Annotated in this window: 92 protein-coding genes and 1 pseudogene (2 of these 93 cut by a window edge); 58 read left to right on the top strand and 35 right to left on the bottom strand. The window is 62.1% G+C overall.

Annotated features, from left to right (window positions below; genetic code table 11):
• Positions 1-183, bottom strand: the 5' portion of a protein-coding gene (locus tag AC4D6D_RS16250) for a MarR family winged helix-turn-helix transcriptional regulator (protein WP_491328118.1). It extends 306 nt beyond the left edge of the window; only the first 183 of its 489 coding nucleotides appear in the window; the start codon lies at positions 181-183; the stop codon falls past the left edge of the window.
• Positions 184-344: 161 nt separating this feature from the next.
• Between AC4D6D_RS16250 and AC4D6D_RS16245 the strand changes: the two genes are divergently transcribed.
• The 5 genes from AC4D6D_RS16245 to AC4D6D_RS16225 are packed head-to-tail and all read left to right on the top strand — an operon-like array spanning position 345 to position 5,044.
• Positions 345-1,478 (top strand): Rv3169 family protein, encoded by a 1,134-nt coding sequence (locus AC4D6D_RS16245; RefSeq protein ID WP_491328117.1) that lies wholly within the window; start codon positions 345-347, stop codon positions 1,476-1,478.
• Between the two features lie 15 nt (positions 1,479-1,493).
• A complete protein-coding gene (locus AC4D6D_RS16240; protein ID WP_491328116.1) occupies positions 1,494-2,546 on the top strand; it encodes a phosphotransferase family protein in 1,053 nt (350 codons plus the stop codon).
• Between the two features lie 16 nt (positions 2,547-2,562).
• Positions 2,563-3,048: a hypothetical protein gene (locus AC4D6D_RS16235; RefSeq protein WP_491328115.1), complete on the top strand. Its 486-nt coding sequence runs from the start codon at positions 2,563-2,565 to the stop codon at positions 3,046-3,048.
• The gene (locus tag AC4D6D_RS16230; protein WP_491328114.1) at positions 3,045-4,265 is read left to right on the top strand and encodes a phosphotransferase family protein; all 1,221 of its coding nucleotides are present in this window, start codon (positions 3,045-3,047) and stop codon (positions 4,263-4,265) included. Before AC4D6D_RS16235 ends, AC4D6D_RS16230 begins: the two co-directional genes overlap by 4 nt.
• The gene (locus AC4D6D_RS16225; protein WP_491328113.1) at positions 4,262-5,044 is read left to right on the top strand and encodes an enoyl-CoA hydratase/isomerase family protein; all 783 of its coding nucleotides are present in this window, start codon (positions 4,262-4,264) and stop codon (positions 5,042-5,044) included. The genes AC4D6D_RS16230 and AC4D6D_RS16225 overlap by 4 nt, the downstream gene beginning before the upstream one ends.
• Here AC4D6D_RS16225 and AC4D6D_RS16220 read toward each other — a convergent pair whose 3' ends face one another.
• A complete protein-coding gene (locus AC4D6D_RS16220; RefSeq protein ID WP_491328112.1) occupies positions 5,045-5,356 on the bottom strand; it encodes a non-heme iron oxygenase ferredoxin subunit in 312 nt (103 codons plus the stop codon). It lies immediately after the preceding gene.
• Positions 5,357-5,442: 86 nt separating this feature from the next.
• Between AC4D6D_RS16220 and AC4D6D_RS16215 the strand changes: the two genes are divergently transcribed.
• The 3 genes from AC4D6D_RS16215 to AC4D6D_RS16205 are packed head-to-tail and all read left to right on the top strand — an operon-like array spanning position 5,443 to position 8,355.
• Positions 5,443-7,002 (top strand): AMP-binding protein, encoded by a 1,560-nt coding sequence (locus AC4D6D_RS16215; RefSeq protein WP_491328111.1) that lies wholly within the window; start codon positions 5,443-5,445, stop codon positions 7,000-7,002.
• Between the two features lies 1 nt (position 7,003).
• On the top strand, positions 7,004-7,456 hold the full coding sequence (locus tag AC4D6D_RS16210) for a MaoC family dehydratase (protein WP_491328110.1): 453 nt from the start codon (positions 7,004-7,006) through the stop codon (positions 7,454-7,456).
• The gene (locus AC4D6D_RS16205) at positions 7,453-8,355 is read left to right on the top strand and encodes an HpcH/HpaI aldolase/citrate lyase family protein (protein ID WP_491328109.1); all 903 of its coding nucleotides are present in this window, start codon (positions 7,453-7,455) and stop codon (positions 8,353-8,355) included. The genes AC4D6D_RS16210 and AC4D6D_RS16205 overlap by 4 nt, the downstream gene beginning before the upstream one ends.
• 52 nt (positions 8,356-8,407) lie before the next feature.
• Here AC4D6D_RS16205 and AC4D6D_RS16200 read toward each other — a convergent pair whose 3' ends face one another.
• Together AC4D6D_RS16200 and AC4D6D_RS16195 are read right to left on the bottom strand one after the other, a co-directional pair.
• Positions 8,408-9,148 (bottom strand): antibiotic biosynthesis monooxygenase, encoded by a 741-nt coding sequence (locus tag AC4D6D_RS16200; RefSeq protein WP_491328108.1) that lies wholly within the window; start codon positions 9,146-9,148, stop codon positions 8,408-8,410.
• Between the two features lie 13 nt (positions 9,149-9,161).
• Positions 9,162-9,923: a glucose 1-dehydrogenase gene (locus AC4D6D_RS16195; protein WP_491328107.1), complete on the bottom strand. Its 762-nt coding sequence runs from the start codon at positions 9,921-9,923 to the stop codon at positions 9,162-9,164.
• A 111-nt stretch (positions 9,924-10,034) separates the two neighbouring features.
• Between AC4D6D_RS16195 and AC4D6D_RS16190 the strand changes: the two genes are divergently transcribed.
• The 4 genes from AC4D6D_RS16190 to AC4D6D_RS16175 are packed head-to-tail and all read left to right on the top strand — an operon-like array spanning position 10,035 to position 14,335.
• Entirely contained in the window at positions 10,035-10,829 is a 795-nt protein-coding gene (locus AC4D6D_RS16190; protein WP_491328106.1) for an enoyl-CoA hydratase/isomerase family protein, read from the top strand.
• A 3-nt stretch (positions 10,830-10,832) separates the two neighbouring features.
• Positions 10,833-12,359, top strand: coding sequence for an AMP-binding protein (locus tag AC4D6D_RS16185; protein WP_491328105.1), 1,527 nt, complete (start codon positions 10,833-10,835; stop codon positions 12,357-12,359).
• A complete protein-coding gene (locus AC4D6D_RS16180; RefSeq protein ID WP_491328104.1) occupies positions 12,346-13,146 on the top strand; it encodes an enoyl-CoA hydratase/isomerase family protein in 801 nt (266 codons plus the stop codon). The genes AC4D6D_RS16185 and AC4D6D_RS16180 overlap by 14 nt, the downstream gene beginning before the upstream one ends.
• Before the next feature lie 4 nt (positions 13,147-13,150).
• Positions 13,151-14,335, top strand: a complete 1,185-nt coding sequence (locus AC4D6D_RS16175) for a CaiB/BaiF CoA transferase family protein (RefSeq protein WP_491328103.1) — start codon at positions 13,151-13,153, stop codon at positions 14,333-14,335.
• A 40-nt stretch (positions 14,336-14,375) separates the two neighbouring features.
• Here AC4D6D_RS16175 and AC4D6D_RS16170 read toward each other — a convergent pair whose 3' ends face one another.
• The 6 genes from AC4D6D_RS16170 to AC4D6D_RS16145 are packed head-to-tail and all read right to left on the bottom strand — an operon-like array spanning position 14,376 to position 19,864.
• Positions 14,376-15,521, bottom strand: a complete 1,146-nt coding sequence (locus tag AC4D6D_RS16170) for an epoxide hydrolase family protein (RefSeq protein ID WP_491328102.1) — start codon at positions 15,519-15,521, stop codon at positions 14,376-14,378.
• The gene (locus AC4D6D_RS16165) at positions 15,518-16,720 is read right to left on the bottom strand and encodes a phosphotransferase family protein (protein ID WP_491328101.1); all 1,203 of its coding nucleotides are present in this window, start codon (positions 16,718-16,720) and stop codon (positions 15,518-15,520) included. The genes AC4D6D_RS16170 and AC4D6D_RS16165 overlap by 4 nt, the downstream gene beginning before the upstream one ends.
• Entirely contained in the window at positions 16,717-17,688 is a 972-nt protein-coding gene (locus AC4D6D_RS16160; protein WP_491328100.1) for a DUF7064 domain-containing protein, read from the bottom strand. The genes AC4D6D_RS16165 and AC4D6D_RS16160 overlap by 4 nt, the downstream gene beginning before the upstream one ends.
• A 3-nt stretch (positions 17,689-17,691) precedes the next feature.
• Complete coding sequence (locus tag AC4D6D_RS16155) at positions 17,692-18,516, bottom strand: SDR family NAD(P)-dependent oxidoreductase (protein WP_491328099.1); 825 nt, start codon at positions 18,514-18,516, stop codon at positions 17,692-17,694.
• 13 nt (positions 18,517-18,529) lie between these two features.
• Positions 18,530-19,669 (bottom strand): nitronate monooxygenase, encoded by a 1,140-nt coding sequence (locus AC4D6D_RS16150; protein ID WP_491328098.1) that lies wholly within the window; start codon positions 19,667-19,669, stop codon positions 18,530-18,532.
• 6 nt (positions 19,670-19,675) lie between these two features.
• Complete coding sequence (locus AC4D6D_RS16145; RefSeq protein ID WP_491328097.1) at positions 19,676-19,864, bottom strand: hypothetical protein; 189 nt, start codon at positions 19,862-19,864, stop codon at positions 19,676-19,678.
• A gap of 321 nt (positions 19,865-20,185) precedes the next feature.
• Between AC4D6D_RS16145 and AC4D6D_RS16140 the strand changes: the two genes are divergently transcribed.
• Genes AC4D6D_RS16140 through AC4D6D_RS16130 form a run of 3 tightly spaced genes read left to right on the top strand, consistent with a single transcriptional unit; the run spans position 20,186 to position 22,505 of the window.
• Positions 20,186-21,310, top strand: coding sequence for an acyl-CoA dehydrogenase family protein (locus AC4D6D_RS16140; protein WP_491328096.1), 1,125 nt, complete (start codon positions 20,186-20,188; stop codon positions 21,308-21,310).
• A complete protein-coding gene (locus AC4D6D_RS16135; RefSeq protein WP_491328095.1) occupies positions 21,307-21,738 on the top strand; it encodes an ester cyclase in 432 nt (143 codons plus the stop codon). The genes AC4D6D_RS16140 and AC4D6D_RS16135 overlap by 4 nt, the downstream gene beginning before the upstream one ends.
• Positions 21,735-22,505, top strand: coding sequence for an enoyl-CoA hydratase/isomerase family protein (locus AC4D6D_RS16130; protein WP_491328094.1), 771 nt, complete (start codon positions 21,735-21,737; stop codon positions 22,503-22,505). The genes AC4D6D_RS16135 and AC4D6D_RS16130 overlap by 4 nt, the downstream gene beginning before the upstream one ends.
• On the opposite strand, the gene AC4D6D_RS16125 is transcribed toward AC4D6D_RS16130, so the two are convergent.
• Positions 22,492-23,742: a spinster family MFS transporter gene (locus AC4D6D_RS16125; RefSeq protein ID WP_491328093.1), complete on the bottom strand. Its 1,251-nt coding sequence runs from the start codon at positions 23,740-23,742 to the stop codon at positions 22,492-22,494. The genes AC4D6D_RS16130 and AC4D6D_RS16125 overlap by 14 nt on opposite strands.
• A gap of 14 nt (positions 23,743-23,756) precedes the next feature.
• On the bottom strand, positions 23,757-24,815 hold the full coding sequence (locus tag AC4D6D_RS16120; RefSeq protein WP_491328092.1) for an aldo/keto reductase: 1,059 nt from the start codon (positions 24,813-24,815) through the stop codon (positions 23,757-23,759).
• Between the two features lie 269 nt (positions 24,816-25,084).
• Between AC4D6D_RS16120 and AC4D6D_RS16115 the strand changes: the two genes are divergently transcribed.
• The 3 genes from AC4D6D_RS16115 to AC4D6D_RS16105 all read left to right on the top strand — a co-directional run bounded on the left by AC4D6D_RS16115 (position 25,085) and on the right by AC4D6D_RS16105 (position 29,408).
• Positions 25,085-27,433, top strand: coding sequence for a TonB-dependent receptor (locus AC4D6D_RS16115; protein WP_491328091.1), 2,349 nt, complete (start codon positions 25,085-25,087; stop codon positions 27,431-27,433).
• A 66-nt stretch (positions 27,434-27,499) separates the two neighbouring features.
• Positions 27,500-28,279: an enoyl-CoA hydratase-related protein gene (locus tag AC4D6D_RS16110; protein ID WP_491328090.1), complete on the top strand. Its 780-nt coding sequence runs from the start codon at positions 27,500-27,502 to the stop codon at positions 28,277-28,279.
• A 43-nt stretch (positions 28,280-28,322) separates the two neighbouring features.
• Complete coding sequence (locus AC4D6D_RS16105) at positions 28,323-29,408, top strand: NADH:flavin oxidoreductase (protein WP_491328089.1); 1,086 nt, start codon at positions 28,323-28,325, stop codon at positions 29,406-29,408.
• A gap of 51 nt (positions 29,409-29,459) precedes the next feature.
• On the opposite strand, the gene AC4D6D_RS16100 is transcribed toward AC4D6D_RS16105, so the two are convergent.
• Entirely contained in the window at positions 29,460-30,557 is a 1,098-nt protein-coding gene (locus AC4D6D_RS16100) for an NAD(P)-dependent alcohol dehydrogenase (protein ID WP_491328088.1), read from the bottom strand.
• 262 nt (positions 30,558-30,819) lie between these two features.
• On the opposite strand from AC4D6D_RS16100, the gene AC4D6D_RS16095 reads away from it, so the two are divergent.
• The 12 genes and pseudogenes from AC4D6D_RS16095 (at position 30,820) to AC4D6D_RS16040 (ending at position 48,155) form a co-directional block, all read left to right on the top strand.
• Positions 30,820-33,090, top strand: coding sequence for a TonB-dependent receptor (locus tag AC4D6D_RS16095; RefSeq protein WP_491328087.1), 2,271 nt, complete (start codon positions 30,820-30,822; stop codon positions 33,088-33,090).
• A gap of 13 nt (positions 33,091-33,103) precedes the next feature.
• Positions 33,104-34,507: an aldehyde dehydrogenase family protein gene (locus tag AC4D6D_RS16090; RefSeq protein WP_491328086.1), complete on the top strand. Its 1,404-nt coding sequence runs from the start codon at positions 33,104-33,106 to the stop codon at positions 34,505-34,507.
• A gap of 14 nt (positions 34,508-34,521) precedes the next feature.
• The gene (locus AC4D6D_RS16085) at positions 34,522-35,745 is read left to right on the top strand and encodes an NAD(P)/FAD-dependent oxidoreductase (RefSeq protein WP_491328085.1); all 1,224 of its coding nucleotides are present in this window, start codon (positions 34,522-34,524) and stop codon (positions 35,743-35,745) included.
• A 91-nt stretch (positions 35,746-35,836) separates the two neighbouring features.
• Positions 35,837-36,766 (top strand): 3,5-dioxohexanoate:acetyl-CoA acetone transferase, encoded by a 930-nt coding sequence (gene kce / locus AC4D6D_RS16080; protein ID WP_491328084.1) that lies wholly within the window; start codon positions 35,837-35,839, stop codon positions 36,764-36,766.
• A gap of 26 nt (positions 36,767-36,792) precedes the next feature.
• Positions 36,793-37,938 carry a CaiB/BaiF CoA transferase family protein gene (locus AC4D6D_RS16075; RefSeq protein WP_491328083.1) on the top strand — a complete coding sequence of 382 codons (1,146 nt, stop codon included), beginning with the start codon at positions 36,793-36,795 and terminating at the stop codon, positions 37,936-37,938.
• A 797-nt stretch (positions 37,939-38,735) separates the two neighbouring features.
• Positions 38,736-38,982: pseudogene (locus AC4D6D_RS16070) on the top strand (IS630 family transposase); the annotation flags it as partial.
• A 363-nt stretch (positions 38,983-39,345) separates the two neighbouring features.
• Positions 39,346-39,543 (top strand): hypothetical protein, encoded by a 198-nt coding sequence (locus tag AC4D6D_RS16065; RefSeq protein ID WP_491328082.1) that lies wholly within the window; start codon positions 39,346-39,348, stop codon positions 39,541-39,543.
• A 118-nt stretch (positions 39,544-39,661) separates the two neighbouring features.
• Positions 39,662-42,061: a TonB-dependent receptor gene (locus AC4D6D_RS16060; RefSeq protein ID WP_491328081.1), complete on the top strand. Its 2,400-nt coding sequence runs from the start codon at positions 39,662-39,664 to the stop codon at positions 42,059-42,061.
• A gap of 369 nt (positions 42,062-42,430) precedes the next feature.
• Positions 42,431-44,491 carry a glycoside hydrolase family 3 protein gene (locus AC4D6D_RS16055; RefSeq protein ID WP_491328080.1) on the top strand — a complete coding sequence of 687 codons (2,061 nt, stop codon included), beginning with the start codon at positions 42,431-42,433 and terminating at the stop codon, positions 44,489-44,491.
• A gap of 547 nt (positions 44,492-45,038) precedes the next feature.
• Complete coding sequence (locus tag AC4D6D_RS16050; protein ID WP_491328079.1) at positions 45,039-46,658, top strand: family 43 glycosylhydrolase; 1,620 nt, start codon at positions 45,039-45,041, stop codon at positions 46,656-46,658.
• Between the two features lie 121 nt (positions 46,659-46,779).
• Complete coding sequence (locus AC4D6D_RS16045; RefSeq protein WP_491328078.1) at positions 46,780-47,709, top strand: sugar phosphate isomerase/epimerase family protein; 930 nt, start codon at positions 46,780-46,782, stop codon at positions 47,707-47,709.
• Between the two features lie 41 nt (positions 47,710-47,750).
• Entirely contained in the window at positions 47,751-48,155 is a 405-nt protein-coding gene (locus AC4D6D_RS16040; RefSeq protein WP_491328077.1) for a C-glycoside deglycosidase beta subunit domain-containing protein, read from the top strand.
• Between the two features lie 202 nt (positions 48,156-48,357).
• Here the strand turns inward: AC4D6D_RS16040 and AC4D6D_RS16035 are convergent, their stop codons facing one another.
• The 6 genes from AC4D6D_RS16035 to AC4D6D_RS16010 all read right to left on the bottom strand — a co-directional run bounded on the left by AC4D6D_RS16035 (position 48,358) and on the right by AC4D6D_RS16010 (position 56,494).
• Complete coding sequence (locus AC4D6D_RS16035) at positions 48,358-50,706, bottom strand: TonB-dependent receptor (protein WP_491328076.1); 2,349 nt, start codon at positions 50,704-50,706, stop codon at positions 48,358-48,360.
• Between the two features lie 78 nt (positions 50,707-50,784).
• On the bottom strand, positions 50,785-51,849 hold the full coding sequence (gene bioB / locus AC4D6D_RS16030; protein WP_491328075.1) for a biotin synthase BioB: 1,065 nt from the start codon (positions 51,847-51,849) through the stop codon (positions 50,785-50,787).
• On the bottom strand, positions 51,846-53,339 hold the full coding sequence (locus AC4D6D_RS16025; RefSeq protein ID WP_491328074.1) for an NAD-dependent succinate-semialdehyde dehydrogenase: 1,494 nt from the start codon (positions 53,337-53,339) through the stop codon (positions 51,846-51,848). Before AC4D6D_RS16025 ends, bioB begins: the two co-directional genes overlap by 4 nt.
• Positions 53,336-54,178 carry an SDR family NAD(P)-dependent oxidoreductase gene (locus AC4D6D_RS16020; RefSeq protein ID WP_491328073.1) on the bottom strand — a complete coding sequence of 281 codons (843 nt, stop codon included), beginning with the start codon at positions 54,176-54,178 and terminating at the stop codon, positions 53,336-53,338. Before AC4D6D_RS16020 ends, AC4D6D_RS16025 begins: the two co-directional genes overlap by 4 nt.
• On the bottom strand, positions 54,123-55,670 hold the full coding sequence (locus AC4D6D_RS16015; RefSeq protein WP_491328072.1) for an acyl-CoA carboxylase subunit beta: 1,548 nt from the start codon (positions 55,668-55,670) through the stop codon (positions 54,123-54,125). Before AC4D6D_RS16015 ends, AC4D6D_RS16020 begins: the two co-directional genes overlap by 56 nt.
• A gap of 20 nt (positions 55,671-55,690) precedes the next feature.
• A complete protein-coding gene (locus AC4D6D_RS16010) occupies positions 55,691-56,494 on the bottom strand; it encodes an enoyl-CoA hydratase (RefSeq protein WP_491328810.1) in 804 nt (267 codons plus the stop codon).
• Positions 56,495-56,643: 149 nt separating this feature from the next.
• On the opposite strand from AC4D6D_RS16010, the gene AC4D6D_RS16005 reads away from it, so the two are divergent.
• From AC4D6D_RS16005 to AC4D6D_RS15980, 6 genes are read left to right on the top strand one after another with little or no spacing between them, the layout of a single operon-like run.
• On the top strand, positions 56,644-57,834 hold the full coding sequence (locus AC4D6D_RS16005) for a CaiB/BaiF CoA transferase family protein (protein WP_491328809.1): 1,191 nt from the start codon (positions 56,644-56,646) through the stop codon (positions 57,832-57,834).
• 14 nt (positions 57,835-57,848) lie between these two features.
• The gene (locus tag AC4D6D_RS16000; RefSeq protein ID WP_491328071.1) at positions 57,849-59,186 is read left to right on the top strand and encodes an acetyl-CoA carboxylase biotin carboxylase subunit; all 1,338 of its coding nucleotides are present in this window, start codon (positions 57,849-57,851) and stop codon (positions 59,184-59,186) included.
• Between the two features lie 39 nt (positions 59,187-59,225).
• Positions 59,226-59,447: an acyl-CoA carboxylase biotin carboxyl carrier protein subunit gene (locus AC4D6D_RS15995; RefSeq protein ID WP_491328070.1), complete on the top strand. Its 222-nt coding sequence runs from the start codon at positions 59,226-59,228 to the stop codon at positions 59,445-59,447.
• A gap of 46 nt (positions 59,448-59,493) precedes the next feature.
• Positions 59,494-61,590, top strand: coding sequence for a 3-hydroxyacyl-CoA dehydrogenase NAD-binding domain-containing protein (locus AC4D6D_RS15990; RefSeq protein WP_491328069.1), 2,097 nt, complete (start codon positions 59,494-59,496; stop codon positions 61,588-61,590).
• 49 nt (positions 61,591-61,639) lie between these two features.
• Entirely contained in the window at positions 61,640-62,845 is a 1,206-nt protein-coding gene (locus tag AC4D6D_RS15985; RefSeq protein ID WP_491328068.1) for an acetyl-CoA C-acyltransferase, read from the top strand.
• Between the two features lie 33 nt (positions 62,846-62,878).
• Positions 62,879-63,367, top strand: coding sequence for a MaoC family dehydratase (locus AC4D6D_RS15980; RefSeq protein WP_491328067.1), 489 nt, complete (start codon positions 62,879-62,881; stop codon positions 63,365-63,367).
• A gap of 28 nt (positions 63,368-63,395) precedes the next feature.
• On the opposite strand, the gene AC4D6D_RS15975 is transcribed toward AC4D6D_RS15980, so the two are convergent.
• Positions 63,396-64,127, bottom strand: coding sequence for a FadR/GntR family transcriptional regulator (locus tag AC4D6D_RS15975; RefSeq protein ID WP_491328066.1), 732 nt, complete (start codon positions 64,125-64,127; stop codon positions 63,396-63,398).
• Between the two features lie 259 nt (positions 64,128-64,386).
• Here AC4D6D_RS15975 and AC4D6D_RS15970 point away from each other — a divergent pair, with 259 nt between their 5' ends.
• The 4 genes from AC4D6D_RS15970 to AC4D6D_RS15955 all read left to right on the top strand — a co-directional run bounded on the left by AC4D6D_RS15970 (position 64,387) and on the right by AC4D6D_RS15955 (position 69,940).
• Positions 64,387-65,175 (top strand): SDR family NAD(P)-dependent oxidoreductase, encoded by a 789-nt coding sequence (locus AC4D6D_RS15970; RefSeq protein ID WP_491328065.1) that lies wholly within the window; start codon positions 64,387-64,389, stop codon positions 65,173-65,175.
• Positions 65,176-65,191: 16 nt separating this feature from the next.
• Positions 65,192-67,429 carry an alpha-ketoacid dehydrogenase subunit alpha/beta gene (locus AC4D6D_RS15965; protein WP_491328064.1) on the top strand — a complete coding sequence of 746 codons (2,238 nt, stop codon included), beginning with the start codon at positions 65,192-65,194 and terminating at the stop codon, positions 67,427-67,429.
• Positions 67,430-67,461: 32 nt separating this feature from the next.
• The gene (locus AC4D6D_RS15960) at positions 67,462-68,247 is read left to right on the top strand and encodes a shikimate dehydrogenase family protein (protein ID WP_491328808.1); all 786 of its coding nucleotides are present in this window, start codon (positions 67,462-67,464) and stop codon (positions 68,245-68,247) included.
• 64 nt (positions 68,248-68,311) lie between these two features.
• Positions 68,312-69,940 carry a thiamine pyrophosphate-binding protein gene (locus AC4D6D_RS15955; RefSeq protein ID WP_491328063.1) on the top strand — a complete coding sequence of 543 codons (1,629 nt, stop codon included), beginning with the start codon at positions 68,312-68,314 and terminating at the stop codon, positions 69,938-69,940.
• A 53-nt stretch (positions 69,941-69,993) separates the two neighbouring features.
• Here the strand turns inward: AC4D6D_RS15955 and AC4D6D_RS15950 are convergent, their stop codons facing one another.
• A complete protein-coding gene (locus AC4D6D_RS15950) occupies positions 69,994-70,572 on the bottom strand; it encodes an NADPH-dependent FMN reductase (protein ID WP_491328062.1) in 579 nt (192 codons plus the stop codon).
• A 68-nt stretch (positions 70,573-70,640) separates the two neighbouring features.
• Positions 70,641-71,303, bottom strand: coding sequence for a VOC family protein (locus AC4D6D_RS15945; protein ID WP_491328061.1), 663 nt, complete (start codon positions 71,301-71,303; stop codon positions 70,641-70,643).
• Positions 71,304-71,477: 174 nt separating this feature from the next.
• Between AC4D6D_RS15945 and AC4D6D_RS15940 the strand changes: the two genes are divergently transcribed.
• The gene (locus AC4D6D_RS15940) at positions 71,478-72,620 is read left to right on the top strand and encodes an acyl-CoA dehydrogenase family protein (protein WP_491328060.1); all 1,143 of its coding nucleotides are present in this window, start codon (positions 71,478-71,480) and stop codon (positions 72,618-72,620) included.
• Between the two features lie 91 nt (positions 72,621-72,711).
• On the opposite strand, the gene AC4D6D_RS15935 is transcribed toward AC4D6D_RS15940, so the two are convergent.
• The gene (locus tag AC4D6D_RS15935; RefSeq protein WP_491328059.1) at positions 72,712-73,350 is read right to left on the bottom strand and encodes a TetR/AcrR family transcriptional regulator; all 639 of its coding nucleotides are present in this window, start codon (positions 73,348-73,350) and stop codon (positions 72,712-72,714) included.
• A 44-nt stretch (positions 73,351-73,394) separates the two neighbouring features.
• Positions 73,395-74,447, bottom strand: coding sequence for an amidohydrolase family protein (locus tag AC4D6D_RS15930; protein ID WP_491328058.1), 1,053 nt, complete (start codon positions 74,445-74,447; stop codon positions 73,395-73,397).
• A 107-nt stretch (positions 74,448-74,554) separates the two neighbouring features.
• On the opposite strand from AC4D6D_RS15930, the gene AC4D6D_RS15925 reads away from it, so the two are divergent.
• The 4 genes from AC4D6D_RS15925 to AC4D6D_RS15910 all read left to right on the top strand — a co-directional run bounded on the left by AC4D6D_RS15925 (position 74,555) and on the right by AC4D6D_RS15910 (position 77,632).
• Positions 74,555-74,842, top strand: coding sequence for a 2Fe-2S iron-sulfur cluster-binding protein (locus AC4D6D_RS15925; protein WP_491328057.1), 288 nt, complete (start codon positions 74,555-74,557; stop codon positions 74,840-74,842).
• Between the two features lie 65 nt (positions 74,843-74,907).
• Positions 74,908-75,879 carry a fumarylacetoacetate hydrolase family protein gene (locus tag AC4D6D_RS15920; RefSeq protein WP_491328056.1) on the top strand — a complete coding sequence of 324 codons (972 nt, stop codon included), beginning with the start codon at positions 74,908-74,910 and terminating at the stop codon, positions 75,877-75,879.
• 7 nt (positions 75,880-75,886) lie between these two features.
• Positions 75,887-76,666 (top strand): cyclase family protein, encoded by a 780-nt coding sequence (locus AC4D6D_RS15915; protein ID WP_491328055.1) that lies wholly within the window; start codon positions 75,887-75,889, stop codon positions 76,664-76,666.
• 3 nt (positions 76,667-76,669) lie between these two features.
• A complete protein-coding gene (locus AC4D6D_RS15910; protein WP_491328054.1) occupies positions 76,670-77,632 on the top strand; it encodes a fumarylacetoacetate hydrolase family protein in 963 nt (320 codons plus the stop codon).
• A 65-nt stretch (positions 77,633-77,697) separates the two neighbouring features.
• Here AC4D6D_RS15910 and AC4D6D_RS15905 read toward each other — a convergent pair whose 3' ends face one another.
• Positions 77,698-78,900 carry a Gfo/Idh/MocA family protein gene (locus tag AC4D6D_RS15905; RefSeq protein ID WP_491328807.1) on the bottom strand — a complete coding sequence of 401 codons (1,203 nt, stop codon included), beginning with the start codon at positions 78,898-78,900 and terminating at the stop codon, positions 77,698-77,700.
• Positions 78,901-79,232: 332 nt separating this feature from the next.
• Between AC4D6D_RS15905 and AC4D6D_RS15900 the strand changes: the two genes are divergently transcribed.
• Genes AC4D6D_RS15900 through AC4D6D_RS15880 form a run of 5 tightly spaced genes read left to right on the top strand, consistent with a single transcriptional unit; the run spans position 79,233 to position 85,226 of the window.
• Positions 79,233-80,333, top strand: coding sequence for a Gfo/Idh/MocA family protein (locus AC4D6D_RS15900; RefSeq protein ID WP_491328053.1), 1,101 nt, complete (start codon positions 79,233-79,235; stop codon positions 80,331-80,333).
• Between the two features lie 18 nt (positions 80,334-80,351).
• Positions 80,352-81,410: a sugar phosphate isomerase/epimerase family protein gene (locus tag AC4D6D_RS15895; protein WP_491328052.1), complete on the top strand. Its 1,059-nt coding sequence runs from the start codon at positions 80,352-80,354 to the stop codon at positions 81,408-81,410.
• A complete protein-coding gene (locus AC4D6D_RS15890) occupies positions 81,407-82,063 on the top strand; it encodes a gluconate 2-dehydrogenase subunit 3 family protein (RefSeq protein WP_491328051.1) in 657 nt (218 codons plus the stop codon). The genes AC4D6D_RS15895 and AC4D6D_RS15890 overlap by 4 nt, the downstream gene beginning before the upstream one ends.
• Positions 82,064-82,080: 17 nt before the next feature.
• Positions 82,081-83,775 carry a GMC oxidoreductase gene (locus AC4D6D_RS15885; RefSeq protein ID WP_491328050.1) on the top strand — a complete coding sequence of 565 codons (1,695 nt, stop codon included), beginning with the start codon at positions 82,081-82,083 and terminating at the stop codon, positions 83,773-83,775.
• A complete protein-coding gene (locus AC4D6D_RS15880; RefSeq protein ID WP_491328049.1) occupies positions 83,772-85,226 on the top strand; it encodes an MFS transporter in 1,455 nt (484 codons plus the stop codon). Before AC4D6D_RS15885 ends, AC4D6D_RS15880 begins: the two co-directional genes overlap by 4 nt.
• A 328-nt stretch (positions 85,227-85,554) precedes the next feature.
• On the opposite strand, the gene AC4D6D_RS15875 is transcribed toward AC4D6D_RS15880, so the two are convergent.
• Positions 85,555-86,391, bottom strand: coding sequence for a 3-keto-disaccharide hydrolase (locus tag AC4D6D_RS15875; RefSeq protein WP_491328048.1), 837 nt, complete (start codon positions 86,389-86,391; stop codon positions 85,555-85,557).
• A gap of 288 nt (positions 86,392-86,679) precedes the next feature.
• Here AC4D6D_RS15875 and AC4D6D_RS15870 point away from each other — a divergent pair, with 288 nt between their 5' ends.
• Positions 86,680-87,288, top strand: coding sequence for a TetR/AcrR family transcriptional regulator (locus AC4D6D_RS15870; protein WP_491328047.1), 609 nt, complete (start codon positions 86,680-86,682; stop codon positions 87,286-87,288).
• Between the two features lie 141 nt (positions 87,289-87,429).
• Complete coding sequence (locus AC4D6D_RS15865) at positions 87,430-88,284, top strand: 3-keto-disaccharide hydrolase (RefSeq protein ID WP_491328046.1); 855 nt, start codon at positions 87,430-87,432, stop codon at positions 88,282-88,284.
• 301 nt (positions 88,285-88,585) lie between these two features.
• On the opposite strand, the gene dld is transcribed toward AC4D6D_RS15865, so the two are convergent.
• The 4 genes from dld to AC4D6D_RS15845 are packed head-to-tail and all read right to left on the bottom strand — an operon-like array spanning position 88,586 to position 92,647.
• A complete protein-coding gene (gene dld / locus AC4D6D_RS15860; protein ID WP_491328045.1) occupies positions 88,586-90,280 on the bottom strand; it encodes a D-lactate dehydrogenase in 1,695 nt (564 codons plus the stop codon).
• A 21-nt stretch (positions 90,281-90,301) separates the two neighbouring features.
• Positions 90,302-91,063, bottom strand: coding sequence for an SDR family NAD(P)-dependent oxidoreductase (locus tag AC4D6D_RS15855; RefSeq protein WP_491328044.1), 762 nt, complete (start codon positions 91,061-91,063; stop codon positions 90,302-90,304).
• The gene (locus AC4D6D_RS15850) at positions 91,060-91,791 is read right to left on the bottom strand and encodes an SDR family oxidoreductase (protein WP_491328043.1); all 732 of its coding nucleotides are present in this window, start codon (positions 91,789-91,791) and stop codon (positions 91,060-91,062) included. Before AC4D6D_RS15850 ends, AC4D6D_RS15855 begins: the two co-directional genes overlap by 4 nt.
• Before the next feature lie 4 nt (positions 91,792-91,795).
• On the bottom strand, positions 91,796-92,647 hold the full coding sequence (locus tag AC4D6D_RS15845; RefSeq protein ID WP_491328042.1) for a fumarylacetoacetate hydrolase family protein: 852 nt from the start codon (positions 92,645-92,647) through the stop codon (positions 91,796-91,798).
• A gap of 247 nt (positions 92,648-92,894) precedes the next feature.
• Between AC4D6D_RS15845 and AC4D6D_RS15840 the strand changes: the two genes are divergently transcribed.
• Both AC4D6D_RS15840 and AC4D6D_RS15835 read left to right on the top strand, forming a co-directional pair.
• Positions 92,895-96,455: a glycosyl hydrolase gene (locus AC4D6D_RS15840; protein WP_491328041.1), complete on the top strand. Its 3,561-nt coding sequence runs from the start codon at positions 92,895-92,897 to the stop codon at positions 96,453-96,455.
• Between the two features lie 18 nt (positions 96,456-96,473).
• Positions 96,474-97,685, top strand: a complete 1,212-nt coding sequence (locus AC4D6D_RS15835) for an MFS transporter (protein ID WP_491328040.1) — start codon at positions 96,474-96,476, stop codon at positions 97,683-97,685.
• A 259-nt stretch (positions 97,686-97,944) separates the two neighbouring features.
• Here the strand turns inward: AC4D6D_RS15835 and AC4D6D_RS15830 are convergent, their stop codons facing one another.
• The 5 genes from AC4D6D_RS15830 to AC4D6D_RS15810 all read right to left on the bottom strand — a co-directional run bounded on the left by AC4D6D_RS15830 (position 97,945) and on the right by AC4D6D_RS15810 (position 109,866).
• Positions 97,945-100,017, bottom strand: coding sequence for an outer membrane protein assembly factor BamB family protein (locus tag AC4D6D_RS15830; RefSeq protein WP_491328039.1), 2,073 nt, complete (start codon positions 100,015-100,017; stop codon positions 97,945-97,947).
• A gap of 251 nt (positions 100,018-100,268) precedes the next feature.
• Positions 100,269-103,670, bottom strand: a complete 3,402-nt coding sequence (locus tag AC4D6D_RS15825; RefSeq protein WP_491328038.1) for a glycosyl hydrolase — start codon at positions 103,668-103,670, stop codon at positions 100,269-100,271.
• Positions 103,671-103,774: 104 nt separating this feature from the next.
• Positions 103,775-106,042, bottom strand: a complete 2,268-nt coding sequence (locus AC4D6D_RS15820; protein ID WP_491328037.1) for a TonB-dependent receptor — start codon at positions 106,040-106,042, stop codon at positions 103,775-103,777.
• Positions 106,043-106,504: 462 nt separating this feature from the next.
• Entirely contained in the window at positions 106,505-107,014 is a 510-nt protein-coding gene (locus tag AC4D6D_RS15815) for a GNAT family N-acetyltransferase (protein WP_491328036.1), read from the bottom strand.
• 320 nt (positions 107,015-107,334) lie between these two features.
• On the bottom strand, positions 107,335-109,866 hold the full coding sequence (locus AC4D6D_RS15810) for a TonB-dependent receptor (protein ID WP_491328035.1): 2,532 nt from the start codon (positions 109,864-109,866) through the stop codon (positions 107,335-107,337).
• 1,361 nt (positions 109,867-111,227) lie between these two features.
• Between AC4D6D_RS15810 and AC4D6D_RS15805 the strand changes: the two genes are divergently transcribed.
• The 4 genes in view from AC4D6D_RS15805 to nov2 are tightly spaced (at most 31 nt apart) and all read left to right on the top strand, a layout consistent with a single transcriptional unit that may run on beyond the window.
• Positions 111,228-112,682: an aldehyde dehydrogenase gene (locus tag AC4D6D_RS15805; protein ID WP_491328034.1), complete on the top strand. Its 1,455-nt coding sequence runs from the start codon at positions 111,228-111,230 to the stop codon at positions 112,680-112,682.
• A 31-nt stretch (positions 112,683-112,713) separates the two neighbouring features.
• Positions 112,714-113,097 carry a carboxymuconolactone decarboxylase family protein gene (locus AC4D6D_RS15800; RefSeq protein ID WP_491328033.1) on the top strand — a complete coding sequence of 128 codons (384 nt, stop codon included), beginning with the start codon at positions 112,714-112,716 and terminating at the stop codon, positions 113,095-113,097.
• Positions 113,094-113,963, top strand: a complete 870-nt coding sequence (locus AC4D6D_RS15795; protein ID WP_491328032.1) for an NAD(P)-dependent oxidoreductase — start codon at positions 113,094-113,096, stop codon at positions 113,961-113,963. Before AC4D6D_RS15800 ends, AC4D6D_RS15795 begins: the two co-directional genes overlap by 4 nt.
• Before the next feature lie 2 nt (positions 113,964-113,965).
• Positions 113,966-115,343: the 5' portion of a lignostilbene-alpha,beta-dioxygenase NOV2 gene (gene nov2 / locus AC4D6D_RS15790; protein WP_491328031.1), read on the top strand. The gene runs 89 nt beyond the window's last position; the window shows 1,378 of its 1,467 coding nt (coding positions 1-1,378); it begins with the start codon at positions 113,966-113,968; its stop codon lies off the right edge, out of view.

The raw sequence follows: 115,343 nt of genomic DNA, 5'->3' as shown, positions 1-115,343 counted from the left end.
CACCATCTCATGGCTGGTGTTGCGCGCCAGGTTGCTCAGAACCCACCACTGCGAACGCGTGATGCCGAGCGGTTTCAGCGCCTTGTCGATGACAGTGCGCCGCAGACGCGAGACATCGTGGATGAGGAAACCCAAACGAAACTGGTTGGAGACTGGGGTTTCCATGTAATCCATCATGCTCATTTATCCGCGAATACCTCATCTTGGCATGCGACTGCCCGGTCAGGCTGTCAAGAAAATTGAGTGGACGTGCTATATAACCATGCAAATGATATGCATGCGAACTTGTATTGACCTTACCATTCTTCGCTCATATGCCTTCGAACATAAAGAGGGAGAGAGATGTGCTGACTCCGCTGGACGAGACGCTGCACCATCAGGCGCCGCTGACCTTCGACCATGTCCATTCCACCGATCATCGCTTCTACGACCGCCAGCTGATGGGCGGTTTCCGCGCCGATGGCGAAGTGGCTTTCCTGGCCGGGATCTCCGTTTTCAAGAACATGAACGTGATCGAGGGTTTTGCCATGGTGCAGACCCGTTCGGCACGCCAATACAACGTCCGCCTTACGCGCCAGCTCAGGCCCATGCCCGATAGTGAGGCCCGGATCGGCCCCTTGTCGCTGACCGTGATCGAGGCGTTCAAGGTGCTGCGATACGAATTGGCGGCAGGGGACTATCCCATTTCGCTGGATGTCCGGTTCGATGCCATGCTGCCGCCCCGGCTTGAGCATCCGCATGTCTCGCGGGGGGATGGACGGCTCCATACCGACTATTTGCGCTACAACCAGCTTGGCCGGATCAGCGGTCATGTCGCCGTGGAAGGAGAGCGTTTCGACGCGGGCGACTGGTTCGGCTGGCGCGATCACAGCTGGGGGGTGCGCCCCGGCGTCGGCGGGTTCGAGCCGATGACCGGAACGGACGGCGCGGGCGGTGTCGCCTCGGCATCGCGCACCGGAGGCAAGGGGCTGTTCCTCGTTCATGCCGGTTTCCAGGCGGGGGTGCTGGGCGGAGCGGTCCAGCTTATCGAGGACGGCGAGGGGCGCCGCATCTATACCGAGGGCGAAGTTCGCGAAGGAACGGCCGATCCGGTCGAGGTCACCGGCATCGAGCATGCGGTGACCTTCCAGCCCGGCACGCGCGTGTTCGATCGCATGAAGCTGGATCTCACGCTGGCGGATGGCCGCGGCATTCCCCTGGAGGCGCGGGCAGTCGGCCGTCCCTGGGTCTACCGCGGGGGCGGCTTCGATGGTGGTTTCGCGGATGGGCAGGGGCAGGGCGTCTGGCGCTCGCGCGAACTGGCGTTCGAGGAGGACAGCTACGACATTTCCGATCCCGAAGCTGTCGTCATGCCCGATGGCACCATCGCCCGGCCGCGCCACCGCGAGCAACTGGCGGTCTGTTCGATCGCCGGCGAGTCCGGCAGCGCCTACATTCCGATGTTCGTCATCGGCCCGCAACCGCGCTTCGGTTTCTGAGGGAGGGAGGGACGGATGATCGACCAGCAATCGCTGACGGACTATTTCTCCGCCCGGATGGGGTCCGACGTGCGGGTATCGCGGTTCAAGCGGACCTTTCCGGGGATCAGCCGCGAGACCTTCCTGGTCTGGACCGAGGAACCGTCCGGCGAAGGCGGCTACGTGTTCCGCACCGATGCCTTGGGCGGGCCGATCTGCCCGGTGCCGCTGGAATACGAATATCGCGTCATCAAGGGTCTCTACCCGACCGCCGTGCCGGTGGCCGAACCGCTCTGGTTCGATGCCGCGCCGGAGATTACCGAGGGGCGCCCGGTCATGGTGCGCCGGATGGTGGACGGCAGCAACGACCTTCCCGGTCTATACGATGTCGGGGATGCCGCCGCCGCCCGGCGGCAGCGGGTGGCGCTGGACCATGCCGAGAAGCTGGCGACGCTCCACTCGCTCGATCTCGAAGCCGCCGGTTTTACGGCCTTCGTGGACATGCCCGCTTCGGCGCAGGACTGCGCCCGGTTCGATTTCGACCGCTGGATGAGCATCTTCCGCGAAGTGCGGACCGATCCCTTCCCACTGGTGACGGAAGCGGCTTACTGGCTGAAGGAGCACCTGCCGACCGGGGCGCCGCGCATCTCGCTGTGCAAGGGCAACAACGGTATGGGCGAGGAGATCTGGAAGGACGATCGCATCGTCGCCCTGTCGGACTGGGAACTGGCCTTTGCGGGCGATCCGGCGCAGGACTGGGCGCTGTCGCAAGGCATGCTGTCGCTGGGCGATGCGGAAACGACGCTGCGCCATTACGAGGATGTCGCGGGGTTTGGCATCGATCGGTCGAGCCTCGATTTCTACCGTGTCTGGGAAGTGTGGAAAGCGGTGCCCACGCTCAACAACGGGCTGCGCCCTTTCCTGTCCGGTGAAAATCCGCGTGTCCCCAGGCTCAACCTGGGCTTCGGGCGGGTCAAGCTGTTCGAGCAGCTGCTCGCGATGATGATCGGCAAGCCGATGGACGAGGCCGCCCATATCGTCGCCGAGTGGCGCAAGAGCCCCTACCGGCCCGAAAACGCAGCAAGCTAAGGGAGAGTCACAGGCCATGATGCCTACAACACAGCAGATGCTCGCCGCCGTGCAGCTTGCGCTTCAGGAGCATGTCGCGCCTGAGGTGGACGACCAGTGGGCGCGGAGCGCGTTGCGCAGCGTCGATGTGATCCTGAACCATCTTCAGGCGCGGGTGCCGGAGGAAGGCCCGATGCTGCATGAGGATAGCGGCGAGTTGTTCGCGCTGCTGTCGCGCGCGCGCGCGCGACTGAACCTTGGCGATGCGGCACTCGGGTCGGCACTCGCCGCGTTCCTTGCCGAAGCGCCCAGCCTGCTGGAAGGCTATTCACGCGTCGAGGCGCTTCAGGCGCTCAACCATCGCGGCCGGGAAGTGGTGGACGGCCTGCTGCACCACTGCCACGAGCACAAGGGCGATGCGGCTGCCGATGCCATCCATGCCGAACTGCGCGCTTGGCTGATTGTCCACGCGAATCGCGAAAGCGGCTTCTTCTTCCCGACCTACGTGGGGAGGCCGGTATGAGCGATCCCCTGCTGGGAGAGAAGCTGCGCAGCGTGCTGGCGGCGGTCCGTGCCGACCTGAAGCCGGGGCTGCCGCCAGGCAATGCCAGCCTGCGCTGCGAACTGGTGGAGATGATGCTGTCCCGCCTTGCCGTCGAGGTGGAGGAGACGGCGCCATCCTTCGCCGGCGTCGCGGCCGAACGCGACTGGCGCAATGCGCGTGAGGGAAAAGTGCTGGCGATGCTCGCGGCGCCGGTCGCCTCGGCCGGATCGGGTGCGGAGCTGGAAATTCCGGCGGAGACCTTCTCCCGCTGGTTCGCCGACAAGGACCCTTCGATCCGCATTGCAAAAGTCACGACGGTGCCCGGCGGCCGTTCCAAGGGCACGATCCTGCTGGACTGCGCCGACGGGCGGCAACTGGTGGTGCGGCGCGACTTCACCGCCGCCGTCACCGGCACTTCGGTCACCGACGAGTTTCCCGTCATCCGGGCCGTCCATGCCGAAGGCCTGCGCGTGCCGGAGCCGCTCTGGCTCGAGCCCTCGCCGGAGGCCATCGGCGGGCGCTTCATCGTCTTCCAGCGGCTGCACGGCACGGCGATGGGAACGCTTTTCTCGACCGATGCGACGCCGGCCTTCTGCCGCGATCTTGCCGCGGAGCTGGCGAAGCTGCACAGCCTCGACATCGACGCGCTGGGACTGGGCGAGAACCTGACGTACGGAAGGGAGGAGCATCCCGTGCGCGCTCATCTCGAAAGCTATGAACGGCGGTATCGCAGCGGCATGGAACCGGTGCCGCTGATCGACGCGGCCTTTGCCTGGCTTCACGGACAGCTTCCGCTGATCGGCAACGTGCGCAGCCTCGTTCACGGGGATGCCGGGCTGCACAATACGCTCGGCGAGGGAGACCGGTTGACGGGCCTGCTGGACTGGGAATTCACCCATGCCGGCGATCCGGCCGAAGACCTTGCCTATTGCCGTTTCCTGGTTTCACGCGTCTTGCCGTGGGAAGAATTCATGGAAGCCTACCACGCGGCGGGCGGCGCCCCGGTCAGCGATGCGCGCATGGCCTTCTTCACGGTCTGGCGCACGCTCCTGCTGTCGGTTCTCACAGGCTTTGCCCGGCATAGCTACGATACCGGGCGGGATCGCGACCTGCGCGTTGCCACGATCGGCTGCAACACGTTCCCGAAGCAATTGCGCGATCTCGCCAACGATCTCGCCCAGGAGATGAAGGCATGAGCGATCCCGAACTGACTTTCGTCATAGACGGTCCCGTCGCCCGCGCGACGATCAACCGGCCGCATGCCATGAACGCAATGAAAAACGGCATGTGGGAGGCGCTCGGCGATCATTTGCGCGCCATCGAGTTCGATCGGGACGTGCGCGTGGTGCTCATCACCGGGGCGGGCGACAACTTCTGCGCGGGCGGCGACGTCAAGGAATTCTCGACCACGCTGGGGATGGGCGACCTCGAGCGCGCGAACCACTGGATGACCAGCGGCGACAAGGGAAACCAGCTCTTCGCGATGATCGAGCGCATTCCCCAGCCGGTGGTCACGCGCATTCGCGGCATGGCGGCGGGGGGCGGGCTGGCCATGGTCTCTGCCGCCGACCTGGCGATCGCATCCGACAACAGCCGGTTCCTGGCGGCGCAGATCCGCGTCGGCGTGATCCCCGATTCCGCCCTCAGCTATAATCTCGTGCGCAATATCGGCCCGAAACGCGCCAAGCAGATCGCCTATCTGGGCGATATCTTCGGCCCCGAAGAGGCGCTGGCGTTCGGCCTTGTCAATTGGGTCGTGCCGGACTCCGAACTGGATGCGCGCACCGAAGCGCTGCTCGCCCGGATCGCCGCCTTGCCGCAGGAAGCGCTCGGGCGGACCAAGCGCGCCATGAACATCGCCCACCGCATCTCCATTACCGACCATCTCGCGCAGGAGACCATCGATATCGGCGCGGTCGTCACCCATCCCGACTATGCGGAGCGGGTGACGGCCTTCATGCAGCGCAAGGCCTGATTACAGGTCCACGAAGACTTCGCCGTTCTCGATGTGGATGGGGTAGATCGCCAGCGGGTCCATGCAGGGCAGGCGGCAGGGCTGTCCGCTGCGGATATCGAAGGCACCGTCGTGCCAGGAGCATATGACCTGGCCTTCCTCGATATATCCGTCTTCGGAAAGGCTGGCTTCGCCATGGGTGCAGACATCGGCGGTGGCGAAGACATCGTCGCCGATCAGGTAGATGGCCAGAGGCGCATGGTCCGGAACCTCCGCCTTGAATATCTCGCCGTCTTCCAGATCGGACAATCGGCATGCTTTCACCAGAGTCATGTGCTGCGCCACTCCCAAATATATTGTTCGACATAATGTACTAGCGAACTATACACATGTAGCTAGCATATCGGGATGGGATTGCAATGGCGACGACATCACTCAAACAGCATCCGCGGCGCTGGGCGCTGGCCACCCCGGAAAGGGCGGTGGCGGTCCATCCCGCTGCGGGCGTGACGATCCGCTATGGCGAGCTGGAAGCCCGGGCGAACCGCTGCGCGCATCTGCTGCGGGCAAGCGGCCTCGGGCGCGGGGATCATTTTGCGATGCTGGTGGAGAACCTGCCGGTCTTTCACGAGATCGTTTGGGCGGGGCACAACGCGGGGCTACTCTACACCGCGATCTCGTGGCGTTTTCATGAGGACGAGATCGCCTTCATCCTGTCCGATTGCGGCGCCCGGCTGGTGTTTTACAGTGCCCGGCAGGCCGCTCTCGTCGCGAATCTGAAGCGCCGGTTGCCGTATCTCGCGTTCGTGGATGTGAGCGATTCCGGGTATGCCGCAGCCTTCCCCTCCACGCCGATCGCCGACGAGAGCCGGGGATCGGACATGCTCTACAGTTCCGGTTCGACCGGACGTCCCAAGGGAATCAGGCAGGTCCTTCCCGATAGCGGGCCCGATAGCGGTATAGACGGACTGTCGCGCATGTTCGCGATCTATGCACAGCGTTACGGCTGGGGCGAGGATACGGTCTACCTGATGCCCTGTCCGCTCTATCACAGCGGGCCGATGCGCTTTGCCATGGCGATGCAGCACCTCGGCGCGGCGCTGGTGGTGATGGATGCGTTCGACGCGGAGGCGGCGCTGGCCCTGGCCGAGCGTTACCGCGTGACCCATGCCCACTGGGTTCCCACGATGCTGGTGCGGCTGCTCAAGCTGCCGGACGCGGTGAAGGCCCGCTACGACCTGTCGTCGCTGCGGGTGATCGTCCACGGCGCCGCGCCGATCGCGCCCGACGTGAAGCGCGCGGCGATCGACTGGTTCGGCCCGATCCTGGAGGAAAGTTACGGCGGCACCGAGGGCAACGGGCTGACGATGATAACCTCGGCCGAGTGGCTGGCCCATCCGGGATCGGTGGGCCGCCCCTTCCTCGGCGCGGTCCATGTGCTGGACGACGAAGGGCGCGAATTGCCCGCCGGAGAAGTGGGCACGATCTGGTTCTCTGGCGGCCCGGCCTTCGCTTATCACGGCGATCCGGAACGCACCGCGCAGGCCCACGACGTGCAGGGACGGAGCACTTTGGGCGACATCGGCTATCTCGATGCGGAGGGCTATGTCTACCTGACCGATCGGCGCGGCAACATGGCCATTTCCGGCGGCGTGAACGTCTTTCCGCAGGAAGCGGAGAACCGCCTGATCTCGCATCCCGAGGTCGCCGATGCCGCGGTCTTCGCCGTGCCGGACGAGGACATGGGCGAAGTGCTCCAGGCCGCCGTCCAGCCGCTGCGCCAAGGCATCGATACGGCGCTGCTGCAAGCCGAACTGGCGGCATGGTGCCGCGCCGGGCTGGCCGCGATCAAGTGTCCGCGCGGGTGGGAATTCCACGAGCGGCTGCCGCGTCACGACACCGGCAAGATCTACACGCGCCACCTGAAACAGGCCTGGCTGGCGCGCCACGAGAACGAACTGAGCAACGAGGGAGGATAGCATGGCAGGAGTCTGGTTCGACGACATGCAGGTCGGTCAGCGGTTCGAGCATCCCATACGCCGCACCGTGACCGAAACCGACAATGTCCTGTTCACCGCGATGACGCACAATCCGGCGCTGCTGCATCTGGACGAGGAATATATGAAGGGCACCGAGTTCGGCGCCCGCATCGTCAATTCGGCCTTCACGCTGGGCCTGATGGTGGGCATTTCCGTGGGAGACACCACGCTCGGTACCGCCGTCGCCAACCTTGGCTGGGACGAGGTGCGCTTTCCGAAGCCGCTCTTCCACGGAGACACGGTCAGCGTCGTCAGCGAAGTGATCGACCTTCGCGAGTCGAAGTCCCGGCCCGAGGCGGGGATCGTGACGTTCCTGCATCAGGCTTTCAACCAGCATGGCGATCTCGTTGCCTCGTGCAAGCGATCGGGCTTGCAACGGAAGCGGGCGACATGAGCGCCGATCTGCCTCTGCGCTCCATGCTGTTCATCCCCGGCGACAGCGAGAAGAAGCTGGCAAAGGTTGCCGGTTGCGGTGCGGATGCGGTGATCCTCGATCTCGAAGATGCGGTGAGCCTGGAGAACAAGCCCCAGGCGCGTGCGCTGGTGGCCGATTTCCTGCGCGCGGCTCCGCCGGGAGAAAGACCGCTGCAATATTGGGTGCGGGTCAATGCCTTCGACACCGGCCTGACGCTGGACGATCTCGCCGCGGTGATGCCGGGCGCGCCGGACGGCATCATGCAGCCCAAGACCGATGGTCCGGAGGATGTGCGCCGCCTGTCCCATTATCTCGATGCGCTGGAAGCGGCGCACGGGGTGGCGCCCGGATCGGTGAAGATCTTGCCCGTCGCGACCGAGACCGCCATTGCGCCTTTCACCCTCGGCCAGTTCGCCACCGCCGGGCTGGAGCGGCTGGCGGGCCTGACATGGGGGGCGGAGGACCTGTCGGCGGCGCTCGGTGCCAGCACCAACCTCGACGAAAGCGGGCAATGGGCCTTCACCTACAAGCTGGCGCGCTCGCTTTGCCTGCTGGCGGCCCACGCCTCCGGGGTACAGGCGATCGATACGCTCTACGTGGACTTTCGCGACGACGACGGCCTTCGTGCGGCTTGCCGCTCGGCAAGGGCGGAAGGGTTTACCGGGCGCATCGCCATCCACCCGGCGCAAGTGGCGGGGATCAATGCGAGCTTCATGCCCTCGCCGGAGGAGCAGGCCCATGCGGCCCGTGTGCTGGCGGCCTTCGCGGCAAGCCCCGGTGCGGGCACTGTGGGGTTGGACGGCAAGATGATCGACATCCCCCATCGCAAGCAGGCCGAACGGGTGCTTGCCCAGGCGGAAGCTTTCGGAATGGCGTAACCCGCTTCGCCGCAGGGCCGGAGCGGGGGCGGCACCGCTCCGGCCCCTGACGTCAGCCGATACCGTGGAGCCGCCGGGGGAAGCGGGTGATGCCGAGCTCTGGCCTGAGCCGGGTCTCGATCGCGGGCGGCAGGGCGCCGAACACGATGGTCCGGCTGTCCGCCAGGCCGAGGATCTGGCTCATGACCGCGCCGCAATTGGCCATGTGCGCCAGCATCGCCTCGGGGTCGCGGTAGACGTCCAGCGCCATGCAGTTGCCCTCTGCATCGAAGAACCATTCGTAGCCCAGCGTGCCGGGATCGAGCGTGCAGGCACGTTCCCATGACTGCCGGGCAAGATCGCGCAGCGGCTTCGCCTGTCCCGCGCGGGGGCGGAACCATGCGAGCGCGTAGACCCGTTCGTCTCCGGGCGGCGGCATGCGGTGCGGAACGGGATCGTCCATTCGCCCGAAAGCGCGGGGTCCCGCATAATCGGTATGGCCGAGCTTGCGGTGCATGCGTTCCTGGAGCGCGTCCGGCACTTGTCCGGCGAAGGTGATCCGCATCTGCGCATGCTCCATCACGCCCGCGACTTTCCCGGCGAGCATCGTGCCGTGGCGTTCCACACCTGCCGGATCGTCGTAGACTTCGATCACATAGCCCTTGCGCCCGTCCTCGCTGAGGAACCATTCGTAATACTGGGTACCGGCAATGTCGGGCAGGATCGCCTCGTGACAGGCGCGCGCGGCCCGTTCGAAATGCGCCGTCCGCCCTTCGTGCACGTCCATCGGCACGAAGCCGTAGATCTTTTCCATGTTTCGCTTTCCCTCAGATCGCAGTGCCGCCGTCCACCGGAAGACAGACGCCGTTGACGAAGCTCGATTCTCCGGAAGCCAGCCAGAGCACGGCCTCGGCCACTTCCGGCGGCCTGCCGGTGCGCTGCATGGGGATGCGCGCGGTCAGCATCGCCAGCTTGTCCTGCGCCTGCGCGAACCCTGCCTCCACCAGATCGGTCATGACGAGGCCGGGGCAGACGGCGTTGACGCGGATGCCGCGCGCCGCATTTTCCAGCGCGACGCACTTGGTCATGCCCAGCACCGCGTGTTTGCTGCCGTAATAGGCGCTGCATCCCGGACTGCCGCGCAAGCCCGCTACCGAGGCGCAGTTGACGATCGCGCCTCCGCCAGACGCGAGGATCGCGGGCACCTGGTATTTCATCGCCAGCCAGGTGCCGGTGACGTTGATGGCCATGACCTGCTCGAACATGGCGAGTTCGGCGTCCTCGACGAAGGCGTTCACGGTACCGGTGATGCCTGCATTGTTATAGGCGACATGAAGGGCGCCGAAGCTCTCGACAGTGGCCGCGACCATGGCCTCGACCGAGGCGGGATGGGTGATGTCGGCCTGCACGAATGCGGCCGATCCCCCTGAAGCCTTGATTGCTTCCACGGCGGCAAGTCCTTCGGCTTCGCGCCGTCCGGCGATCATCACCTTGGCGCCCTCTGCCGCGAAAGCCCCGGCAGCGGCCAAACCTATTCCCGATGTTCCGCCGACGACGAGGGCCACGCGCCCCGAAAAGCGATTTCGCACATGATCTCTCCCACAACCGCTTCCACGATGACGATACGGATTGCAAATTAAGTTCGCATCATTATCATATGCTGGCAATCAAAATTCCAGAAGAATCCGGGAGGGGTCGAAATGGCAAGCGAATTCACGTCCATCACTTATGCCGAGCAGGGCCATGTGGCGACGCTGACCTTCAACCGGCCGGACGTGCTCAACTCCATGGACGAAGCGATGACGGGCGAGATCGTGTCGGTCATCGAACGACTGCGCCGTCCGGGAAACCTCCGCGCGCTGGTGATCGCCTCGACCGGGCGCTGCTTTTCGGCTGGGGGCAACTTCGACGAGATCCACCGGCTGATCGAGGACTACGACGCCCGCATGGACGCCTATGACAACGGCCGCCGCGTCATTCACGGCATGGCCGAGATCGCGGTGCCGGTGGTGGTCGCGCTTCAGGGCGACGTCTACGGTCTCGGCACTTCGCTGGCCCTGTCGGCGGACATCATCGTTGCCGCGCGCGCCGTTCGGATCGGCGATCCCCACGTCAAGGTGGGACTGGTTGCCGGAGACGGGGGAACGCTGGTCTGGCCCGCCGCTTTCGGCATGCTCAAGTCGAAGCGCCACCTGCTGACGGGCGATCCGATCGGCGCGGAAGAAGCCTACCGCCTCGGCGCCGTCAGCGAGCTTGTCGACGAACCCGATCAGGCCTTGCCGCTGGCGCAGGAACTGGCGGCCAAGATCGCCGCACTGCCGCCGCTGGCGGTGCAATATACCAAGCGTGCGCTCAACCATTCGATGCAGCGCGCCGCGCTCGACCATTTCGAGTTCGCGATGGCGCTGGAGCAATATGCGATGACCAGCGAAGACCTGAAGGAGGCGCTCGCGGCGCTGAAGGAAAAGCGGGAAGCGCGCTTCGGGAACCGCTGAACCATGCACCCGCGCGACCATATCGGCCGGGAAGACGGCCGACCCGCGATCGTCATGGCAGGCAGCGGCGAGACCGTGAGTTTCGCGGATCTGGATGCCCGTGCCAACCGCGTCTCGCAGCTCCTGCGCGCTTGCCGGTTGCAACCGGGAGACCGGGTGGCGCTGTGGATCGACAATTGCCCGCAGTTTCACGAGATCGCCTGGGGCGCCTACAATGCCGGCGTGCTGTTCGTGCCGATCAGCACGCGCCTGAAGGCCGACGAAGCGGCCTATATCTTGCTCGACAGCGGTGCCGCGCTGCTGTTCGCCTCGCCGGACATGAACGTTGCCGGAGTTTCGTCGCTGCTGGGCGGCGAGGTGGAAGTGCTGGTGTTGGGGGGCAGTTACGACCGCCTTGTCGCGCGCATGCCGCAGGTGCCGATCCCCGACGAGACGCGCGGCTGCGCAATGGTCTATTCGGCGGGGACGACCGGGCGGCCCAAGGGAATCACCCCGCGGTTGACCCCAGCGCCCGTCGGCGAGCCGCATGAACTGACCCGGGTTCTGGTCGACCGTTTCGAACTGGACGAGCGGACCGTCTACCTCTCGCCCGCGCCGCTCTATCACACCGCTCCGCTCAAGTGGACGATGGCGGTCCAACAGGCGGGCGGCACGGCAGTCATCATGGAGAAGTTCGACGCCGCCGCGGCGCTGCGCGCGATCGATGCCTACGACGTGACCCACAGCCAGTGGGTCGCGACGATGTTCGTGCGGATGCTCGATCTGGACGAAGGCCGGCGCGGCGTCGCCAATCGCGCGCATCGCTTTGCCATCCACTCCGCCGCGCCCTGTCCGGTGCCGGTCAAGGAGGCGATGATGGCCTGGTGGGGGCCGATCCTGCACGAATACTACGGCGGTTCCGAAAGCGTCGGGCAGACCGCGATCGGCCCGGAGGAATGGCTGCGCAAGAAAGGCTCGGTCGGCCGGGCGACGCGCGGGATCATCCACATACTCGATGAGGAAGGCCGGGAGCTGGGGCCGAACGAGACGGGCCTCGTCTACTTCGAGGGCTGCGGAGGCTTTACCTACCACAACGACCCGGAAAAGACCGGCCGCGCTTATGACGCGCGCGGCTGGGCGACGTTCGGCGATATCGGCCATCTCGATGCGGACGGCTATCTCTTCCTGACCGACCGGCGCGACTACGTGATCAATGCCGGCGGCGTGAACATCTATCCTCAGGAGGCGGAAAACCTGCTGGGCACGCACCCGGACGTGCTGGATGTCGCGGTGTTCGGGGTGCCGCATCCCGAATACGGGGAGGAAGTGAAGGCGGTGGTCCAGACCCGCGACCCGGCGCGGGCGGGCGCGGACATGGCCGAGGAACTGATCCGTTTCTGTCGCGCGCGCCTGGCGCACAACAAGTGCCCGCGCAGCATCGACTTCGAGGAAGATATGCCGCGCGAACCCACCGGCAAGCTGCTCAAGCGCCTGCTCAAGGCCCGCTACTGGCCCGCTGCCGCCTCAGGAGAACACCGTGTCCGAGTCTGAACTGCTCACGCATTTTGCAGAGGGCATAGCCCGCATCACGTTCAACCGTCCCCATGCCCGCAACGCGCTGACGCCGGGCATGGTTCGGGGCATGATCGATGCCCTGCGCGAATGCGAGCGCCGCGCCGACATTCGCGTGATCCTGCTCAGCGGTGCGGGCGATCACTTCATGGCGGGCGGCGACGTCAAGGCTTTCGCCGCCTCCGCCGATGCTTCCCCGGACGCGCGCCGCGTGCAGTTCGAGGAACTGGCGCTGGATACCCTGCCGCTGTTCGCGCTGATGGAGCGGATCGCCAAGCCGATCGTCGCCAAAGTGCGTGGCGCCTGTGCGGGGGCGAGCGTCGGCTATGTCGCCGCCGCAGACTTCGTGCTGGTATCCGAGACCGCGCAGTTCATGGTCGCCAATGCCGCGATCGGCACCAGCCCCGACGGCGGAGCGAGCTGGCACCTGCCGCGCATCGTCGGCCTGCGCATGGCGAAGCAGATGTGCCTGCTGGGCGACCGGCTGAGCGCGCAGGACGCGCTCGATTGCCATCTCGCCAACTGGCTGCATCCCGATGCCGAACTGGATGCGGCGGCCGAGCGGTTGCTCCGGCGATTGGCCGACGGCGCCACCGTGGCCCTCGGGCAGGCCAAGCTGTTGCTCAATGCCGCGCCGGGGCAGGGGCTGGCCGACCAGCTTGCACTGGAAGCGCAGGCCGCAGGCCTGTGCTGCGGCACGCGCGACTTTGCCGAAGGTGTCAGCGCTTTCGTGGAAAAGCGGCTCCCTCAGTTCGAAGGACGATAGGACGATGACCGGCATACTGGAAGGGATCAGGATTCTCGATGTGACCCGCTTTGTCGCAGGCCCCGCGGCCACGGCGCTGATGGCGGACCTCGGCGCGGACGTCATCCGCATCGAGGCGCCCGGCGGCGCGGAAGATCGTAGCACGCTGCCGTTTCGCGACGGCTTCCACGGCGGCGTCGGCTTTACGCAGCTTGGCCGCAACAAGCGCGGCATCTCGCTCGACCTGTCGTGCGAGAAGGGGCGCGCGGTGTTCGACCGGCTGCTGGAGACGGCGGACATCGTCGTCGCCAACCTGCCGCGCCGAACGGCGGCGTCGCTTGGACTCGATTACGAGCGGATGGCGGCGATCAAGCCGGATATCATCTTCGTTCACATGACCACCTTCGGCAACGACGGCCCTTATGCCGACCGGCTGGGTTTCGATGCGATCGCGCAAGTCATGAGCGGGCTGACGCATATCTCGGGAGAACCGGGCAAGCCGATGAAACACAATTCGGCCTGGGTCGACATGAGCACCGGCTTCCTCGCCGCCTTCGGTGCACTGGCGGCGCTGCACCACCGTGACCGCACCGGCGAGGGGCAGAAAGTGGAAGCCAACTTGCTGCAGACGGCGATGACGGTGGGCAATTACTTCCTGTTCGACCAGTTCTTCAACCGGACGGACCGCATCGGCACCGGCAATCGCGCGCAATCGGGCGGCCCTGCCGACCTTATCCAGACGCGCGACGGCTGGGTCTACATGGTCGCGCTGGGCGATCCGATGTTCCGGCGCTTCATGCGCATGATCGGACGGGAAGACCTGCTCGCCGACCCGCGCTTCGCCAACGACGAACTCCGCGCGGAAAACGGCGCGGCTCTCAGCGAAATCGTGACCGAATGGGCGCGGGGCTACAGCAATGCCGAAATCCTGCCGGTCCTGGAGGCAAACCGCATCCCGGCAGGCCCCTTGCTCACCCCGCAGGAAGCGCTGGACGATCCCCATGTCCGTGACCAGTTCCTTGTCGAAGTGCCGGTGGAGGGGCTTCCGCGTCCGGCGCCCTACGTGAAACCGCCGGTCACGTTCAGCAAGACGCCCGGCACGATCCGCAGCGGGCCGCCGCGTCCGGGCGAGCATGGAGACGCCGTGCTGCTGGAAGCCGGTTTCAGCATGGCGGAAATAGCGGACTTGCGGCAATCGGGGGTGATCTGAGAGTTCCGCCCCGCGCCCCGATGGGCGCGGGGCGGAACTCTCAGGCGCGCAGGCTGCGCATGGCGGCCCGAACTTCGTCGACGAACAGATCCGGCTGTTCGAACGCTGCGAAGTGGCCGCCTTTGGCCGCGCGGTTCCAGTAGACGATGTCGCCGAACACACGTTCCGCCCAGCGGCGCGGGGGGCGGCGCATGTCCGCCGGGAAGATGCTGCAGGCCACGGGCAGGGTAATGGGGGCATTGCCGAAGGCGCTGCGGAAGCTCTCCCAGTAAAGGCGGGCCGACGAGGCCGCGCTGTTCGTCAGCCAGTAGAGCATGATCGTGTCGAGCATCGCGTCGCGGCTCAGGGCCTGTTCCGGTTCGCCGCGATGGTCGGTCCAGGCGTGGAACTTCTCGTAGATCCAGGCCGCCTGCCCGACCGGGGAATCCGCCAGTGCATAACCCAGCGTCTGCGGGCGGGTGCTCTGCTGGGTGGAGTAGCCGAGGCCCGACTGCTTGTGCGCATCGGCCGCCTCGCGCGCCTCGCGCGCTTCCGGGTCCGCGTAAGTCTCGTCTTCCGGCGGGAAGCAGACGACCATGTTGAGATGGATGCCGACAAGGCCGGGAACCTGCTGCACGGCCATCGCGCGGGTAATCGCCGAACCCCAGTCACCCCCTTGCGCGGCGTAGCGATCGTAGCCCAGCCGCTGCATCAAGGTGCCCCAGCCGCGCGCGATCCGCTCCACCGACCAGCCGGTTTCTTTCGGCTTGTCCGAAAGGCCGTAGCCCGGCAGCGAGGGGATGACGAGGTGGAAGGCATCCTCGGCCCTTCCGCCATGGCGCGTGGGGTCGGTAAGGGGGCCGATCGTTTTCAGGAATTCGAGGAAGGTTCCCGGCCAGCCGTGGCTCAGGATCATCGGCATGGCTTCTGGATGCGGCGAGCGGACATGGAGGAAATGGATGTCCAGACCCTCGATCCCGGTGCGGAAATTGGGCCAGCCGTTGATCTCCTGTTCGCACCGCCGCCAGTCGTAGTCGCGCCGCCAGTACTGCACCAGCGCGCGCAGCTTTTCCAAAGGGACACCCTGCGACCAGTCGGCGACGGTTTCGCGCTCCGGCCAGCGGATACGGTCGAGGCGATCCGCCAGATCGTCCAGCGCAGCCTGGGGAATGTCGAGGGTGAAAGGCCTGATGCTCTCGTCTGTCATGTCCGGATATCCAGTCTGTCGAGCAGGTCGCCGAGGCGGAACAGGGCCTGGCGCCGGTGCCAGCGGGCAAGTCCGAAGCGCACGTCGTCGAAGTGCCCTTCCTCCAGGTTGCGCACGGCCTTGTGACCCATCACCCCCAGCCGGAGCTGGCCCCAGAGCAGATAGAAGTCGAGCTGGGGGGCGGGTGGCAGCCAGCCCCCGGCGGCGTGATAGGCGGATAGCCAGTCGGCGAAGCTGTCCATGCTCTGCGCCGCGTAATAGAGGTAGGCGAGGTCCGCCGCCGGAGTGCCGACATGGGCGAACTCCCAGTCGAGCACGGCCGCAACCCGGTCTCCATTGACCAGCATGTTGTTGTAGTTGAAGTCGTCATGCGTCAGCGCCGGGGGGCCTGAGGCGAGGTGGCGGTTGCGATTGATCCAGTCGAAGCAGGCATCCATGATCGCGTTGGTTTCGTCCAGAGCGTGCCAGTCCTCACGATAGTCGCGAAACTGCGCCGCGAAGAACGCATCGCCTTGCGGCTGGTCGGCGCGGGGCCAGTCGTCCACCGGAACGGCATGAATCCCGGCGAGGCACCGGGCGGTATCGGCCAGAAGTGCCGGATTGCGGCCGGGAGGCACGTAGATACTACCGACCGGCGCGCCTGAAGCCCGTGCGAAGACGATGAAGGGATCGCCGATGATCCCGCCCGTGGCCTCCAGAGCGAAGGGCTGCGGAATCCGGGCACTCTGATTCCACAGCAGTCGTAGCGGTCCCCATTCGTCGATGACGGTGGTGCCGAGATAGTTGTTCGCGCTGCGGTCCACCCGCAAGGCGAGTTCGGCGGGAAGGGTTTTGGCAGCCTCCAGCGTGACCAGCACGGTCTTCTTCGACATGCCGCGCGACACGGTCTGCGCCGAGCGGATGCGGATCGCGCCTTCGCCGGGAACCGCGCGGTTGAGAAAGTCCGCCAGCGCCTCGCGGTCGAGCGCATCGTCGGTGGCGGTGCGTGGGCGCGGGCGGCGTTCCGCCAATGCGGCCGCCTCGAAGGCTTGCTGGTATCCGGTTTCATCGGCAACCGAAGCGCGGGGATGGCTCAGCGCTTCGTCGGCGATGATCTCCCCCAGCAGGACGGCGATGGCGTCCTTGGCGGCGGCATCCGCCTCCAGCCGCCCTATCGCATCGCGCACGAGCCGAAGCTGGTTGGCAGTCCCAATGCTCATGCGTAATGCCCTCCGAGCAGCGAGCTGCGACCGATTTCAACCAGACCTTCCCCTGCCTCTCCGGTCTCGATCAGGCGCAGGGGGCAGAAGTTCTCGACGATGTGGAACGCGGTCTTGCCCGCGGGGGCCTCGGAGACGAGCGGTACATGGGCGAAACGCGCCGCCACGTCGCTTTCGATGGTGTAGCGGTTGCCCAGCATGTCGGTCACGTCATGGATCAGCTTCTCGCACAGGCCGTCGGCCATCTCGCCTTCGCTGCGCACGTCGATGCGGCGCAGGGCACGCGCGCCTTCCGCGTCGACGACGTAGCCCTCCTTGGCAACCATTTCGGGGCGGTGGGTGGTGGAGATCGTCTTGATGCCGAAGCTGCGGTCGGGGAAATTGAAGCCGCACCAGTTATGCGTGAGGCCGCTGGAATCGCATCGCATGACCCAGCTGTGATCGCGGTAGCCGCTGCCCGAGATGGCATGTTCGCTGCCGTCGGGGAAACGGACCCGCCCTTCGGCATGGAGGGCCTGCTGCTGATGATTGTACGGCAGGTTGAGACCCAGCGTCATCACTTCCTGGAAGGAAGGAGCCGGATTTCCGGCGCTTCGACATGCCGCGTAATCGAAGGTCTGCTGGCGCGCGGTGAAAACGAGGGTCAGGTCGATTTCCGTCGTTTTCAGGGCCAGTTCAAAGCGTTTGTGCGGCTCTGCGAAATGAAGCGACAAGGCGCCGTCGCCAATGGTGCGCGACAGTTCGAAGGTGTTCGGAAACGCTGTCGCATTGGCATAGCGGAGCGACCGACCGGCCGCTTCGATGTTCGCCGTATAGCGGGCACGGTCCTGACCGGGTTCGTGGTTGAAGTGGATAGCCGCAAAAGCACCGGATTGCGGGGCGATCAGGATGAAGAAGTAATTTTCCTTGTAGCGCAACTGCGCGAAGGCGGGGATCGGATGGGGCAGGTCGTCATGAATGGTCGTCATCGTTCATTCGCCTTCCGGAAAATCGGCGAGGGGCGCGATCGCCTCGCTTCGCTGGAGGTCCGCCAGCTTGGTGTGCAGCGCGGCCGTCACGGTTTCATGGGAACGCCCGCCCAGCAGCAGGCGGAGCGGCGGATCGCTTCCCAGCACGGCGTCGACGATCATGCGGGCGCCGCGCAACGGATCGCCGCGTTGCTGCCCGCTGCTGGCGGCGGCGGCACGGCGCTGGGCGACGGCGGATGCATAGGCGGCGACTTCGGTGGCGGGGGTGTCCAGCGACCGTCCATAGAAGTCGGTTCGGAACGGCCCCGGCGATACGATCATCGCCTGGATTCCGAGGTTCGCCGCTTCCGCCGCCAGTGCTTCGGTCATGGCTTCGAGCGCGGCCTTGCTCGCGCAATAATAGCCGGAACCGGCAAATCCGCGCGCCCCGGCGGTGGAGGAAACGTTGACGATGAAGCCCGATCGCCGCGCCCGCATATGGGGCAGTACGGCGCGCATCAGGGCCGCGGGACCGAAGACGTTGGTGTCGAATTGACGCCGGACAGCGGCTTCGTCGGCTTCCTCTATGGTCGAGAGCAACCCGTAGCCCGCATTGTTCACCAAAACGTCGATGGCGCCGAAGCGGTCGATCGCCGCAGCGACGGCCGCATCCACGTCGGCCGCACGGGTGACGTCCAGTCGGACCGGAAGCAGGCGAGCCGCGTCGCCGGGCGCGATATCCTCGATCCGCCGCGCGGCGGCGATCACCCGATCGCCGCGTGCGAGGATCTCCTGCACGAGCGCGGCGCCGATGCCTGCCGATGCACCGGTGACGAACCACGTTTTCACGGCCTCTCGCCCCTCACCCTGCTGTCCAGCCGCGCATGCGTTCCAGCGCGTCGGCGAAGTCCTGCGTGAACTCCTGCACGACCGTGCGCGCGGACTTCACGCAGGTGACGAGGCCGATGCCTTGCCCCACGCCCTCGGTCAGCACGGCGCGGGCCTTCTCGTTGCCGCCATCCACCGCCTTTTCCGCCAGTTGCAGCGCACGATTGGTCAGGATATGCTGGAACGGCATGGGCAGCGGGCCGGGGTTGCCGGGCGTCTCCCAGGCGTCGTTCCAGGCCGATCTGAGCTGGCGCGCAGTCTTCCCGGTCATCGCGCGCGAGCGCAGGGTATCGCGCGAACTCGCTGCCAGCAGCTTTTCGCGGACAGCCGGGTGCACGTCGCTTTCGGGCGTGGTCAGCCAGACCGAGCCGGTCCAGACGCCTGCCGCGCCCATCGTCATGGCTGCCGCCATCTGCCGCCCGGTGGCTATGCCGCCCGCGGCCAGAACGGGAATATCCCGGCCCGCTTCCTCCAGCATGCGGACCACTTCGGGCAAGAGGACCATGGTCGAGATCTCGCCGCAATGGGCCGCCGCTTCGGTGCCTTGCGCAACCAGCACGTCCACGCCCGCCTCGATCTGGCGCAGGGCGTGGTTTTTCGAGCCGATCAGCGCGCCCACCGGCACACCGGCGGCCTTGCACTTCTCGATCATGAAGGCGGGCGGCTTGCCCAGCGCGTTGACGAAGAGACGGATGGGGTGCCGCAGACCCTCATCCACCATGCGTTCGGCGGTGTCGAGGTAGTGGCTGATCTCGCGGTCCTCGTCCGCATCGACGTGCATCGTGGTGTCGATGCCGTGACGGGTGAGAAATTCGTCGACGAAACGGCGGTGCCCTTCAGGGATCTGGGCTTCCAGAACATGGGTCGTCATGGCGGTTTCGTCGCGGTCGGCCATGTTCTCGGGCACGGCGATGTCGAGGCCGTAAGGCTTGCCGTCGACATGGGCGTCGATCCAGTCGAGTTCGATCTTGAGCTGGTCCGGCGTCATCTTGCCATTGGTCGCGCCGAACACGCCGAAGCCTCCCGCACGGCTGACGGCGGCAACCACGTCGCGGCAATGGCTGAATGCCACCAGCGGAAAGTCTATGCCGACCATTTCACAGAAGCGGTTCATCGTATTCTATCTCCATGACGGCATGACGATGGACTGATGCGCCGCGTTCGGGCGGCAGGCCGGAGACGGCGCCGGGGGCGGGCTGAACCGGGGGGCGGGCGCGGCCTGAAGGTGGCCGTCGATCTGGACGAAGCGGGCGCGAGCCATGAGATGCGCATCGCCGACAAGTTCGCCGCTGGCGAGAACGGACGCCACGCAGGCATCGCTGCCGAACCGGCCGATCCATTCGTCGCCCAGCCTTCCGCCACGCCGGGTCGGTTGGGCTCGATCACGGCATCGGCCTTTCCGGTGAGCCGCAGCACTGTCTCCACGACTTCCGCGCCAAGGTCGGCAAGCAGGATACCGCAAATACGGCCCCGGTCCCGGACCGGCGAATTCCAGGACGCGCAGGCCGCTCAACGGACCTTGTCTGTCACTCATAGAATCGCTCTCCCAGTCGCAATTTATGACTCGACCAATTTAGATCGCAAGCATATTATCTGCATCATAACGAAATTGTCGAGGAAGAGCAGACATATGGCGCGCATGGGGTACAGTGCGGAGCATGAAGCATTCCGGCACACGGTAAGGAGTTTTCTGGACCGCGAGCATGAGCCCCGGTTGACGCATTACGAGAAGATCGGCGGGCTTGACCGGGACTTCTGGAAGCAGGCGGGAGCAGCCGGATTGCTCGGCCTTGCGCATACCGGTGAGGGCGATTTCACGTACTACGCGATCATGGCGGAAGAACTCGGCCGTACGGCGGGAAGCGCCACGACGGGCAGTTCGCTGATGGCGGATGTCGCGACCTATATCCTGATCGGGCACGGCACGTCGGAGCAGCAGGACAGATACCTTCCCGGCATTCTGACCGGGGAATGGACGCAGGCAATGCCACTGACCGAACCCGGCGTGGGCAGCGATGCGACGGCCATCGCCGCCACCGCGACGGTCGATGGTGACGACTACGTTATCAACGGCGAGAAGTATTTCATCTCCAACGGCGCCAGCGCCAATTTGCTTTATGTGGTGGCCAAGACCGACCCGTCGAAGGGCGGTCGGGGCATGAGCGTCATCATCGTCGAGGCGGATACGCCGGGCGTGACCCAGGCGAAGATTCCGATGATCGGCTGGCGTCAGGGCGATACCGGTGCGCTGAATTTCGACGATGTGCGCGTGCCCCGCAGCAATCTCGTCGGCGTGGAGGGCGGTGCGATGAAGATCCTGATGGATACCTTCCTGGAGGACCGCATCCAGATCGCCGCGCGTTGTCTGGGGGCGGCATCGAAGGCGCTTGAGCTGACGCTCGACTACGTGAAGCAGCGCAGGGTGTTCGACCAGCGCGTGATCGATTTCCAGAACAGCCAGTTCATGCTTGCCGATTGCCGCGCCGACATCCGCATTACCGAGACGATGGTGGACACGGCCATGATGCGGCTTCGTGAGAAGGCGTTCACGTTCGAGGATGGCGCCATCCTGAAACTCTGGGCCACGCAGATGGAGGGCCGCGTGCTCGACCGCTGCGTACAGCTTTTCGGCGGCGCCGGGCTGATGGACGAAAACCCGATCGCCCGCATGTGGACCGCCGCGCGTATCCAGCGCATCTACGCCGGAACCGACGAACTCCAGAAGGTCGCCATCGCGCGGGGCATGCTGGCGTGACCGCGGAGGAGATCGCCGGTTTCGCGCGCCGTTATGGCGACGCCTGGGCAAATCCGGACAGCGAGGTGTTCGTCGCGCTGTTCGCGCCGGATGCCACCTACCGCGATGAACAGGTCGGGCGTTACAGCACCGGTCATGGGCAATTGCGCGACTTCCATGCGCATTTCGTCTCGGCCATTTCCGACATCCGCATGGAGTTTCCCCGTGCTTTCGGCGCGGGGCAGGACTTGTGCCTGGAATGGACGTTTTCCGGCCGCCAGACCGGACCTTATCATGGGCGCCCGCCCACCGGCATTGCCTTCTCGGGTAAAGGGGTGGCGGTGATGCGGCGGAGGGCGGACGGTCTCATCGAATCGGTGATCGACTACTACGACGGCAGCGCCGTAAGAACGCAGCTGAGCGTGGATGACACGAAAGGGCAGGGATGACGGTCAGGATTGAACGGCAGGATGCCGTTGCGGTTATCGTACTGGACCGGCCGCAGACGAAGAATGCCGTGACGGACGAGATGCGCCGACAACTCTGGGAGGCCTACGAAGAGGCTGCGATCGATTCCTCGGTGCGCGCTGTCGTACTGACGGGCGAGGGCGACGACTTCTGCTCCGGGGCGGACGTGGGCTCGTTCGGCGGGGGCGGCATGAACGGGTCGCTGGGCCGCATGCATGAACTGGGACGGATCACACGCGCCATCTATCACCTCAAGAAGCCGACGATCGCGGCGGTTCCCGGTATCTGCGCCGGTATGGGGTGGGGCATGGCGCTCTGCTGCGACTTCGTCTTCGCGTCGGAGCGTGCGAAGTTCGTCCAGATCTTCCGCAACGTCGCGCTGGCACCGGACGCTGGCTCGGTCTGGCTGCTGAACCGGCTGGTCGGTCCGATGCGGACCAAGGAACTGTGTTATAGCGGGCGTGTCGTGCGCGCCGAGGAAGCACTGGCTCTGGGGCTGGTGCTGGAAATCCGGCCGCCCGAAGACCTGTTGCCGCGCGCGTTGGCGTTCGCGCGCGATCTGGCCGAAGGGCCGGGGATTTCCATCGGCCTTGCGAAGCGGCAGGTCGATTTTGCCGCGACGATGCCCTTCGACCAGTTCCTGGAGGCGGAGCACATGATGCAGCCCGTCGCGAGCCGGTCGGAAGATCACGCGGAAGGCGTCGCCGCCTTCCGCGAGAAGCGCAAGCCTCGTTTCAGGAGCACATGAGGTCAGGCTGCCCGCGCGCCACCAGGCGGCGGGCATGAATGAACATCAGCCCTGAGACCAGGCATGTTCCCAGGCCCACCATGATCGCATAGCGCAAGCTGTCCGCCCCGTAGACCGGCTTCCAGTGATCGCTCAGCGCGCCCACCGCAAAGGTGGTGACGGCGCCTCCGATGATCGCATTGGCGCAATTGGAGATACCCGCTGCGGTCCCGCGGGTGCGCGGCGAACAGACGGCCTGACAGGCGGCGGAAAAGCACGGTGAGTAGAGGACGCTGACGCCCGTTCCCAGGAACGTGGCGGCAAGGGCCCATCCCTTGGACGGGGCGAGGAACACCAGCATGTAGAGCGGAAACAGGCTGAAGCTGTTCCAGATCGAGAAGCGGATCAGCGCGTCGGTGCCCTTTTCCGCCAGCCGGTTGCCGATCCACCCGCCGCCGATCATTCCGCAGGCCATGCCGCTCGCCATCAGCGGGCCGAAGATGAGGCCGACTTCCTGCACGCTCATGTCGTGGCTGCGAATGAAGAAGCTGCCCATCTGGTTGACCAGTCCGATGTTGACGAAAGTGATGACCGAGCCTGCCGCGATCAGCCAGACCAGCGGGCGATTGCGCCAGACTTCTCCGAACGTGGAGCCTTGCGCGTCGTCTGCATCGCGTGGCTTTGCGGGACGGGGATCATGGCCCTTGCGCAGGATCAGGATCGCCAGCAGGAGGCCGGGCGGGCCTGCCACCAGAAAGGCCGGTCGCCATCCGTATGCAGAGGCTATCCAGCCTCCGATCGTCCATGCCAGCAGTATGCCCACCATGCCGCCAGCATAGAAGGTGGCCATGGCCAGCGGTCGCTTGCGCGGTGGATAGCTGTCACCGATTAGCGACATGGCGGCCGGGACGATGGCGGATTCGCCCGCGCCCACCGCTGCGCGGGCAAGGGCAAGCTGCGGGAAACTGCCCGCGAAACCGCAGACGATCGTGAACACGCTCCATATCCCGAGCGAACCCGCCACCAGCCGGGGGCGGTTGAATCGGTCGAGCAGCCAGCCGCCCAGCATTCCCAGAATTCCGTAGATCAGCACGAATGCAGTGCCGGTCAGCAGGAATAGCTGGGTGTCGGAGAGCCCGAATTCCGCTTTTACCGGTTCGGCGACTACGGCGATCATCAACCGGTCGACATAGGCCAGGCAATAGGCCGCCGCGAGCAGGGCCAGCATCGTTCGCGGGCCTTTGGGCTGCGTTTCCATCTCGGTTCGCATTGTCAGCGCGCCGACCGGGTGAAGCTCTGGCCGTTTACCGTCAGGCCGGAATACGTGTTGGCGACGGTCATCGGCAGGAATTCGGCAGGGAAGTTGAGGCGTGGCTTCGATACGGAGTCCAGCCGGGCGATGACATCGGGAGCAAGAACGATTTCCAGCGCATCGAGATTGCTTTCCAACTGCGAAAGCGTGCGTGCGCCGATGATCGGGGCGGTGACGCCGGGCCTGGCCAGCAACCACGCCAGCGCGGCGCTTGCGGGAGAAATCTCCTGCTCATTGGCAATGGCTTTCAGCGCGTCCACAACATCGAAGGCATGGTCGCTGAAATGGCGTTCGAGACTATTGGCCCTTCCGGGGGATTCCGCCTGCCGGTTGTTTCGATCGTATTTGCCGCTGAGCAGTCCCGATCGCAGCGGAGACCACGGCGTGATGCCCAGGCCCATGGCCTGCGCCATCGGCACCAGTTCGCCCTCGACCGTGCGTTCGAGCAGGGAATATTCGATCTGGAGGGCGATGAGCGGCGTCCAGCCCCGCAGCCGCGCGATGGTCTGCGCTTCGGCCACTTGCCATGCAGGGGTATCGGAAAAGCCGATGTAGCGGACTTTCCCCGATCGGACGAGGTCGTCGAGCGCCGCCATCGTCTCCTCGACGGGCGTGAACGGGTCGGCCCAGTGCTGCCAGTAGAGATCGATATGGTCGGTTCGCAGTCGCTTCAGCGAGGCTTCGCAGGATGCCATGATGGCTCGCCTGCTGGCGCCGCCGCCGTTGGGATTGCCGGGCTGCATGTTGCCGCTGAACTTGGTGGCGATGACGATCCTGTCGCGCCGTGCCGGATCGGCGGCGAGCCAGTCGCCGATGATGGTTTCCGAGTTGCCGCCTGTGTAGATGTTCGCGGTATCGACGAAGTTGCCGCCGCGACCGACGTAGGCGTCCAGTATCCCGGTGGCGTCGGCGGGGCTACTGCCGAAGCCCCATTCCGTACCGAACGTCATGGCACCCAGGCAGAAGCGGCTTACTTTCAGACCCGACCGGCCCAGTGTCACATAATGATCCAGGGGCATCCTACCTCTCCTTGATGTTTTCCTTTTTCGGGTGGTCGCTCAGGGGAAACCGAATCGCGCGGTGGGAAGCGGCTGGTTGTATTGCTTATCTGTTTCCCGGCAGTGGCCCGGACTGCAAAATTATCAATAAAATCACTTTATATCAGCTACATGGATAAATTTCCCCTTTGGGTTTGCAATCCTCTGAAATTTGTTCATCATGTATATAGTCAGCGAGCGTATCGAACTGACATATATAATCAATAACAATTACTACTTTGGGGGATGTGATGAACCGGCTCAAGACCGTGCACGCCTTGACTCTCTCAAGTTGTCTGGCGGGGTTCACCCCGGCGCTGGCAGAGGAACAGGGCAATCAAGCGGCCGCACCGCAGGTCAATGTGGGTGTGGCGGAAATCATCGTGACGGCCAACCGCCGCGCGCAAAACCAACAGGACGTGCCTGTCGCGGTCAGCGCCGTGACAAGCGAACTGGCCCAGAAGCTGGGCGTGTCCGATATCGCGACACTGACCAACGTCGTGCCGGGCTTCACGTTCAACCGGCAAAGCTCCGGCGCCCAGCCTTTCATTCGCGGCGTGGGCAACCAGTCGGCGACGATCGGCAACGAGCCTTCGGTCGCGATGTTCGTGGACGACGTCTACATCCCGACCAGCAATGCGGCGATTTTCGAGTTCAACAATATCGATTCCGTCGAAGTGCTCAAAGGCCCGCAAGGCACGCTGTTCGGCCGCAACGCGACGGGCGGTGTGGTTCACGTCCATACCCGCGATCCTTCGCTGACGGAGGCCAGCGCGAACATCGAGCTTGGCTACGGGAATTATGAAACCATTACGGCAAAGGCGCTGGTGAACCTGCCGGTGACGGACAGCGTCGCGTTGAACGTCGCGGCCTATCAGGTCAACCAGGGCGATGGCTGGGGCCATGATATCTACACGGGTGACGATCTGTTCACCCGCCGCGCCTGGGGCATTCGCGGCAAGCTGCTGTTCGAACTGGGAGACCGGACCCAACTGCTGCTGTCGGGCGGCTACAATTACCAGAAGGGAACGGCCGGCATGTCGTTCCGCACCGTTGAAGGCTTCGCGGGCAGGGCCGGCATCACCCCTGAACAGGCTGGCGCCGGATTCTACGACGGGATGACGGGCATCGGGGACTACTACAAGGCGAAGTTTGCGATGGGTTCGGCGAAGCTGACCCATGACTTCGAGGGCGTTCGCTTCGTCAGCATCACGGCCTACACCGATACCAAGAACCCCAACCATTACGACATCTCGGCGCATCGCGGAAACCTGACGGCCGACTATCGGCAGGAGGAATGGGCCTTCACGCAGGAAGTTCAGTTGCTTTCGCAGGAATCCTCGAAGCTGCAATGGATCGTCGGTGCTTTCTACCTCAAGGATGCCGCGCTGTTCGACGGCGTGTTCACGGGAACCGGTCCGGCGGCAGGAACGGTGAATGGCGGCGCCAATCTCGGCCCCGCGATTCCGGTGGGACGCTATTCCAGTTCCCATGCGCGGCAGAAAACCGAGTCCATCTCGGCATTCGGGCAGGCCAGCCTTGAAATCCTGCCGGCCCTTACCGCTACGCTCGGCTTGCGCTATACTTCGGACAAGCGCTCGATCGGCTACAATGGCGGGGCGTTCGGCATAATCGGTGGGGCGGAACTGCTGGCTTCCGGGCCGTTTCCGGACAGCCGCCGGTTCAACAAGCTGACCGGCCGCTTCTCGCTGGATTACAAGATCAATGACGATGTCATGATCTACGGTGCGTTCAACCGTGGTTTCAAGAGCGGTGTCTATTCGACTTCGAGCTACAACAGCAGCACCAGAGGCGTGATCGCCGCGGTGCTGCCGGAAACGCTCGACGCGTGGAGCGCGGGTTTCAAGAGCGAGTGGTTCGATCGCATGGTCCGCTTCAATGCGGAAGGTTTCTACTACAAGATCAGCAACGCGCAGTTGCAGAACAACCTGACCAACCAGGCAGGCACCGAAATTCGCAATGCGGGCAAGTCGCGCCTCTACGGGTTCGAAGCCGAGCTTACCGTTCAGCCTACCGCCGAACTCACCATCATGGGCAGCGTCTCGGTGGTCGATGGCAAGTATACCGAATTCTCTGGTGGGCCGACCTATTTCCCTCAGGCCCCCAATGCACAGATCCCGATCCCGCTGGGCTGCGCCAGCAATCCGATCATCTTCCCACCCGGTGGCGGGGGGCCGATCTATCCCACGGGTGCCGGCACACCGCTGCTTCCGGTTCCGGGCGGGTGCGATCTCAGCGGGAACAAGACGCTGCAAACGATCCCGTTCTCCAGCAATGTCAGCGTGATCTACTCGATCCCGCTGCCCTCGGGTTCGGTGGATCTCTCGGCCAACTGGCTGCACACCGACCCTTACTATTTTGAACCGGATAACAATCCCTATATCCGCCAGGGCAAAGTGGATCTCTTCAACGGAGCGATCACCTGGAACACCGGCACCGGTGTGGGCATCCGGCTTTGGGCCAACAATCTGACGAACAAGAAGTATTACTCGTACATCGCGAACAGCGGGTCGTCCGGGGTCAAGGGCTCGCCCGCCGCGCCGCGCACTTATGGGGTAACGCTCACGGGCAGCTTCTGAACGACGGGGGGGCAGGGGGCGCCTTTGCCGGGCGTCCCCTGTTTCGATCATCATGAGGGATTGAGAATGCAGTTTGTCGCCGTCAGACGGGAAGGATCGATCACCACCGTGACGCTGAACCGGCCCGAGGCCATGAATGCCATCACGATCGAGATGCATCGCGAATTACAGGCTGCGTTCGACGATTTCGCGGCAGACCCCGCGCAGCTCGTCTGCGTGGTGACGGGAGCGGGAGAACGGGCATTCTGCGCCGGTTCCGACCTCAAGGCCGCCGCGGCGAACGGCTTGCCCGCAGAGTACCCCCGCAGCGGCTATGCTGGTCTCATAGAGCGGTTCGATTGCCCCAAGCCTTTCATCGCCGCCGTCAACGGCGTGGCGCTTGGAGGGGGGTTCGAGATTGCCCTGGCATGCGACATCATCGTCGCTTCGGGCAATGCCAGTTTCGGCCTGCCCGAACCGCTGGTCGGTGCGGTCGCGCTGGGTGGCGGTCTTCACCGGCTGGCCCGCCAAATCCCCTTGAAGCAGGCCATGGGCGCGATCCTGGCCTCGCGGCGGTTCTCCGCAGCCGACGGCCTGCGCCACGGCTTCGTCAACGAAGTCGTTCCGCCTGCCGAACTGGCGATTGCCACAAGGCGCTGGACCGACGACATTCTGCGCGCCTCCCCGGTGTCGGTTCGTACTTCCAAGGCGGTGGTCAACCGGGGGCTGGGGGAAGATTCCGTGGAAACCGCCATGCGCTGCCAGAAGGACTACCCGGAATTCGTCGCCTGGCGCGCCAGCGAGGATATCCGGGAAGGCCCGCGCGCCTTCGCGGAAAAGCGTATCCCGGTCTGGACGGGACGCTGACATGCGCAGTCGGCTATATCATCAAGTCGCAGGAGTGAACGACGTGTCCGCCAGCCTTGCCGATCCGATCAGCTTTCCCCGAGGTCCGGACTGGCGCAATCGCATTGCGCTTGCCCCGCTGACCAACTGGCAGAGCCACGATGACGGCACGCTTGGCCAGGACGAATACGATTTCCTGACCAAGCGCGCCGACGGCGGCTTCGGACTGGTAATGACTTGCGCGGCTGCCGTGCAGCGCAGTGGCATTTCCTTTCCCGGACAACTGGCTGTCTATTCCGACGATCACATCGCGGGGCTGGCCAGACTGGCGGAGGGTCTGCGGGCGCGCGGTGCGGTATCGTCGGTCCAGCTTCAGCATGCCGGGTCGCGCAGCAATCCCGAGATCAGCGGCGAGCAGGCGATGTCGCCGTTCGCTTACGCCAAACGGAACGTTCGGGCGATGACCACCGCGGAAGTGGAACGGCTGATCGAGGACTTCGTCTCTGCGGCAGTGCGCTGCGAGAAGGCCGGTGTCGACGGTGTCGAACTCCATGGCGCACATGGCTATATGCTGTGCCAGTTCCTCAATGCCGAGGAGAACCTGCGGGACGACGGTTTCGGTGGTTCCTACGAGAACCGGACCCGCATCTATCGGGAGATCATTTCGGGCATCCGCGCCGCTACGGGACCGAACTTCCAGCTCGGCGTGCGCCTGTCGCCGGAGAAGTATGCCTATGGCACCGGCGAGGCCGTGGCCTTCGCGGAAGAACTGCTGTCCGGCGGTCAGCTCGACTATCTGGACATGTCCTTGTGGGACAGCTTCAAGCTGCCCGACGATCCGCTGTATCATCCGGCCCGGCTGGTCGATCTCTTCGGGCGGCTCCCGCGCGGCAATGGCACCCGGCTTGGGGTTGCCGGGCACATCTTCTCGGCCAGAAACGCGAAGGACTGCGTCGACAGTGGTGCCGACTTCGTCTTCTTTGGACGCGGCGCGATCCTTCACCATGACATGGCGCGACGGGCTCTGGAGGAACCGGATTTCGTGTCCAGGGCATTCCCGGCAACGCGTGCCTATCTGACGGAGCAGGGAGTAGGACCGGCGTTCCAGACATATCTCGCCACGGGCTGGGCCAACTATGTGGCGGATTGAAACGCGGGATGTGCGGGGCCTTCTCGGGAGGCGCCGCGCATCCCCCGGTCGTCAGGCGGTTCGAAAATCCAGGATCGGCTTGATCGTCTTGCCGGAGCGGGAATCCGCTACAGCTTCGTTGATGCGGCTGAGCGGGTAGAACACGGAAAGGCGGTCGATCGGGAACCGGCCTTCCATGTACCAGTCGACAAGTTGCGGAATCAGCAGCGCGGGATCGCAATCACCATTGACGACGCCGCGAATGGTGCGCCCGCTGATCAGCGGAAGTATGTTCAGTCGGATTTCCGACTGCTTCGACGCGCCCAGCAGGACGCAGGTGCCGCGTTCCTTCAAGGCGCCCACGGCTGCTTCGACGAGCGCGGGAACGCCGGACGTGTCGATCGCCTGATCCACGCCACCCAAAGCGGCGAGCGTTTCGGCAAGATTCTGCTGCGAGGTGTCGATCGTGTCGGTGGCGCCCAGTTCGCGGGCGAGCGCGAGGCGCGATTCCACCCGGTCGATCGTGACGATCCGTCCGGCGCCCAATGCCTTGGCCGCCATGACCGCCGCCATGCCCACAGCGCCCGTACCGAACACGGCGATGGTCGTTTCGGGGCCGGGCTTCAGCACGTTGAGCACTGTTCCGGCGCCGGTCGAAAGTCCGCAGCCAAGCGGTCCAAGCAGTTTCAACGGCGCGTCCTTGCGAACCTTGATCGTGTTGCGGGGGCTGGAAAGCGCGTGGGTGGCGAAGGAAGACTGTCCGAAGAACACGCTGCCCAGCGCTTTGCCCTGGGCGTCATGCAGAGTTGAGGAGCCGTCCGGCCTTGCGCCTCGGAAATTGAGGAACGGATAGTTCTGGCAGTAGGCGGGGTGCTCGCTGGTGCAGGGCGCGCATTCGCCGCAAGTGTTGAAGGTGAGCACGACGTGGTCCCCCGGCGCGAAGCCGGTGATATGGGCGCCGACCGCTTCGACGATGCCCGCGCCTTCATGGCCCAGCACATGAGGAAGAGGCAGCGGCATGATCTGTTCAACGATGGAAAGGTCGGTGTGGCAAATCCCGGTTGCGACAAGTTTGATTAGAAGTTCGTCGGGGCTGGGGGCCATCAGATCGACATTCTCGACAGTGAATTCGCCATCGGCCTGGCGTGCGACGGCAGCTTGAATCTTCATGACGGTTCTTCTCCCAAAAGCGGGGTCTCTTACCCCGACATAAAGTCTCCTCATCGCGCAATCGAGTCTTCCAACTTGGGCGCGTGTGTCCGCTTCAAGGGCAGGGCACGTTGACAATACGAACGTTTTCAGTGGCTTTCCCGATTCATCCGGCAATATCGGGAGCCTTGGCTATGATAATGCAGTGTATTATTATTTGGTTGACAATACGCTGCGTTGGGAGTGATTGCTATGAGAAATAAAACAGAGAGGGAGGATGCTCATGCTGCGGTATGTGCTGCTTACGTCGGCTTCGATCGGTGGGCTGTTGACGTCCCAGGACGCTTGTGCGCAAACCGAAACCAGCATTCCCGAGATTATCGTCACTGCGCAAAAGCGGGCGGAGAATATTCAGGACGTTCCCATCGCCATTTCGGCTCTACCGGCCAGTGCGCTGGCTGAATCGGGTATTCGTTCGACTCAGGACCTTTCGCAATCGGTGGCCGGCCTCAATGTCACGCGCACCACGGAGGCGACTGTCTTCACCTTGCGCGGTATCGGCACGCAGGGCGGCTCTACCGGGCAGGACGGCGCCGTGGCGACTTTCGTCGACGGCGTCTACATGCCGTCCATGGCCGGCGCGACATTCGCGCTCAACAATATCGAGCGAATCGAGGTGCTGAAAGGGCCGCAGGGTACGCTTTATGGTCGCAATGCGACCGGCGGCGCGGTCAATGTCATCACCCGCACGCCGCAGCAGGAGTTCTCCATGGACGCCTCGCTGGGCTATGGGAACCTCCAGACGATGGAGGGCAACCTCTATGCCACCGGCGGTTTGGCCAAGGGTGTGTCGGCGGACGTCGCCGTCTATTATCGCAATCAGGACAAGGGCTTCGGCTTCAACCGCATCATCGGTAGCGATGTGAACAAGTCGCGGGACTTCATCGTGCGCAGCAAATTGCTGTTTGAAATCGGCCCCGACACCGACCTGACCCTGGCCGGCGACTATGCCCGGACGAAGGGATCGATCGCCATTGCCTATCGCCCGGTTCCGACCTCGCAACTCGTGGACGGCACCGGCTTTGCCGACTTCGTCGCCAACGGCAACGGCTATTACGACTCGCAGAGCGAATTCAATCCGATCGTCGACACGCGTTCATTCGGGGGATCGGCCAAGCTGCAACATGGCTTCGGCGACTTCACCCTGACCAATATACTCGCCTATCGCGGCGCCAAGGGCTTCCAGCGTGTCGATGTCGACGCGACGCCGCTCAAGCTGGTCGATGCGCCGTTATTCAACCGCGAGAAGCAATGGACCGAGGAAATCCAGCTTGCTTACGACAGCGGGCCGATCAAGGCGATTGCCGGGTTCTTCTACATGGATGCGAAAAGCCAGTACGATCCCTTCCAGATCGCCGGACTTGCCATCAGCGGCCAGAGCGGCGGCCTTTCGGACCGGCTGGTGATCTACTCCACGCAGCGCACGAAATCCTATGCGGCGTTCGGACAGGCCAGCTGGGAATTCGCACCGGACACGAACCTCACGCTGGGCGCGCGCTACACGATCGACAAGCGGCGGTTGAATGCCGATCAGTATTTCGCCATCGGCATACCGCTACCCGATGCATACTGCTCGGCCTATTGCCGTCCGGACGGGGACCTTTTCCCGCTGGGTTCGCTCGCCCAGTCGAAGACCTTCAAGAAGCCCACCTGGCGACTGGCGCTCGATCACAAGTTCGGGCCGGACTTCATGGTCTATGCAAGCTACAGTCGCGGCTTCAAGAGCGGGGTCTACAACCTCACATCGCCCGCCGATGCCCCCGCGCGCCCCGAAACGCTCGACGCCGGCGAAATCGGCTTCAAGTCCACGATATTCGACCGCATCCGGTTCAATGCGGCGGGATTCTACTACAAGTACAAGAACATCCAGGCTTTCCAGGTCAATGGTGCCAGCACGACCCTGACCAACGCCGCCTCGGCCAAGATCTACGGCTTCGATTTCGACTTCCAGGCGGAGATCGGCGCGGGCTTCTCGCTCAGCGGCAGCGGCGCCTATCTGCATGATCGCTATGGTGATTTCCCGGTTGCGACCATCTCGTTCCTGGAGCAGCCGGCCGGCTCCCCTCCTTATGCGGGCTATACTCCGGGGCTGGGCAACTACGTGTACCCCAATTGCGGCAATCCGGCGGACAGCGGGCAGTTCTATTGCTCGGCCAGTGGCAACAAGCTGGTCAATACGCCCGATTTCACGCTGAACCTTGCGCTCAATCACGAGCTTGAACTGGCCGGAGGCAAGCTCGTCAGCAATGTAAACTGGTCGTACAACAGCGGCTTCTACTGGGCGGTCGATAATCGCCTGAAGCAACCGAAGTTCAGCCTCTTCAATGCGCAGGTCGTGTGGTCCGCGCCAGAGGAGCGCTGGAACATCCGTGGTTGGGTCCGCAACCTGACCGACAAGAAATACCTGCTGTCGCTCAACGAGAACGGCACGGGCGACGAAGGCGTGCCGGCGCCGGGCCGTACTTACGGCGTGTCGGTCGGCTTCCATTTCTGAGCAGGAGGAAAACGTGATGGAAGCCTTCAAACTCGTTATCGGCGGCAGACTGGTCGACGGCGCGCAGATGATGCCGGTTCTCAATCCGGCGACAGAGGCGCCCGTTGCGGATTGCCCCCGTGCCGACGAAGCCCAACTCGACGCGGCCGTCGCAGCGGCGAAGGGCGCGTTCGCGGGCTGGTCTGCCATGCCGATTGCCGCGCGCCGCACTGCGCTGGGGCGGGTTGCCGACGAGATGGAGCGGCGGCTCGACGAACTCAGTCGGCTACTGACGGCCGAGCAGGGCAAGCCGTTGGACAAGGCGGTGGAGGAGATCGGCGGATCGATCTTCATCCTGCGTGCTCTTGCCGGTCTCGATCTGCCGGAACGGGTGGTGCAGGAGGATGAGGGCGGGCGCTTCGTCGAGCAACGCTACCCGCTGGGCGTCGTTGCCGCGATCACGCCCTGGAATTTCCCGGTCTCGCTGCTGGTGGTCAAGGTTTCCCCGGCCTTGCTCGCGGGCAATACCGTGGTCGCCAAGCCGGCGCCGACGACGCCGCTGACGTCGCTGCGCATCGCGGAAATGTTCAACCGGCATCTGCCGCCGGGCGTGTTCAACATGATCGTCGATGCCAATGAACTTGGCGGGGCGCTTACCGCGCATCCGGATGTGGCCAAGGTTTCCTTCACCGGCTCGACCACCACGGGCCGCAAGGTGATGGCCAGCGTTTCCAGCCTGCTCAAGCGCATAACGCTCGAACTTGGCGGAAACGATGCGGCCATCGTGCTGGACGACGTGGATCCCAAGGCCACGGCGAAAAGCCTGTTCGAAGGGGCGATGGTGAATTCCGGGCAGGTCTGCCTTGCGATCAAGCGGGCCTATGTCCACGATTCCCAATACGATGCGATCTGCGATGAACTTGCCGAACTGGCTCGGCTGGCGGTCGTGGGAGACGGAACGCAGCAGGGCGCGCAGTACGGCCCGCTCCAGAACAGGGCGCAATACGAGAAAGTGCGCGAGATGATGGCTGACGCCGCGCGGCACGGCAAAGTCATCGGCGGCGAGACGCTTGATCGTCCGGGCTACTTCATCCGCCCGGCCATCGTGCGCGACATTGGCGACGATGCGCGCATCGTCCGCGAGGAACAGTTCGGGCCGATCCTTCCGGTACTGCGCTATACCGACCTCGACGATGCGATCGCCCGTGCGAACGACACCGAGCAGGGGCTTGGCGGCACCGTCTGGGGCAAGGACAAGGCCAGGGTGCTGGAAGTGGCCGGACGGCTCGAAACCGGCATGGTCTGGATAAATTCGCACATGAACATCAGTCCCTTCGTGCCGATGGGCGGGGCGAAGCAGTCCGGCATGGGACAGGAACTCGGGCAGGGCGGGCTGGAGGAATTCACCCAGCGCCGCCTCGTCTTCGTGCCGGCCTGAGGAGGAATTTTCGGATGACTTACGACGTCGTGATCGTGGGGGCGGGGCAGGGCGGAGCGAGTGTGGCCGTGGTGCTTCGGCAGCTCGGCTTTACGGGCAGCATCGCCATCGTCGGCCGGGAGGTCGAATATCCTTACGAACGGCCGCCGCTCTCGAAGGAATACATGCTGGGCGAAAAGGCGTTCGACCGGCTCTTGATCCGCCCTTCCGGGTATTGGGCCGAGAACGGGATCGACCTCTTGCTGGGTTGCGAGGCCGTCGGGCTGGAACCGGACGCGCGTAGCGTGACGCTGCGGGACGGGCGCCGGGTACGATACGGCGACCTGATCTGGGCCGCCGGCGGCGATCCGCGTCCGATGAATTGTGCGGGACACGACCTGAAGGGCATCCATGCCGTTAGGGACCGCGCCCATATTGACGCGATCCTGGCTGAACTGCCGGATGTCGAGCGGGTGGCCATCGTCGGCGGGGGATATATCGGGCTGGAGGCCGCGGCGGCGCTGCGCAAGATGGGCAAGGACGTGACCCTGCTTGAAATCCTGCCCCGCCTTCTGGCACGCGTTGCCGGTCCGCAATTGTCGGAATTCTTCGAGCGCGAGCATCGCGGTCGAGGCGTGGACTTGCGCACCGGCATCGGCGTCACGGCATTCGAGGGACATGGAAAGCTGGAGGGTCTGCGCCTTACCGACGAGAGTTTCGTTGCCGCGCAACTGGCGATCGTCGGCATCGGAATAGTTCCGGTCGTCGGCCCGCTGCTCGCGGCGGGTGCGCAGGGCAGCAACGGGGTGGAAGTGGACGAACATTGCCGCACCAGTCTGCCGCATGTCTACGCAATCGGCGATTGTGCCGCTCATGCGAACCCGTTCGCCGACGGCAGCGTCATCCGCGTGGAATCCGTCCAGAACGCCAACGATCAGGCGAGCTGCGCGGCGAAAGCAATCGTCGGCGATCCGCAGCCCTACCGCGCCACGCCATGGTTCTGGTCCAACCAGTATGACCTACGGCTACAGACCGTGGGGATTTCCGCGGCGCATGACCAGACTGTCCTGCGCGGCGATCCCGCGACGCGCAGTTTTTCGGTGGTTTACCTGAAGGAAGGCCGGATCATCGCCTTGGACTGCGTCAATCAGGTGAAGGACTATGTGCAGGGGCGCAAGCTGGTGGAAGCAGGCGCCAGAGTGGCTGTCGAGCAGCTTGGCGATGCATCGTTGCCGCTGAAGCAGCTCCTGACGGCCTGAGATTTAGTTCGTGCATTTAAGATATGCATCATTATGATATGTATGATTCGATGACGCGCAAGCCGTCACGGATCAAGGAGAGGAACCGAGATTGGCGAAGGGCAAGGTCATAATCAGCTGCGCGGTGACGGGCGCGATCCATACGCCGAGCATGTCCCCGCATCTGCCGGTGACGGCTGAAGAGATCGCCGAAGCCGCCATCGGGGCGGCGAACGCGGGGGCTGCGATCATCCATCTGCACGCCCGCAATCCCGTTGACGGCCGGCCTGATCAGAACCCCGATCTCTTCGAGCCTTTCCTGCAAGTCATCCGCCAGCGCAGCGATGCCGTAATCAACCTCACCACCGGCGGACATCCTTCCATGACACTGGAAGAACGTCTGCGGCCCGCCACGCGCTTTCAGCCGGAAGTCGCCTCCTTGAACATGGGTACGATGGGCTTCGGCCTGTTTCCGATGCTTGCGCGCTACAAGGACTGGAAGCACGACTGGGAACCGCAGGTTCTCGAAGCGTCTCGGGATCTTGTGTTCAAGAATACCTACAAGGACATCGAGGGACTGCTCGAACTGCTGACGCCGCTCGGCACCCGGTTCGAGTTCGAGTGCTACGATACCAGCCACCTCTACAATCTGGCTCATTTCCTCGATCGCGGTCTCGTGAAGGCGCCGCTGTTCGTCCAGACCTGCTTCGGCATTCTCGGCGGCATCGGCAGCCATCCCGATGACGTGATGCACATGAAGCGCACGGCGGACCGTCTGTTCGGCGACCAATACGAATGGTCCGTCCTGGGCGCCGGTGCGCGGCAGATGGGCATCGTTGCCATGGCGGCATCGATGGGCGGAAACGTTCGGGTCGGTTTGGAGGATTCGCTCTGGGCAGGTCCCGGGCGGTTGGCCGAGAGCAATGCCGAACAGGTGCGAAGCGCGCGCGAAATCATCGAAGGAATGGGGCTTTCCGTGGCAACGCCCGATGAAGCCCGCGAAATTCTGCATCTCAAGGGAGCGGATCGCACCGCCATCTGAGCGGAAAAGCCGCAGTTAGGATCGATGTGACAGGGACAAGAAGCGGACCTCTGGTCGGGATAAAGGTACTGGAGATGGCGGGTGTCGGTCCCGGCCCGTTCTGCGGCATGATGCTGGCCGACATGGGTGCAACCGTGCTGCGTGTGGAAAGGACCGGAGCGCCGCCGATCGTACCGCCGATCGACCCTGCCAAGAATCTTCTGCACCGAGGGCGCGAGATCATCAGCCTGGATCTCAAGTCCGAGGAAGGTCTCAATAAACTGCTGGCCCTTGCCGACGCAGCCGACGTTCTGCTGGAAGGGTTTCGTCCCGGCGTAATGGAGCGGCTTGGCCTGGGGCCTGATGTGCTGCTGGCGCGGAACGAAGCGCTCGTATACGCACGCATGACCGGGTGGGGTCAGGATGGGCCGATGGCCCACTTCGCCGGGCACGACATCAATTACTTCGCAATGTCGGGCAGCTTGATGATGTGCGGCCGCGAGGCGGAAATACCGTCCCCTAATCTCAACATGGTGGCGGATATGGGCGGTGGCGGCATGCTCATGGCTTTCGGCATCGTTTGCGGGGTGCTGGAGGCCCGTTCGAGTGGAAAGGGACAGGTGATCGACGCGGCGATGACCGAGGGAACTGCGCTTTTGACGGCGATGATCCACGGTTATCGCGCGATGGGAAGATGGACTGATAAGAGAGGCGCCAATCTTCTGGACGGTGGAGCGCCATTCTACGACGTCTATCGAACCGCGGACGGCAAGTTCATGGCTGTTGGGTCGATCGAGCCAAAATTCTACCGTGAATTGATCACAGGACTGGGAATCGATCCGCAATCCTTGCAGCCTCAACATGACAAAAGCGCTTGGCCGGCCATGAAAACCCGCTTTGCTGCTATCTTTGCGAGTCAGACCCGTGCTCACTGGGAGCGTATCTTTTTCGAGCGCGATGCCTGCGTAACCCCGGTACTGTCTCCCGACGAAGCGCAAACCCATCCCCATGCGCGCGCGCGTAATATGTTTGGCGTTATTGAAGATGTGGCGCAGCCGATGCCGGCTCCACGTTTCAGTCGTACGCCAGGAATCATTGCATCTCCGCCACCCGTCGCCGAGGCCAATTGGAAAGACATTTTCGAATCTTGGCATGGTAGCCAAGATGCCTCTCAAATAGCAGTTCGAATTTGATTTAATTGCATTAGAGTTACAATGGAGCATCCGACATGGCATGGCTTGATACTGCGGCGCATTGGTTTTGTGACGGAATGAGTCAAACGGCCGAACCATTGTGGATTGTAATCGAGGATACATTCGAAGCCGCTGGGACACGGTCTACGTCGTTGGCCAATAACGAGCAGGAATGGCCCAAGCATAGCTCAGGTTCAGAACATTGCGCCGGAAAAATCAACGATTGGACACCCTGATTTACTGTTAGCGGTGCGAGGAACCCAGCTGACCATACCCATCATCGAATTTCGATGTTTCGAGCGCTGCCGATCCTGACATGAAGAATCTCGATGAGATTTTGAACGGCTTTCTAGGACTGAGCAAGGATTCCTCTGGCTTGGCCGCGTAGCACGTCCCGGCTGTTGATTGTGGGCAGGCTCGCCTGTTTTTTCCCACATCGGGTGCTGCAACGAGCGCCGGCACCTTCATTTCATCACGGCGTCAATCATCGCCACCTGTGCTGGGCCCGTTCCGTGTTCGGTCGTCATGCTGCGGGCAATCGTACGAGCACTGAGGGGGGGCGGGATGCGTGCGGATCAGTTCCGGGGCTGACGGCATCGGCGACGAAACAGGTCGTTGCGCCTTCCGTGGTTCCGGCACCATCGGTGCAGTTGCTGCTCCGTTGTTATGATCGCGCCTTAGGGAATGAACTGCAGCGCTTCATTGAACTGACGAGCCGATACTCCGCCTTGATAGGCCTCGGCGAGGATCGCTGTCTTCTCGGTATTCGAAAACTTCCTGCGCCGTTCGGTTGGTAAGACGAGGCCCGGACCGGGCAGAAGACGCAGATCTCCCGGCACTGGGCAAAGCGCGGGACAAGACCCGTCGCGCTCCGTGATCTGCGCCTGGCTTCGGCATGGATCTTTGGGGCGATCTGCCCCGCAGAAGGCAAAGGCGCCCTGCTGGACATGCATCTCGCCGGAATCAGAAGTCAGGTCGCACCCGGCGCTCACGCCGTGCTCATGCTCGATCGGGGCAGGATGGCACATGCCTGGCAAACTTGATGGGGTGGGCGGTCCCCGACGGCATCGATGTGCCATAGTGGAGATGTTGAACACCACTTGAAGGAGGCGTCCGCGCCGGAGGTTACCACAATCGGGTTGGATATCGCCAAGAGTTCGTTTCACGCGCACGGCGCCGGAGCGTGGCGAGGCAGTCTTCAGTCGTAAACTGAGCCACAGCAAGCTGCTTGAGTTCTGCGCTAAGGCCATCGGCGAGATGCCGTTTCTGGTCATCCATGGGCGCTGGAACGTCAGATCAGCGTCTCCTATGCCGACGACCTATACGAACAGCTCGTCAATTCGCGCCACAGTGCAAAGGCGATCTTCACGCCCCGCGAAGGGGGGCGAGCACGTCGGCGCGGATAACATGATCTATGCCTGCGACCTGATCTCTGACTGGTTTGCCGAGGCCCTCGGCGGCCGCACCTCAAAGTGCTACCTGCTGTTTGGCGCGTCGTTCCCGATCTCCTCCTATCGGGAGCGGCACGCCAAATCAGGAATCCTGTTGCGGATGGGGTTGCCCGAGGTCGTGAGGAATTTCGCTCGACCGGGCGGCTGTCAATGAGCCGGACTTGCGTGCCCCACCGTCGGTTTCTCGGACAAGATGTGTCCGTCGCTTGGTGGCATGCTCGAGTTCTATAGAATTATGCGATCGATAACTATCAAATCAATAAATTTGAAAGATGATTATTAATCCAGCAGTCAGGCCTGAAGGATCGAGAATCCATCCGAGGTATCAAAAATCTCAAGGGAGAGAATTTATGCGTCCCACCTTCATCGTGGCCCTTCTCACGACATCGTGCGCGGTGATGGCCGCGCCAGCGTTTGCCCAAGATAGCGGAGGCGCAAGTACTGCAGTAGCAGGCGATACGTCCGGGGACATCGTTGTGACGGCACAGCGCCGCAGCGAACGTCTCCAGGATGTGCCCATAAGCGTCCAGGCGGTCAGCGGCGATGCGCTGCGCAACGCGGGTGTCAGCGATCAGCGCCAGCTGGCGCTGATCTCGCCTAGTCTTCAAGTTCAGCAGGACAACAACTACGCCGTGCGCGGCGTTGGCACCCAGACCTTCGCGAACACCATCGAGTCAAGCGTCGCGACCGCGATCGACGACGTGACGCTCGGCAGCCGCGTGCTGAACGGCAACCCATTCCTGGACGTTGCGCAAGTCGAGGTGCTGAACGGGCCGCAAGGCTTGCTCTTCGGCAAGAACGCTTCGGCCGGACTCGTCAATATCAATACGACCCGCCCGCAACTCGGCAAGTACGGCGCATCTTTCGATGCCGAGGGTGTCTCGCGCGCACGTCCCGCCTCGGATGGTATGGGCGCGCTGGCACGCGCCACGGTGAACGTGCCGATCGGCGAGAATTCGGCCCTGCGCGTGAACGGCATCTATCGCTACGACGAAGCCCTCGTGCGCAACATCCGCGAGAATGCCTACGGACGTTTCGATCCCGATTTCCGCCAATACGGCGCCCGCGCAAAGTTCCTTTACGAGCCGACCGATCAGCTTTCGGTTTATCTGCTGGGCGAATACTTCCAGCAGCGCGGAATTGGAACGATCTTCGACGGTACTTACCGGTCTCCGGGCGCTCGCAGCGTCAATGAGCCTTACCTGACTGCGGCTGGCATCAGGCCAAGCGCGACCAATCTCTATGCCCTCAGTGACGCACCCGCGTTCCGGGATCTGAACACCGGTGGTGCGCAGGCCAGCGTCTCCTATGCTTTCGACAACGGCTGGACGCTGAGCAATGTCTTTGCCTGGAAGGCTTACTCGCTCGACCAGCAGATCGACGGTGACGGCGTCTCTGCGAACGGTGCCAACGTGAATGCCCAACGTGCGCATTACGACCAGTACAGCAACGAGATCCGGCTGGCTCTGCCTAACAGCGGGCGGCTGACGGGTCAGGTCGGACTGTACTATTTCAAGTCCATCCTCGATCAGCAGAGCCAGATCGCCGGCAACAACCTGATTCCCGACTTCGTCGCTGTGAACCCGCCGTTCTGCGTGGGTGCGGCTATCGGGGGAGGCTGCTCGGTCAGCAACAGCTACTTCCTCGGGCAGGACAAGGACTATCGCCTCACCAACCGCAGCTACGCTGCCTTTGGCCAATTCACCTATGCCGCGACGGATGCCCTCAAGCTGATCGCCGGGGCTCGCGTGACCCGCGACAAGGTGGGTATCGACCTGCTCCAGAATGTCGACAACTACTTCGTCGTGCTTGGCGTGCCGAATGCGGCCTATGATCAGTCCCACAGCGCGACGACGCTGAGCTATCGGTTCGGCGCGCAATACAACTTCAATCGCGACCTCATGGTCTATGCCACTTATGGTCGCGGGTGGAAGGGACCGGGAATGAACGACACGGGGGCCAGCATCGATGCAACGCTGCGCGTCCTTCCCGAGCGGGCCGACACGGCTGAGGTTGGCATCAAGTCGACCTTGTTCGACCGCCTGCTGACGCTCAACGTCTCTGCTTTCCACACCGAGTTCAGCAACCTCCAGGCACAGACCTTCGATACGGATCTTCGCACGTTCGTGATCGGCAATGCCGGTAAGGCGACCAGCCAGGGGTTCGAAGCGAACGCTTCTTTGCGTCCGTTCCGGGGCTTCTCGCTGAACGGCAACGTCGCATACGTTGATGCCAAATACGACAGCTTCGTGGGTGCGCAGTGCTACCCTGGGCAGAATGGCGGCTGCGGCACATTCGATGCCTCGGGCAATCGTCTGACGTTCGCCCCGAAGTTTACCTCGACTGTCTCGGCGTCGTACGAAGTGCCGGTGAGCGACAGTACCTCGCTCGTGCTCGACGGCAGCTATTACCACCGCAGCAGTGTCGAATCGATCGTGAGCGCACCTCCGGGTTCGACAGTACCTGCGATCGATATCTTCAATGCCAGCATCGGCCTGCGGTCCGATCGTTTCTTCGCAGCATTGTTCTGCAAGAACTGCACGAACAAGGTCTATGCGGTCACAACCGGCATCGAGCCTGGCGACAGCAATGCCGGTATCCTGACCATCAACCAGCGTATCGGTATCGACTCCGTGCGCTCGATCGGTCTTCGTTTCGGCTTCAATTATTGATGCCTGCGGGGGAGCGGGAAATGTTCCGCCTCCCCCATTTCGAAGAAAAGTGCGATAGGTGATCGTCGTGACGCTCTTGCGCCATTTCAAATCGCCATCGGCGTTTCCTGGCGCCGCTCCGATGGTCGCGAGTTGGGCAGCGGCGCAGGAGGTGCGGCTAGCCTTTAGCGATGCCTATCGGTGGCATTTCGCAGAACAGTCGTCCGTGAAATCCATAAGGTGGATGGGTCGTCATAAAGGCAATTGATTTCTCAAGTGAAAAGCGAGGTGGCATTAGGAAGGGATGCCCCGCGAGGGCGCGGAAAAGATCAATTGGAGAGGGTTTATGATCTGCAGTTCCGGTTTGCCGGTCGGGGGCGTTGCTCTCTGATGGCTGATGGAATCAAGCGAGGCGTCGGCCACCAGCCAATGCCGGAAACTCTCTTCCCTGATCCCTACTCGCCGGAGGACTGTTCGCCGTCCCGTTCCTTCAAACGACAGCAAGGCCGCCATGCCGTGAGCAGCGCCGCCATCAGGTTGGCAGTCGGCTTTGGCGTAGCCCTGACAGCCGTTTCGGTCTCTGCGGGATCACCTGCATCGTTCCGTGATCTGAACCATAACGGCACGCTGGATCCTTACGAGGACGCTCGCCTCGACGCGCGCGCGCGGGCGGATGATCTGATGCGCAGGATGACTTTGGAAGAGAAGGTCGGCACGCTCCTGCACGGCACGCTTCCCGCAATCGGCAATCCGTTCGGAGCTTCCGATAAAGGGTATGACCTGCCGGCAATCGAGAAGCTCATCGCCGATCGGCGTATCACCAGCATGATCAGCCGGCTCGCCATGTCGCCGTCCGCCTTTGCGGCGCAGAACAATGCGGTTCAGCGTCTCGCCGAGAAATCGCGCCTTGGCATTCCGGTCACGATCAGCACCGATCCGCGCAACCACTTTTCGGTCGTGGCCGGAGCAAGCGTCGCGGCGTCGGGATTCACGCAGTGGCCGGAACCCTTGGGCATGGCAGCACTGGGAAATCTCGAGACGGTCCGCCGGTTCGGGGGCATCGCGGCGCGTGAATATCGCGCGGTGGGGCTTCACATGGCACTTTCACCGCAGGCGGATCTTTATACGGAACCGCGCTGGTCGCGCGGCATAGCGACATTCGGTGCAGACCCCGCCAGGGTTTCGGCGCTTTCGGCGGCCTATATCGAAGGGTTCCAGGGGAGTGCGTCCGGCCTCAAGTCGACCGGCGTGGCGACTATCGTCAAGCATTTCGCCGGCTACGGCGCGGAACCTGAAGGTTTTGACGCGCACAATGCCTATGGTGCGCGGGTCACGTTGACCAACGAGAGTTTCGCACGCCATCTGGCCGCATTCGAAGGTCCGCTCAAGGTTCGCAGCGCGGGCCTCATGCCGACTTACGCGATCGTCACTGGCGTAACGCTGGACGGCAAGCCGCTGGAGCCTGTCGGTGCAGGCTTCAACAGCCGTTTGCTGCAGGACCTGTTGCGTAAAAAGCTGGGTTATCAAGGATTGATCGTATCCGATTGGGGCATAGCCAACGACTGCCCGGCGGCATGCTCCGCGCCGACGGCGCAAAATCCGCAAACGCCGATGGCCATCGCCATGCCCTGGGGCGTCGAAGGGCTCTCGCAGGAAGACCGCATTGCCAAGGCGGTGATGGCAGGAGTCGACCAAATCGGTGGCTTCGACGATCCGGCGCCGATCCTTGCTGCGGTCCGCGCGGGGAAGATTACCATCGCTCGTCTGGACGAGGCCGTCCGCCACGCCCTGAACGTGAAGTTCGAACTGGGCTTGTTCGACAATCCTTACGTAGACGAAGCCGAGGCGACGCGCGTGGCGAACGACCCTGCCTCGATCGCGCTGGCCGACCGCGCGCAACGCGAGGCGCAGGTCCTGCTGGAGAACCGCGGAAATACACTTCCACTTACGCCAGCACGCCGAAAGATCTGGCTTTATGGTGTCGGACGCGAGGCCGCCGTTGCGGCCGGACTCACCGTGGTCAGCAATCCTTCCGACGCCGACGTGGCGCTGGTCCGGTTGGCGACACCAGCGGAAAAGCTGCATCCCAACAGCTTCTTCGGTGCCATGCAGAATGAAGGGCGGCTTGATTTTCGCGATGGCGACAAGGACTATGAGGCGTTGAAGGCGGTGGCGGGACGGCTTCCCGTGATAGTTGCCATCGACCTCGATCGGCCTGCCATTCTCACCAATGTCAGCGACAAGGCGGATGCGCTACTCGGCTTGTTCGGGGCAAGCGATGCGGCTTTGCTCGACGTGGTCCTCGGACGGGTAAAGCCGCTTGGCCGTCTCCCGGTGGAGCTACCGCGATCGATGACCGCCGTCGAATCCCAGCGACCGGATCTCGCCAATGACAGCGAGGCCCCCCTCTATCCAGTGGGCGCAGGCCTGTCGCTGAAGGGGGCAAAATAATCGACCGCCGGCGTCGCTTTTGCCTCCTCGGTGGGGGGCTGCTTGATTGGGCAAATCGGGATTTGGGCAACAAGACGTCGGAGCGTCACCCGATGCGGCGCAAAGCTGAGGCCGTCACGGTCCCATGCAGATAACGCAGCTGCCTTACCGTTCGCCGGCCATCGAAGGCGACGCCGAGATGGCCCCAACGCGAGCGATAGCAACGGGATCGGCTATATCCATCCGGCCGTAGGCCGACAGAGCCGCCGAGCTTCGAGCTACCACTCGTTTTCTGAAATGCGCGATGCGCAGGCCCGACCTGAAAGCCGTGACCGGCACGCTGGCGGAGCGGGGCGAGCTCGACGCCAGTCGGACTTCGGATGTGGTCGTTCGAAGAGACGGGTGAGCGATCACGGTCAATCGATCATGCCGGTGCCGCCGGCTGGCAACAAAAGCCCCGCGATGGTCATCGGATGGTACGCTACTGAATTTGTGTTCGAACGTCGTTGGCCGGAGCCGTCACGCGAAAAGCGTTTCCTTAATCGCTATGCTTGGAGAGTGATATCTCATGTTTGATAGACGTAGTGCATTGAGACTGGGAGCAGTAGCCGGAATTTCCGTTAGCGGCGCAAGCGCCGCCGCTCGGACCACGCGGCCCAGTTCGCCCATCACGAACGAAGGTCCGCGACGTGCCGACCGCGGGGACGGGACTTATGTCAATCCGATACTCGCGGGCGATTTCCCCGATCCCACGATCCTGAAAGATGGCGAAGACTATTACCTCACCCACTCCTCGTTCGAGGCGGCGCCCGGCCTGCTGATTTGGCACTCTCGCGATCTGGTGAACTGGACGCCGGTCGGCCCAGCGCTGGCCAGGCCACTGGGCACGGTGTTTGCGGTCGATCTCGTGAAGCACGAGGGGCGATACTACATCTACATCCCCTTCATGGCCGCGCCCTGGTCAAAGGACCTCGAGAGTTTCGCCAACATCTACGTTATCCACGCCGAAGACATTCGCGGGCCGTGGAGCGATCCCGTCAACCTCGGCATCGGCGGCCTCATCGACCCTGGCCACGTCGTGGGCGAGGACGGTAAGCGTTATCTGTTCCTGAGCGGCGTCAACCGCGTGCGCCTTACCGACGATGGCCTCGCGACCGATGGCCCGGTTGAGAAAGTCTATGATGGCTGGAAATACCCCGACAATTGGGTGACCGAAGCCTACTCGCTGGAAGGCCCCAAGCTGTTCCGCCGGGGAGAGTGGTTCTACCTCGTCACCGCCGTGGGCGGCACGGCCGGTCCGCCGACTGGGCACATGGTTTGCGTCGCGCGCTCACGCTCGATCCACGGCCCCTGGCAGGACTGCCCGCACAATCCCATTGTGCGCACATGGAACCCCCAAGACAAATGGCTCTCGCGAGGGCATGCCAGCTTGGTCGAGGGACCCGCCGGGGATTGGTGGGCGGTCTATCACGGATACGAAAACGGCTTCTACACCCTCGGCCGACAAACCCTGCTGGAACCGATCCGCTGGAATGCCGATGGCTGGCCCCGCGCCATGGGCGGCGACCTCGCCAGGCCCCTTCCCGTACCGCGGGGCGGGAAGACGGGGCCGCATGGTATGGCCCTGTCGGATAACTTCACCACCTTCGCGCTCGGCACCCGCTGGCGATTCTACAATCAGGCGCCGACCGAAAGCAACCGCGCCCGCGTTCGGATCGGCGGCGTCCTTGAACTGGCGGCCAAAGGCACCGGACCGCACGACACATCGCCACTGACACACCTTGTCGGTGACCGGGCTTACGAATGCACCGTAAGTCTCGAACTGGACGGCGAAGTGGAAGCTGGCCTGCTGCTGTTCTTCAACGACCGCCTGTTCATGGGCATGGGTTGCACCGGCGAGCGCATGGTGAGCTATCGCGGCGGCAAGGCGAGTTACTGGCAGGAACCTATCGCGAAGAGCCGCGTGCTGGACCTGCGCATCGTCAACGACCGCAACATCGTAACGATGTACCACCGCGTGCCCGGCGGCGACTGGATCCGACATTCCGTGCGCAGCGAAGTCTCCGGCTATCACGCGAACACGATGGATGATCTCGCCAGCCTGCGTCCGGCCCTTTTCGCAAGCGGCAAAGGTACGGCCCGCTTCCGCGATTACCGCTACCGCACACTGCCGGACACCCAGACCTGAAGATCCGTCCGGTATCCATCGCGGTTTGCCGACCCAGGCTCGAAACCGCCTTGCCCTTCAGCTAATCACTGATTAGATAAGGGTGAGGCGAGCGAGTCCGAGGGCATCCCGCCGAGGAACGTTGGCGGGAGAAACAGGCTCGATGAGTGGTTCATTAAAATACGGCGTTTCGGCGTACAGCTATACCGATGACTACGGCTCGGTGATGACGTTGGAAGACGCGTTCGATCACATCGCAGGAACCGGAGCGACCGGGATCGAGATTCTCGGTGAAGCACAGATCGAAGGTTACCCAGAGCCTTCGAGCGCCTGGCTGGATACCTGGTTCCGCCTACTCGACACCTACAAGCTCGAGCCAACGAACATGTGCTCGTGGGTCGATACGCGCGTGACTCTTGCGCGCAATTTGACCGTCGAGGAAGGGGTGGCCGATCTCGCGCAGAACCTGAAGCTCGCGCATCGTCTCGGCTTCAAATTCCTGCGCCCCAAGTTCGGTGTCATTTCACACGATCTTATCCCGGACCCGAACTGGGAGGCATATGTCGAACGCAATCTCGATCTTGCCAATGAACTGGGGATCGTGATCTGCCCCGAAATTCATGCGCCTACGCCGATCAAGCATGAAGTCGTCGATGGCTACATCAACTTCATCGAGCGAACCGGCACCAGCAATTTCGGCCTGATGATCGATACCGGAATTTTCCAGGATCGTCCGCTGACCCATTGGGGATCGCATCAGATCAACGATGAGGCTCGGAAGCACATGGAGTTTCTCAACGGTATCCGCGTAAATCCGGAGGAACTGCTCGATATCGCCAAATACGTGGTCTTCATTCAGGCCAAGTTCCACGACATCAACGACGAGCTGGAGGACCAGAACATCCCTTGGCGACCGGTCATGTCGGCTATCAAGCGATCGGGCTACTCCGGCTACCTGTCGAGCGAGTACGAGGGCTGGCGCGCTCCCTGGCGATCGATTGATCAGGTCAGGCGTCAACAGGTTCTGCTGCGGCAATTGGAACGCGAATTCGACGAAGGTCTGCTCGCCTGAATTCTTCCTCTTTTTTCCGGTATATCAAACGGAGAGCGGCAATGCTCGAACATCAGTTGATTCAAAGCACGGGATTTCGCAACTTTGGGCCGGAAGGCCAGCGCGAAGGGTTCGCCGTGCGCATTCGAATTCCCAATTATCACGGTACGCGCCTGTCGCAGCTCGATGGTTTCGACGTGACGATCGACGGTGAGTTCTTCAGTTTCGAGAAGAACCGTTTCGGCATTCGCGACGAAGTCTACACGCTGGAGGAGATGCGCGAGGAAATCGTGGCGCGCTGGGGCATGTTCGAATGGGGAGAGATCCTTGTCGACAAGCCCGGCGGTCTAGCGCCCGGCATCCACAAGGTCGAGGTCAAGGCCCGGATCCGCTATTCTTACTTCCCACCGGACGTCCATATCTTCCCGATGCATGCGGAGCGCCTCGCGACCATCTGCGTCGCCTGAAGAAGCGTTGAAAAAATGGCCGGCGGACAAGGGGCTCGCTCCTTGTCCGCCGGCTTTTGGATGGTTGCAACTCTCGGCCCGGTCGGAGCCAGAGAATGGTCGGTCCTGTTGCATTGCGCGACGCATATCACGGGGACCGGAACGAGGTGGATGCAAAGGGATGCGGCTGACCCGACTGTCCCTTGCCCCGTTGGCTGTGCGCTTATAAATCCAGTCCGAAGCGAACACCGATCGTGCGAACCGAGTCCCACGACCAGCGCTGGGTGTAAGTAAGAGCGCCGACGTTGATGCCGTCGCCGGCCTCGACTTCCGACGACACCGCACGGATTTCGTTGAAGCAGTTCTTGCAGAAGATAGCGGCACTCCATCCCTGCCCATTGATCCCCAAGTGTGCTTCCACCGTATCCCACGCGGGGACGAACGCGCCCGGCGCGTAATCGGTCAGCAATGACGAGCGATGGTAGAAGCTCCCTCCGACGACAGCCGAGAGCGCTTCTGATAGCGGTTGCTCGTAGTCGGCGCTCACGACCGATGTGAACCGGGCAGATTGCGGAACACGCCGGCCCGACACGTCGAAGGTACCAGTCGCGGTGCAGCTTGCCGACACTTGCCCAGGATAGCATTCGCGGCCGGGATAGGAATCGTACTTGGCATCGAGGATGGTCGCACTGGCGCCGAGCGTCAGCCCCGGAAACGGACGGGCCTGAACGCTGATGTCCACACCCTTGGTCGTTGCCTTGGCCGCGTTTGCAAGAGTGATCGCCCGAAGTGCCGCGTTGAACGCCTGCACCTGCAGGTTGTCGAACTTGGTGTAGAACGCCGAAACGCTCACATTGACGCGCCTGTCGAACAGCGATTGCTTGAGGCCGATTTCACCGCCCTTCGAGATCTCGGGCTCGACCGACAGGTTGGCTCCGGGGGCGGGAGAGGCATTTGAGAAGCCTGGCCCCTTATAGCCGTGTCCGTAGAAGCCATAGAGCAGCGTCGTTGGGGTGGCTTCCCAGTCGGCACCGACCTTCCAGCTGAAGTTGGTGTTCTTGGCCGTACCATCGAAACGATTGTTGGGAACGCCAAGCGTCACAAAGTAGGGGTTGACGTTCTCGCTCAGAAGGAGGCCGACACGGTCATGCGTGACGCGTCCGCCTCCCGTCAGCTTCAGACTGTCGGTGACGCGGAAAGTGAACTGCCCGAAACCGGCGAAGCTTTCGTTTGTATTCAGACCCGCAAAGTCTTGGCCGAGGAAGGCCAGATTGCTGACCGAGCAAGCCGGGGGAGGACCTGCGGTGACCGGTGCGTTCACGCAGAACGGAAATCCGCCGACCGCTGCATCGGGTATGCCGTTGTTGCCGGCGCGACCACCCGAGAACTTGTTGCGCGAATAGAAGTAGTAGAGGCCGAACTGGCCGGACAGGCGGCTTCCTGCCGGCAGCGTGACACGGAGTTCGTTCGAGAACTGGTCGTAGTCGCTTTTGGAGGCATTCACGTTGAGATAGTTGATCGGCGTGAAATCGGAATCAAACGTGAAGTCCATTTTGTAGGTCTTCCACGCGGCGATGTTGCTGATTTCGATTCCGTTATCGAGCGTGAGTGCCAGCTTCGCCTGCGCGCCGCCCGTCGACAGGTCGCGATAGAATGGGCCATCGACGACGGAGGTCAGGTTCCGCGAAGATGGTGTGATGCCATAGCCCGCCAGGACGTCCGTGTACTGGCTTCCAGCGCCGAGCGAGCGATAAGTGTAATCGTACATCCCGGAAAGGCCTGAGAACTTGGCATAATCACCGATGATGTAGGCGGAGAAATTCGAGGCGGGCTCCACCAGCAGCTTCGCGCGTACGCCGTACTGCTCGACGTTCGCATCGCCCCGGGTCGGGGTGGTGTGGATGATGCGCGTTAGCGAATCCTGGCTCGAATATGTCGTGTTGATACGCAGAGCCGCCTGCTGGCCGAGAGGCACATTGCCAGTGCCGCGAAGGCGAATGCCGAGACCATCCTTGCCGTCACGATACCGGCTTGTACCCTCAGCGTCGAACGAAGCGCTCGTCTCGTTGAGCTTGGGCTGAGTGGTCGTGATGTTGATCACGCCGGCAGAGGCATTCTTGCCGAACAGCAGGCCCTGCGGACCGTTAAGAACTTCGATCCGCTCGACGTCGTAGAAGCCGATGTTCGCGAAGTAGCGGCTGCCCAGAACGACATCGTCGATGACTTGCGTGACGCTGGATTCCACGGTGTCGGCGAAGGATGCCGTTCCGATACCGCGGATCGAGAACTGATTGTCCTGTCCGGCCTGAAGGCTGGGGGCCAGCTTCGTCACCGAGGCTAGATCGTTGATTCCTTTCTCCTTGAGATCGTTCGCGCCGATCACGGTCACGCTGACGGGGACCTTCATCACGTTTTCGCTGCGCCTCTGGGCAGTCACAATGATTTCGGCGATCTGTCCGTCGCCTGTACTCCGTCCGTCCTGGGAGGTCTGCGCGTAAACTGTCGTATGCGCGCAGATGACCGTGATTATCGCTGTGGAACCGAGTTTTCCTGCAAGTATTGAACCCTTCATGTCATCCTCCTTTTATGTTTTCTTCAAAACCTCTTCTAACATCCCCTGAATGTGAAGCGCCTTCATCTCGAAAGCCGCTCATGCATCGCAACAGGCGTTGTTCTTCATCGAAACCGGGGACGAGGCTCTGGGCGGCATTGCTGTAAGACCTAGCCTTGCAAGCAAGGCCGCGTCTTCCTTGTCGCCGCAGTTGCCGGTCGTCAGCAACTTGTCACCACTGAAGATCGAGTTGGCGCCTGCAATGAAGCATAGCGCCTGCGTTGAAGCGCTCATGCTCTCGCGGCCGGCTGAAAGTCGCACCATCGATGTGCCCATGGTGATCCGGGCGACAGCAACTGTCCGGACAAACTCGATGTCGTCCAGGCGGGCCATCGGAGTCCCCGTCAGCATGTCGCCCAAAACCGTCCCCGCGACCGGCACCAGCGCGTTCAGCGGAATGCTTTGCGGGTGCTGCGGCAAAGTCGCCAGAACGTGGAGGAAGGCCACCCGGTCCTCCCGGCTCTCGCCCATCCCTACGATCCCTCCCGAGCAGACCCGGATGCCTGCCGAGCGGACGCGCTCCAACGTATCGAGGCGGTCCGAATAGGTACGGGTCGTCACGACCTCGCGGTAGTATTCGGCAGAAGTATCGATATTGTGGTTGTAGTAATCGAGACCCGCCTCGGCCAGCATCAGCGCCTGCATGTCCGAGAGCATGCCCAGCGTCATGCATGTTTCGAGACCCATCTCCCGCACGCCCTCGATCATCGCGAGAATGGCGCCCATGTCGCGATCCTTTGGGTTGCGCCACGCTGCCCCCATGCAGAACCTGGTAGATCCGCTCGCCTTGGCCCTGCAGGCCGCTTCCAGTACAGTCGTGACATCCATCAGCTTGGTGGCCTTGACCCCCGAAGCCGCGGCCGAGGACTGCGAGCAGTATCCGCAGTCCTCGGCGCAGCCTCCCGTCTTGATGGAGAGCAATGTCGAGAGCTGGACTTCCACAGGGGAATGGTAGCAACGGTGGACCTCGGCGGCGCGGAAAAGCAATTCGGGGAAGGGCAGTTCGAAGAGCCGCGCAATTTCTTCGCGCGACCAGTCGTTGCGCGGTGTGGCAGCCTGCGGGCAGGGTTGGCCTTCAGGATTGCCGTACGATGTGGTTTTCATGCGTTGTCCCTTATCCCGCCGAGACAAATGTATTTGGTTTCGACGAATTCCTCGATGCCGTAGCGCGAGCCTTCACGGCCGAGACCGGAAAGCTTGATGCCTCCGAACGGCGCTTCGGCCGTGGAGATAAGCCCGGTGTTGACGCCGACCATTCCGTATTCGAGCGCCTCGGCAACGCGGAAGACGCGGGCCAGATCGGAAGCATAAAAATAGGATGCTAGTCCGAACTCGGTATTGTTGGCCTGCCGAATGACATCGCTCTCATCCGCGAAGCGAAAAAGGGGAGCAACCGGGCCGAAGGTCTCTTCCCTCGCCACATCCATCGAAGGCCGCATCCCGAGCAGGACGGTGGGCTCGAAGAAAGTCCCCCCACGCGGATGAAGGCGGCCACCGGTCGCCACGACGGCGCCTTGGGATATAGCATCGGCGATATGCTGTTCGACCTTGTCGACCGCGTGGCGGTCTATCAAAGGTCCGAGGGTCACCCCTTCCTCGAAGCCGTCCCCGACCTTGAGTTTGCCGACCGCGACCGAGAGGCGGCGAGCAAAGTCGTCATATACACTGTCCTGGACATAGACCCGGTTGGCACAGACGCAGGTCTGGCCGTTGTTCCGGAATTTCGCCGCTAGCAGACCCTCCACCGCCTCATCGAGATCGGCATCGTCGAAAACGATGAAAGGGGCATTCCCGCCAAGCTCAAGCCCGAGCTTCTTGATGGTCTTCGCGGACTGCTCGTAGAGCCTAGCGCCGACGTCGGTCGACCCGGTGAACGAAATCTTGCGAACCAGTGAACTGCCGGTCATCTCCGCGCCGATCTCGGAAGCGGCGCCGGTGACTACGCTGAGAACCCCTGCGGGTACGCCGGCACGCTCCGCCAGGACAGCGAGCGCCAGCGCGGAGAAGGGGGTCTGCGATGCCGGCTTGATCACGATCGTGCAGCCCGCCGCGAGGGCAGGGGCGGCCTTTCGGGTCACCATTGCATTGGGGAAATTCCAGGGCGTGATCGCACCCACCACGCCGATCGGCTGCTTGATAACGAGCAAACGCTTGTCGGGCATGTTGCCGGGAATGATGTCGCCGTAGATCCGTCGGGCCTCTTCGGAGAACCATTCGATGAAGCTGGCGCCGTAGCCGATCTCGCCGCGCGCTTCCGCGATCGGCTTTCCCTGTTCGAGAGTGAGAATGGCGGCCAGATCGTCCTGATGCTCGATGATCAGCTCGTACCATCTGCGCAAGATACGCGAGCGCTCGGCAGCGGTTCGCGCAGCCCAGGCAGGACCGGCGACATGGGCGGCCGATATCGCGATGCGGGTTTCTTCGGTTCCCAGATCGGGAACCTGGCCGAGGGTTTCACCGGTGGAAGGGTTGACGACATCGATCGCCTTGTCTGCGCACACAGAGATCCATTCGCCCGCCACGAATGCCGCTTGCCTGAACAGATCGGGATCGGCGAGGCGCCGGTGGCGGGTAGCCTGGGCAAGCTCGCTCATACCGCCTGCGCCCCCCCGTCGACGGGGACCATGATGCCGGTAACGTAGTCGGAAAGCCCGGAGGCGAGGAACAGGACCGCACCGTCGAGATCCCGTGCCTTGCCGAAACGGTTCGAAGGTATTCTCGCAAGTGAGCGGGCCACCCACTCCTGGTTCTCGTAGAGATCCGCTGTCATCTCGGTCTCGAACCAGCCCGGTTCGATGGCGTTGACCTGGATGTTGAGCGGTGCGAGCTCGATCGCCATGGACTTTGTCAGCTGGCGGACACCGCCCTTGCTCGATGCGTAGGCTGCGCTTCGTGCCAGGCCATTGGCACTGCCGTAAGAACAGTAGTTGACGATCTTCCCGCCGCCGGTCTTCTCCATGGCCCGTGCCGCGGCGACCGAAGTCAGGAAGGAGCCCCGGCAGTTGGTGCGATGGGTGAAATCCCAGTCTTCGAGCGAATATTCGAGGATGCTTCCCCGGATGCTCACCCCCGCCGCATTTACCAGGATGTCGATCCGGCCGTGTGAGCGGACGACTTCCTCGAATGCCTCGTTGACATTGGCGGGATCGGTGACGTCGCACACAATGAACCTGCAACCCATGTCCAGGGCCGCCTCGCGCAGGCACTGCTCGCGCCGTCCCAGTATGAAGACGGTCGCTCCGGCCTCGCTAAGCGCCTCGGCGGCCCCGCGCCCGAGGCCGGTGGCGCCGCCTGTCACAATCGCAATTCTAGAACTTAGGTCGAAATTTCGCACTTCTGATCCTTGCGCTGTGTTCTTGTGACGGAGCCTCGGTCCTTTACGGACGCATCGCGTTGGCGACCTCGCCAGGCTGTCTGAGCTTGGCTGCGACATTGGCGAATTCGCACAGGAGCGGTCGGGTATCGCGCGGGTCGATGATCTCCTCGATCAGGAACGTTTCGGCCGATCTGAACGGCGACCGGATTGCGTTGAGCCGGTCCTCGATCTCCTGGCGGAGGGTCTCGGGGTCCTCGGCTGCCTCCAGATCGGCGCGATAGGCCGCCTCGATTCCACCCTCGATCGGCAGCGATCCCCAGTCAGCCGACGGCCAGGCGTAGCGGTATCGCAGACGCGTATGATCGGTATGCGCTGAGCCTGCGACGCCGAAAGCCTTGCGAATGATGACAGAGCACCAGGGCACACGTGCCTGATAGACGGCCGCCTGCGCGCGCGCGCCATGGCGGATGGTGCCCGCGCGTTCCGATTCCGGCCCAATCAGGAAGCCCGGGACATCCACGAGATGGACGACCGGCAGATGGAACGTGTTGGCGAGATCGACGAACCGCTCGACCTTGCGGGCCGTATCGGCGGTCCAGCACCCGCCGTAGAAATGCGGATTGCTCGCAAGGATCGCCACTGGCCAACCATCGAGCCGAGCCAGGCCCGTGATGGCGGATTTACCGTAGGCTTTTCCCGTCTCGAAAAAGCTTTCGCTGTCGACCAGTGAGCGCACTATCTTGCGCATGTCGTAGACCTTGCGCCGATCTCGCGGAACCGCGCCGATGAGCCATTCGTCCTTGCGCGCCGGATTGTCGGTCGGCTCCCGACGCTCGGCCAGTTCGTAAACCGAAGAAGGCAGATAGGAGAGGAACTGGCGCACGCGCGCGAAGGCCTCCTCTTCGCTATCCACCGCATCGTCGATGGATCCGGCGGCGGTGTGAACGTCTACGCCGCCCAGTTCCTCTTTCGTGAGAATCTTGCCAGTCTTGGCGACCAGCGGAGGACCGGCGATGAACATGAAGGAAATGTCCCTCACCATGACCGAATAGTGCGTCGATACCAGTCGCGCCGCGCCAAGCCCCGCAACCGAGCCGAGGCCCATGCCGACGACCGGGACCCGACCTAGATTGTTCACGACGAGATCCCAGCCCGGGTTGGCGGGTATGTAGGTGCGACCATCCTCCTCGAGCGACCTGACCGATCCGCCGCCGCCCGTTCCGTCGCAGATCCTGATAAGCGGCAATCGCAGTTCGGCGGCCATCCGTTCGGAGATGATCTGCTTTTCCGGAATGGAGGCGTCGGACGATCCGCCCCTGATCGTGAAGTCGTCCCCGCCGACCACGACATCGCGTCCCCCGATCTTGCCCCGGCCCGTTACGAAATTGGCCGCCGACAGGTTCTCGAGTTCGCCGTTCTCACTGTAGCTGGCCTTGCCGGCGATTGTGCCGACTTCGCGAAACGAACCCTCGTCCAGCAGCCGGGCGATTCGTTCGCGTACCGTAAGCTTTCCGAAGTGGTGCTGACGCGCGACCTTTTCCGGACCGCCCATCTCCTTGGCGAAAGCTTCGCGCCGGCGCAGTTCCTCAATTTCTGGCTCCCAAGTCATTACTTTTCAAATCCTGCTTCTTAAAGCCCAGTGAAGTGCGGTTTGCGGCGCTCGATGAAATGCGAGACGCCCTCCCGGAAATCGGCAGACCGAAAGCTTTCGTGCATCGCCTTGTCGGCATCACGGATCGCGGTCGTCAGGTCCTGGAACAGGGCGTTCCAGGCCTGTCGCTTGATGATCCTGAGCGAACGGGGCGAGACATTCTCGGCCAGATCGGCAACGTAGGCGGTCACGGCCTCCGCGAACCCGCCGCTATCGATGACCTGCGAGACCAGTCCGAGGCGCAGCGCCTCGCTTGCGTCGAACTTGCGCGCTGAAAGAAGGAGCTCGAGGGCATTGGAATGGCCCACGATCTTGGGGAGGACCCAGGAAAGTCCGTGTTCCGCAACAAGACCCCGTCGGGAAAAGGTGGTGCTGAAAACTGCCGAGGCCGCCGCGATCCGAATGTCACAGTAGGATGCCATGACGAGACCGAGGCCCACGCAGGGGCCATTGATTGCAGCCACCACCGGCTTGGAAAGGTTTAGGAACCAGCTGTAGCGCCCGGCAAGATTTCCGCCGTTTTCGGTCCGGCCCGCAGGCGCTGCCAACTGGCGCTCAGTGCTGATTGTATCGAGCACTTCCATGTCCATGCCGGAGCAGAAACCGCGTCCGGCGCCGGTCAGGACGATCAGCCTGACCGCGGGATCGGTATCTGCAGCGGTGGTTGCATGCCGGACCTCTTCTTCCATTCGGTCCGTCCATGCGTTCAGCCGCTCGGGACGGTTGAGCGTCACAGTCAAAACCCCGCCCGAGGTCGACACTGCGATCTGATCGTAAGTGATCTTTCCCTCCCCTCATTTCGCCCCTGTTGACGAGTCGATAACAGTTGACAGCTTGCCAGACAAGTCAGAGTTTGATCACAGCTTAGATTGGATTCGGGGCGCAGTCGAGCATTGCTCAGATCATTCCGGATTTGTGGTTGGGGGAGAAGATGTCGAATTCATTGAGCGGGGTGAGAGTGCTCGACCTTTCGAGGTTCATCGCCGGCCCCTACTGCGGAATGCTGCTGGGCGATTTCGGCGCCGATGTCCTGAAAGTCGAGCGGGCGACAACCGGTGACGACTCTCGTCTGGTCTATCCGCAGGTCGAGGGAGAGAGCCTCTATTATCTCGTCTTCAATCGCAACAAGCGGAGCCTTTCGCTCGATTTGCGTAACCCGGAGGCACAGCAGGTGTTGCAACGCCTCATTGGGGAAGCGGACGTCGTCATCGAGAATTTCCGACCCGGTACGATGGAGAAAATGGGATGCGGCTATGAGCAGATGCGACAGCGCAATCCGCGGCTGATCATGGCACGCATCTCCGGCTTCGGGCAGACAGGCCCGCTTGCCGAGAATGCATGCTTCGATTCCATCGCGCAGGCTATGAGCGGCCTCATGGAACTGACCGGTGCCCCGGACGGTCCGCCGATGTCGGCTGGTACATTCATGGTCGACTATGCTTCCGGGCTCTACACCACGATCGGGATCCTGCTTGCATTGCGTCACCGGGAACAGACTGGAACTGGGCAACTCGTCGATACCTCGCTGCTCGACAGCGCTCTGTCCCTGTTGCTCACGGCAATCCCCGCCCAGGCCATGCTGGGCCTGCCCACTTCTCGGCTCGGAAATCAGGATCGCTATGTCGCTCCCGGCCATGTCTACAAGACGCGCGACCAACGATGGATCAAGGTCGTGGGTGGAGGCGATGGGATCTTCCCCCGTCTGGCAGAGGCTATCGCCCGGCCAGATCTGAAGACTGACGAGCGATATTCCACGCTGGCTTGCCGACTTGCGAACCGCGCGGAAATCGATGCGATCCTTTCATCCTGGATCGAAGAGCGTGACTATGCCGAAGTACTCGGCACTTTCGATCGCAGCGGCGTTCCCGCCGCGCTCGTCGCGACTCCGGCGGATGTCCTGGAAAATCCGCAGGTCCGGCATCGTCAGGGCATCGTCTCTATTCCTCATCCCACGGCGGGGGATATCGTCATGCAGGGCGTCACCATCAAGCTCTCCGAGAGCCCGGGGGAGCTTACCCGGCATCCACCGCTGCTCGGCGAGCATAACGACGAGGTGCTCGAGGAATGGCTCGGCCTCTCCCGCGAGGAGATTGCCCGAATGACCGCTGCCCGTCTTTTCTGAACTGAGGCGAAATCATGTTCCAATCCGTGTTGATCGCCAATCGCGGCGCCGTCGCGAGACGGGTAATCCGATCGCTGCGCGCAAGCGGCATACGCTCCGTCGCGCTCTACTCCGAGGCGGACGCCGACTTGCCTCATGTTCGCGAAGCCGACGCTGCCGTTTGCATCGGTCCAGCCAGTCCGCGGGAGAGCTACCTCAACATCGAGCGCATTCTCGAGGTCGCCCGTGAGCAGAACGTTGACGCCATTCATCCCGGCTACGGGTTCTTGTCCGAGAGCGCGGCGTTTGCCGAGCGTGCCATCGCCGACGGGCGGATTTTCATCGGTCCGGCACCGCGTCATTTGGGCGAGATGGGCGAGAAAACGCAGGCACGCTCGATCATGGCGCGCCACGGCATGCCGATCTCTGCCGGTACCCAAGCCCTTCCCGACGATATCGAGGATGCACTCAAGGAGGCTCTGGGGATTGGCTTTCCGGTTCTGATCAAGCCGGCGGGGGGCGGGGGCGGTATCGGCATGATCGCGGCCGCGACCGAGGACGAATTCCGCCAGGGACTGAGCCGTGCGCGCTCTCTGTGCAGCCGCAATTTCGGAAACTCTTCGGTCTACCTTGAAAAGCTCCTGATCAAGCCCCGCCACATCGAGCTGCAGATACTCAGCGACAACTACGGCGAGGCCTGTCACCTCTTCGAGCGCGACTGCTCGCTTCAACGCCGCAATCAGAAGGTCATCGAGGAGGCGAGGGCTCCCCTGATCGACGACGCCGAGATCTCGGCTGTGGGTAGCCAGGCGATCGCGGCTCTCAAGGGGCTTGGCTACAACAACATCGGCACGGTCGAGCTGCTTCGTGCGGAAGACGGGAGCTACAATTTTCTCGAAATGAACACCCGTCTCCAGGTGGAGCATGCGGTGACCGAGGAGATTACCGGCGTCGATCTAGTTGGGGCACAAATCCGGCTGGCGGCCGGAGCGCATCTGACGGACGTCATTACTTCGCCGATCAGGGCTCAGGGACACGCTCTGGAGGTTCGCGTCTATGCCGAGGATCCCAGAACGTTCCTTCCCTCCCCTGGCGTGTTGACGACCTATCGTCCGCCAACCGATGCGGGCGTGCGTGTCGAGACCGGTTACGAGCAAGGCAATGTCGTTACCCCCTACTACGATCCGATGCTGGCGAAGCTCATTGTTCACCGGGCCGACCGCGCCGGCGCGATCGAGGCCATGATCGAGGCGCTGGGGCAGTTCGAGATCGCCGGGATCAAGAGCAACATTCCCTTTCTGCTCAAGGCCCTCAACGACGGGGAATTTCAGGCAGGCCGGGTCCATACGCAGCTGGCAGCCACTTTGGTCTGACCGGCGCGCCTGCAATTCAACAATCGAAAGGAGGCACGCGTGCCGGAAATCAAAGTCAGGTCGGATATCAATGGTCTCGTGTTCCAGATTCTCGGGGAGGTCGGCTCCGCAATCGAGCAGGACGATCCCATCATGATGCTGGAATCGATGAAGATGGAGCAGCCGGTCATGGCGCCGAAAAGCGGCACGATCACGCAGATCCTCGTGAAGGAAGAGCAGGAAGTGAGCGAGGGCGACATCCTCGCGATCATCGAGGTCTGAGAGCCGGTTGCGCTCCGCCTGGGCAAATTCACGCAAGGATTTCCGAATGACACATCTGGACCTGTCGCACATCGCCGTGGTGACGATCGACAACCCGCCGATGAACACTATGTCGCAGCCGGGACGTGCACGGCTTTTCGAGGATCTCAAGGCCGCGATCGCCGATCCGGCGTGCAGAGCGGTCGTGGTCCGGGGTGAAGGGGCGATGTTTTGTGCAGGCGCCGAAGTGCGCGAGTTCAATACGCCGCTGGCTCTCGCAGCGCCCGACATCAACGATATAACGGGCTTGATCGAGAGCACGGACAAACCTGTCGTGGCGCTCATCGAGGGTGTCGCGCTGGGCGGCGGTCTGGAAGTGGCGTTGGGATGTCATTACCGGCTCATGGCGAGGACCGCGAAGATCGGACTGCCCGAAGTGAAGCTGGGTATTCTCCCGGGAGCGGGGGGGACCCAACGGACCCCTCGTCTCATCGGTGCCGCAGCGGCGATCGATCTCATGACGAAAGGCGAGATGCTGACCGCGGGGCAGGCGTTCGATCTGGGCATTGTTGACGAAGTGATAGCGGAGACTTCGCTCGAGGCAGCGCGCGTCTTTCTTGCGGCCCGCATAGATGCTCCGCCGCCCTGCGCAAGCAGAAGAGCGGTCAGCCTTCCCGAGGGCGTAGTGCCCGACGACTTTTTCGCGACCGCCAGAGTGCAGGCCGACCGGGCAAGCAGGGGCAACCCTGCTCCTGCGGTGATCGTGGACTGCGTCAGGGCCGCAGCGACCCGCTCTTTCGATGAAGGACTCGCCTTCGAACGCGAAAGCTTCAACGTTCTCGTCCAGACGCCCCAATCAAAGGCCTTGCGTCACGTGTTCTTCGCGGAGCGGACGGCGAAGAAAGTGCCGGGACTACCCGCCGGTACCCCCGCGCGCTTCGTCGAGAAGGTTGGTATCGTCGGCGCCGGTACAATGGGTACAGGCATCGCGATGGCCTTCGCGCTCGCCGGCTACCACGTGAGCCTATTCGATCAGTCGGCGGAGGCGCTGGTAAAAAGCCGGGCGCGAATGAACGACAACCTGGCGTCGATGGCGCGCCGGGCGCGCGTAACCGAAGAGGATGCGGCGCGCGCGTCCGAGCTGACCGTTCATGTCATGGACCTGGAGGATCTGTCCCAGTGTGATCTCGTCGTCGAGGCGGTCGTCGAGGATATGGCGGTGAAGACCGAGGTCTTCCAACGTCTCGATGCGATCCTGCGGCCTGGCGCGATCCTAGCCAGCAACACCTCGTTCCTTGATCTCGATCTCCTGGCAGGCGCGACTTCGCGGCCCGGCGATGTGCTTGGTCTGCATTTCTTCAGCCCGGCCAACATCATGCGCCTGGTGGAGGTGGTTCGCGGCGGCGCCACGGCTCCCGATGTCCTCGTGACGGCTCTGGCGACGGTTCGCAGGCTGGGCAAAGCAGGAGTCGTTTCCGGTGTGACCGACGGTTTCATCGGAAACCGGATGATCGACCGCTATCTCATGCGCGCCTACGAGCTGGTCGCAGCAGGGGCCGAGCCGCGGCAGGTAGATCGCGCAATGGAGAAATTCGGGTTCGCCATGGGGCCTTTTGCCATGCAGGACTTGTCCGGGAACGACATCGGGGCTGCCGTGCGACGGCGCAAAATAGCCGAATATCCGGGCTACCGCTATCCGGGCTATCTGGATCTGCTGACCGAACATGGCTGGTACGGCCAGAAAACCGGTCGGGGATGGTATGTCTATGAGCCGGGCAGCAGGACGCCGCTGGATCACCCGGAACTTGCAGCGGAACTGGCAGCCTGGCGCGTATCCAGCAGTATAGTTCCCGTCGCCTTCTCGGACCAGGAAATAGTCGAGCGATGCGTCTTCACGCTTGTCGATGAAGGCGCGCGGTTGCTCAGCGAGAAGGTCGCGTTGCGCGCGTCCGATATCGATACCGTATATGTGTGCGGATTCGGCTTTCCTGCAGTGAAGGGGGGCCCCATGTACCATGCCGAGCAGGTTGGCCTGCAGAAGATTTGCGAAAAGCTGGACGCCCTGGTGGCCATCGAGCCCGACGGCGGGTGGGAACCGAGCGCGCATCTGCGCACCGCAGCAAGGAACGGCACCTTCTCGCCGGTCGAATACACGGTCGCCTGACCGGTCGAACCTGAAGACAGGCAGGGCCTGCAAACGGAATAGGATGCTCATGCGCGACACGGTTATCGTATCCACTGCCAGAACTCCGATCGGTAAAGCCTACCGCGGCGCTTACAACCAGACAGCGCCCCAGGAACTCATCGGCCATGCCATTGCCGCGGCAGTGGAGCGCGCCGGGATCGCACCCGAAGAGATCGACGATGTCCTTATCGGTTCCTCGATTGCGCAGGGTGCGCAGTCGTTCAACATCGCACGTCAGGGAGCCCTTTGCGCAGGACTTCCCGAGTCCGTCGCCGGGATGTCGCTCGATCGCCAGTGCGCCTCGGGGCTGATGACGATCGCCATGGCTACCCGCGCGATCGGGATGGGCGACTACGACAGGGCCGTGGCCGGGGGCGTTGAATCCATCTCGCTCGTCCAGAACGAACACTACAACGCTTACCGTGCGCAATCCGAATGCGTTGCTGCCCAGTCTCCTTCCATTTACATGCCGATGCTGGAAACGGCGGAAATCGTCTCGAGGCGCTATGGCATAAGCCGGGAGCAGCAGGACGCCTATGCGTTGCAATCCCAGCGCCGCAATGCTCAGGCACAGGCAGAAGGCCGTTTTCGTGAGGAAATCGTGCCTCTGGCCAGTATCAAGGCGGTCGTCGATCGCGATACGGGCGCGGTACGGCACGAGAACGTTCTTCTGGAAACGGATGAAGGCGCGCGGCCTTGCACGACAATGGACGATCTGGCCGGCATCAAACCGGCCTTCAAGGGCAGTGCGACAACCCTCCAGGAGGGGGCATCCGTTACCGCCGGAAATGCCAGCCAGCTCTCCGACGGTGCATCGGCCTGCGTCGTCATGACGGCGCGGGAAGCGCAGGAGAAGGGCCTGACCCCGCTTGGCTCGCTCCGGGGTTTCGCAGTGGCCGGATGTTCGCCCGACGAGATGGGAATTGGGCCCGTGTTCGCGGTGCCCAAGCTGCTCGAGCGGCACGGTCTGACCGTTTCCGACATCGACCTGTGGGAACTGAACGAGGCGTTCGCCTGTCAGGTCGTCTATTGCCGCGATCGCCTTGGAATTCCCAACGAGCGTCTCAACGTCGACGGCGGCGCGATTTCCATCGGCCATCCGTACGGAATGTCCGGCGCGCGGATGGCAGGGCATCTGCTGCTGGAAGGGCGGATGAGGGGGGCAAAACTGGGTATCGTGACGATGTGTGTGGGCGGCGGCATGGGTGCTGCGGGCCTCTTCGAGATCTACTAAGCAAATGTCCGCCATGAAGATACGGTGGGCCGGATGACCCCGATCCTAACCCCTGCACAGCTTGCATCACTGACAGGTTCAGAAATCGGCTGCTCGGAATGGCGAACGGTCACGCAGGACCGCGTCAACGATTTCGCAGCCGCGACCGAGGACCATCAGTTCATCCATGTCGATCCGCCAAGGGCCGCCAGGGAAAGCCACTATAAGGGCACGATCGCCCATGGCTTCCTGATCCTGTCCTGGCTGAGCAGCTTTTCCTACGAAGTCCTCCCGGTGCTGCATCCCCGGCAGACGACGATCAATTACGGCTTTGACCGTATTCGCTTCCTGAGCCCCGTCCTTGTCGGTAGCCGGGTGAGGGCCCGGTTCGAACTGAAAGAACTCAAGGCGCGGGATGCCTCAAGCCATCTCATGCGCTGCGCGGTTGCAGTGGAAATAGAGAACCATCCGACGCCGGCGATGGTGGCTGACTGGATCATTCTGGTGAACTTGCCCGACGATGAGGCGTCCGCAAGGGTGTAATGGATTCGTTTTGTGCGGCGAGCGCGCGTCAGTTGCTCCAGCACCGGGTACGCAGACGGTGCGCGGCATTCCGCAGGTGTTCCTCAGCTGCCCGGCCCGCGGCGGCACCGTCGCCGGCGACGAGGGCATCGAAGATCCTGACATGTTCATCCTGCACCATGACCGACATTCCTGCCTGCGAACTGTTGGCCCGCGCTGCGCGGATGAGGCGCCGCACCTGGCCCTCGAGAAAGGCCGTGAAGGAGATGAAATAGGGGTTCCGCGAAGCTTTCATGATGAGCGTGTGGAACGCGAGATCTTCGGCGATGCCGGTCCTGCCTTCTTCGACCGCAGCCTTCATCGAATCCAGAACCTTGGCGAGCTCGCGCAGATCCTCCGGCGTGCGCCGTTCGGCTGCCAGCGCCGTAGCTGCGACTTCGTTTGCGATCAGGAATTCGAGTATGTTCTCAAGGTCCTCGACATCGTTCAGGTCCGCGTCCCCAAGCTCGAATGCCTCGCGGATCGGACGGTCGAGAACGAATATGCCCTTGCCTTGGAAACTGACGACGTAACCGTCCTGCTTGAGTGCACTGATGGCCTCTCGCACGACGGCGCGGCTGACGCCGAAGGCTTGGCAGATCGCGCTCTCGGTCGGCAGCCGCTCACCGGCCTGCAATGCCCCGCTGATGATCTCGTTTCGCAGTGCTTCGGCGACCTTCTGGGCGTAACTTGCCGGCGGCTTGATCGCCTGATGGCCCATGAACTCGAAATCGGTCGTCAATCAAGGTCTCCGTTCCTGCCGGGCGCTTCTTCGATTTTATCCAGCATTTTCAAACTCCGGAGGCGAAGGAATTGTCGCAAAGGAGAGAACTCGAAAGCTATACATAGCAACTTGTCTGACCACCAGACAAAAAGTTTTGCCGCCACTTGTCTGATAAGCAGACATCGACTACTAATCAGTGCTCAGGTTGGGCTGGGAAGAGCAGTTTCCGACCGTCGAACGTAAGGCGCGAACAATGCGTCGTGAGGGTGGGGCACAAATGCAGCCGATTTCGCAGTTCCCGCCGCTGGCGGATCTGAAGGACAAATGTGCGGTCATCACTGGCGCCGGAAGCGGCATCGGCAGGTCGATCGCACTGGCGCTCGCTGACCAGGGTTGCCGACTACTGCTAAACGACCGCGATGGCGCAAGGCTGAAGCAGGTCGGGTCCGAGCTGGGATCGGATTGCCGCTTCACGCTCTTCACCGGATCCGTCGCTGAAGAAACGGTCGTCGATGCGATGTTGGACGAAGGCGAACGGGCGCTTGGCGCGATCGACATCCTGATCAACAGCGCCGGAGTGTCTATGAACGTTCCGACCCTCGAACTGGATCTCGCCGACTGGCAGCGGGCCTTGGACGTCAATCTTACCGCAGCTTTTCTCTGCAGCCGGGGGGCGGCACGGCGGATGGTCCAGCAAGGGCGCGGCGTCATCGTCAACATCGCCTCGATGTACGGGCTGGTCGCGAGCCCCGAGCGGCTGGCTTACTGCGTATCCAAGAGCGGTCTTGTCATGATGACAAAGGCTATGGCGATCGAATGGGCCTCGCGGGGCGTGCGCGTGAACGCTGTCGCGCCGGGTTACGTCCAGACGCCCTTCCTCGACGAGCTTGTCGCAAGAGGGCGCGTCGAAAGGGACAAGCTTCTGCGCCGAACGCCTCAGGGACGTCTGGCGCAACCTTCCGAAATCGCCAACGCATGCATCTACCTGAGCTCGGATCTTGCCGGCCACATTACTGGCGAAACTCTATCGATCGACGGCGGCTGGACCGCTTACGGCTACATCTGAGAGGACCCTGCGGTTCATGACGGATATTTCTCTCCTTGAGCCAGCCACGCGCTGGGAAGCTCTGCGCACGACATCGGCGGACTGGGACGATGCAGGACCGGAACTGCTTGGGACCATGCTTGTCATGCTGAACCTGATCCGCGCTTTCGAGGAGAAAGTGCTGGAACTGGCGGGTTTCGGACTCGTGCATGGTCCTGCGCATTCTTCGATCGGCCAGGAAGGCGCAGCGGTCGGTTCGATCCTGGCGCTTGCCCAGGGCGATGAAATCAATGGCTCCCACCGTGGTCACCATCAGTTTCTGGCCAAAGCGCTTCACCACGTGATGCCGCGCGGAGCCTCGCCGGGAGAGCCGTTTCCCAACGAGCTCTTCGCATTGCTGCAAACGACCCTTGCGGAAATCCTGGGTCTGGCACAGGGCTTCTGCAAGGGGCGCGGCGGCTCGATGCACTTGCGCTGGCCCGAAGCAGGACTGTTGGGTACCAATGCCATCGTAGGCGGTGGCGCCCCGCTTGCTGCCGGCGCAGCATGGGCGCACCGGCGGGCAGGCGAGGGGGCTCTCGCGGTCACATATTTCGGAGATGGAGCTGTCAATATCGGCTCGGTTCTGGAATCGATGAACCTTTCCGCGGCCTGGAAACTGCCACTATGCTTTTTCATCGAGAACAATGGCTACGCGGTCTCGACGACTGTGTCGGAAGCCACTGCGGAACCTAGACTGTCCGCCCGTGGGTTGGGTTTTGCCCTGCCGGCCTGGAAGATCGACGGAATGGACCCGCTCGCGGCCTACATCGCCATGCGCCGGGCAGCCGAGGTCATGCGATCCGGCGGCGGCGCAACGATCATCGAGGCGGATGTCTACCGGTATTTCCATCAGAACGGCGGGTTGCCAGGCAGCGCGTTTGGCTACCGATCGAAATCGGAGGAAGCCCACTGGCGCGCGCGCGATCCTATCGACCGGGTCGCGCACGAGATGATCGGCCGCGGGCACATTCTTCCCGACGAGGTGGATGCACTCAGGACTCGCTGCGTCGAACTGATGCGCGATGTCGCTTCCCAACTGGTGAAGACCGGGCCGGACGGGAAACCGGAAATCCGCAAGGAACTCTGGCCTCGTGCCGAGTTCCGGGACGTCGGCATTCGCGGCGACCTGTCCGAATTCGCCGATGTCAGGACAGACGAACTCGAGACCTTCGCCGGCGAGCTCGTGCAGGCCCGCTTCGTCGATGTCGTTGCGGACGTCATGGGCCGCAGGATGGAGCAGGACGAGCGTATCGTGGTTCTTGGCGAAGACGTTCATCGCCTAAAAGGTGGCACGAACGGTGCAACGCGGGGGTTGGCCGAGAAGTGGCCCGATCGTGTCCTGGGCACGCCGATCGCCGAAAATGCTTTTGCGGGCCTCGCGGGGGGGATAGCTGCCGATGGCCGCTACCTTCCGGTCGTCGAATTCATGTACGCCGACTTCTTGTGGGTCGCGGCCGATCAGCTGTTCAATCAGATCGGAAAAGCGCGGCACATGTTCGGGGGCGATGGGGAAATGCCTTTGGTGCTCAGGGCCAAGATCGCTATCGGCACGGGATACGGCTCACAGCATTCCATGGATCCTGCCGCCATCTTCGCCAGCTCCGTGGGCTGGCGTATCGTGGCGCCTTCCAATCCATTCGACTATGTTGGCCTGATGAACAGCGCGTTGCAGTGCCGCGATCCCGTGGTCGTTCTCGAACACGTAGATCTCTACAATTCGAAGGGACCGGCTCCGGCAACCGATCTCGATTACTTCATTCCGCTGGGCAGTGCGAAAGTCGTCAGGTCCGGATCGGTAATGACGGTTCTGACTTACGGTGCGATGGTGCCTGTCACGCTTGCCGCAGTCAAAGCGCTCGATATTGATGCGGAAATCGTCGATCTACGCAGTCTCGACCGCGCTGGCCTCGACTGGGCGACGATCGAGGCCTCCGTTGCCCGAACCAACAATGTCCTGATCGTCGAGCAGGGTGCGGTAGGCACTTCCTATGGCGCACTTCTAAGCGACGAGGTCCAGAGACGCTGCTTCGACTGGCTGGATCAGCCTGTCCAGCGCGTCCATGGCGGTGAGGCTTCGCCAAGCGTTTCCAAGGTGCTGGAACGTTCTGCCTTCGTCGGTGTGCCCGAAGTTCAGGAAGGCTTGATCCGGGTCATGCGCGATCAGGGACTGGGCGAGGACCTCCAACACAGACGGGTCGACGCCTCGGGCGCTTTCGCCCTTTCCGCATTTTGAAGTTGCACGAAAAGGGGCTGGAGAGCCAGGACATGCCAACGGTGATACAGTCTCTCGTAGCCGTCATTGCTGACCCAATCGATCATCTTCGAACCCCCGGCGCCATGAACATGCTCTTCGCCCGCCGGGAGATTGCGGCTGTCGCGCTTCCCTTTCACGTGTCGGCCGGATGCCTGCCAAGGGTCGTTGACGCGATGAGAGGTATTCGCAACCTCAAGGGAGCGGTGATCACTATGCCTCACAAGATCGAGGCCGCCAGACTCTGTGACGAACTGGGCGAGGAGGCGCAAAAGGTCGGAGCTGTGAATGCCGTGAGCCGGCTACCGGACGGACGCCTTCGCGGCGAGAACTTCGACGGTCTGGGCATGGTCGCCGGACTTCGCAGCGAGTGCATCGAGCCAGCCGATCACCACGTATTGCTTGTCGGCGCGGGAGGAGCAGCGGCCGCGATCGGCTTCGCACTCGCGGGCGCCGGCGTTCGATCCCTGACCATAGAGAACCGCAGCGCCGAGAAAGCCGAAGCGCTGGCGCGTTCGATATCGGCCGCCTATCCCCACATCGACATAAAAGGGGGGCGGAAAGATAGACATGACCAGACCCTTGTCATCAACGCGACGTCGCTGGGTCTTCGGGAAACCGATGCTCTCCCGTTGGATGTCGCTTCACTTCCCTTCGAGGCGATCGTGGCCGAGGTCATCATGCAGCCTGAGGAAACCGCGCTCCTCGCCGCCGCGCACCGGCGCGGTCTGCGCCTGCACGCCGGGCGCCACATGTTGACCCACCAACTGGAACTGCTGACCTCTTTCGTGATCGGTTGACGCGAGCAAGTGTGCGCGATCGCGCGATGAACGGACGGGAGAATTTGTGGACGAGGATACGACAATGAAAGTGCATCAGGCAGTCGCGCGGTGTCTGGTGGACAACGGGATCGATGCCCTGTTCGGGCTCATCGGTGATGCCAATCTCTACTTGGTCGACGCCTACTCCCGGGACTGCGGAGGCACTTACGTCGCGGCGTCGCATGAAGGCGCCGCGGTCCTCATGGCGATCGGCCATGCCAGCGCGACAGGGCGCATCGGCGCGGCGACCGTGACCCATGGACCGGCCCTGACGAATACCCTGACAGCTCTCGTGGAGGCTGCGCGTGCGCGCCTGCCGCTCTTGCTTCTGTGCGGAGATACCGCCGTCCTCGATCAGGACCACCTGCAGAATATCGCACAGCGCGAACTGATCCTCGCGACAGGCGCCGGCTTCCAGCAGATGCGATCGGCCCAAACCTGCCTTGACGATCTGCTCTCGGCAATGCGCGCGGCGATCCTCGAGCGTCGGCCGGTCGCCTTCAACATGCCTGCCGACCTGCAATGGTCCGAGACCCAGTATCGCAAGCGGTGCGTTTCCTTGCCGAGCGCCCGCTCGCTCGTTCCCATGAGCGAGGATGTCGAGAACGCCATCGGCGTGATTGCAGCGGCGCGTCGCCCAATCGTCCTGGCGGGAAGGGGAGCGGTGGACGCACATTCGCGCGAAGCCCTGATCCGGCTTGCGGACAGGATCGAGGCTCCGCTTGCAACGAGCCTCAAGGCCAAGGATCTCTTTCGCGGTCACCCCTTCAACATGGGCGTATTCGGTACACAGAGCGAGCCGCCCGCCGTCGACCTGATTCTGGAAAGCGATTGCATCATTGCGGTGGGCTGCGGGCTGAACATTTTCACCACAGCCAACCGCGCCTACACCAAAGGCAAGCGGATTGTTCACTGCCATGCCCAGGCCAGCGAAATCGGACGCCATGTGGAGGTCGACGCGGGACTCGTGGGAGATCCCGTTCTTACAATCGAGAACATCATCCACTGGCTCGACGAGGCCGATGTCCCGGGATCGGGCTTCCGGACTCCGCAGGTCGAACAAGCCCTGAGCGAGTACGTTCTGCCTCCGAGGCTGCATGACGTCCGCGGGCTCGGGACGGTGGACATCCGCAATGCACTCGTCAGGCTCAATGACGCTCTTCCGCGGAACCGTGTTCTGGTCAGTGACGGCGGTCGCTTCCAGGGTGAGGTATGGCGGGCGATTGATGCCGTCGACCCGCAATCCTTTGTCTACACCATCAATTTCGGATCGATCGGAATGGGCATGTCAGAGGCCATCGGCGCCGCCGTGGCATTTCCGGACCGGCCCGTGGTGATGGCCTGCGGCGATGGCGGCTATATGCTGGGAGGGCTTACGGAGTTTCACACCGCGGTCAGGAACCGGCTCGATATGATCGTGATCATATGCAACGACGGAGGCTATGGCGCGGAGCATGTGCAGCTCCGCAACAAGGACATGGACCCCTCGCTTACACTGCTCGACTGGCCCGATTTTGCCTCTGTTGCCCAGGCCATGGGCGGGACCGGTATCAGGGTCTCGTCGGAAGCAGAACTTCTTCAGGCCATTGCGCTCATCGCCAGTCGCGATCGGCCGCTGTTGATCGACCTGAGGCTGGATCCCGATCGCATTCCAGACGTCACCTATGCCTGAGACGGAGCCGGTGCAGTAGTGGGACCCCCGCTGCACCAGCTCCGCCTTGGCGATTACGCCACGGACTGGGCCGCGCGGTTGAGGCCCAGGCTGGCGGCGGCCATCACCTGACTTCCTACAAGCTCGAGCTGGAGCTTTATCGTCTCGTCCGTGCAGGCCCCGTCCAGAAACAGGCCGGTTTGGGATTTCACCGCAGCGCCGTAAGGCGTCGGCCAGCCTCGCAGCGAATGCACCACTGCGCGCAGCGTCGCCATCGTGCTGCCCGTGCCCTGCCATCCGTAGGCTGTCGTGATCAGTCCCACGGGCAGATCCTGAAAGTACGGGCGCTCGTCCCTTGCGGTTTCCTCCAGGTAGTCGATGGCATTCTTCACGAGTCCGGAGATGGTACCGTGATAGGCCGGACTGGCGAGAATGACCCCGTCCGCTTGCCTGAGTGCGGCGATCAATTCGTTCCCCGTCGGATTTCCTCTAGCCTCGTCGGTGCCGTAGTGCGGGAGGCGGACGAGCTGCTGGCATCCGAATATGGTGACACAGGCGCCGCGGTCCCGGGCAGCATGCGCTGCGATTTCGAGCGCGGTCTCGACGGAGGAACCCGGGCGGGTGGTCCCTCCGATGGCAAGAATGTTGGTCATGACTCCACCTGCTGTCGGTTAGGGAAGGGGAGCGGGTACGCGCTCCCCTTCGTGCGAGTAGGGAGTGCTCAGAGTTTTCCGGCTTCGATGAGCGGCCGGCAGTATTCCCGGTTCTGTAGATCAGAAACGGGCACCCCGCTTTCGTACAGGCCGACCAGCTTTTCCATGCTGAGAGGCAAGTAGACTTCCGAATATTGCATTTGCTCCCTGGGCGTATTGTACTGCTGATAAAGAGCGAAGAGCGTTTCGGCCTTGCTCGTCATGTGGCACAGGAGTTCCACGCGGTTGCCGTCGGGATCCTCGTAATCCATCGTCAGTTCCCAGCCGCCGTGTCGTGCCGAACGCGGCCAGATGCCGAGCTCATCGTGAATGCGTCGCGCGGTCAGGAGGATTGCCTCGAAGTCGTGATACTTCCAGGTGCTGTGCTCGAGTCGGCAGCCGCGCTGCGGCGCCAGGCGGCCCTCTTCTTCCGGAACGTCCGCCAGCACGTTGACGATGCCGAGCCGGTGGTTTTCGTCATCGTGGCTGAGCGAGATGAATTCGAAGTTGGCGTAAGCGAAGCGGAACACGAACCGCATGTTCAGAACGACCTGATAGAACTTCACCAGATCGTCGATGCCCGGCCCCACATGATTGATGGACAAGTGAAGCATTTCGACAGGAGCGGGATAGCTCCGGTCGCGCGGGCCACCGAAAATCACCTGATCGGGGGCATTGTACTTTTCAATCATCCTTCTTCTCCCAAGTGGCCGTGGCTTTCGGGGCCATGCGACGATCTGAATCCGGCAGGGCCATCCTCGACGATTTTGCGGTATTGTACGGTCGTCCAGTTTATGGAATAACGGAAGGGTGTCAAGGCGGAGCGACAATCGCCCAGCCATGACGAAATCACCGGGAGAGAGATCATGGCAACGACCTACGTAGAGACCATCAAGAATCGGAATCACGGGGATGAACGGGTGGAATTCGAAGCGCTTATCGCAGGCGCGCGCATCGTCGCGAGCCTGGCCAATGCGCGGGCTCCCGAGACCGAACGAAACCGGATGGTGTCAGGAGAACTCGTGGAGGCCATGTGGGAACATCGCTTGCTCGACGTGCTCAAGCCTGTCCGGTTCGGCGGGCAGGGTCTAACCATGATGGAATTCAACACGCTGGTCTACGAAATCGCCAGAGGCGATGCGTCAACGGCCTGGGTGTTCTCGGTTCTGGCGGGACACGCGAGCAATATCGCCGACTTCTCTGCAGAGGCTCAGGAGGAAGTCTGGGGCGGCAACGGTAAGGCCCTGGTTTCGTCCGCGTTCGCTCCCACCGGCAAAGTGGATCTGATCTCCGGTGGTTATCGGATCAGCGGAAAGTTCCCGTTCTCCAGTGGTTGCGACCATGCCAGCTGGGTCATCGTCGGCGGCATGGCGCCGACGGCGACCGGAGAAATGCGGCCTCTGATCTTCCTGATCCCAAAGAGCGAGATGTCCATTCACGATGACTGGCAGACGATGGGACTACGCGGGACCGGAAGCAAGACGCTGGTCTGCGCTGACGTGCTCGTCCCTGAACATCGGGCCATGCCGATCCCAGCTTTCGAAGGCTCGATTGCCGCGTTCGGATTGCAGTCCGTCATGGTCGGAGCGGCGACCGGCGGCATTGAAAGCTTCGTGCGCGAAACCAAGGATAAGCCCGCAAAGTACGGCTCCGTCGCACCCTCCGAGTCCGACCACGTACAGACCTTGATCGGCGAATCCTGGGCCGATGCCACGACGGCATGGCTGGCCTTGAACCATGCCGTGAAAACCACGCTCGATTACATGGGGCAGAGTGGAGGACAGATTTCGCCCGATCTTGCACTGGCGAACCGGGCCGCGAATTCGGTCCTCAGCCGCCTGACGGTTTCCGCGGTGGAGCGCGTCTACGGCCTTAGCGGAGGGAGCGGCGTTTACGACTCGCACCTTTCTCGCTGTTTCCGCGACGTGCGCGCCGGTTCCCAGCACATGGCGACCAATACCAACATTGCCGGAAGAGCCGTGGGCCTGGCGCTGCTGAAACAGGCCTGAGTTTGGATTGGCCCGGTCCCGTTCCGCAATTTCGCCGCGGATCGGGGCCGCGCTGCCTTCCAAACCGAGGCGATGAGATCGTCGGGCAGCTCTACCGCGGGAGGCTCAGTTCGAGCACCCCAGCTGTTATGAAACGCAGCATCGTCGAATAGACCGTCTCTGAACGACTGGTTTCAGAACCCACGCTCGCGAGAAATTCCTGAGGTGCGCTCTCCTGGGTCATTCCGAGCAGGACCATGAGCGCGTAAGTGAAACCCCGCTGCAGATTGTCGGGGGAGGCGTCGGGCAAGGCGCGCCGCAAGGCGTCGAGAAACGTGTCGGATGTCGAGCGGAACAGTTTGTCCGCAAGCGGCGCCCAGCGTGGATCGCTGTTCACTCTCGCCATGATCAGCACATAGCTTCTGCGCTCGGGCTGATGCATCATATCGAGCACCGGACCGATATAGGCGCCCAGGATCTGCTCTACGCTGGGATCCTCATACTGTCGCAGGCCGTCGAGGCGTTGCTCGTTCACTTCGGCCGAGCGGCGCAAGGTGATAGCCTCGAACATCGCTTCCTTGCTGCCGAAATGGTAAGCCAGCAGGCCCAGCTTGACGTCCGCTTTCGCGGCGATGTCGCGCATAGAGATAGCATCGTAATTGGTCAGGCCGAAGAGCTCTTCGGCAGCATCCAGAATGGTCTGGCGCGTACGCTCGCCTTTGTTGAGCGTTGCAATGTCGGCAGGTTTCATGATCGAGGCCATAGACGCTGCGCAAGTAAGGGGCAAACGGGACGCTATCCCGACATAAGGTTGAGCAGCGCTGCGGCATTGAGGCCAAGGATGCCGGCCTTGTCCTGCGGGGCCAGATCCTGATGAAAGCCCAGTGGATCCGGCTCCGACATATCGAAGGGGTAGTCCGTCCCCAGACAAAGACGGTCGGCGCCATGGGAGCGGACCAGAGCCTCCAGTTCGAGCTTGTCGAACACAAGCGTGTCGAGCCAGACTTGCCTGAGGTAACTGGACGGTTCGCGGGATATGAACTGCCGGCAGTCTTTCCGGGCGCGGAAGGCATGGTCCATGCGTCCCCAGTAGCCGGGGAGAAAGCCGCCACCGTGCGCTACGCAAAGGCGCAAGCGGGGATGGTTTTCGAGAACGCCGTCGAAGATCAAATGACTGAGCGCTATCGTGGACTCCAGGGGATTGCCCAAGATGTTGTCGAGGTAATGCTCGGCGAGACGCTGACCGTGCGTGAAGCCGAGAGGGTGAATGAAGAGAAGCACTCCAAGCTCTTCAGCCGCCGCGAAAAACGGTCGAAGAACCTGGTCCGATAGCTCCATGCCCCCGACGTTCGTGCCGATCTCGATGCCGCGCAGGCCAAGGTCCCTGACGCACCTACGCATCTCTGCGATGGCCAGCTCGGTCTGCTGCAGCGGGACCGTACCCATTCCGACCAGCCTGTCGGGATGCCGTGAACAGGCTTGGGCAATACCGTCGTTCACCAGCCGCGCCGCGTCCCTGCCGAGTTCGGCCGGGGCAAAATAGTAATACTGCCCGGGTGAAGGGCTGATCGCCTGAACATCGATCCCCATGCGATCCATGTCGCTTATTCTCTCGTCTATGCCGTTGAGCTTGGGGCCGATCGCCGCGAACTGCTCGATATTCACTTGCAGGGAGCAGGGCGACATGAATGCGAAGGGATTGGGAAGCGGGGAGATATTTGCCCTGACCAGCTGGTCCGCATCGGGCACGTTGAGATGGCAATGAATGTCAACGACGAGATGCTCACCGCGCTGGCCGATGACTTTCCTGCAGCTTTCATGCCTGCAGTGCTCTTCCTTCGATGCCACCCTCGATCTCCTGTCCTGTCATCTGCCACGATGCTTGGCGACATCTGACGGCTGTGGTATTGTACGATCGTACTATACCTCTCATAGCGTTTGAGGAAGTTCAACCCATGGTGTCGAAAGATGCAGATTCCTTCGAGATCGTCATTGCCAGCACGGGCGCGCGTATTCGGGTCGGAAGCGACCAAACCGCGCTGCAAGCTCTCGAGATGCACGGCGCGCGGGTGACAAGAAGCGGGTGCCGCCTTGGAACCTGCGGCGCATGCCGAACGGGTATACTCAAGGGCATTCCGGATCACCGGGATGACTACCTCACATTGCGGGAAAGGGAAGGCGGCAAGGTCTTCCTGCCGTGCTGTTCGCGATCCTTGACGTCAGAGCTCGTGCTGGACCTTTAGGAATTATGCTGTTGTACGATCGACCAAGTCCGTTCTAGCATCCAGGCAACTGGGAGAGAAACAGAATGAAACTGGTGATGATTCGCAGAGACCAGATGCTTACGAGTGGTTGTCTGATCGGGACGGAAATTCTCGATTTTGACCTCGCGACCGCCGTCATGCCCGAGGCTGGAGACATTCCTCGCGAGCTGTCGTCCATCCTCGACGAGGCGACCGGTTCCCTGTCGCGTGCGCGGGAAATTCACGATCGCGTGTCCGCTGCCGGAAGCTCGACCCTGGAGAGGCTGCGCCAGACGGGCGCCTTGGCGAATGCGGGAGCAGTCGCGCTGGGATCGCCGCTGCCGTCACCGCGCAATCTGTTTCTGCATGGCCAAGCCTACCATAGCCATGCCCGTGATTGGCACGCTGATGCCAGGCCGGACATGCCCGAACATCCCCCGGCGGGCTTCCACAAATCTATAGCCTCAATCGTCGGCCCCGGGGATGCCATAGTCCTGCCCGAGAGGGCGCCGGACAATGTAGACTTCGAAGGCGAGCTTTGCGTGGTTTTCGGCCGGGAATGCCACAACGTCTCCCGGACCGAGGCAATGGACTATGTCGCGGGGTACACAGTGCTCAACGATGTCTCCGCCCGGGACTGGATCCCCCGGATCCGCGACCGTAGTGCGCCTCCGATACCGACGTATTTCGCGCTCAATACGATGTACAAGAACTTTCCGACATTTTGTCCGCTCGGTCCGAACGTCACTACCCGGGACGAGATCCCCGATCATCGCGCGCTCCGGCTGACGACGCGGCTTAACGGAGAAGTGATGCAGGATGCCTCGGTCGCCGACCTGATCTGGGATATTCCCGAACTGATCGAAGCCTATTCCGCAGTGAACCGGTTCATGCCTGGAGACGTTATGAGCACCGGCACTCCCGGAGGCGTCGGGGCTGGGCGCAACCCGCCCCGATTCCTGGCGGACGGCGACGTCGTGGCGATCAGTGTCGAGGGCGTAGGCGAACTCGTGAACCCGGTCGCAGGCTTTATCTGAGCTGGCCGTGCCGCGCCGTTTTGTCGATTTCTCGATCACCCTGTGCAATGACATGGTTAGCGATCCGCCTTTCTTGCGGCCGGAAATTACGTACCAGAGTCATATGGATACCGCGCCGGAGCTCGATATCTTCTTTCCAGGGGGGACGGCAGCGGACACGCCTGACGGGGCAGGGTTCGCCGCTTCGGAGTGGGGGAGGCTGACGACACACAATGGCACGCATCTCGATGCGCCATACCATTACCATCCGACGATGGATGGCGGTCAGCGGGCGATCACGATCGACGAAGTGCCGCTGGAATGGTGCTTCCAACCTGGCGTGAAGCTGGACTTCCGCCACTTCGAGGATGGCCACGTCGTCACGACAAAGGAGGTGAAAGGGGAGCTGGCGCGCATCGGCCACGAGTTGAAGCCGCTCGATATTGTTCGGGTCAACACCGCGGCAGGCAAGGCGCTCGGGCGGTCCGACTTCGTCGATGTGGGCTGCGGCATGGGCTATGAAGCGACTATGTATCTGACCGAGCGCGGCGTGCGTGTGACCGGCACGGATGCCTGGTCCTGGGACGCGCCGTTCAGCCACACCGCAAAGAAGGTTGCCGAAACCGGTGATACCTCGCTGATCTGGGAAGGACACAAGGCCGGCCGCGACAGCGGCTACTGCCACCTTGAAAAGCTGCATAACCTGGAGGCATTGCCCCCGCACGGGTTCACCGTCAGCTGCTTCCCGCACAAGATCAAAGGCGCCTCGGCCGGCTGGACCTGCGCCGTCGCGATCATCGAGGAATAACCCTTGCGTCTTGCAACTCTCGACAACGGCACGCCGGATGGTCAGCTCATTGTGGTTTCGGCCGACGGCATCCGTGCCCTCCCGGCAGACATACCCAACCTTCTCACCGCCATCACGGACTGGGCCTCGGCCGAGCCGGTCCTGCGCGCCCTGACGGAGCGGGTCGAGGCCAAGCAGGGCGACCTGCTCGATACCGTCCGGCTGCGCGCGCCGCTGCCGCGCACGTGGCAATGGCTCGATGGCTCGGCCTTCAACACGCATGGTCACCTGATGCAGATCGCCTTCAATCTGCCTCCGGTCGAGACGGATCGGCCTCTCATGTACCAGGGCATGTCCGATTGCTTCTATGGCCCGACCGATCCGGTGGCTTTTGTCAGCGAGGCCGACGGTATCGACTTCGAAGGCGAGTTCGGCGTCATCGTCGATGCCGTGCCGATGGGCGTTACGCCGGAGCAGGCGCTGTCGCACATCAAGCTGGTCGTCCAGATCAACGACTGGTCGCTGCGCGCAATCGCGCCCGTCGAGATGAAGACCGGTTTTGGTTGGGTCCAGGCTAAGCCTCCGTGCTCGGTCGCGCCGTTTGCGGTGACGCCTGACGCCTTGGGCGACGCATGGAAAGGCGGACGCCTGCACCTGGACCTCGTCATCGACTGGAACGGCAAGCGCTTTGGGCAGGCCACTGGTGCTGTCATGGACGTGGGTTTTCACGACCTGATCGCCCACGCCGCGCGTACCCGAGATCTCGTGGCCGGCACGATCATCGGCTCCGGCACTGTCTCCAACCCGAGCTACGCGCAGGTCGGCTCAAGCTGCATCTCCGAGGTGCGCGCCATTGAGATCATCCGCGACGGCACGCCCGCTACCTCTTTCATGCACTTTGGCGATACGATCCGCATGGAAGCGCAAACGGCCAAAGGCTATGCGCCTTTCGGCACGATCGATCAGGAGGTCGTTGCCGCGATCTGACAGGTCCCGGCACTAGGTCCCACGGGCTCTGCGATCGTGACAGCGATCGCAGAGCCTTTTCATACTCAATGCTCGAGGCGAATTAACGGGGCGCTATCGCCGTCCGATCTGTCCTCGAAGTCGAACGGCGACGGCATCATCGCAAGCAAGTCGGCATCCTCTACAGGGTCGACCGGACGTGGGCGCTCGCAGGTCGTGCGAAGCGTGACGACGGCATGCTCCTTCGCAGACCTGACGATTGCCTGCATGACCTCTACGGTATGCACGATGAGCGCCTCGTTGGTTCGGTGGGAAATTCCGGTGCGGATGGCGAGGGCCATTTCAACAAGGCCAACTCCGCGGTAATCGCCGACCGGCTGGCCGGCGTGATTGAGCCGGTTGGGCTTGCCTAACACTTCGTCTTCGGCACCAAGTGCCGATTTGCCGACGAGCGGCTGGAAAAGTTGCGCATCGCCGCTGAAGAAGATCGGGTTTGCCAGCGTCAGAAATCCGCCCGATCCGAACAGCTCGCCCGGGCGCAGCATCGGCATCGCGACATCCAGCGACAACGTCATCTGTACCGAAGTTTTTTCGAATTCGAGTGTAGCGCAAAAGGTCGTATCGACCGAAACGGCGAAACGCTTGCCGGCCTCGGGGCCACGCAGGATCGAACGTTCCGATTGCCCGCGACCGGAAGCGCAGTGCACCCGCCGGACAGGCCCGAGCAGATGGATCCACTGGAGGATGTAGTAAGGACCTGAATCGTAGGGGGCCTCGCCTCCGGATTCGTAGAATTGGGCCGGATTGGGGTGAAACAGTTCGAGGCCCGGCAAACCCACGAATGACTGTCCGAAAACGGGTTCGCCGATTAGGCCTGCGTCAAGGGCGCGGCGGGCTGCCTGGTGTGCACTGCCGAAAAAGGTATTGGGTGCGCTTCCGATCAGCAGGCCGCGTTCCCTGGCGATTGCCGCCAGTTTCTCGGCGACGTCAAGATCGAGTGCGAAGGGTTTTTCGCAGTAAAGGTGCTTGCCGGCCCGCAGAATCTGCTCGTTGAGCTCCTCGTGCACGACACCCGGCGTCAGATTGACGACGAGTTCCACCTCCGGATCGTCCAGTAACTGCTCGACATGGCAGGCCCTGACGCCCAGTTCCCGCGCCTTTTCCGCAATCATATCGGGACGACGGGTGGCAAGAGCTTTCAACTTCAGCGCCGGCGAGCGTGAAATGGTGCTCAGATAGACTTCGCTGATATCGCCGACGCCGATCACGCCAAGGCAGATGGGTTGCATGTCCACGCAATTCTCCCTTTCGATTTTCTGATGGGAATTTCAGTTCCGGGGCACCGGCCGGTCAGATGCCGTCTTGAATGATGGCGGCACCCGCATTGTCATGCGCACTTCCATGTGGAGCGAGTTCAAGAACGTAGTCGCCATATTCCAGTGGGATCGTGTCATTCACGAAAGCGCCCCCGGACTGCTGTCGATTGCTCGCCTCATTATCGCTTCTCCGAGCGGCCCGGATGCATTTGACACACCTTCTTTCCCAAACTAATCACGACTTAGATTAAACGAGGATATGCTCGTTAGCAACAAGGAGCAGGGGATTGATGCGAAGGCTGCGGATGGCGATGATCGGCGGGGGGGCGGGATCGTTCATCGGACCCATCCACCGTATTGCGGCGGAGCTCGATCGTGAAATCGAACTCGTCGCCGGCGTTTTCTCGAGTGCACCGGAGCGCAGCCGGGAAGCAGGCGATCGTTACGGTATCGACCCCCAGCGCGCATATCCGACTCTGGAGGCGATGTTCGAGGGTGAGTCAGGCCGTCAGGACAGGATCGACTTCGTGTCGATCGTCACTCCAAACCATCATCACCTCCCGGCAGCGCGCGCTGCGCTGGGCGCAGGTTACCCAGTCATCAGCGACAAGCCCGCGACCTCCAGCCTGGGAGAGGCGCGGGAACTTGCACAACTGGTCGCAGCATCCGGTCTGCAATATGGGCTGACCCAAACCTACTCGGGCTATCCGCTTGTACGCGAAGCCCGGTCCCAGGTCGCTTCGGGCGTGCTTGGCGAGATCCGCAAGGTGGTCGTCGAATACCCGCAAGGATGGCTCGCGGGCGAAGCCAGCGGCAAACAGGCCGAGTGGCGGACCGATCCGGCAAGATCGGGCGAGGGAGGCTGCATCGGTGATATCGGCACGCACGCATTCCACCTCGCCGAATTCATCACCGGTCTCAAGGTGACCCGGATTCTGGCCGACGTCGGTACGGTGGTGCCGGGACGATCGCTCGACGATGACTGTTCGGTTCTGCTCCGCTTCGAAAACGGTGCGCGCGGCGTACTTCTCGCCAGCCAGATCGAAGTGGGCGAACTAAACGGTCTGCGTATCCGGCTGTACGGCGAGAAGGCAGGGCTCAGCTGGGCCCAGGAGAACCCGAACGTCCTTTTCGTCAACACGAGCGATGGGCAATCCAAGATCATCCGCGCGGGAACCGGACTGCTCGGAGCAGAGGCGGTCAGCGCGACCCGTACGCCGGGCGGCCACCCTGAGGGATATCTGGAAGCCTTCGCCAACATCTATCGTGACTTTGCGGCGACCCTGCGCGGCGAGCCTGCCCCACTGCTTCCGGGCATCGAGGACGCGCTTCGCGGCATGACCTTCATTGCCACATCGGTCGAGGCAAGCCGCAGCGGCGAAGGCTGGGTCGAACTGCGCGTCTGACGGAACGGGAGAAAAGAAGTGAAGACGATCAAGGGACCGGGCATCTTCCTGGCACAGTTCGCTGGCAGTGAGGCACCCTTCAATTCGCTGACCAGTATAGCCGATTGGGCTGCCTCGCTAGGTTACAAAGGGGTCCAGATCCCGAGCTGGGACAACCGCCTGTTCGACCTGAGGCGGGCGGCCGCCAGCCAGGACTATTGCGACGAGATCAAGGGGCAGCTGGATGAGCGGGGCCTGTCCATCACGGAACTGTCGACCCATCTTCAGGGGCAGCTCGTGGCCGTCCACCCCGCCTACGACCCGCAGTTCGACGGATTCACCGTTCCCGAGCACCGAGGCAAACCGGCGGATCGGCAAGCCTGGGCGGTCGAGCAGCTCAAGCTCGCGGCGACCGCTAGCCGGCGTCTGGGCCTCTCCACGCATGCAAGTTTTTCAGGGGCCTTGGCTTGGCCTTACTTCTATCCCTGGCCCCAGCGGCCCGCAGGGCTTGTCGAGGATGCCTTCGACGAGCTTGCCCGCCGGTGGAAGCCCATCCTCGACGTCTTCGACGAGAACGGCGTCGATATCGGCTACGAGATCCATCCGGGCGAGGATCTCCATGATGGAGCCACGTTCGAGATGTTCCTGGAGCGCGTTGGAAATCATCCCCGAGCGAACATTCTCTACGATCCCAGCCATTTCGTGCTGCAGCAGCTCGACTACCTAGCCTTTCTCGACATCTACCACGAGCGCGTGAAGTGCTTCCATGTCAAGGACGCCGAGTTCCGACCCAACGGTCGCGTCGGTGTCTACGGCGGTTACCAGTCCTGGGTCGATCGGCCCGGACGGTTCCGCTCGCTCGGCGACGGGCAGGTGGACTTCGTCCAGATCTTTTCGAAAATGGCCCAGTACGACTATGCAGGCTGGGCCGTCCTAGAGTGGGAGTGCGCGCTCAAGCACCCCGAAGTAGGGGCGGCGGAAGGTGCACCTTTCATTGAGCGTCATATCATTCGCGTCACCGATCATGCGTTCGACGACTTCGCGGACAGTGGCAGCGATCGCGCGCTCAATGCCAGGCTGATGGGCCTGTCCCAGTGACCCATCGGTCACCAGGGCTCTCCCCATCGACGGAAGGCTGGAACAGGCGGGAATTCATCGGTGCTGCCGCGCTTGTCGCTCTTGCGGCTGGCATCCCCGCCGCCGCAGTCAGACTGACCGATCTCGATGCCGAGGACCTTCCCGATGAAGCTCAGCGCAGGCTGATCGCGCAGGTCTGCCAGATCGTACTACCAAGGACAGGTACGCAAGGGGCGGGAGACGTGGGCGTGGGGGACTTCGTGATCCTCGCTCTGGCTCATGGTCTCGACGCCACGAAAGCTCCGATGGCAAGCGCGCAAGTGCCGAACTTTGCCGGCCACGCACGGCACGACGGCTCGCTGCGCTACCTCGACTGGCTGGAGGCCGAGCTTGACGCCAGAGCGGGAGGCTACTGGCTGGGCCGTCCGTTGCAGACGCAGAAAGATGCACTTTCCTCGCTCGACGCCGCTTCTTACCCACCGCCGGGGCAGGACGGGTTCTTCCCCTGGCAGAAGATCAAGGGTCTCATTCTGACCGGGTATTACACGAGCGAAGAAGGGGCATCCCATGAACTCCGCTTCGAATTGACGCCTGGTCGCTTCGACAGCGATCTCCCTCTGAAGCCCGGCACCATAGCGCTCTCGAGCGACTGGAACGCTGTCGATTTCGGCTAGATTTTCGGGAAATGAACATGAGCAGCCATGACTTCGACGCCATCGTTGTCGGATCCGGTATTACAGGCGGCTGGGCCGCCAAGGAACTCACGCAAGCCGGTCTGAAGGTCCTGCTCATCGAGCGGGGGCGCAAGATCGAGCACCAGGTCGACTACGACACCGAACTCAAGACACCCTGGGAGATGGCGTTTCGCGGGCTTGGCGATGCCGATCTCTATGCCCGCGAGTATGCGGTGCAGATGCAAGCCCGCCTGTTCAACGAATACACCCAGAACCATTTCGTAAACGACAAGGAAAACCCATATGTCCGGGGGGCCGAGACCGACTTTCTCTGGCTGCGCGGCTACCAGCTGGGCGGACGTTCGCTGACGTGGGGGCGGCAGACCTACCGCTGGTCGGACTACGATTTCGGCGCGAACAAGCGGGACGGCCACGGTCTCGACTGGCCAATCCGCTACGCCGATCTCGCGCCCTGGTACGATAAGGTCGAGGAGTTCATCGGTGTCTCGGGTGCGCACGAAAATCTGGCGCAACTGCCCGACGGCAAGTTCCAGCCCGCCATGCCGCTCAACGCAGTCGAACTCGCCATGCGCGAAAGACTGGCCGAGCGCTGGCCCGAGCGATGCCTGACCATCGGGCGTACGGCCAACATGACCGAGGCCAAGCCCGAGGAAGGGCGTTCGCAATGCCAGTACCGCAGTATCTGCGGGCGCGGGTGCTCCTACGGAGCCTACTTCTCGACGCAGTCCAGCACGCTGCCGGCGGCGCGCAAGACCGGTAGGCTGACACTCGTGACCGATGCACAAGTCGAGGCGATTGAGTACGATCCGGCCACCGGGCGGGCGACAGGAGTCCGTTGGGTCGAAAAGGGCGGCAGGATGCACCGGGCTGCATCGGCGCGCCTCGTTTTTTTGAATGCGGGGGCGTTCAACTCCGTTCATCTGATGATGAATTCGGCCAGCGAAGCGATGCCGCACGGCCTGGCCAACTCGAGTGGCATTCTGGGCACCCACATCATGGACCATCCTAATGCCATGGTAGGCATGGCGCTGATGCATGGTTTCGAGGAGCATACGAGCTTCGGCAACCGGCCGACCGGCTCCATCATCGCCAGATACCGCAACATGGAGGTAATGGATGGTGAGGGGCACACCCGCGGGTATTCCTATCAGGGCGGAGCCCTGCAGGCGGCCTGGACGCGGGGCAAGCGTCAGCCTGGCCTCGGCGAGGCCTACAAGGACGCGCTGCGCGAAGTCGGGCCTTGGGAAATGGTTCTCATAGCCTATGCCGACTGCCTTCCACGCAAGTCTAACCGCCTGTCGCTCGACCGGACGCGTACCGATGACAACGGGGTTCCGCAGCTCAAGATCGACTTCGCTTTCGGCAAGGAAGAGCACGCCGCGATCGCCCAGGCCCATGCTGACGCGAAGGAAATGCTCGAGGCGGCCGGAGGCACATTCATTGCAGGATTCGACCGGCCGGGGCCCGCAGGAACGGCCATTCACGAGATGGGCGGCGCGCGAATGGGCAACGATCCGTCCCAATCCATCCTCAACCGGTGGAGTCAGGCGCACGACGTGCCGAATTTGTTCGTGACCGACGGCGCGCAGATGAGCTCCTCCGCGTGTCAGAACCCGTCCCTGACCTACATGGCGCTCACTGCCAGAGCTGCCAGCCACGCCGTCTCGCTTATGAAGGAAGGCGTTCTTTGATTTCCTCGCTGGGCAGGCTCGCCCCTGATGAGACATCGCTGACAGCCAGGCAGCGCTCGTTTGCCTTCTTCACCCTCCTTGTCGCGCTCGTCCTTGAAATCGTCGATCTGACGATCGTCAACACCGCCCTGCCGTCAATCGAACGCAACCTCGGAGCCGCCGGCACCCAGTCGCAGTGGATCGTCGCGGGATACTCGCTGAGCTTTGCCACTCTGCTCATCCTGGGCGGGCGACTTGGCGATATTTTCGGGGGGCGCACGATGTTCCTGTTGGGCGTCGCCGGCTTCACCACCGCCTCCGGATTGTGCGGCCTCGCGCATTCGACCGAGCAGCTGGTCGCCGCCCGGTTCCTGCAGGGGGCGACCGGTGCGATCATGGGGCCGCAGGTCATGACCATGATTCAGATCCTTTACGATCCGGTGGAGCGGATCGGACGCATGGCCTGGTTCGGTGTGATCGGTGGGCTTTCCGCCATCGCTGGACCTATTCTCGGCGGACTGCTTATCGCTCTCAATCCCCTGGGGCTGAGTTGGCGCGCCGTTTTCCTCATCAACATTCCCATCGGGATCGCGGCGCTCGTGGCGGGCACCTTGCTCCTGCCCCGGACCGCCCGGTATGCCGAGCGCCGTATCGACTGGATCGGCACGGCCAGTTTCGGTGCGGCCCTGGCCGCTTTTCTGATCCCGTTGATGGAAGGCGGAGACCGAAACTGGAGCGCTCGCTCGCTCGGATGGTTCGTGGTCGCGGCCATGTTGGCCGTCCTCGGGTGGCGAGGCCTGAAGGTGCGGGCTCTCAAGGGCAGACCGGCGATCATTCACCCCCAACTGTTTCGGAACGACACGTTCCGGATCAGCATCCTCATCAGCCTTGCCTTCTCGGCAGCAAATACCGGATTTCTTTTCATTTTCGCTTACGGTCTCCAGCGCGGTCTGGGCTATTCTGCCCTGGGTACAGGCCTGATGCATATGCCTTTCAGCATCGGTGTCATGTTCGGAATGGCGTTCCTGGGCCGCCGCTACCTTGCTCACTACGGCAAGTGGGTCCTCTTCATCGGCTCGCTCGTCATGGCCTCCGGTTGCGGTGCGACTTTGCTCTGGATGGCTTCCGGCAAGCTGAGCTTCATTGTGGTTGCGCCATTCCTCGTCGTTGCCGGTGCGGGTATGGGGATGGTTTCGGGACCGCTCGGATCGGTGGCGGTTTCGCGCGTGGAGAGGCAACAGGCGGGCTCGGCAAGCGGGATGCTAAAGACGGTGCAGCAAATGGGCGGCGCCCTGGGTGTCGCTATTGGCGGTTCAGCCTACTTCATCTTCGAGGGGGCCTATCGGGGGGCAGGTGAACTGGGAGCGCTGGTCCTGGTCGAAATCGCGATGGGTGTTGTCGCGACGCTTGCCCTTCGCTTGCCCAATGACATCTTCGCACGCGCCCCGACTGGGAGTCCTCGCTCCGAATAGTTCAGGCGCGGACGGGCGCGACGTTCGGCTTTGTCCTGACGCTCGCAGGAGGTTGGGGAGAACGCGCCATCCAGCAAGCTGTTGAACGGGCCATCCAAAGCGGGCGCTTCACCGGAATCCGGCCCGGGCGCGGGGACGGCAGGGCTCGGGCCGGACGCGGGCAAGGGGCTGGGCACATTCTGTGCAAGGCGCCCATCCCGCACGTGCCATCCTTTCCTGGACGTCAGAATAAACTGTCGTGAGCGCCAGCGATGCGTGGAGGCGCCGAGCGTGCTGGATAGAAGAACGGCGGCGTTTCTGTCGAAACACCGCCCTGTTGCGTCGATCCCTATCGCAGGTGCCGGATCTTGACGTTGCGGAACATGATTTCCGCGCCCTCGATCTGGAGAAGGATCCGCCCTCGATCCAGCCGCACATACTTCGATTTGTCGGCAGGGTCCTGACGCTGAAGGCCGTATAGAGCGGTAACGATCCGGCCATTCACGATATGCGCTGCGCTGTCGCCCGAGGCGATGAGCTCGACTGTGTTCCAGCCTTCCAACTCGTCGAAGTACCCGTCCGCCCGGATCCACTGGCGAAGGTTGCCGCCGGCATCAACTTGCGGTGCGTATTGCGTGTTGCCCGGAAAGTCCTGCGGCCATGATGGCAGCCCGCCCAGAGATACCGCCTGAATGGCGCGGTGATTGACGGGCAGGGCATCGCCCGTGTTGCGCTCCATGATCTGGTACTCGACGCAATCCGGCCACAGGAACTCGCGGCCCCGGGGAGTATGGTAGAGGATGCCGCTGTCCCGCTTCCACAAGGTGCGCGGTTCGTAGCGGCGCGTACCCCACTTGAACTCGAGGCTCAGGTGATAGTCACCATATTCCTCTTGGGTAGCGAGATAACCCATCCCTGCCTTGGCCGGGCCACGATACGAAGGGCCCAGGATGTGCAGCATGCCGTTCTCGATCGCCACCGTTCCGTCGCGGTCCCTGTCGCCGACCCCGTCCTGGAAGAACGTCCAGCCTGAGAGGTCGCGACCGTTGAACAGAGGCTGCCAGCCGTCTTGCTGGTCGGGCAGTCTTTCATTTGCGATCTTCGTGGGCGCTGCTGCGGTCTCGGAAGTGGCTGCGAGGCCTGCCACTGCCATCAGGCCGAGTGCCTCTCTCCTGGTCGGCTGCATTTTGCACATTTCCTTCCTGTTTTGCCGGGCCGAGCAGGTCCGTTTGGATCCTCGCGGGCGGCATTATCTGTAATCGACTGCGAGACAGGCCGGCGTTCCGGGAAGGGAGGCCAGCTTCCGGTATGTGATTCCCGGATTGCTTGCTGGCGAAGCCGACAACAAAACATTTCCATCCCGAAGCGCGCATGCTATTTAATCAGCGATCAGATTGGAGGCAAGCAGGATATTTCGGCTGGATCGATGTCGGTTTAATGATACCTGCACCTCTTTAGCTGGCAGAAGGGTTCGATGAGCAAAGACAAACCATACCACCGGGAGGATCTGCGCGGTGACCTTCTCAAAGCGGGCCGCGAATATGTAGCCAAGAACGGCCATTTGGGTCTGTCGGTGCGTACTCTCGCGCAGCAGGTCGGCGTGTCTGCCGGCGCGCCATACCACCATTTTCCCGATCGTCGCTCGCTGTTGCTGGCGCTTGCGCTCGCAGGTTTCGAAGACCTGATGAACCATCACGCCGCTGCTGCGGGCCAAGAGCTTCCGAGCCGCGAAAGGCTGAAACAGATGGGGCTCGCGTTCATCCGGTTTTCCGACGAAAACCCGCACCTCGTCGACCTCATGTTTGAAAGCGAACTGACGACCCCGATGGTCGTGCCGGAACTGCTCGAATATCAGTTCATAGGGCACCGTGCTCTTCGCGAGCCAATCCTTGAGACTCTGCCCGGGATTTCCGATGAAGACGCGGATCTGCGGGCCGTCGCCTATTGGTCGACGGTCTACGGCTTCGCTTCGATGCGCAAGAAGGGCGTTCTGCATCCTTATGGTGGCGATACGCTTCCCTCGATCAATATCGCCGAGGCCATCGTCGAGCGGGCTGTCACCGGAGCGCTTGCTGCCGAATAACCCCGGATCCGGCTCCCGGTGGTTACCGTCTATTTCCTCGCCACATACGAACTCGTTCTGTTTGGCTCGGGGTAAATCGCGACCATTGACATTGCCCGGCGAGTCCAACTAATCACCGATTAGTTGGAGGAGGGCCTGATAATGTTTGCGACTGTTACGCGGCGAAAAATGATGGGTGCTGCGCTTGCAACGGGAGTAGCAGGGAGCTTGCCGGCGCGGCTGGCGCTTGCTGCACCGAAAGGGGGCGCGCCCTGGCGACTGCTCTTCAACGGCGTCGACCTGACCGGCTGGAACTTCTTTCAGGAAGGCGTCGGGGAAACGGACAGGCTGGGAGCGGTCGCGATCGAGGACGGCGTGCTGCGGCTTCAGGGGCCTGCCTATGAACCTCAGGGTGAGACAGGTTTTGGCCACCTCGCGACGGCCGAGAGCTTCTCCAACTTTCATCTTCGGCTGGATTTCAAATGGGGCGGGCGCAGGTTCGCTCCCCGTTCGCTAGCGAAGCGTAACAGCGGTATCCTCTATCATATGGCGCCTTCCAAAGGTGTTCTCTACCCGGACTGCATCGAGTTCCAGGTCGAGGAAACCGATGTCGGGGATGCGATCCTGATCAACGTCCAGGGTCTGGAGGGCATCAGCTTGGGAGGCACACCAGTCTGGCCGAACTACCCGCCGTTCCTGCCCAGGACATATTCCGAACCACAGGTCTTCGCAGGTCTCGCACGCCAGTGGTTTCACAAGACCGGCGATTTCGAAATCCGCGACGGGTGGAACACCCTCGACATCATCGCCTTCGAGGACCAGGCCGCGCACCTGGTAAACGGCCGCGTCGTGACCACCATGTTTGGCCTCGTCCAGAAGCCGGAGGAGGGCAAGCCTCGGGTTCCGTTGACGGGCGGGCGAATTGCACTCGAGCTCGAAGGAGCCGAGATTGCATTCAAGAACATCATGATCCGATCGCTTGGGGCAGATGATATAGCGCTGATGCGGAAAGGGTGAAGAGGATGGTCGGCTTGTGGCAGCGAACCGGCCTTTTCGTTCACAGGCAGAAGACGGTATCGTCAGGCCCGGAGCATATGCCTACCCTGCATCGCAGACCCCCTGCCGGCAAACCCGGCGCTCGCCGGTGGGGCAGCTCAAGGAGGGCATGATCCTGGAAGGCGCGGACAAGTGCCATCGCATTGTCCAGAACCGGCGCCTCCCATGAGACAATGAAGGCCGGGTCACGCCGGCCCGTCGCTGCCGCGGTGGGCGAAAGAGATGGACCGGCACGCGGCATTACCGGTTTGCCACTGGTGCATCAGTGCCAGCAGTGGTTACGGCTTGTCTGACCGATTCCCGGGTTCATTGCGTTCGTCGGATCCAGTGTCCGATAGTGCTGCGCCAGCTGCGGCTCAGCCCGATAGAGGTGCCCCACGTTGTGCTCGGCCGGGTACTTGGCTCCCCTTGCATCGAGCTCGTGCCACATCAGATGCTCCGTCTCCACCGCGTCTATGCCCGCGCGAAGTACGTAGTCCTGATGGAAGACATGGCACATGAAGTGTCCGTAATAGAGTGACGTCACGATCCGCGAGGCGATCGGTTGGGGAAGGACTTCGAGCCAGTCACGATCGTTGCGCCTCAGCGCCACATCGAGAGCGATGATGGCTCCCACTTCCCGGCGATGCATCTCGCGATAGCGAATTGCGGCACCGGCAACGGCAAACCGCTGCAGGAAAGCTTTCGCGGCTTCCTTGTCTGTACATTCGAAGACATCCCCCGACTGGCTCGGAAAGACATCTTCCAAAAGCTTTCGCGCTTCATCGATGCCGTTCCCGCCCATCTTCAGGATGAGGTGATGCTCGAAGCGATCCCTCCACTCGCGCATGCGCGACGGAAGGTGTTGTGGAAGCAGATCCGCGATTGCCTGCATGAGCCGGTCGGACAGGTTGTCGGGAAGAAAGCCGAGTCGGTGAGCTAGGCGATCGATACTTGCCTTCAGGGCATAGAGCTTCGGCAACCGGTCGGTCCCGAAACGCTCGATCGCCACGAAGATGTCCTTCCCGTATCGGGCTGCGACGTCGAAGGCTTCGCGATGAATATATTCGCCTGCCACCGGTAGCGTCCGGAACTGACCGAGAATCTGGCGACGCAGCCGGTCGAGTTCATCGGGATCGTTGGTCCCGATGTAGAATGTCGCTGTTCGCTCTTCCTTCGGGAATGTGTCGAGCCGTACCGCGAGCACCATAACCTTGCCAGCACTTCCCGAGGTCTCGAACAGCTTGGCGGGATCGGCATTGTAGCGGGCAGGGGACGGGGCTTCGACATCGCGAACCCTTGCCACATAGTCATGCGAGGAAGCCGCGCGGTTATCGTCCATGACGTCCGCATCCGAGAAGGAGCCTGTGCCAAGCCGTTCGAGAGTTTCCTCCTCGTCCAGACCCAGGTCCAGACCCAGCCGGTTGACGAGTTCGACCTTGCCTTCAGCGCTGACACGCGCGAACAAGGCATATTCCGTATAAGCGGGGCCGCGCTGGACGAGAGCGCCTCCCGAGTTGTTGCATACTCCGCCGACAACGGAGGCCCCGATACACGATGAACCTATGACGGAATGCGGTTCGCGCCTCAGGGGCGCCAGTTTTTTCTCCAGATCGTAAAGAGTGGAGCCTGCAAGGCAGACGACCTGGCGGCCCCCGACGATCGAATGGATGCCGGTGATGCGCAGGGTATTGATGATGACGACAGGCCGGTCGTAAGTGCCCTCGGGCGTCGACCCGCCGGTAAGGCCGGTGTTGGCGGCCTGGGCGATGACAATGACCCCGGCCTCCACACAGGCCCGGAACACCCTGAATTGTTCGAGCGGATTTCCCGGACGCACCACCGCCAGGACTGGCCCGCTACCGTAGCGGTAGCCTTTCGAGAATGGGCGCGTCCGCGATGGCGCGGTCAGGACATGGCGTTTTCCGACAAAGCCGCGCAAGTCGCGCAGGAGCCGGTCGATCGGGGTGGAAGACATGGTATCGAGAATGTCCCCAGGCTAGTATGGCCAGGCGGCCCTGGTGAAGACACCGCCGTCCACCCAGAGCGTCTGTCCGGTCACGAACCGCGCGGCGGGGCCGGCGAAGAACAGCACCGGTCCGGCGATATCCATCGGCGTGCCGACGCGTCCGAGCGGTGTGATTGGAGACCACGATGCGGAATAGTCGGGCGCTTCCTCGGCGGTTCGCTCGGTCGCGATAGCGCCGGGCGCCACGCAGTTGACCGTGATGTCGTACTGACCAAGCTCCACGGCCGCGGACTTTGTGAATTGCTCGATGCCGCCCTTCGAGGCCGTGTAATCGACGAGGTTGGGGAACGCGAGCTTGTTGCACCCCGAACCGATGTTGACGATCGCGCCGCCTTTGCCGGCGTTGGCCATGACCTTGCCGACAACCTGGGTGTTGAGGAAGCATCCCTTGAGGTTGGTCCTGATCACGGCGTCCCACCTTTCCTCGGCAAGCTCGAGGAGAGGTGACCAGGTCTGAATGCCCGCGTTGTTGACAAGCAGGACGGGGCTGCTTCCCGCCCAACCGCAGGCTTCTGCCACGTACGTTTCGATTTCGGCCTTGTTTCCCACGTCGCAACGCACGGCAAGGACGCTGAAGCCATCCGCTATCAAGCGATCGATATTGGCCTCTGCTGCCTCTGCCGAGGAGTTGTAGCTGAAGGCGACGCAGTATCCGGCCTCTGCCAGCGCACGAACAAGGTGGCTGCCGATCCCGGTGCTTCCCCCGGTGACGAGGGCGAGAGGCTTCGTCACAGGCTCATGCCTCCGTCGATGACGAGATTGCTGCCGGTCATGAACCGTGCTTCATCGGAGGCCAGCATCAGCGCGATGTTGGCGATCTCGTCTGGCTGGCCTAGTCGTCCCATCGGCTGGCGCGCTATGAACGCTTCGCGCGCAGACGCTGCATCGCCGGTTGCTGCGAACCGTTCGATAAGCGAGGGACTTTCCACTGTACCTGGGCTGATGGCGTTGCAGCGGATTCCGTTCGCGATGAAGTCCCGGGCCACCGACATCGTAAGCCCGATCACGGCGGCCTTGGTCGTGCCGTAGGCGAAGCGGTTCGGGGCCGCCATCACGCTCGATACCACCGAAGCGATGTTGATGATCGAGCCGTCGCGACGCTCCAGCATCGCGGGAAGGAAAGACCTGATGGTTAGCATTGCAGACCGCAAGTTGATGGATGCACTGCGATCGAAGTCATCGGGCGGGCAATCGAGGATGGTGCCGCTTGCGACATAGCCTACGCAATTGACCAGGACGGAAACCTCCCGGAAAGCGGCAGCGGCCTGTTCGACCGCTGCCTGATCGGTGACGTCCAGTTCGACCGCTTCAATTGCGGTATCGGAAAACGGTGTCGGGAACCGCAGATCCGCGGCGATCACCCGCGCACCCTGCGTCGCAAAATGTTCGGCGATGCTACGGCCGATACCTTGTGCGGCTCCCGTGACGAAGCAGGTCTTGCCTTCCAGACGAGGTTTCATCCGATCAGCTCCCGTGGTTCCACGGAATTACCTTGTGCTTCTGTGTCCCCAGCTTCTCGATGCTCAGTTCAACGATGTCACCTTCGTTCAGATAGACTTCCGGCTTCTGGCCCATGCCCACGCCGGGGGGCGTGCCCGTGGTGATGATGTCGCCCGGCAAAAGGACCATGAACTGGCTGACGTAGCTGACGATCGTCGCGCAATCGAAGATCATCGTCCGAGTGTTGCCGGTTTGCATTCGATGGCCATTCACGTCGAGCCACATGGCCAGATCCTGGGGATCGCCGACTTCGTCCGACGTTACCAGCCAGGGGCCGACCGGTCCGAAAGTATCGCAGCCCTTGCCCTTATCCCAGCTGCCGAGGCGCTCGAACTGGAACTGGCGCTCGGACAGGTCGTCGCACAGGACGTAACCGGCGACGTGATCGAGGGCATCGGACTTTTCGACGTAGGATGCCCGTTTGCCGATGACGATGCCGAGCTCCACTTCCCAGTCCATCTTGGTGGCGCCTTTGGGCTTGCGCACGTCGTCGTCCGGACCCTGAAGGCAGGAGACGGCCTTGGTGAAGATGATCGGTTCGGCGGGCACGGCCATGTTTGCTTCTTCGGCATGGTCCTTGTAGTTCAGGCCGATGGCAACGAACTGGCGGGTTCCGGCGAAGGGAATTCCGAAGCGCGGGGCATTAGCCACAGGAAGAGTGTCGAGCGCAAGCTTGCGGATTTCGTCCAGCTTTTCCGGCGACAACCACTCGGGCGTCAGGTCCTGAAGGTGCGACGAGAGGTCGCGAACATTTCCATCCTGATCCAAGATGCCGGGCTTCTCCGCTCCGGCAGGACCAAATCGAACCAACTTCATTTGATGCTCCACAATGTCAGGCAGAAGGTCTCGAAGATCGCGGGCACGCGGGGCATTACGGCATTGCCGGAGCTGTATCCGTGCGCTCTTGTTCCGATTCGAAAGAGGCTCTCCCACCGATCTGATCGATGATTAGTTTGATGGTCCTAATCGACTTCCGGAGGAAGATAAAGGGGTTTCCGTTTCCGGACTTTAGGACTTGAACGGCACTGAAGCGCGGGGCAGACGTCGGGCTGGTGTTAAGCGCTTGACCCGCCTTGAGCTGCAATCTAATCATCGATCAAATTCGAGGGCGAGATACCTGCCGACAGGTACAACCCGATCCGACCGTACCGTTCAGCGAAGATCCCCAGGATCTCGCGGCGCAAGTCCGGCGGAAATTGAGAGAGAGTGGATGCGTTCGACCAAATTCAAGCTGCTTGTTGCCGTTGCCTTCGTCATGCCCCCGATGGCTCTGCACGCAGAGGCGCCTGTCGGCGCGGAAAGCAAGGTTTCTTCCCTCGATACAAATCCCGGCAGCAGCCTTGAGGAGAGTTTTCGCGATCCGCCCGAAACGGCGCGGCCGCGCGTCTGGTGGCATTGGATGAACGGCAACATCACCAAGGATGGCATTGCCAAGGATATCGAATGGATGAAGCGGGTCGGAATCGGCGGATTGCAGAATTTCGACGTCGATCTGGGCACGAAGCAGATCGTCGAGAACCGCCTCGCCTACATGACGCCCGAATGGAAGGATGCCTTCCGGTTCGCGGCAAGCGAGGCGCAGCGACAGGGGCTGGAATTCGCGATCGCCTCGTCCCCGGGCTGGTCAGAAACGGGTGGACCTTGGGTCAGGCCGGAAGATGCGCAGAAGAAGGTCGTCTGGAGCGAAGCGCTTGTCACTTCAGGCAAGTCCGGCCGGATCAGGTTGGTGGCTCCGCCGTCCAACCCCGGCCCATTCCAGGGCATCGAGCAGCAGCCCGATCTATCCGAGCTCCTCGCGGGAGGCCATGCGAAACGCGGTCCGGACTTCTACCGTGATATCGCCGTTCTCGCGGTGCCGGTCGGAAGAAGCGATACGTTGCCTGTTCCCACGCTCACGGACGGCCAGGGCCGCGTCCTGAAGGCAGGCGGGCAGGGCGCTTTGGTCTCGAACGTTGTCCTTGGACCTGTCGTTGGCCCCACCGCGCCTGAGTTCCGCCTCGATTACGGTAAACCGGTGACGATCCGCTCCGCGACGATCTACATACCGGGCGGAACGATCCCACCCTTGCCCGCATTCTACGGGCCGCGGCTGGAAACCAGCGACGACGGCATGGAATGGCGAAGCGTCACTGCCTTCAGTCTAGCGGAAGTTCCCACCACGGTGAGCTTTCCCCAGACCACGGCCCGCTATTTCCGCGTGATCATCAAACCGGCGTTTCCGATGGGCGGCGGTACGCCGACTGATGACAACGGCGTGGCGATGGAAAATGAGTTCGGCAAATTGATCGGCGGCCGGTTGTCTCAACCCGTGACGATCGGCTCGTTCGAACTGTCGGAGGAGGCAAGAGTTGACCAGTTCGAGGCAAAGGCAGGCTTTGCTGTCGCAGCCGACTACTACGCCTTGCCGGCGATCGCCGACGGCGCCAAGGGGCCGTCACCCACCCAGGTTCTCGACCTCACCGACAAGCTTGGGGCCGATGGCACCTTGAACTGGGTTCCGCCCAAGGGCACCTGGCGGATCGTCCGGCTCGGATATTCCCTCATCGGAAAGACGAACCATCCCGCTCCCGCCGAAGCGACCGGGCTCGAGACCGACAAATACGACGGTGGTGCGGTAGAGCGCTATCTCACGCACTATCTGGATGGCTACAAGTCCGCGGCCGGTGACGACCTTGTCGGACGCCGCGGCGTGCGCGCGCTGCTCACCGATTCAATCGAAGTCGGGGCGGCCAACTGGACGCCCCGGATGAAGGACCAGTTCATGCGCCTTCGGGGCTACGACCCGACGCCATGGTTACCTGCGCTCGCCGGCGTAATCATCGGCAATCGCGAAGAAACCGACCGCTTCCTCTACGACTATCGCCGGACACTTGGCGATCTGCTGGTATCCGAGCATTACGCAACGGTGGCCAAGGTCGCCCACGCCAATGGAATGAAGGTCTATGGCGAGGCGCTCGAAAGCAACCGCATCAATCTTGGCGACGACATGGCGATGCGTCGCTACACCGATTATCCGATGGCCGCGATGTGGACCTTCGATCGCCGGACCGGCCCCGAAGCAGCCTATGTCGCGGATATCAAGGGAGCGTCCTCGGTCGCCCATATCTTTGGACAGAATATCGTTGCGGCCGAGTCCATGACAGTCAACATGTCGCCCTGGGCGTTCGCTCCGGCCGACCTGAAGCACGTTGTCGATCTGGAATTCGTGCTCGGCGTGAACCGCCCCGTCGTGCATACGTCCGCGCATGTGCCTGTAGATGACAAGCTGCCGGGACTGTCGCTCGCTGGGATCGGCCAGTTCTTCAATCGCAACGAAAGCTGGGCCGAACTCGCACGGCCCTGGGTCGACTACATGGCCCGTAATTCCCTCCTGCTGCAGGAGGGGCGCAACGTGGCGGACGTCGGTTACTTCTATGGCGAGGAAGGTCCGCTCATTGCCCTCTATGGCCATTCCCCGGTTGCCGATGCTCCGAAGAACAATGCCTTCGACTTCGTCAGCGTCGATGCATTGACCACGGCGCTGCAGACCGAAGGCGGCGAAGTCGTGGCTGTGGGAGGGGCACGCTACAGGGCTCTCTATCTGGGCGGTTCGTCACGGCGCATGACTCTTGGCACTCTTCGCAAGATTGCCCAGCTGGTCGAAAGCGGAGCAACCGTCATCGGAGTACGGCCCGAGGGCACGCCCAGCATGTCCGATGACAGGGCGGCCTTCAACGTGCTTCTCGACAAGCTGTGGCCGGGCTCGCCGGCGACAAGTCTTGGCAAGGGACGCGTGATCGCTTCCGGCGATGTCGATGCGGCCCTGAAAGAGATCGGCGTCGCACCGGATTTCCGCTTTACCGGCGGGGCAGCCGATACCCAGATCCCGTTCGTCCATCGTGCGCTTGCCGATGGCGATAGCTACTTCCTCGTCAATCGCAAGGATCGCGACGAGACAGTCGAAGCCCATTTCCGGGTAACCGGCAAGGCCCCCGAACTGTGGGATGCGCAAACCGGAACGCGGCGCCCGGTCAGCTATCGTATCGTCGAGGGCGAAACGATCGTGCCCCTTAGCCTTCGCGCGGAGGAATCCGTTCATGTCGTGTTCCGCAAGCCGACGCAGTTGAGCACTTTCACGGTTCCTGAACGGCCGACCCGACAACTCGCGTCGCTCAGTGACGGCTGGAAAGTCGCCTTCCAGAAGGACCGAGGCGCTCCGGGCGAGATTGCCATGGGTACTCTGGAACCGCTCAATGAGAACAAGGACGCGGGCGTTCGTTACTTTTCCGGCCTTGCCACGTATTCGCGTTCGTTCAGCGCTCCCAGGGACTGGAAACCTGGCGAGGACCTTACGCTCGACCTTGGCGAAGTGCGCGAGATTGCCGAAGTGCATGTGAACGGAAAGTTCGCGGGCTATTCGTGGCACAAGCCTTACCGGGTGGAAGTCGGAAAGCTGGTCCGGCGCGGCCGCAACACACTCGATATCCGGGTTGCAAACTTGTGGGTCAATCGCCTCATCCGCGACGCGGATCCCAACGTCGAGCCGAAGGTGACCTGGACGGAACTCAGGACTTATCGGCCCGATGCGAAACTGCGACCCTCGGGGTTGATCGGCCCTGTGAAACTTGAATCTGCCGAACGCTGAGAGCCGAGGAAGCAAACTGTGTCAGCACTAACAGCATTCTACCGAGACCTGACGCTCAAGCCTCAGGGGTTCACTATCGTTGTCGCAGGATTCCTGCCGATATTCGCCATTGTGGCCATGTTCCCTCTGGTCGCAGCCATGATCGCCCATTTTCACGCCGACCCCGGCGCGGCGATCAAAGTGCCGGCAATGGTGACGGCTCCGGGATACGCTATCGCCATTCTTGCCCCCTTTGCCGGGATGGCTGTGGATAGGTTCGGCAGGCGCCCGCTCCTGCTTACCTGCACGTTCCTTTACGGAATCGTCGGCGCCATGCCTTTCTTGCTGAACGATCTCGACATGATCATTGTCTCGCGTGTTCTGCTGGGCGTTTGCGAGGCCGGAATTCTGACGATCGTCAATACGCTGATTGCCGATTACTGGAACGATGGCGGCCGACGTAACTGGCTCATGCTCCAGGGCATCATCGGACCGGCCATCCAGCCGCCGGTTTTCATAATCGTCAGCGCCATCGCCGCTATGCAGTGGAATGCGGGCTTCCTGGTCTATCTGGTGGCATTCCCCGTCTTCGTTGCCATGTATTTCTATCTCTACGAACCTTCGCGATCGGCGAGCGCTGTCACGCACAGGGATCAACCGGCAGTCGGTCGCTTTCCGTTGGCCGCTGCTGCCATTGTCGGCGTGGTAACGCTGCTGGCCTCGGGTATCTACTACGCATGGATCGTCAATGGCAGCATCATCTGGAAGGAAATCGGGCTCACGAATCCCATGGCGGTAAGTCAAGCCACGTTCGTTCCCGCGTTCTTCATCCTGCTTGGTGCGTTCATTTTCCGCTACATTTCCCGTTTCAGCGACGCGGTCCAGATTTCCGCATTCCTCGCTGCCCTCGGCTTGGGACTTGCAGGGATCGGTCTTGCCCGGACGGTTTTTGAGGTCCAGGTGGCCTTGGCCGTGCAGCAGACCGGAGCAGGGATGGCCGTTCCGGCTCTCATCGCCTGGGCACAGACGAAATTCGGCTTCGAGCATCGCGGTCGCGGAATGGGCGTCTGGACCTGTGCATTCTTTCTCGGTCAGGCGGTCTCGCCGATTGTGATCGGGTTTCTCGCGGAAACGGCCGGTTCGATGCAAGCGGCATTTCGCATCATCGGGATCGCGGCGGTCGCGGGCGGCGTGATTGCGATCGTGGCGTTGCCTCGGCTGGCTGCGTCAAGGAGTGCCGCTGCCGCCTGATTGTAGAACAAGGCGTGCCCGAGTTGCCGGGAATGCGCGCGGTGATTTCGATCAAGGTTACAATAAAGGGCTGCTGCGATACCCCTCGCAACAGCCCTTTTGCGGAATGCTTCGCAAGCTCCGCGAGTACCGGCCTTGGGGGCAAGGAGAGCTATTTTGTAGGGGAATGAGGAGTTCCCGCGTCGGGTCCCCCGCGCGGGCCTGTTTCGTTCCTGTCGTGGTTTCCCGTGCAGGAAGGCACACTTTGGGGCGCCGGGCGCTATCTTGCCCGGCGGGGCAAGGCAAAGGCGACGTAAGCCGCGCCCTGGGGGCCTTTCGGATCGCGCGCGCCGCTCGTGGCGATCACCACATATTGCCTGCCAGCCACCATGTAGGTCGCAGGCGTCGCCGTACCGGCGAACGGGAGATCGCCGATCCAGAGAGTTTTCCCGGTTTTGGCGTCGAATGCGCGCAACTTGCGGTCGTAGATCGTCGAGCCGATGAACAGCAGCCCCGAAGACGTGACGATCGGTCCGCCGTAGTTTTCCGTGCCGGTGTCCTTCAAGCCTTTTTGCGCAAGTTCGGGGTAGTAGCCGAGCGGCACTCTCCAGCGAAATTCGCCTGTGTTCATGTCGATAGCACTGAGCGTACCCCAAGGCGGGGCAATCGCTGGGTAACCCTCGGGATCGAGGAACTTTCGATACCCGGTGAAGATGTAGGCCGGGGCCTTTCGCGGGGCTGTCTTGACGGTAGCCCCGCTCTTCTGTTCACCGCCTTGCACCGAGGCGCCGAGGTACCCGAAGAGCAGTCCAAGGTCAGGACCACCGAACTGCGGGAATCCCGGCATCCGGCCCCGGCCTCTCAGGACGGTGTTGACCAGTTCCACTTCCGACTTACGCGAAAGCACGCCTTGTAGGGAGGGGAATTCTGGAGGCGAGCCTTTCAGGTCGATGCCGTGGCAGCCTGCGCAGTTCTGGCGATACATCTGCTCGCCCTTGGCCTGAACTCCGCCCGAGGAAGCCTTCTCGAGACCACCTGTCCAGGCGACATCGCTCGAATTTACGAACAGAACTCCCGATCTGCGGTCGACTGCGCTTCCGCCCCACTCCATGCCGCCGTTGAAGCCGGGGAAGACCAGTGTCTGGCGCCCGACCGTCAGCGGGGTGAAAGGCCCCTTGTTGACCATCCGGGAGAATTGCTCCTTCGCGAAGCGGGCAGCTTCCGGTGTACGGGTCGTGAGCATATCGGCGGTTAGCGATTGCCTCGCCACGGGCGCCGGCTTCATCGGAAAAGGCTGCGTGGGCCAGGACTGCTCGCCCGGAACGTCGCTGACAGGTACGGGGCGTTCCTCGATTTCGAACAGGGGTTTGCCGGTTTGCCGCTCGAACAGGAACAAATATCCTTGCTTGGATCCCTGGGCGACGGCGTCGATTTTTCTGCCGTCCCGCGTCACCGTCAGCAGGACCGGCGGAGTGGGGAGATCCCGGTCCCAGATATCGTGATGAACAGTCTGGAAGTGCCAGAGGCGCTTGCCCGTCTTTGCATCGAGAGCGACCAGACTGTCTGAGAACAGGTTCTGGCCATGCCTGTCCGCGCCGTAGAAATCGTCTACCGATGAGCCGGTCGGGACGAATACGATGCCTCGCTCACGATCAATGACCATGCCGGCCCAATTGTTGCCACCGCCAGCGTCGACAAGCGCGGCTCCGGGCCACGTTTCCGAACCTGTTTCGCCCGGCTTCGGGATCAGATTGAACGACCATCGCAGCTTGCCGGTCCTGACATCGTATGCGCGGACCGTTCCCCGTGCGGCCGGATGAGATTCGCTCGTCCGAAACCCGACTATGATCATGTCATCATAGATGCTTCCGGGTGTCGTCATGTTGGCAGAGACAGTCTGAGGCTGATCGGCCAGCCCCTCTCGCAGATCGACGTTGCCCTCCCGTCCAAAGCTAACGATCGGCTTTCCGGTGTCCGGGTCCAGAGCGCTCAGCATATTGCCATGGCTGGCGAAAAGCCGGCGCTCCGATCCGTCCTGCCACCATGAAACTCCTCGGATCGGCTGGAAGACCGCGTCCGTTGGCATGTAACGCCACTTGAGGGTGCCTTTTGCGGCGTCGAGGGCGATGACGCCCTGCTCGGGCGTCGGCGCGTAGAGAACCCCTCCAATCACCAGCGGCGTTCCCTGAAGGCCGCCGTCTTCTGTGGTGAAACGCCAGGCCTCCTGGAGCGATCCGACATTACCGGGGGTGATCTGGTCGATCTCGGCATAACGGTCGCCGCCGGCATCGCCGCCATAGGCGGTCCAGTCGACGTCCTGGAGTTCCCTCTCTGCGGAAGAACAGCCTGCCACCGCCAGAAAGGCGACCGGGGCGAGTAAGCAAGTCGCTTGCGGCATCCGTGGCACGGCGGTCACTCCCAAGTGAAGATATCTTCGGGTTCAGGCCGTGGCGGCTTGAGAGAAAGCCGCGCTTGCCGGTACAACTTAATCTAATCAGCGATTAAAATACTTGCAAGCATCGTTCCGTCGAGATCGGGAATGAGTGGTCCCGCCATTTCGTCGCTCGCCGCGCGGCGCGAGCTATCCCCCGCAGTTCGTGATGCTCACTTCTCGACCTGCAGGGTAACCGGCCCGATCAGGCCTGCTGGTCGCAACGGCGCGTCGGCGCGGTAGGTCGGCATGGCTGTCCATGTTATAGGCCTGGCGCCCGGCTGGGCATCGCCGATGAGGCGGTTGACCCACAGGTTCGCAACTTTCACCTCGATGGTATTGACACCCTTGCGCACGGTCTTGCCGATGTCGATCCGGTAGGGCGCGTGCCAGACGGTGCCGGCGACGCGGCCGTTGACCGTGACTTGCGCCAGATCGCCCACCGCGCCGAGGTCCAGCCAGAGCGGCTGACCGAGCTTCGCGACCGGAGGCAGGGCGAAGCTGCGGGTATAGGTCGCCTCCCCCGAAAAGTACTTGATCGCAGGATTGGCGTTCTGCTCCAGCGGGGAGAGCTTGGCCATCTGCGCCATCGCGGGTGCGCCGCGGTCGGCCTGAAAGCGGATGGTCCAGCTGTCATCGAGCAAGGCGACCGCGACTTTGGGCTTGATCGGCACGGTCAGCGAGGCGGCGGGGGCAGGCTTGTCGAACACGACGAAGACGGCATCGCCGGCGATCAGCGAGAGCGGGATGCTGGTCTCGGCGCCGTCGATTCGATAGCTCACCGGCTCGCTCTCGCCGGTTTCGGGATGCCAGAGACGCGGCACCTTGCCCGTGACGCGGAAGCGTGCCTCGATGGTCTGCGCTGTCTCCTGCTGGTTGCTGAGGTAGTAGATTTCGCGTCGACCATCGCGGCGGTGGAGGAAGGGGATCTTCGCGCCTGGCTCAGCACCGGTGAAGCGGAAGTCCGAACTCACGCCGGAGGATTTGAGTGCCGCTTCTACATCGTCGCTGGCGATTACGCGGCCGGCCCCGACTTTGGCATTGCCTCTGCCCGGCCACAGTTTTGCGACCAGCGCGGACCATTCCGCACTCTGGGCCTTCGCATCGAAGCTGGGCGTCGCGACTGGGGCTTTGCCGATCACCGTCGCGCCGCCCTCGACCAGCGCAGCCAGTTTGCGCAGCGCTGCCAGTGTCATGCGCTGTGATGATCCACCGAGATAGATCGCTCGATAGCGCGCGCCGCTGGGTGCCACGAGATCGCCGCCGTCGTTTTTGAGAAGGTCGTTCAGCGCATCGAAGTTCAGGAAATCGTAGGCATGCGTCACCGGGGAATCAGCCACCGGTTTGTCGCCAAAGAGGGCAGTGAGCGGCGCTTCCTCGCCATAGAAATAGGCGATGTCCGCGACGTTGCGCCCGGCCTGCAGCAGCACTGACGAACGCGCTATGTAATCAACCCAGGGCCGGGCCATTTCGCCCCAGCTTTCCATCCGGTTGAAATGCTGGCCGAAGACATACAGCGAGAGACCCGGCTTCTTGTCGTCGCGCGGGACATGGACAGACGTATGAATCACCGGCCGGTTGACCCCGTTGACGAATTCCATGTCGATGAAGCGCTTGAGATCTTTGGGCGCGAACGCCCAGGGTGCCACTGCGGAGGTCAGCGATTCAGCGGCGACCAGGTTCTGACCGTATAGATGGGCCACGGAAGCAGCGCCCTTCATGTCTGCGATCAGCGTCTGGCGCGGGCCTTCGTCCTTTTGGAACGTCCACATCGCAGCCATCGGGACGTCTGCGTGACTGCGCATCGCCATATCGTCGCCCAGCATCGGTCGCCTGTCTTCCAGCGCCTCGCCGTAGACGACGAGGCCGTTCTCGTGAGCGATCCTGGCGATGGTGCCGTAGTGCTCGCTCGCCAGCAGGTCGGCCAGAGTGCGGCGGTAATCGTAGAGAAACTTGTCCGATTCTTCGCGGGTCCCGACCAGAACGCCCGCAAGCGTCGGGAGCCAGGGACGGGGATCATAACCCCTTAGCCGCTGGAACTGATCCAGCATCCTTGGTGTCCAGTTCGCCTCGCCCACTTCAATGGAATCGGTCAGCAGCGCCCGGATGCCTTGCTTGCCGATCATATCGGCCCCGGTAGCATCCTTGTACATATCGAGATAGTGTTCGAGATAGCGCGACACCGCATCGGCGTCGAATTTGTCGACCTCCAGGCCGGTCGCTTCAGGGGAAGCAGGGTGGTTCGTCGTTCCAAGCAGGGAATAACCCATCCGTATGACGCGCCAGGTTTGACCCGCTGGAAGATTTGGCGCTTTCCAGTTGAGTTCACCGTTGCCGGTTACGTGCGTGCTCAGATCGATGACCTTCGCGGGATCGATGCCGACCGCTCCGTCCCCGGGGCCTCGTAGCGCGTAATAGTCCGCGCTCATCACAAACCCTGCCTTGGTTTCGAAGCGATCGATCATCGGGACCGATCCGACCCTGAAGGTTCCGACGACCAGGGGGCGCTTGGCGGCCGCGCCGTTCATCTCGTCAAGCATGCCTGCCAGGGCTGCGCCGGCGACGGGCTTGCCAAGCGCATTTTTCGCGCTCTGCGGCCGCAGGAGCACCCGAAAATGAGCCGCCCGCACAGGCGTGAAGCTTATGGACGTCGGCACTGTCGTCAGCTCAATCGGGGCGATGATGCTCCACTTTTTCCCATCCTCGCTGGACTGCAACTCTGCGGAATATAGCGCACCGCCCAAAGGTGCCATGACCTCTGGGATGTAGAGCGTGGCTGACCGGGCTTCGAAGGGTTGGGTGTAGCCGAGTTCAACCGCAGCAAGCTGTGTCTGATCGCCCGAGATCTGGGGCCCGCTTTCCAGGTCGTCGTCAGTCAGAGCCTTGGTATCGAGAGACAGTCCCGTCAGGTTCGTCGCCTTCGCGGCGTGCACGGCCATTTCTCTGTTCTGGGGAAACGCGAAAACGCCGATATCCCCGTTGTCCTCGGTAAGTTCTACTGAAGACGCCGCAATGTCGGCACGTCGCTTCATATTTTGAAAAGCACCTGTCACCGTGGGCGGCGACGAAAGCGTGCCCCTGAACTGCCTCCCGCCTTCGACTTCAGTCAAGCTCCAGACAAGTTTTTTAAGTCCGTCGGCAGGCGGAACCCACGGCCCTCCTGTTTCCGACCAGCCTGGGGAAGAAGCGATCGCGAGTTCCAGGCCGTGACGGTCCGCTTCCTGCGCCGCATATCGGAATGCGTCTTTCCATTCCGGGCTCATGTACGCCAGTCGATGTTCTACGATTTGCGGTGTCTGCATGCTGGCATCGAAGGTCTGGACGCCGCCGATGCCAATACGTTTCATCCACTCAAGATCCTTGGCAACACCCTCCTTGGTGATGTTGCCGTTCATCCAGTGCCACCATATGCGTGGTCGAGCAGTATTTGGTGGATCCTTGAACGCCTGTTCCAGATCCGCTTCGGCAATATCGGGGGGCGTTGCGTGTGCCGGGGAGGTTGCCGGTGCGGCCCAGGACGTGATTGGGCCAGCACAGGACGCAAGAAGGAACGCCGTGAGGATGCGGACTGCCATGAGCGGAGAGCTCCAGTTTGGCGTTGATGCCTTGAAAGCGCTGCGAGCGCGCTGATACTACGGTGGCGGGCGCCGTCGAAGGCCACCCGCCATTTTTACTCTAGTTAAAAGCGGAAGCCGACACTTGAGCCGATCGTGCGGACAGAATTCAGTCCAAATGTCTGCACCGCGCTGTTTACCCCGACGGATGCGTCACCCGGGTCCTGATAGATGAAGTTCGGCACCCGCGTGTCCCCGCAATTTTTGCAGAATACACTGAGACTTACATTATCGCCTAGCTGCAGCGTCGCTCTGGCGCCAAAAAGATCAATCGCCCCAAATCGCGTCAGAGGATTGTTCCCGAGAGTGAAATTGACGGCCGAGCGATGATACCAGTCACCACTGAGAACCAGTGACGTCGCATCGGAGATCGGGATTTCATAGGCGGCTCCCACGCTGGATGTAAACTTCGCAGCGGTTGGCGTGCGCTGTCCGCCAGCATTGAAAGTGCCGTTGGCACCGCAATCAGGCTGCCCAGTGTAGCAAGCTGCGCCGGGGAAGTCGGCGAACTTGGAATCGAGTATCGAGGCCGTAGCATTTATCGAGAAGCCGCGAACAGGCTTTGCGGTCAAGGTAACTTCCGCGCCCTTCGTAGTAAGTGATGCGGCGTTCTGGATCACGAACGAGGCAGCCTGCGCATTGAAGGCGCTTGCCTGGTAATCTTTATACTTGGTACGGAACAGGGCGACGTTGAAGACGAGCTTTCTGTCCAACCAACTCGTTTTCGCACCCAGTTCGATGTTTCGCGACGTCTCGGGGTTGACGACGAGCCTCGCATCCACGGTTGCTGCGGAGTTGTTGGCGCCTGGACCCTTGTAGCCCTTCGCGTAAGATCCGTAGAGCAGGATGTCCTGCGTAGCCTGATATTGCGCGCCGAGCTTCCAGGAAAAGTCGGTATTCCTGGTACTGTCGGAATATGTTCCACCAGGGCCGCCAAAGCGCACAAAATAGTCGAGCTGGTTCTGCACCAGGTCGATGCTCACCTTGTCCCTTGTAACCCGGCCGCCCGCGATCACTTTCAGGCCGCTGCCCACATCGTACGTGAATTGGCCGAACGCAGCAGCGCTTTCAGATGTGAACCGGTAGTTGCTATCGGAACCGATGGCGAAATCGTTGGCTGCAGGGCATGGCGCATTCACTGCTGAGCCTACGCAGAAAGGAAAGTTTGGAAGCAGGAACGACGGGAGATATAGGTTGCCCGCGGTCAAGCTGGATGCCCGCTCCGTGAACCGCATATAGAACAGGCCAACCTGCCCGGAGAGGCGACTGTTAGCGGGCAGGGCAAGTCTCAGCTCGTTCGAGTATTGGTTGAACTTCGAGTTTTGCGAAGAAAGGCTTACGGCATTGCCGGTCGTGAAGTCCTGGTCAAAGGATGATGACAGCTTGTAGCCCTTGTAGGCTCCGATATTGATGATTTCCCATTCGTTGGGGAGCGTATATCCGATGCGAAGCTGTCCGCCATAGTTCTCGAGATTGCGGAAATTCGCGCCATCTGCCTTGTATTCAAGTAAATCGGGCGACGCAGTGTATCCGTCAGCGGCCAGCGGGGCTGTGTTCTGGCTACCAGCTCCCAAATAGCGATAGGTGCGGTCGAACAGTCCGGATGTACCCCGCAGCTTCGCGTAGTTTCCGATGGCGTAGATCGAAAGAGTGTCGGTCGGCTCAGCGAGATACTTTAAGCGCGTGTCGAACGAGCGACGGTCGATATCGCTTCCCGGCCCGGTCTCGACAGCGCGAACAACAGGTTCCTGATACTCGTATGCGACGCTCAATCGAAGCGCTGAGTTGTCTCCGACCGGCACGTTTACGGATGATCGTGCGATTACGCCCTGGCCATTTCCCGGTGTCGTGTCCCGCAGATCGTATTCGACTTCGGCGTCGCCGGAAAACAGGCCGAATTTCGGACGGGTTGTGGTGATGTTGAGCAGGCCTGCGGTAGCGTTTTTGCCGAAGAGAAGACCTTGGGGGCCGTTGAGGACCTCGATCTGGCTCACGTCGTTGAAAACGCCCTCGCTCAGGGCGGAACGCGCTAGATTGACTTCGTCCTGGGCGATTGCCACCGCAGGATCGACGGTCTGTTGAAACGCGAGTGTACCTACGCCGCGGATTGAATATGTGTTCTCCTGGCCCACCTGCAAACTGGGCGCTGCCAATGCAATTTGCTGAAGATTGTTCAGATTGCGTGATCGAAGTTCTTCGGATGTGACTGGTGTCACGCTGATGGGAACGCTTTGGACGTTTTCCGCGCGCCGCTGGGCGGTGACGATGATCTCCGCGGCGCCTTCGATGTCTCGCGATGTTTGCTGAGCTTGTGCTGTAGCCGTGTTCGCCATCGCTGTACTTACAAGTAAGCCAGCTACAAGCTGAGTCCTCATGCCCATATCTCTCCCCTGTCCCGTTTTATTTTTGCTATCTGTGTTCGAGGCTGAGGGAGCGGAGGTCATTTTTCAAATTAATTGTTTTTATGGGATCGCATCAATTATATGGATTATGGCGCACATTTTCGACTTGGGTCTGGTTCAATCCAAGAGATGCAGAATATTTTCGATCTGAGAGTTTATTTGGAAATCCGGGGGTGAGAGTTTCGGCGTTGAAGATTGCCGCCCATCGCGGCAAGGCGCGAAGCCCGTTCTCACCTTCCCGCCCTGCAAGTACCTTTCCGGCAGCCGTAATAGATCAATGCTTACCGATCTGGTTTTTTTTAAATGAACGGAAGGCTGCTTGTGCGTGGCTCGGCCTAGAGTGCAAAGGGCCGCAACCATCCGCAAAGAAGACGTTGTAGGGCGCTTCCGCTCTTAAAGACTGCGACCCATCGGTATGTCGTCTTCGATCGCGCCGTTGGGGAGCTTTACCCGGCCCACCAACCGCCCCTCCCGAATAAATCCGAGGCGTTCATAAAGTCGCAGAGCACCTGCGTTGCCAGATCGCGCCGTCAATTCTATCCGTGTTATTACAGGAGAGATCGACGCCGCTGCGTTGAAGAATGCAGCAAACAAGGCCGAGCCAACGCCTTTCCCTTGCATTTCCGGGTGAACCGCGATGGTAAGGTCGCCCAGCACATGATCGAACTGACGAGGCCCGAGGCGAGCCGCATGAATTTCGCCAACGAGAATGTCATCCATGAAAGCGCCAAGAGTCACTCCGGTTCGCCATGCGCGCTCCACGAATGTTTCCACGTAGCCCATGGTGATCTCGTCGTGAGTTCGGGCTAACCCCGACCCTTCTATCGATGCAGCCTCTCGATAAAGAGCGAAGACGGCTGGCGCGTCTGCCAGTGTGAGTAGCTTGATGTCGTGGCCGAACATGACTCGATTTAACCAGAGCCACCAAGTTCGGCAACATTCTGCGAAGTGCTCCCGATTATCGATCACGTCCGGGACGGAAGTTATCCGTGGCCCCAGAAGAGTTTAGTCTCGAAGCTCGTAGTCATGCCGATCGGCGAAATCTGGCTACCTTCGAAACTGGACATCGCGGCGGTGCCCGATTGCCCTTGAATGAGCGTTGGGTTTCGGGGAAGTCGCTCAGAGCCGGAATGGCGGTTTTCCCTGCACCGGAAGCCGTCAGGCTTACGGCGGCGCAGGTTGGGACTGCGCCGCCGATTATCGCATTTCGCCTAATGGCTACGTCAATAGGCCGCCGACAAAGTCAGGAACCACTGGCGCGGTGCGATGGGATAAGCCGAATAGCTGTTCGTGGCCGATCCGATCGAAAGCGTCGAGACACCCTTCTTGTCGGTAAGGTTGGTCACGTTGAGCGCAAGTTCCACCTTTTGAAGCGGCAACACACCCTCCGGCACCCGACCGGCAACGCGCAGGGAGGTCAGGAAGTAGGAGGATACGCTGGCATCGTTGGTGAATGTTGCAAACCGGCGGCCGACGTAATCGCCAATCGCTTGTATTTCGATAGGGCCTACGTTCAGCGTTGCCACCGTCTTGTTCATCCACTTGGGCGTACCGGGCAACTGTTTGCCGCACGTCGGTACGATGCCGCCGGTGACAACGTAGCCGCCAATGCAGGTGTCCGTGGCCGCGCCGATGCCCAACGCCGTAGACGTGTAGTCGTTCTGATATTTGGAGAGATTGTAGGAGACGGCATTATAGAGCGAGAATATCCGCCCAACCTTCAAGGTGATCGCGGCATCGACGCCATTCGTCTTGACGTCGCCGACATTCACCAGTGTCGACGTACCGCCGGTGATCCCGCTTCCCGCAATGCCCCCCGGATTGGTGGGGATCGCAAGCAGTCGGTTGCTGAAATCGACGTGGTAGTAGTTGATCTGGGCCTGGATCGCCAGGCCGTTGCCAAACGTGCGGTTCGTGCGCAGGCCCGCCTCGTAAGTCCAGCTCGTCTCGGGCTTGCCCTCATCGGCGAAGGCGTCGAACGCAGCCTGGCTGCCGGTGAACCAGGGACCGCCGCCGCCCGCGAGATAGGCCTGATATTGCCGCAGATTTTTCTGGACGTTGAAGTAGATCTGCTCGTGCCCGTTGAAGTCATAGGTCGCACCGAACGCGGGCAGGAACCAGTTTCTGGTGTTGATCTTGCCTTCGGGAAGCGCTGTCGTGCCGCCCAACGAGCCGACGCGCGGCTGTACCGGGAACCACCCATTTGCCCACTGGGCGCTGGTCTTGACGCCGCCCTGGACGAGCAACTGGTCGGTTACCTGCCAGGTGTCCTGGATATGCAGCTGCAACTGCTTGATCCGCGCTTCGCCCTGATACTGCGTGAACAGCGGCTCCATGACGTCACGGGGGCGGACGTAGGGGGTGCTCAGCGAAGGATCGGAAACCGGCACGGCATACCAGCGGCGCCATTGCGTGGTGCTGTTGTGTTCGAACCAGCCGCCGAATTCGATCTTGTGGTTGCCCAGTTCGACGCTTGCTGCCGATATCACGCCGACGCGATCGATGCGGTACTCAGTGGTGCGGGTGATCATTCCCGAACCGCCGGTAGCGGCCACCAGCGCAGCGCCGGAGGCGGCGGCCTGAGCCGCGGTTAGTGCCGTACAGGCGGACGGGCGGATCCCATTGCCATTGGCGCTGAAGCGGCAATTGGTTGGCAAGCTTGCGTAGTTGGGATCGAGATAGGCCTGCGCCGTGGTGATCGACTGGCCAAGCGGTCCGGCGACGACGCCTGCACCATCGTTATGGTGGTAGTAACCCGTGGTCGACCAGGTGATTTTATCGGTGAGGTGGGCATCGTAGCGCGCGTAGCCGAGGTAGTCGGTGCGCTGTGCGTCCGAGTAGTAATTGCGATAGTTGCCGCCTTCGGCTGCCGGCGTATTCCCTAGCGACGTCAGGTAGTCCGTGCGGTAACCATCAAAATCCGGATAGAAAAAGGGCTTCGTGTACGGCGTGAAGAGCTGGGCAGGCGTGGCCGTGCCGCCTGCGGAGGGCTTGTAGAAGACAGTCGCATCCTCGTTCGGCTGCGTCATGTCATTGTAGTCGAAATAGAGCGTCAGCTTGCCGGCGTCGCCGTCATGCACGAACTTTGCGTTGGCTTGCCACCCCTTCTGGATACCGTCGAAATCCCAGGCCCGCGCTCTCTGTCGTACGCCCGAGATATAGGCCGAGTTTCCGCCGCCGATGTCACCGCTATCGATGCGCAGATAGGTGCGCGATGCGCTGTAGCTGCCCACGGTCTGTGCGGCGCGGACGCCGAACTCTTTCTGTGGGTCGGAGGAGAAGGTCTCCACCGTACCGCCAAGGTTGCTGTTCGAAGGCGTTGCGAGGTCACCGGCGCCGGTGGCCACGACAACGCGCCCGACGTTCTCCGAAATGACGGCGCGCTGGGGGGAAAGACCGTTGTAGTTGCCGTAACTCTGGTCGCCCAGAGGTATGCCGTCCATGGTGTAGCCGAGTTGGTTACTGGCAAACCCGTGGATGAACATCTGCGCGTTCTGTTCGTTATTCCCCCAGGGATCGGCCGTGATGTAGAGGACACCGGGCAGGGTCTGGATCGCCTTCAGGGGAGAAACGCCAGGCAGGATTTTCTGTATCTCGACATCCGAGAGCGCCGTGGCCGAACGGGTCGTCTTGGCGCCGGTGACGATGATCGAGTTGTTGCCGTCGGCGTCAACAGGTGCGGACTCATCCGCAGCGGCCTCGCTGGCCATCGCTTGCGTCGCCGAACACAGAGTAAGCGCGGTGCCGGCGAGCATAGCCCAGCGTGCGGCCTTGGCCGTCGATCGAATTGCAATCATGCGATTGTTTTCCCCAAACCTTGCCGGCGGTGGACTTACCGCGCGGCACGGTCGGTAGCCAAGCACTGTGGCGGTTTGACTTAACTTTGATTGCAGTTTGCTTTCACACGCAAAGGTAGTGAAATATTGCGTCGCGTGCAAATAAGGCAAGACGATGCTGGCAAGGTCATTAATAGCCAGAGGGTTGATGTCAAGTTGATTTCTGGAATAATGCACAGTTATCGCCGCCCGTATTATCATCAATGAACAACTTCGCCCGCACTGATTGCCTCAGTGATCTTGAAGAGACGGGTAAACCGCTCAAAGGCGAGCGTGAGTTTTCTCAGTTGTTCGGCAGGAGGGCGGTCATGCACCCTTGCAGCAACTTTGGTACTGACGGGTAAACCCCGGTGCGTAAGGATCATCACATTAAGTGGCAGCTTTTCGAAGGTGTCTTACGAGGCCGTCACTCTGAAAACGGGCAAATGTCGAAGATTTTCTAATGCTTGCGTACGAAATTCTAACATGGAAGAACCTGCGGGCCGCCTGGGCTGGTCTATGGGGATTTGTGCTCCGGGATGGTGAGGCTGGCTTCACCGCCTACGGTGCGGCGCGAGCTCGCCCCAACGGTGCCTGGATGTTTCGGAATGGTGGAGAAGGGCTTCCAGGTCGTTCGTAGGGGTGTCGAGCCAGGCGGTCGTGAGATGAGGTGCGCGCGAGGCGGTTGCCCGGCGTACCGATCTGCCGAACCTGGAGAGGCGCGAGCCATGCCGGGTCGTGGCGCAGGCATCTGGGCGAACGTGGACGGTGGCGGCGAGCCACGTGGTGGCGCCCGCAGCCGGAAGCCTCGATGATGACCATGTGGCCGCCGCGGCACGGGCACGGTGGGCGATAGTCTTCAGTCTGCTCCGGCTCCGGTACGCTCGGTGTAGCAACATCGAGGAGCACGGTCTTAGCGGATCGGAGTTGGCGAACCCTTGTGGGGCGGTGCCTCGGGCCGGTGTTCGCTGATCCTTCGGCGGCGACTGGCTAACAATGTTTGGCTCCGTGGAGTTTGTGGATTTCTGCGGCGTAACAACCGATTTTCCCAGGAATAATAGACCATACGGAGCGCGATGCTCGTGCGCGAGAGAGGGTGAGGGCAGGCCTTGGCGGCCTCGGAAAATGCTCGAACAGGGTTTGCTCTCGTATCACACGTGCAATACACTGTAATTGAATAATATATTCAGAGAAACTCGCGGCTTGCTTTTGCATTCACCTCAGGCTAACGCTGTTAGAGGAAGAGTGACGACAAGGCGCTTGAAGCGTTCGCCTCTTCCGTCAGGGCAGGGGAGGGTTTTGTGACATCGACTGCAGCTGTGCTTGCGCATCCGGATCGCGTTTATGTGGAGGGCGCCTGGAAGACTCCCCTGAGCGGCGCGCAAATCGAGGTGATATCAGCGCATTCCGAGGAGACGCTCACATCGGTTGCCGAAGCGGGCGTCGAGGATGTCGCTGTGGCCGCAGCCGCAGCTCGGGCGGCGTTTGATGAAGGGCCCTGGTCGCAGATGGCTCCGGCCGAGCGAGCCGGATACGTGCGGGCAATGGCGGATGCCCTGGTTCCCCGGCTGCCGCAGCTCGAGCGTGCTTGGGTCGATCAGATCGGAGCGCTTTCCGTCGCTGCTCCGTTCGTGATCGGTAGCGGGAAGTTCTGGTTCGATTACTATGCGGATATTGCAGAACGATATGAGTGGGATCGTCCTGTTCCTCGCTTCGATGGCCAAGGAACAGCCCACATCGTGCGTGAGCCTGCCGGAGTTGTTGCGGCAATCGCGCCGTGGAACAATCCCTTCGGCATCATGGCAAGCAAGGTCGCCGGGGCTCTAACGGCCGGATGCACCGTCGTCATGAAGCCGGCGCCTGAGACGCCAATTGAGGCATACATCATTGCAGAGGCGGCAGAGCAGGCAAGTCTGCCGCCCGGTGTCGTCAACCTCGTCTGCGCCGGACGTGAGGCATCCGACCGTCTCGTGCGTGACCGGCGGATCGATAAAGTGAGCTTTACCGGAAGCGTCGGCGCCGGGCGGATCATCGGGATGGCCTGCGCCGAACGCTTCGCGCGGTGCACGTTGGAACTTGGCGGAAAGTCGGCTGCCATTGTCCTTGAAGATGCCGATATCGAAGTCGCGGCAACTCTTCTGGCGAACGTCATTACCATGTCAGCCGGTCAAATCTGCGCAACGTTGAGCCGGGTTGTAGCGGTCGATGCCGTGTACGACCGGCTGGTCGATGGCATCCGGGCGGAAATGGCCAAGGTAACGGTCGGTCATCCTGACGATCCCGGCGCCAGAATGGGGCCCTTGGCGATGGAGCGCCAGCGCCAGCGCGTTGAAGAATATGTTGGTATCGCCCGAACCGAAGGTGCGCGGTTGGCGCTGGGTGGAACGCGGACCAAGCATATGGATCGCGGCTGGTATTTTGACCCGACGCTCTTCGTGGATGTCTCTCCGGACATGCGCATTGCCCGTGAGGAAGTTTTCGGCCCGGTTCTTACGGTTCTCCGAGCTCGTGACGAAGCTGAAGCGATCCGGATCGCCAATGACAGCGATTTCGGACTCTACGGCGCAGTTTTCTGTGCAGACAAGGAGCGGGCTTACCGGGTCTCGCGGCAAGTGCGCACCGGTACTATCGCCCATAACGGCTTCCTCTTCGATCCCTCGCTTCCGTTCGGCGGGTTCAAGCACTCCGGGATCGGTCGCGAAGGCGGTGAGGCCGGATTGACGACCTTCACGGAAACCAAGTCGATCATTCTTTAAAATAGACAGAACAAGATCGGGAGATTTGCAAATGGATGACCTCTTCGAACAGGGCATGACCGTTCGCCGCGAGATGTGGGGGCCGGAGCTTGCCGAACTGGCAGTCAGGAATGCGTCTGAGTTCGCTAAGCCGTTTCATGATATCATGACGCGATACTGTTTCGGTGAAACGTGGAATCGCCCGGGGCTTGGGCGCCGCGATCGCAGCCTCGCTACCCTTTCGATGTTGATTGCTCTCGGCAAGGAAGTCGAGATCAAGATGCACGTCAAAGGCGGCCTCGCCAACGGGCTGACCGTCGAGGAAATCCGTGAGGTGGTCCTTCATTCGATGATCTATTGCGGGGTACCGGCTTCGGCGACGGCTCTTCGTGCGGCTGACGCGGCACTTGCGGAGATTGCCGAGGCGACCTCGTGAAGATCGCGTTCGTCGGGTTGGGCGCGATGGGGCAACCCATGGCGCGGTGGCTGCTCTCGCAAGACTTCAATGTCGCTGTCACGGACGCGAACGCCGACCTCGCTGCATCGTTCGGGACGAACTGGGCAGCGACAGCCGAGGAGGCAAGCGCAGGCGCGGATATCCTGATTACCATGCTGCCGAACGGAAAGATCGTTCGCGACGTTCTGCTGGGTTCGGGTAACGCCGCAAATGCGCTGGCTCCTGAAGCCGTGGTCGTCGACATGAGTTCTTCCGACGCGGCGGGAACCGTTCTGCTTGGCGCAGAACTGAGCGCCATGGGAATCCGCTTCGTGGATGCGCCGGTTTCCGGCGGCGTTGTTCTCGCCAGCCAGGGTAAATTGGCACTCATGGTCGGCGGCAGCGATGACAGCGCTTTCGCGAAGGTCGAACCTGTCCTTGAGGCACTGAGCGGAAAGTTACTGCGCGTCGGCAAACTTGGGGCAGGGCACGCTGCGAAGGCGATCAACAATGCTGTAGCTGCCTGTAATTTCGCGATCATGTCCGAAGGCCTTGAACTTGGGCGGCGCTTTGGGCTGGACGGCAGCGTGCTTCTTGAAGTCGTGAATGGTTCGACCGGCAGGAGCGGCGTTTCGGAAGGCTTGTTCCCCTCTCAGGTCCTGGGCGAAAAATATGCCCTGGGGTTCGCTCTAGCGCTCATGACGAAGGATGTCGGCCTTGCCGACGCTCTTCGAAGCGACCTCGGCCTTGAATTGCCGATGCTGGAGCAGACGCTCGCGCGATATCGCGCAGCCCTCGATGCTCTGGGTAACGGCGCAGATTTCACCGAATTTCACAAGTTCGTCCAACAGAGCAGCGGAGACTGACGATGTCCGTGGATACGAGATACCCTGCCACGGTTCATTATCGCGGACTGAACCGCCCCACGCACATCGAGGGCGGCGCTCACGATCTCCATGTGGAAGGCCAGATTCCTCCGGAAGTCGACGGGGCTTTTTTCCGCGCAATCCATGATCCTGCATATCCGCCTCGCTTCGAGAATGACGTCGTTCTCTCGCGCGATGGGATGATCAGCAAAATCGAGTTCAAGAACGGGCGGGTCAGCACCGGGATCCGGTATGTCCAGACCGATCGATTTCTCGCCGAACGCGAGGCCGGACGCGCGTTGTTTGGTTTCTATCGAAATCCATATTCCGATGATCCCAGCGTTGCCGGCGTTTCGCGGACCGTCGCGAATACGACGCCGTATTTCCATGGCGGCCGCTTATTCATCTCCAAGGAAGACGGCCTACCATACCGCATAAATCCCGAGACCCTCGAGACGATCGGCAAATGGGATTACGAGGGGAAGCTGCGCAGCGAGACGTTGACCGCGCATCCCAAAATCGATCCCGAAACCGGCGAACTCTTTCTGTTCGGATACGAGGCTGACGGTCTTGCAAGCCCGAAAGTTGCCTACTGCGTCATGTCGCCGAATGGCGAGCTGATTTCGGAGCAATGGTTCGATGCGCCGTACTGCGGAATGCAGCACGATTTTGCAGTGACCAAGACCCATGCGGTATTTCTTGTCTACCCGACGATCGCGGACTTGGAGGGCATGAAAGAGGGTGGTCCCCACTGGATCCACCATCAGGAGCGTGAAAGCTGGATTGCCGTGATGCCCCGCTACGGGAGCGTCGACGACCTCGTCTGGATCAAGGGCCCGGCGGGCGTACACAGCTTCCACGTCATGAATGCCTTTAACGAGGGCAGCAAGCTCCACATCGACCAGTGTCTTTTCAATACGAACTTCTTCCCGTTCGTCATGGAGCCGTCGGGCATCGACATGCAGGTCGAAGGGGCGCTGACGCGGTGGACAATCGACCTCGACGATCCGGCCGCCGGCGTCGCCTCCGAGGTCCTTGGCCCATTCTGCGAAATGCCGATCATCCCGGTGGCGGATATCGGCCGACGCTACTCACGGGGTTGGTATCTCACGCTTGATCCCAGCAAGATCACGATGCTGGCGAACGGTCCCAGCGAGGTGGTGTTCAACTGCCTGCAGCGAATTTCATTCCCGGATCGATCGATCGACTCATTCTCGCAGGGGCCGGGCATAGGGTTCAATGAGCCGGTCCACATCGCTGCCCGCGATCCTGGCCATGGCGGTTGGCTCGTGATGATGATCGACCGGGTCATTGCCGAAGATCATTTCGCCCAGGAGGTCTGGATACTCGAGGCCGACGCTATCGCGAACGGACCCATCG

Source organism: Novosphingobium sp. BF6 (assembly GCF_058273105.1).
The sequence above is the reverse complement of the archived record's forward strand: the minus strand, read 5'-3'. Positions and strand labels throughout refer to the sequence as shown.

Bases quoted from the DNA above. Each gene is read 5' to 3' on its own strand.
- AC4D6D_RS16240 (WP_491328116.1), top strand. From the start codon at position 1,494: ATGATCGACCAGCAATCGCTGACGGACTATTTCTCCGCCCGGATGGGG.
- AC4D6D_RS16235 (WP_491328115.1), top strand. From the start codon at position 2,563: ATGATGCCTACAACACAGCAGATGCTCGCCGCCGTGCAGCTTGCGCTT.
- AC4D6D_RS16230 (WP_491328114.1), top strand. From the start codon at position 3,045: ATGAGCGATCCCCTGCTGGGAGAGAAGCTGCGCAGCGTGCTGGCGGCG.
- AC4D6D_RS16225 (WP_491328113.1), top strand. From the start codon at position 4,262: ATGAGCGATCCCGAACTGACTTTCGTCATAGACGGTCCCGTCGCCCGC.
- AC4D6D_RS16220 (WP_491328112.1), bottom strand. From the start codon at position 5,356: ATGACTCTGGTGAAAGCATGCCGATTGTCCGATCTGGAAGACGGCGAG.
- AC4D6D_RS16215 (WP_491328111.1), top strand. From the start codon at position 5,443: ATGGCGACGACATCACTCAAACAGCATCCGCGGCGCTGGGCGCTGGCC.
- AC4D6D_RS16210 (WP_491328110.1), top strand. From the start codon at position 7,004: ATGGCAGGAGTCTGGTTCGACGACATGCAGGTCGGTCAGCGGTTCGAG.
- AC4D6D_RS16205 (WP_491328109.1), top strand. From the start codon at position 7,453: ATGAGCGCCGATCTGCCTCTGCGCTCCATGCTGTTCATCCCCGGCGAC.
- AC4D6D_RS16200 (WP_491328108.1), bottom strand. From the start codon at position 9,148: ATGGAAAAGATCTACGGCTTCGTGCCGATGGACGTGCACGAAGGGCGG.
- AC4D6D_RS16190 (WP_491328106.1), top strand. From the start codon at position 10,035: ATGGCAAGCGAATTCACGTCCATCACTTATGCCGAGCAGGGCCATGTG.
- AC4D6D_RS16185 (WP_491328105.1), top strand. From the start codon at position 10,833: ATGCACCCGCGCGACCATATCGGCCGGGAAGACGGCCGACCCGCGATC.
- AC4D6D_RS16175 (WP_491328103.1), top strand. From the start codon at position 13,151: ATGACCGGCATACTGGAAGGGATCAGGATTCTCGATGTGACCCGCTTT.
- AC4D6D_RS16170 (WP_491328102.1), bottom strand. From the start codon at position 15,521: ATGACAGACGAGAGCATCAGGCCTTTCACCCTCGACATTCCCCAGGCT.
- AC4D6D_RS16165 (WP_491328101.1), bottom strand. From the start codon at position 16,720: ATGAGCATTGGGACTGCCAACCAGCTTCGGCTCGTGCGCGATGCGATA.
- AC4D6D_RS16160 (WP_491328100.1), bottom strand. From the start codon at position 17,688: ATGACGACCATTCATGACGACCTGCCCCATCCGATCCCCGCCTTCGCG.
- AC4D6D_RS16150 (WP_491328098.1), bottom strand. From the start codon at position 19,669: ATGAACCGCTTCTGTGAAATGGTCGGCATAGACTTTCCGCTGGTGGCA.
- AC4D6D_RS16140 (WP_491328096.1), top strand. From the start codon at position 20,186: ATGGCGCGCATGGGGTACAGTGCGGAGCATGAAGCATTCCGGCACACG.
- AC4D6D_RS16130 (WP_491328094.1), top strand. From the start codon at position 21,735: ATGACGGTCAGGATTGAACGGCAGGATGCCGTTGCGGTTATCGTACTG.
- AC4D6D_RS16125 (WP_491328093.1), bottom strand. From the start codon at position 23,742: ATGGAAACGCAGCCCAAAGGCCCGCGAACGATGCTGGCCCTGCTCGCG.
- AC4D6D_RS16120 (WP_491328092.1), bottom strand. From the start codon at position 24,815: ATGCCCCTGGATCATTATGTGACACTGGGCCGGTCGGGTCTGAAAGTA.
- AC4D6D_RS16115 (WP_491328091.1), top strand. From the start codon at position 25,085: ATGAACCGGCTCAAGACCGTGCACGCCTTGACTCTCTCAAGTTGTCTG.
- AC4D6D_RS16110 (WP_491328090.1), top strand. From the start codon at position 27,500: ATGCAGTTTGTCGCCGTCAGACGGGAAGGATCGATCACCACCGTGACG.
- AC4D6D_RS16100 (WP_491328088.1), bottom strand. From the start codon at position 30,557: ATGAAGATTCAAGCTGCCGTCGCACGCCAGGCCGATGGCGAATTCACT.
- AC4D6D_RS16095 (WP_491328087.1), top strand. From the start codon at position 30,820: ATGCTGCGGTATGTGCTGCTTACGTCGGCTTCGATCGGTGGGCTGTTG.
- AC4D6D_RS16085 (WP_491328085.1), top strand. From the start codon at position 34,522: ATGACTTACGACGTCGTGATCGTGGGGGCGGGGCAGGGCGGAGCGAGT.
- AC4D6D_RS16065 (WP_491328082.1), top strand. From the start codon at position 39,346: ATGATCTATGCCTGCGACCTGATCTCTGACTGGTTTGCCGAGGCCCTC.
- AC4D6D_RS16060 (WP_491328081.1), top strand. From the start codon at position 39,662: ATGATTATTAATCCAGCAGTCAGGCCTGAAGGATCGAGAATCCATCCG.
- AC4D6D_RS16055 (WP_491328080.1), top strand. From the start codon at position 42,431: ATGGCTGATGGAATCAAGCGAGGCGTCGGCCACCAGCCAATGCCGGAA.
- AC4D6D_RS16050 (WP_491328079.1), top strand. From the start codon at position 45,039: ATGTTTGATAGACGTAGTGCATTGAGACTGGGAGCAGTAGCCGGAATT.
- AC4D6D_RS16040 (WP_491328077.1), top strand. From the start codon at position 47,751: ATGCTCGAACATCAGTTGATTCAAAGCACGGGATTTCGCAACTTTGGG.
- AC4D6D_RS16035 (WP_491328076.1), bottom strand. From the start codon at position 50,706: ATGAAGGGTTCAATACTTGCAGGAAAACTCGGTTCCACAGCGATAATC.
- bioB (WP_491328075.1), bottom strand. From the start codon at position 51,849: ATGAAAACCACATCGTACGGCAATCCTGAAGGCCAACCCTGCCCGCAG.
- AC4D6D_RS16025 (WP_491328074.1), bottom strand. From the start codon at position 53,339: ATGAGCGAGCTTGCCCAGGCTACCCGCCACCGGCGCCTCGCCGATCCC.
- AC4D6D_RS16020 (WP_491328073.1), bottom strand. From the start codon at position 54,178: ATGTCGCAGCCAAGCTCAGACAGCCTGGCGAGGTCGCCAACGCGATGC.
- AC4D6D_RS16015 (WP_491328072.1), bottom strand. From the start codon at position 55,670: ATGACTTGGGAGCCAGAAATTGAGGAACTGCGCCGGCGCGAAGCTTTC.
- AC4D6D_RS16005 (WP_491328809.1), top strand. From the start codon at position 56,644: ATGTCGAATTCATTGAGCGGGGTGAGAGTGCTCGACCTTTCGAGGTTC.
- AC4D6D_RS16000 (WP_491328071.1), top strand. From the start codon at position 57,849: ATGTTCCAATCCGTGTTGATCGCCAATCGCGGCGCCGTCGCGAGACGG.
- AC4D6D_RS15990 (WP_491328069.1), top strand. From the start codon at position 59,494: ATGACACATCTGGACCTGTCGCACATCGCCGTGGTGACGATCGACAAC.
- AC4D6D_RS15985 (WP_491328068.1), top strand. From the start codon at position 61,640: ATGCGCGACACGGTTATCGTATCCACTGCCAGAACTCCGATCGGTAAA.
- AC4D6D_RS15980 (WP_491328067.1), top strand. From the start codon at position 62,879: ATGACCCCGATCCTAACCCCTGCACAGCTTGCATCACTGACAGGTTCA.
- AC4D6D_RS15970 (WP_491328065.1), top strand. From the start codon at position 64,387: ATGCAGCCGATTTCGCAGTTCCCGCCGCTGGCGGATCTGAAGGACAAA.
- AC4D6D_RS15965 (WP_491328064.1), top strand. From the start codon at position 65,192: ATGACGGATATTTCTCTCCTTGAGCCAGCCACGCGCTGGGAAGCTCTG.
- AC4D6D_RS15960 (WP_491328808.1), top strand. From the start codon at position 67,462: ATGCCAACGGTGATACAGTCTCTCGTAGCCGTCATTGCTGACCCAATC.
- AC4D6D_RS15955 (WP_491328063.1), top strand. From the start codon at position 68,312: ATGAAAGTGCATCAGGCAGTCGCGCGGTGTCTGGTGGACAACGGGATC.
- AC4D6D_RS15950 (WP_491328062.1), bottom strand. From the start codon at position 70,572: ATGACCAACATTCTTGCCATCGGAGGGACCACCCGCCCGGGTTCCTCC.
- AC4D6D_RS15945 (WP_491328061.1), bottom strand. From the start codon at position 71,303: ATGATTGAAAAGTACAATGCCCCCGATCAGGTGATTTTCGGTGGCCCG.
- AC4D6D_RS15940 (WP_491328060.1), top strand. From the start codon at position 71,478: ATGGCAACGACCTACGTAGAGACCATCAAGAATCGGAATCACGGGGAT.
- AC4D6D_RS15935 (WP_491328059.1), bottom strand. From the start codon at position 73,350: ATGAAACCTGCCGACATTGCAACGCTCAACAAAGGCGAGCGTACGCGC.
- AC4D6D_RS15925 (WP_491328057.1), top strand. From the start codon at position 74,555: ATGGTGTCGAAAGATGCAGATTCCTTCGAGATCGTCATTGCCAGCACG.
- AC4D6D_RS15920 (WP_491328056.1), top strand. From the start codon at position 74,908: ATGAAACTGGTGATGATTCGCAGAGACCAGATGCTTACGAGTGGTTGT.
- AC4D6D_RS15905 (WP_491328807.1), bottom strand. From the start codon at position 78,900: ATGCAACCCATCTGCCTTGGCGTGATCGGCGTCGGCGATATCAGCGAA.
- AC4D6D_RS15900 (WP_491328053.1), top strand. From the start codon at position 79,233: ATGGCGATGATCGGCGGGGGGGCGGGATCGTTCATCGGACCCATCCAC.
- AC4D6D_RS15885 (WP_491328050.1), top strand. From the start codon at position 82,081: ATGAGCAGCCATGACTTCGACGCCATCGTTGTCGGATCCGGTATTACA.
- AC4D6D_RS15875 (WP_491328048.1), bottom strand. From the start codon at position 86,391: ATGCAGCCGACCAGGAGAGAGGCACTCGGCCTGATGGCAGTGGCAGGC.
- AC4D6D_RS15870 (WP_491328047.1), top strand. From the start codon at position 86,680: ATGAGCAAAGACAAACCATACCACCGGGAGGATCTGCGCGGTGACCTT.
- AC4D6D_RS15865 (WP_491328046.1), top strand. From the start codon at position 87,430: ATGTTTGCGACTGTTACGCGGCGAAAAATGATGGGTGCTGCGCTTGCA.
- dld (WP_491328045.1), bottom strand. From the start codon at position 90,280: ATGTCTTCCACCCCGATCGACCGGCTCCTGCGCGACTTGCGCGGCTTT.
- AC4D6D_RS15850 (WP_491328043.1), bottom strand. From the start codon at position 91,791: ATGAAACCTCGTCTGGAAGGCAAGACCTGCTTCGTCACGGGAGCCGCA.
- AC4D6D_RS15845 (WP_491328042.1), bottom strand. From the start codon at position 92,647: ATGAAGTTGGTTCGATTTGGTCCTGCCGGAGCGGAGAAGCCCGGCATC.
- AC4D6D_RS15825 (WP_491328038.1), bottom strand. From the start codon at position 103,670: ATGGCAGTCCGCATCCTCACGGCGTTCCTTCTTGCGTCCTGTGCTGGC.
- AC4D6D_RS15820 (WP_491328037.1), bottom strand. From the start codon at position 106,042: ATGGCGAACACGGCTACAGCACAAGCTCAGCAAACATCGCGAGACATC.
- AC4D6D_RS15815 (WP_491328036.1), bottom strand. From the start codon at position 107,014: ATGTTCGGCCACGACATCAAGCTACTCACACTGGCAGACGCGCCAGCC.
- AC4D6D_RS15810 (WP_491328035.1), bottom strand. From the start codon at position 109,866: ATGCTCGCCGGCACCGCGCTTACTCTGTGTTCGGCGACGCAAGCGATG.
- AC4D6D_RS15800 (WP_491328033.1), top strand. From the start codon at position 112,714: ATGGATGACCTCTTCGAACAGGGCATGACCGTTCGCCGCGAGATGTGG.